The sequence below is a fragment of the Azohydromonas aeria genome, assembly GCF_009760915.1.
Taxonomy (GTDB): domain Bacteria; phylum Pseudomonadota; class Gammaproteobacteria; order Burkholderiales; family Burkholderiaceae_C; genus Azohydromonas; species Azohydromonas aeria.
In genome coordinates, this window is record NZ_VIDQ01000009.1 from 56,197 (window position 1) to 141,320 (window position 85,124).

The 85,124-nt window shown below is 72.4% G+C and carries 83 protein-coding genes and 1 pseudogene; 39 read left to right on the forward strand and 45 right to left on the reverse strand.

Annotated elements, in window-relative coordinates; genetic code table 11:
- Window positions 1–202 precede the first annotated feature (202 nt).
- On the reverse strand, window positions 203–748 hold the full coding sequence (locus tag FJ694_RS07560; protein WP_157265590.1) for a PD-(D/E)XK nuclease family protein: 546 nt from the start codon (window positions 746–748) through the stop codon (window positions 203–205).
- Window positions 745–1,200, reverse strand: a complete 456-nt coding sequence (locus FJ694_RS07565; RefSeq protein ID WP_157265593.1) for a CFI-box extended C-terminal domain-containing protein — start codon at window positions 1,198–1,200, stop codon at window positions 745–747. The genes FJ694_RS07560 and FJ694_RS07565 overlap by 4 nt, the downstream gene beginning before the upstream one ends.
- 239 nt (window positions 1,201–1,439) lie before the next feature.
- Between FJ694_RS07565 and FJ694_RS07570 the strand changes: the two genes are divergently transcribed.
- From FJ694_RS07570 to FJ694_RS07580, 3 genes are all read left to right on the forward strand, one after another.
- Window positions 1,440–1,952 (forward strand): tellurite resistance TerB family protein, encoded by a 513-nt coding sequence (locus FJ694_RS07570; protein WP_157265596.1) that lies wholly within the window; start codon window positions 1,440–1,442, stop codon window positions 1,950–1,952.
- A 90-nt stretch (window positions 1,953–2,042) separates the two neighbouring features.
- Window positions 2,043–2,744, forward strand: coding sequence for a Crp/Fnr family transcriptional regulator (locus FJ694_RS07575; RefSeq protein ID WP_157265598.1), 702 nt, complete (start codon window positions 2,043–2,045; stop codon window positions 2,742–2,744).
- A gap of 110 nt (window positions 2,745–2,854) precedes the next feature.
- The gene (locus FJ694_RS07580; RefSeq protein WP_157265601.1) at window positions 2,855–3,046 is read left to right on the forward strand and encodes a YgaP family membrane protein; all 192 of its coding nucleotides are present in this window, start codon (window positions 2,855–2,857) and stop codon (window positions 3,044–3,046) included.
- A gap of 68 nt (window positions 3,047–3,114) precedes the next feature.
- On the opposite strand, the gene FJ694_RS07585 is transcribed toward FJ694_RS07580, so the two are convergent.
- Window positions 3,115–4,545, reverse strand: coding sequence for a replication initiation protein (locus FJ694_RS07585; RefSeq protein WP_157265604.1), 1,431 nt, complete (start codon window positions 4,543–4,545; stop codon window positions 3,115–3,117).
- A gap of 1,084 nt (window positions 4,546–5,629) precedes the next feature.
- On the opposite strand from FJ694_RS07585, the gene FJ694_RS07590 reads away from it, so the two are divergent.
- Both FJ694_RS07590 and FJ694_RS07595 read left to right on the forward strand, forming a co-directional pair.
- Entirely contained in the window at window positions 5,630–6,802 is a 1,173-nt protein-coding gene (locus FJ694_RS07590) for an AAA family ATPase (protein WP_157265607.1), read from the forward strand.
- Window positions 6,799–7,944, forward strand: a complete 1,146-nt coding sequence (locus FJ694_RS07595; protein WP_157265611.1) for a ParB/RepB/Spo0J family partition protein — start codon at window positions 6,799–6,801, stop codon at window positions 7,942–7,944. The genes FJ694_RS07590 and FJ694_RS07595 overlap by 4 nt, the downstream gene beginning before the upstream one ends.
- A gap of 69 nt (window positions 7,945–8,013) precedes the next feature.
- Here the strand turns inward: FJ694_RS07595 and FJ694_RS07600 are convergent, their stop codons facing one another.
- Window positions 8,014–8,271 (reverse strand): VF530 family protein, encoded by a 258-nt coding sequence (locus tag FJ694_RS07600; RefSeq protein WP_157265822.1) that lies wholly within the window; start codon window positions 8,269–8,271, stop codon window positions 8,014–8,016.
- Between the two features lie 104 nt (window positions 8,272–8,375).
- Between FJ694_RS07600 and FJ694_RS07605 the strand changes: the two genes are divergently transcribed.
- Complete coding sequence (locus FJ694_RS07605) at window positions 8,376–8,981, forward strand: lipocalin family protein (RefSeq protein ID WP_232539946.1); 606 nt, start codon at window positions 8,376–8,378, stop codon at window positions 8,979–8,981.
- A 515-nt stretch (window positions 8,982–9,496) separates the two neighbouring features.
- Here FJ694_RS07605 and FJ694_RS07610 read toward each other — a convergent pair.
- Both FJ694_RS07610 and FJ694_RS07615 read right to left on the reverse strand, forming a co-directional pair.
- Window positions 9,497–10,201, reverse strand: coding sequence for a MarC family protein (locus FJ694_RS07610; protein ID WP_157265614.1), 705 nt, complete (start codon window positions 10,199–10,201; stop codon window positions 9,497–9,499).
- Window positions 10,198–11,742, reverse strand: a complete 1,545-nt coding sequence (locus FJ694_RS07615) for a BCCT family transporter (protein WP_157265616.1) — start codon at window positions 11,740–11,742, stop codon at window positions 10,198–10,200. Before FJ694_RS07615 ends, FJ694_RS07610 begins: the two co-directional genes overlap by 4 nt.
- Window positions 11,743–11,999: 257 nt before the next feature.
- On the opposite strand from FJ694_RS07615, the gene FJ694_RS07620 reads away from it, so the two are divergent.
- A complete protein-coding gene (locus FJ694_RS07620) occupies window positions 12,000–12,416 on the forward strand; it encodes a TerB family tellurite resistance protein (protein WP_157265619.1) in 417 nt (138 codons plus the stop codon).
- 108 nt (window positions 12,417–12,524) lie between these two features.
- On the opposite strand, the gene FJ694_RS07625 is transcribed toward FJ694_RS07620, so the two are convergent.
- The 11 genes from FJ694_RS07625 to FJ694_RS07675 all read right to left on the reverse strand — a co-directional run bounded on the left by FJ694_RS07625 (window position 12,525) and on the right by FJ694_RS07675 (window position 23,356).
- The gene (locus FJ694_RS07625) at window positions 12,525–12,857 is read right to left on the reverse strand and encodes a Na+/H+ antiporter subunit G (RefSeq protein WP_157265622.1); all 333 of its coding nucleotides are present in this window, start codon (window positions 12,855–12,857) and stop codon (window positions 12,525–12,527) included.
- An 11-nt stretch (window positions 12,858–12,868) separates the two neighbouring features.
- On the reverse strand, window positions 12,869–13,141 hold the full coding sequence (locus FJ694_RS07630; protein WP_157265625.1) for a K+/H+ antiporter subunit F: 273 nt from the start codon (window positions 13,139–13,141) through the stop codon (window positions 12,869–12,871).
- Window positions 13,138–13,623, reverse strand: coding sequence for a Na+/H+ antiporter subunit E (locus FJ694_RS07635; protein WP_157265628.1), 486 nt, complete (start codon window positions 13,621–13,623; stop codon window positions 13,138–13,140). Before FJ694_RS07635 ends, FJ694_RS07630 begins: the two co-directional genes overlap by 4 nt.
- Window positions 13,620–15,200, reverse strand: coding sequence for a monovalent cation/H+ antiporter subunit D (locus FJ694_RS07640; protein WP_198320752.1), 1,581 nt, complete (start codon window positions 15,198–15,200; stop codon window positions 13,620–13,622). The genes FJ694_RS07635 and FJ694_RS07640 overlap by 4 nt, the downstream gene beginning before the upstream one ends.
- Window positions 15,197–15,598 (reverse strand): Na+/H+ antiporter subunit C, encoded by a 402-nt coding sequence (locus tag FJ694_RS07645; RefSeq protein WP_198320758.1) that lies wholly within the window; start codon window positions 15,596–15,598, stop codon window positions 15,197–15,199. The genes FJ694_RS07640 and FJ694_RS07645 overlap by 4 nt, the downstream gene beginning before the upstream one ends.
- An 8-nt stretch (window positions 15,599–15,606) precedes the next feature.
- Window positions 15,607–18,417, reverse strand: coding sequence for a monovalent cation/H+ antiporter subunit A (locus tag FJ694_RS07650; RefSeq protein ID WP_157265635.1), 2,811 nt, complete (start codon window positions 18,415–18,417; stop codon window positions 15,607–15,609).
- Window positions 18,418–18,432: 15 nt separating this feature from the next.
- Window positions 18,433–19,521: a calcium/sodium antiporter gene (locus FJ694_RS07655; protein WP_157265638.1), complete on the reverse strand. Its 1,089-nt coding sequence runs from the start codon at window positions 19,519–19,521 to the stop codon at window positions 18,433–18,435.
- A 330-nt stretch (window positions 19,522–19,851) separates the two neighbouring features.
- Window positions 19,852–21,264 carry a GntP family permease gene (locus FJ694_RS07660; protein WP_157265641.1) on the reverse strand — a complete coding sequence of 471 codons (1,413 nt, stop codon included), beginning with the start codon at window positions 21,262–21,264 and terminating at the stop codon, window positions 19,852–19,854.
- 31 nt (window positions 21,265–21,295) lie between these two features.
- Window positions 21,296–22,402 (reverse strand): patatin-like phospholipase family protein, encoded by a 1,107-nt coding sequence (locus tag FJ694_RS07665; protein WP_232539947.1) that lies wholly within the window; start codon window positions 22,400–22,402, stop codon window positions 21,296–21,298.
- A 53-nt stretch (window positions 22,403–22,455) separates the two neighbouring features.
- Window positions 22,456–22,962: a TerB family tellurite resistance protein gene (locus tag FJ694_RS07670; RefSeq protein ID WP_157265644.1), complete on the reverse strand. Its 507-nt coding sequence runs from the start codon at window positions 22,960–22,962 to the stop codon at window positions 22,456–22,458.
- Between the two features lie 25 nt (window positions 22,963–22,987).
- The gene (locus tag FJ694_RS07675; RefSeq protein ID WP_157265647.1) at window positions 22,988–23,356 is read right to left on the reverse strand and encodes an HPF/RaiA family ribosome-associated protein; all 369 of its coding nucleotides are present in this window, start codon (window positions 23,354–23,356) and stop codon (window positions 22,988–22,990) included.
- Window positions 23,357–23,831: 475 nt separating this feature from the next.
- Here FJ694_RS07675 and mbhE point away from each other — a divergent pair, with 475 nt between their 5' ends.
- From mbhE to mnhG, 7 genes are read left to right on the forward strand one after another with little or no spacing between them, the layout of a single operon-like run.
- Window positions 23,832–26,123 (forward strand): hydrogen gas-evolving membrane-bound hydrogenase subunit E, encoded by a 2,292-nt coding sequence (mbhE, locus tag FJ694_RS07680; RefSeq protein ID WP_157265650.1) that lies wholly within the window; start codon window positions 23,832–23,834, stop codon window positions 26,121–26,123.
- The gene (locus tag FJ694_RS07685) at window positions 26,120–26,581 is read left to right on the forward strand and encodes an MnhB domain-containing protein (RefSeq protein WP_157265653.1); all 462 of its coding nucleotides are present in this window, start codon (window positions 26,120–26,122) and stop codon (window positions 26,579–26,581) included. The genes mbhE and FJ694_RS07685 overlap by 4 nt, the downstream gene beginning before the upstream one ends.
- On the forward strand, window positions 26,578–27,051 hold the full coding sequence (locus FJ694_RS07690; protein ID WP_157265656.1) for an NADH-quinone oxidoreductase subunit K: 474 nt from the start codon (window positions 26,578–26,580) through the stop codon (window positions 27,049–27,051). The genes FJ694_RS07685 and FJ694_RS07690 overlap by 4 nt, the downstream gene beginning before the upstream one ends.
- Window positions 27,048–28,508: a complex I subunit 5 family protein gene (locus FJ694_RS07695; RefSeq protein WP_157265659.1), complete on the forward strand. Its 1,461-nt coding sequence runs from the start codon at window positions 27,048–27,050 to the stop codon at window positions 28,506–28,508. The genes FJ694_RS07690 and FJ694_RS07695 overlap by 4 nt, the downstream gene beginning before the upstream one ends.
- Window positions 28,505–28,909: a Na+/H+ antiporter subunit E gene (locus FJ694_RS07700; protein WP_157265662.1), complete on the forward strand. Its 405-nt coding sequence runs from the start codon at window positions 28,505–28,507 to the stop codon at window positions 28,907–28,909. The genes FJ694_RS07695 and FJ694_RS07700 overlap by 4 nt, the downstream gene beginning before the upstream one ends.
- On the forward strand, window positions 28,906–29,217 hold the full coding sequence (locus tag FJ694_RS07705; protein ID WP_157265665.1) for an MrpF/PhaF family protein: 312 nt from the start codon (window positions 28,906–28,908) through the stop codon (window positions 29,215–29,217). Before FJ694_RS07700 ends, FJ694_RS07705 begins: the two co-directional genes overlap by 4 nt.
- Window positions 29,214–29,534, forward strand: coding sequence for a monovalent cation/H(+) antiporter subunit G (gene mnhG / locus FJ694_RS07710; RefSeq protein WP_157265668.1), 321 nt, complete (start codon window positions 29,214–29,216; stop codon window positions 29,532–29,534). The genes FJ694_RS07705 and mnhG overlap by 4 nt, the downstream gene beginning before the upstream one ends.
- A gap of 69 nt (window positions 29,535–29,603) precedes the next feature.
- Here the strand turns inward: mnhG and FJ694_RS07715 are convergent, their stop codons facing one another.
- Window positions 29,604–30,137, reverse strand: coding sequence for a DUF2062 domain-containing protein (locus FJ694_RS07715; RefSeq protein ID WP_157265671.1), 534 nt, complete (start codon window positions 30,135–30,137; stop codon window positions 29,604–29,606).
- Window positions 30,138–30,482: 345 nt separating this feature from the next.
- Between FJ694_RS07715 and FJ694_RS07720 the strand changes: the two genes are divergently transcribed.
- Complete coding sequence (locus FJ694_RS07720) at window positions 30,483–30,902, forward strand: universal stress protein (protein ID WP_157265673.1); 420 nt, start codon at window positions 30,483–30,485, stop codon at window positions 30,900–30,902.
- Window positions 30,903–30,947: 45 nt separating this feature from the next.
- Here the strand turns inward: FJ694_RS07720 and FJ694_RS07725 are convergent, their stop codons facing one another.
- Together FJ694_RS07725 and FJ694_RS07730 are read right to left on the reverse strand one after the other, a co-directional pair.
- Entirely contained in the window at window positions 30,948–31,841 is an 894-nt protein-coding gene (locus FJ694_RS07725; RefSeq protein ID WP_157265676.1) for a universal stress protein, read from the reverse strand.
- Window positions 31,838–33,493, reverse strand: a complete 1,656-nt coding sequence (locus tag FJ694_RS07730) for a cation:proton antiporter (RefSeq protein WP_157265679.1) — start codon at window positions 33,491–33,493, stop codon at window positions 31,838–31,840. Before FJ694_RS07730 ends, FJ694_RS07725 begins: the two co-directional genes overlap by 4 nt.
- Window positions 33,494–33,541: 48 nt before the next feature.
- Here FJ694_RS07730 and FJ694_RS07735 point away from each other — a divergent pair, with 48 nt between their 5' ends.
- Complete coding sequence (locus tag FJ694_RS07735; RefSeq protein WP_157265682.1) at window positions 33,542–35,005, forward strand: potassium/proton antiporter; 1,464 nt, start codon at window positions 33,542–33,544, stop codon at window positions 35,003–35,005.
- A 25-nt stretch (window positions 35,006–35,030) separates the two neighbouring features.
- On the opposite strand, the gene FJ694_RS07740 is transcribed toward FJ694_RS07735, so the two are convergent.
- From FJ694_RS07740 to coxB (FJ694_RS07750), 3 genes are read right to left on the reverse strand one after another with little or no spacing between them, the layout of a single operon-like run.
- Window positions 35,031–35,369 carry a hypothetical protein gene (locus FJ694_RS07740; protein ID WP_157265684.1) on the reverse strand — a complete coding sequence of 113 codons (339 nt, stop codon included), beginning with the start codon at window positions 35,367–35,369 and terminating at the stop codon, window positions 35,031–35,033.
- A complete protein-coding gene (gene ctaD, locus FJ694_RS07745; protein ID WP_157265687.1) occupies window positions 35,366–37,879 on the reverse strand; it encodes a cytochrome c oxidase subunit I in 2,514 nt (837 codons plus the stop codon). Before ctaD (FJ694_RS07745) ends, FJ694_RS07740 begins: the two co-directional genes overlap by 4 nt.
- Window positions 37,876–38,574: a cytochrome c oxidase subunit II gene (coxB, locus tag FJ694_RS07750; protein WP_198320753.1), complete on the reverse strand. Its 699-nt coding sequence runs from the start codon at window positions 38,572–38,574 to the stop codon at window positions 37,876–37,878. The genes ctaD (FJ694_RS07745) and coxB (FJ694_RS07750) overlap by 4 nt, the downstream gene beginning before the upstream one ends.
- A 21-nt stretch (window positions 38,575–38,595) precedes the next feature.
- Between coxB (FJ694_RS07750) and FJ694_RS07755 the strand changes: the two genes are divergently transcribed.
- Window positions 38,596–39,150: a DUF2231 domain-containing protein gene (locus FJ694_RS07755; RefSeq protein ID WP_157265694.1), complete on the forward strand. Its 555-nt coding sequence runs from the start codon at window positions 38,596–38,598 to the stop codon at window positions 39,148–39,150.
- On the opposite strand, the gene FJ694_RS07760 is transcribed toward FJ694_RS07755, so the two are convergent.
- From FJ694_RS07760 to FJ694_RS07785, 6 genes are all read right to left on the reverse strand, one after another.
- Window positions 39,114–39,611 (reverse strand): CopD family protein, encoded by a 498-nt coding sequence (locus FJ694_RS07760; protein WP_157265697.1) that lies wholly within the window; start codon window positions 39,609–39,611, stop codon window positions 39,114–39,116. The genes FJ694_RS07755 and FJ694_RS07760 overlap by 37 nt on opposite strands.
- A 74-nt stretch (window positions 39,612–39,685) precedes the next feature.
- Window positions 39,686–40,228, reverse strand: coding sequence for a DUF2062 domain-containing protein (locus FJ694_RS07765; protein WP_157265700.1), 543 nt, complete (start codon window positions 40,226–40,228; stop codon window positions 39,686–39,688).
- 20 nt (window positions 40,229–40,248) lie between these two features.
- On the reverse strand, window positions 40,249–40,812 hold the full coding sequence (locus FJ694_RS07770; protein WP_157265703.1) for a hypothetical protein: 564 nt from the start codon (window positions 40,810–40,812) through the stop codon (window positions 40,249–40,251).
- A gap of 141 nt (window positions 40,813–40,953) precedes the next feature.
- Window positions 40,954–42,411, reverse strand: a complete 1,458-nt coding sequence (locus tag FJ694_RS07775; protein ID WP_157265705.1) for an efflux transporter outer membrane subunit — start codon at window positions 42,409–42,411, stop codon at window positions 40,954–40,956.
- Window positions 42,412–42,422: 11 nt separating this feature from the next.
- Window positions 42,423–45,554 carry an efflux RND transporter permease subunit gene (locus tag FJ694_RS07780; RefSeq protein ID WP_157265708.1) on the reverse strand — a complete coding sequence of 1,044 codons (3,132 nt, stop codon included), beginning with the start codon at window positions 45,552–45,554 and terminating at the stop codon, window positions 42,423–42,425.
- Window positions 45,551–46,669: an efflux RND transporter periplasmic adaptor subunit gene (locus tag FJ694_RS07785; protein ID WP_157265711.1), complete on the reverse strand. Its 1,119-nt coding sequence runs from the start codon at window positions 46,667–46,669 to the stop codon at window positions 45,551–45,553. Before FJ694_RS07785 ends, FJ694_RS07780 begins: the two co-directional genes overlap by 4 nt.
- 420 nt (window positions 46,670–47,089) lie before the next feature.
- Here FJ694_RS07785 and FJ694_RS07790 point away from each other — a divergent pair, with 420 nt between their 5' ends.
- The 9 genes from FJ694_RS07790 (at window position 47,090) to FJ694_RS07830 (ending at window position 55,675) form a co-directional block, all read left to right on the forward strand.
- Window positions 47,090–48,844, forward strand: a complete 1,755-nt coding sequence (locus tag FJ694_RS07790; protein WP_198320754.1) for a methanol/ethanol family PQQ-dependent dehydrogenase — start codon at window positions 47,090–47,092, stop codon at window positions 48,842–48,844.
- Window positions 48,841–49,437, forward strand: a complete 597-nt coding sequence (locus tag FJ694_RS07795; RefSeq protein WP_232539948.1) for a c-type cytochrome — start codon at window positions 48,841–48,843, stop codon at window positions 49,435–49,437. Before FJ694_RS07790 ends, FJ694_RS07795 begins: the two co-directional genes overlap by 4 nt.
- A complete protein-coding gene (gene coxB, locus FJ694_RS07800; protein WP_157265717.1) occupies window positions 49,434–50,477 on the forward strand; it encodes a cytochrome c oxidase subunit II in 1,044 nt (347 codons plus the stop codon). Before FJ694_RS07795 ends, coxB (FJ694_RS07800) begins: the two co-directional genes overlap by 4 nt.
- A gap of 77 nt (window positions 50,478–50,554) precedes the next feature.
- Window positions 50,555–52,456, forward strand: coding sequence for a cytochrome c oxidase subunit I (gene ctaD, locus FJ694_RS07805; RefSeq protein WP_157265720.1), 1,902 nt, complete (start codon window positions 50,555–50,557; stop codon window positions 52,454–52,456).
- Window positions 52,457–52,498: 42 nt separating this feature from the next.
- A complete protein-coding gene (locus FJ694_RS07810; protein ID WP_157265723.1) occupies window positions 52,499–53,203 on the forward strand; it encodes a cytochrome c oxidase subunit 3 in 705 nt (234 codons plus the stop codon).
- Window positions 53,200–53,574, forward strand: coding sequence for a hypothetical protein (locus FJ694_RS07815; protein WP_157265726.1), 375 nt, complete (start codon window positions 53,200–53,202; stop codon window positions 53,572–53,574). Before FJ694_RS07810 ends, FJ694_RS07815 begins: the two co-directional genes overlap by 4 nt.
- A 123-nt stretch (window positions 53,575–53,697) precedes the next feature.
- Complete coding sequence (locus tag FJ694_RS07820) at window positions 53,698–54,480, forward strand: cytochrome c oxidase assembly protein (RefSeq protein WP_157265729.1); 783 nt, start codon at window positions 53,698–53,700, stop codon at window positions 54,478–54,480.
- Window positions 54,477–54,857 carry a c-type cytochrome gene (locus FJ694_RS07825; protein ID WP_157265731.1) on the forward strand — a complete coding sequence of 127 codons (381 nt, stop codon included), beginning with the start codon at window positions 54,477–54,479 and terminating at the stop codon, window positions 54,855–54,857. The genes FJ694_RS07820 and FJ694_RS07825 overlap by 4 nt, the downstream gene beginning before the upstream one ends.
- 5 nt (window positions 54,858–54,862) lie before the next feature.
- Window positions 54,863–55,675: a quinoprotein dehydrogenase-associated putative ABC transporter substrate-binding protein gene (locus FJ694_RS07830; RefSeq protein WP_157265734.1), complete on the forward strand. Its 813-nt coding sequence runs from the start codon at window positions 54,863–54,865 to the stop codon at window positions 55,673–55,675.
- Window positions 55,676–55,736: 61 nt separating this feature from the next.
- Here FJ694_RS07830 and FJ694_RS07835 read toward each other — a convergent pair whose 3' ends face one another.
- The gene (locus tag FJ694_RS07835; RefSeq protein ID WP_157265737.1) at window positions 55,737–55,907 is read right to left on the reverse strand and encodes a hypothetical protein; all 171 of its coding nucleotides are present in this window, start codon (window positions 55,905–55,907) and stop codon (window positions 55,737–55,739) included.
- 182 nt (window positions 55,908–56,089) lie between these two features.
- On the reverse strand, window positions 56,090–57,424 hold the full coding sequence (locus tag FJ694_RS07840) for a DUF2254 domain-containing protein (RefSeq protein ID WP_157265740.1): 1,335 nt from the start codon (window positions 57,422–57,424) through the stop codon (window positions 56,090–56,092).
- Window positions 57,425–57,564: 140 nt separating this feature from the next.
- Between FJ694_RS07840 and FJ694_RS07845 the strand changes: the two genes are divergently transcribed.
- Window positions 57,565–58,125 (forward strand): DUF421 domain-containing protein, encoded by a 561-nt coding sequence (locus FJ694_RS07845; RefSeq protein ID WP_198320755.1) that lies wholly within the window; start codon window positions 57,565–57,567, stop codon window positions 58,123–58,125.
- 47 nt (window positions 58,126–58,172) lie between these two features.
- On the opposite strand, the gene FJ694_RS07850 is transcribed toward FJ694_RS07845, so the two are convergent.
- The 7 genes from FJ694_RS07850 to FJ694_RS07880 form a co-directional block, all read right to left on the reverse strand.
- The gene (locus FJ694_RS07850) at window positions 58,173–58,751 is read right to left on the reverse strand and encodes a DUF2939 domain-containing protein (protein ID WP_157265743.1); all 579 of its coding nucleotides are present in this window, start codon (window positions 58,749–58,751) and stop codon (window positions 58,173–58,175) included.
- 178 nt (window positions 58,752–58,929) lie between these two features.
- The gene (locus FJ694_RS07855) at window positions 58,930–59,163 is read right to left on the reverse strand and encodes a heavy-metal-associated domain-containing protein (protein WP_157265745.1); all 234 of its coding nucleotides are present in this window, start codon (window positions 59,161–59,163) and stop codon (window positions 58,930–58,932) included.
- 229 nt (window positions 59,164–59,392) lie between these two features.
- Window positions 59,393–61,078 carry an electron transfer flavoprotein-ubiquinone oxidoreductase gene (locus FJ694_RS07860; RefSeq protein ID WP_157265747.1) on the reverse strand — a complete coding sequence of 562 codons (1,686 nt, stop codon included), beginning with the start codon at window positions 61,076–61,078 and terminating at the stop codon, window positions 59,393–59,395.
- 34 nt (window positions 61,079–61,112) lie between these two features.
- Window positions 61,113–61,718, reverse strand: coding sequence for a HutD/Ves family protein (locus FJ694_RS07865; RefSeq protein ID WP_157265750.1), 606 nt, complete (start codon window positions 61,716–61,718; stop codon window positions 61,113–61,115).
- Window positions 61,715–62,674 carry an electron transfer flavoprotein subunit alpha/FixB family protein gene (locus tag FJ694_RS07870; protein WP_157265753.1) on the reverse strand — a complete coding sequence of 320 codons (960 nt, stop codon included), beginning with the start codon at window positions 62,672–62,674 and terminating at the stop codon, window positions 61,715–61,717. The genes FJ694_RS07865 and FJ694_RS07870 overlap by 4 nt, the downstream gene beginning before the upstream one ends.
- Window positions 62,675–62,703: 29 nt before the next feature.
- Window positions 62,704–63,468: an electron transfer flavoprotein subunit beta/FixA family protein gene (locus FJ694_RS07875; protein WP_157265756.1), complete on the reverse strand. Its 765-nt coding sequence runs from the start codon at window positions 63,466–63,468 to the stop codon at window positions 62,704–62,706.
- Between the two features lie 45 nt (window positions 63,469–63,513).
- A complete protein-coding gene (locus FJ694_RS07880; RefSeq protein ID WP_157265758.1) occupies window positions 63,514–64,698 on the reverse strand; it encodes an NAD(P)/FAD-dependent oxidoreductase in 1,185 nt (394 codons plus the stop codon).
- 140 nt (window positions 64,699–64,838) lie between these two features.
- On the opposite strand from FJ694_RS07880, the gene FJ694_RS07885 reads away from it, so the two are divergent.
- Window positions 64,839–65,867 carry a LysR family transcriptional regulator gene (locus FJ694_RS07885; protein WP_157265761.1) on the forward strand — a complete coding sequence of 343 codons (1,029 nt, stop codon included), beginning with the start codon at window positions 64,839–64,841 and terminating at the stop codon, window positions 65,865–65,867.
- Entirely contained in the window at window positions 65,864–66,673 is an 810-nt protein-coding gene (gene hutG / locus FJ694_RS07890) for an N-formylglutamate deformylase (RefSeq protein ID WP_157265764.1), read from the forward strand. Before FJ694_RS07885 ends, hutG begins: the two co-directional genes overlap by 4 nt.
- Before the next feature lie 20 nt (window positions 66,674–66,693).
- Here the strand turns inward: hutG and FJ694_RS07895 are convergent, their stop codons facing one another.
- Both FJ694_RS07895 and FJ694_RS07905 read right to left on the reverse strand, forming a co-directional pair.
- The gene (locus FJ694_RS07895) at window positions 66,694–67,338 is read right to left on the reverse strand and encodes a response regulator (protein WP_157265767.1); all 645 of its coding nucleotides are present in this window, start codon (window positions 67,336–67,338) and stop codon (window positions 66,694–66,696) included.
- 46 nt (window positions 67,339–67,384) lie between these two features.
- Entirely contained in the window at window positions 67,385–68,755 is a 1,371-nt protein-coding gene (locus FJ694_RS07905; protein ID WP_198320756.1) for a histidine kinase, read from the reverse strand.
- On the opposite strand from FJ694_RS07905, the gene FJ694_RS07910 reads away from it, so the two are divergent.
- Window positions 68,754–70,301, forward strand: a complete 1,548-nt coding sequence (locus FJ694_RS07910; RefSeq protein WP_198320757.1) for a PAS domain-containing protein — start codon at window positions 68,754–68,756, stop codon at window positions 70,299–70,301. The two genes, FJ694_RS07905 and FJ694_RS07910, sit on opposite strands and share 2 nt — an antisense overlap.
- Before the next feature lie 22 nt (window positions 70,302–70,323).
- Here FJ694_RS07910 and FJ694_RS07915 read toward each other — a convergent pair whose 3' ends face one another.
- Genes FJ694_RS07915 through FJ694_RS07930 form a run of 4 tightly spaced genes read right to left on the reverse strand, consistent with a single transcriptional unit; the run spans window position 70,324 to window position 74,088 of the window.
- Entirely contained in the window at window positions 70,324–71,400 is a 1,077-nt protein-coding gene (locus tag FJ694_RS07915) for a heme-dependent oxidative N-demethylase family protein (RefSeq protein ID WP_157265773.1), read from the reverse strand.
- A 13-nt stretch (window positions 71,401–71,413) separates the two neighbouring features.
- On the reverse strand, window positions 71,414–72,370 hold the full coding sequence (locus FJ694_RS07920; protein WP_157265776.1) for a PDR/VanB family oxidoreductase: 957 nt from the start codon (window positions 72,368–72,370) through the stop codon (window positions 71,414–71,416).
- Complete coding sequence (locus FJ694_RS07925; RefSeq protein WP_157265779.1) at window positions 72,367–72,951, reverse strand: dimethylamine monooxygenase subunit DmmA family protein; 585 nt, start codon at window positions 72,949–72,951, stop codon at window positions 72,367–72,369. The genes FJ694_RS07920 and FJ694_RS07925 overlap by 4 nt, the downstream gene beginning before the upstream one ends.
- Window positions 72,952–72,969: 18 nt before the next feature.
- Window positions 72,970–74,088 carry an aminomethyl transferase family protein gene (locus FJ694_RS07930; RefSeq protein WP_157265782.1) on the reverse strand — a complete coding sequence of 373 codons (1,119 nt, stop codon included), beginning with the start codon at window positions 74,086–74,088 and terminating at the stop codon, window positions 72,970–72,972.
- A gap of 314 nt (window positions 74,089–74,402) precedes the next feature.
- Between FJ694_RS07930 and FJ694_RS07935 the strand changes: the two genes are divergently transcribed.
- From FJ694_RS07935 to FJ694_RS07960, 6 genes are read left to right on the forward strand one after another with little or no spacing between them, the layout of a single operon-like run.
- The gene (locus FJ694_RS07935) at window positions 74,403–75,776 is read left to right on the forward strand and encodes a trimethylamine monooxygenase (RefSeq protein ID WP_157265785.1); all 1,374 of its coding nucleotides are present in this window, start codon (window positions 74,403–74,405) and stop codon (window positions 75,774–75,776) included.
- The gene (locus FJ694_RS07940; protein ID WP_157265788.1) at window positions 75,769–78,120 is read left to right on the forward strand and encodes a trimethylamine N-oxide demethylase; all 2,352 of its coding nucleotides are present in this window, start codon (window positions 75,769–75,771) and stop codon (window positions 78,118–78,120) included. Before FJ694_RS07935 ends, FJ694_RS07940 begins: the two co-directional genes overlap by 8 nt.
- A 48-nt stretch (window positions 78,121–78,168) precedes the next feature.
- Window positions 78,169–79,029 carry a formyltetrahydrofolate deformylase gene (gene purU / locus FJ694_RS07945; protein ID WP_157265791.1) on the forward strand — a complete coding sequence of 287 codons (861 nt, stop codon included), beginning with the start codon at window positions 78,169–78,171 and terminating at the stop codon, window positions 79,027–79,029.
- A gap of 52 nt (window positions 79,030–79,081) precedes the next feature.
- Window positions 79,082–79,849 (forward strand): TorF family putative porin, encoded by a 768-nt coding sequence (locus FJ694_RS07950; RefSeq protein ID WP_157265794.1) that lies wholly within the window; start codon window positions 79,082–79,084, stop codon window positions 79,847–79,849.
- 38 nt (window positions 79,850–79,887) lie between these two features.
- Entirely contained in the window at window positions 79,888–81,243 is a 1,356-nt protein-coding gene (locus FJ694_RS07955; protein ID WP_157265797.1) for an ammonium transporter, read from the forward strand.
- Window positions 81,244–81,256: 13 nt separating this feature from the next.
- On the forward strand, window positions 81,257–81,592 hold the full coding sequence (locus FJ694_RS07960; protein WP_157265492.1) for a P-II family nitrogen regulator: 336 nt from the start codon (window positions 81,257–81,259) through the stop codon (window positions 81,590–81,592).
- Between the two features lie 71 nt (window positions 81,593–81,663).
- Here FJ694_RS07960 and FJ694_RS07965 read toward each other — a convergent pair whose 3' ends face one another.
- Window positions 81,664–82,260 carry a helix-turn-helix domain-containing protein gene (locus tag FJ694_RS07965; protein WP_157265494.1) on the reverse strand — a complete coding sequence of 199 codons (597 nt, stop codon included), beginning with the start codon at window positions 82,258–82,260 and terminating at the stop codon, window positions 81,664–81,666.
- A 402-nt stretch (window positions 82,261–82,662) separates the two neighbouring features.
- Here FJ694_RS07965 and glnT point away from each other — a divergent pair, with 402 nt between their 5' ends.
- The 3 genes and pseudogenes from glnT to FJ694_RS07980 all read left to right on the forward strand — a co-directional run.
- Window positions 82,663–84,012: a type III glutamate--ammonia ligase gene (gene glnT / locus FJ694_RS07970; RefSeq protein WP_232539949.1), complete on the forward strand. Its 1,350-nt coding sequence runs from the start codon at window positions 82,663–82,665 to the stop codon at window positions 84,010–84,012.
- 12 nt (window positions 84,013–84,024) lie between these two features.
- Window positions 84,025–84,933 (forward strand): class II glutamine amidotransferase domain-containing protein, encoded by a 909-nt coding sequence (locus FJ694_RS07975; protein ID WP_157265498.1) that lies wholly within the window; start codon window positions 84,025–84,027, stop codon window positions 84,931–84,933.
- Window positions 84,921–85,124: pseudogene (locus tag FJ694_RS07980) on the forward strand (protein glxC); the annotation flags it as partial. The gene FJ694_RS07975 and the pseudogene FJ694_RS07980, both read left to right, overlap by 13 nt.

Sequence of the window (85,124 nt, forward strand, 5' to 3'; positions counted from 1 at the left end):
CGGTGGCCGGCGGGAGCTTCCCGGAGTCTGGCAGGCCCGCGCCGCGCCGGCTGTTCGCCGGCTCGCATACGCGCCGCGTGGCCGCGGCCCGGGCCTGGAGTTGTCCACCGTTGCTGTGGACAACACTGTGACTTAGGGGGCCGTGACACCGATAAGTCGTTGATTTGCCGAGCCGGACAACCGATGCTCAAAAATTGGGCAGTTAGCAGCGGTCACGGAAGCGGGCCTGGCAGCGGTCGAGGTGTCCGCAGCTCCGGCAGGCCGATGGATTCACCGGCGGCTCGGCGTCGTGCAGCTGGCCGCCGCGCAATTGGCGGTAGCGCTGCGTCAGCAGGTCCAGGTCGGCGTCGTCCAGCAGCTCGACCTCGTGCGGCGTGCGCCAGCCGCTGTCCACATCCTCGACCAGCACCCAGGCGCGCGGCGCCACCCGCTCGCCAGTGGCGTCCTCGATGGCCGCCCTCTGCACCGACAGCTCGATGATGTCGGCGTCGTAGACCGCGTTGGCACTGCGCGTCTTGAGCTCCAGCAGCACAATCCGGCCGCCGTGGCGGTAGGCACGGTCCACGCGCGCCACCAGGCGGCGGCGCTGGGAGCGGAAGGTCCGTTCGGCCCAGGCCAGCTCCGCGCCCCAGAGCGCGCGCGGCATCCAGGGCGGCGTGCCGGGCGGGCGGCGCGTGGCGCGGTGCCGCCACCACGCCAGCGCCACGGCCGTGGCCAGCAGCGCCGCGATCAACCATTCGATGCTCAAGGCCGCGCCCCCGTGCGGCGGTCCACGGCGCGGCCGGCGGCATATGCCAGCCGGCGCAGCCCCCGTCGCACCAGCGCCAGCAGCCGCGGCTTGTCCGCGAGCCAGCGGCACAGCGCGGGCGAGAGCCGGTAATAGCAGCCGACGAGCCAGCGCCCGGCGGCAGATCGGCGCAGCACCAGGTCGCGGTAGGCGCGCAGTTGCCGGGTTTCAGGGCCCTCGCCCAGCGCCAGCGTGGCGACGAAGCAGCCGCCCTTGCGGGCACTGTTCTCCACGGTGCGGCGGCTTTCCTCGTAGAAATGCGCGTGGCGCTGGCGCCCGCGCTCACGCGCCGCTTCCTGTTCGGCCGTGTCGCACGGCCCATGGCGGGCATCGAAGGCCACCTGGCGCTCGCAGTAGCCGAGCCGGGCCAGTTCACTGGCGCCGATGTAGCGGTCGCCGTCGTCAGGGTGCATCCAGAAACTTCCTGGTCGTTGCGGGCCGGGCGGAAGGCTGGGGCGGGCCGCGAAAGCATTATCGCGGCCCCCCGGTCGGCGACCGCCAACCCTTGTTTTTATCGAATTCAAGATTCGCTTAAATCTGCTTTTTCCTGACGGTTGGCATTGCAACAATCCCTTCGCCCATCCGTGAACGACCACGGCGCCGGCATGAGCCAGGCTCACGTATTGATTGACGACGCAACGAAGGAGAAACCATGGGACTGTTCGACATGTTCAAGAGCGACTCGGGCGAGGCGATGACGCCGCACAAGGCGCTGGCCACGAGCCTGCTCTACATGATGTCCGCCGACGGCGAGATGGATCACGAGGAGATCGGCCACCTCCTGGCCGTGCTTGGCGGCCAGGACAACGGCAACGGCACCGTGGGTGTCGGCGCCCAGAACCAGGCGCTGCTCGACAGCGCGCTGAAGTACCGCCGCACGCACTCGCTGGACGAGTTCCTGCAGGAAGCCACGCCGCTGCTCACCGACGCGCAGCGCATGTGCATCCTCGTGAACCTGCTCGATTCCTCGTTGGCCGACGGCCAGCCCGAGCGCGAGGAGCAGCAGGTGTTCGGCAAGTTCCTGCAGGCTTTCGGCGTGTCGGAGGTGCGCTTCAAGCCCTTCTTCGAAGTGCTGTTGCTCAAGAACGACCGCACCGTCTTCACGCAGCAGGACCATCCGAAGAATGCCGCCGGCTACCAGGTCAAGCTGAGCCTGCCCGGCTGATCCGGGCCGAGCCCGGCGCGGCGCGCAAGCCCGGCGTCGGGACCGCATGACAATGTCCAGGCATTGCTCGATGCCTTGAAGGACGACGCCATGGTCCCTGCCCGCCCGCCGCAACCGGATTCCGTACCCGATGCGCCGCTGCTGCAGCGCATCGCCCGCTGCTACCCCGAGCTTCCGCTGCCGCCCGATGCCGGCCTGCCCGGCGGGCCGCCGGCGGCGGCCGGGCCGATCGACGTGCCCGCCGGCGTGGTGCTGTTCGAGGAGAGCTCGCCGTGCCAGGGCTTCCCGCTGGTGCTGCAGGGCGAGGTGCGGGTGGCGCGGGGCACGCCGGGCGGGCGCAGCATTGAGCTCTACCGCGTCGGCCCGGGCGACTTCTGCGTGCTGTCGGCGGCGGCGCTGTTCGGCCACGCGCCCATGCCCGGCCATGGCGTCACGGCCACGCCCACGCAGCTGGCGCTGCTGAGCCCGGCGCAGTTCGAGGCCTGGACCGACCACCTGCCCTTTCGCCGCCATGTCTTCGGCCTGTTCGCGCAGCGCCTGGCCGACGTGATGGCGCTGACCGAGGCCGTGGCCTTCCAGCGCCTGGACCAGCGCCTGGCCGCGGCGCTGTTGGGCCACGGCAGCATGGTGGCGGCCACGCACCAGGCGCTGGCCGATGAGCTGGGCACGGTGCGCGAGATCGTGTCGCGGCTGCTGCGCCGCTTCGAGCGCGCGGGCTGGATCGCGCTGGCGCGCGAGCGCATCGAGGTGCTGGATGCGGCGGCGCTGCGCCGCGCTGCTGAGGGGCCGTAACGCCGCGGGCGGCGCTGGGTGACCGCGGTCACAGACGGCGCCGGCGCGCGGCGCGACAGTGCAGCCGTCCGGCAACGACTTGCCGGGTGACTCAAGCAAAGGAGCTGCACATGAAAACCAACGAGGGAACCCTGGACCGCGCACTGCGTGCCGTTGCTGGAGTGGGCCTGCTGGGCGCCACTGCCGCCGGGATGATCGGCCCGTGGGGCTGGATCGGCGTGGTGCCGCTGCTCACCGCCGGCATTGGCTGGTGCCCGCTGTACACGGTGCTGGGCATCAACACCTGCGGGCTCAAGCGCTGAGAGCCGGATCGGGCTTGGCTGCCCCTGCCCGGCCGCCCTGCCCCTGATTCATCCGGCGGGGCGATGGCTCAGGCGTCGATGAGTCCCAGTTGCGCGCCGTCGGCATTGCGCGGCCTGGCCGCGGCCTTCTTCTCGGCGGCCAGCACGTGGTTGCCCAGGGCCAGGCGCAGGCGCTCGCTGTCCTGCACTTCGGCATGGCCGAGCGGTCCCTTGGCGCGACTGAGCTGCCCCTGGAGCACGCGGAACACGCGCGTACGCGTGAAGGCGCTGCGCATTTCGTCCTGGCGCGGCGACGGCCACGCCAGGTACAGCGCGAAGCCGCGCTCGCCGTTCCTGCGGTAGTCGAGCTGCAGTGGGTCCGGAGCGGCGTCAACCGGTGTCGCAGGCGCGGCAGCAGTGGGCGCTCCCAGGGCAGCCGCCGGCGCGGGCGGTGCCGACACCGCCGGGTCGCGCTCGGCCTCGGGCACGGTCCAGCCCTCTTCCAGGGCCTTCATGAACAGCCGCCCCGGCAGGTTGACCTTCTTGCCGCCGCGCTTCATGCGGTGGCGCACGAAGTCGATGGCGGCCTGGATGCGCTCCGGCGTGTACTTGTCCGCGTTCACCGTGATGGCCTGCAGGTCCACCGTGCCGATGCCGAACTCGCCGCGCAGCGTCTGGTAGATGGTCTTGCGGGTCTCGGTCTGGCGCAGCGACTGCACCATCGAGCCCTCCTGCTCGCGGAACAGGAAGCGCAGGTGCGACACCTTCTTCGAGCCTGGGGCGTTCCTGGTTTCGATCTCGACGAAGAGGTCGGACAGTTCGTTGATCTGGCCCACCGCCACCAGCAGCGCGCGGCGGCGGAATTCCGGCCAGGCCTCCATGAACTTCGCATCCGCCGCGCCGGTCCACTTGCGCGCTTCCTCCAAGGTCAGCCACTCCGTGGGCGAGCCGCGGAACGCCACCGACTTGAGCTTCTCGTACAGGCTATGCGCGAACACCGAGGTGAAGGCCGAGGTGGTGCGCAGCGACAGGAAGGTGAAGCCGCGCGGGTCCTTGTGCAGCTTGCGGATGGCCGGGTCGAACTTGAAGTACACCTTGCCGCCGGCCACGCCCACGATGCCCACCAGCGGAATGGAGACGAACTCCGGGCTGAGGCTGCCGTCCGCTCGCTCGCGCCGCACCACCACGCTGGTCTTCTGCGCCTCGCGCAGCGCCTCGTTGAGGTGCTTGTGGTTGCGGCTCTGGTAGTTGAGCAGGAACTTGAAAAGGTCCACGTCGCACTCGAACTCGACGACGTCAAGCGGCGCGTCGCAGGCCAGGTAGTTCATGACGTTGAGCCCGCGGCGCGTGAGCACGCCTACGCCGGACACGTCCACGAAAATGTTGTTCTTCGGAAAGGCCAGATCCTGCGCGGCGTCGGCGATGGTGGCCAGCCGGCCCTTGCGGCCGATGGTCTCCTCGAACAGCTGCAGCGCGTACTGCTCGCCGGCCACATCCCTGCTCAACTTGTTGTTGGACATCGAAGACCGGCTCGTGGTTGAGAAAGGCCTGAAGGCTAGTGCCTATCATGACTGTTCGTCAACCACGACAGTCATGTTTTGCGGCTCCAACGGGCTAGGCGTAGTGCCCGCGGCACAGAAATGGTCAGGATGGTGCCGTCATCGCTTGCGCGATCGACTGCCAGTCCTCCCGCACAGAAATGGTCATGATGGCTGTGGAAAAGGACGAAACAGCAAGCCGTGACAACAGCTTGCGGCGCCCCGCACAAGAATGGTCGGTTTGCACAAGAACAGTCAGCTTGCGACACAGAAATGGTCAGGATGTCGCACAAGAACGGTCAGTTTGGACGTCACAAGAATGGTCAGGATCAGCACAGGAATGGTCAGGATGGCACCGTTCCAGCACAAAAACAGTCAGCTTCCTCACCGCAAGTATTTGATTTGACTGACGTTTTTGGACTCTGAATGCTTGCTTGCTTTTTAACTCTATTAAAAGGCTAGCTGGCTGGCACTTCATGTTGCCCTGCGAACTCCCGGCATCCGGCTGGCACCTGGACAGCGGGACGGCGGAACGCTGCGAGCCGGGAGCACGGCATCCTGACCATTTCTGTGCGATAGCCCTGTTTGAACCACTGCGAGGGCGCAGCGCTTCTACCAACTTGCGGCTGGGCCGTGCCGGCGCAGCTCGACCCGCGCTCCGGCAGGCAGCCTGATCCTGACCGTTTTTGGGAAACATCCTGCGCACGTGATCTGTCGGCACGGCATCAGGCGCCCGCCGCGGTGTGCGTCAAGCGCTTCCATGCCTGCCGCATCAGCACAAGGATGGTCAGGATCTGAACGGGCGCACCGGGCAGCAGGCACATCAGCACAGAAATGGTCATGTTGTGTCGCCATGTCTGTCGGCGTCTTGCGGTACCGAGCGGGCGGATGCTCCATGGCGTCAGACCGGCGGACCTGCAGCACAGAAATGGTCAGGATGAGCAAACCCGGTTCAGCTGTCCGGTTCCGAATCGCAGTCCTCACTGTCTGTCGCAAGCAACGTCCCATGTCGTGCGTTGCTGCGACTTGAATACACTGCCGCGTCAACACAAGGAGGGAGGACCTGATGGATGCGGTGCTCGACGACGGCATTCCGCTGGCGGAGGTGCTGACCCAGGCGGGCCGGGTGCAGGCCGTCGTGTCGCAGGTACGCGGCGCGATGCTGGCGCCGGAGAACCGCAAGACGCCGCCGCGCTTCTTCACGGGCGACGTGATGGGCCTGACCGGTCTGGACAAGAACGCCATGGACGTGGCGATCCGCAAGCGCGCCCTGCCCGTCGGCAAGCTCGGGGTCGGCAACCGGCGCGAGTTCACGCTGGAAGAGCTGCAGGCCTGGGTGCGTCACTACCGCGCCGAGGCGCTGCGCCCGACCGGCGCACAGGCCGTGACGATCGCCGTGGCCAACTTCAAGGGCGGCGTGACCAAGACCACCACGGCGCTGACACTGGCGCAAGGTCTGTCGCTGCGCGGGCACCGGGTGCTGGTGATCGACACCGACCCGCAGGGCTCGCTGACCACGCTGTTCGGCATCCTGCCCGACACAGAAGTCCGGCGCGACGACACGATGCTGCCGCTGGTCGAGGGCGCGCAGGACTCGCTGCGCTATGCGGTGCGGCCAACCTACTGGAAGGGCATCGACCTGGTGGCGGCGGCGCCGCTGCTGTTCGGCGCCGAGTTCGAGCTGTCCGGGCGCATGGTGATGGACGCGGGCTTCCAGTACTGGCGTGTGCTGGAACTGGGCCTGCGCGAGCTGCGCCGGGATTACGACGTGATCATCATGGACACGCCGCCGGCGCTGTCGTACATGACGATCAACGTGCTCATGGCGGCCGACGGCATCCTGATGCCGCTGCCGCCCAACGCGCTCGACTTCGCCAGCAGTGCACAGTTCTGGCAACTGTTCGGCGACCTGACGGCCCGCCTGCCGGCGGCGCAGGGCAAGCGCTTCGACTTCATCAGCATCCTGCCGACGCGGGTCGAAACCACGGACGCTGCCGGCAGCACGGTGCGGGAGTGGATGGCTGCGGCCTATGCCGAGAGGCTGCTGCCCGTGGAGATTCCAAAGAGTGCCGCCGCCGGCGCGGCCAGTGCCAACTTCGGCACCGTCTACGACGAGGCGGTGGGCACCAGCCGCACGGTGCGCCGTGCCACCGACGCGGCGGACCGGCTTGCCGACGCCATCGGTGTGCACTGCGTCAAGGCCTGGCGCCGCCAGCTGGCCCGGGGAGTGGCGGCATGAGCGCGGTCAGCAAAGGGAAGGGCATCAAGTTCGACCTGCCGCCTCTGGGGGCTGCGCCGGCCGCGCCGGCCGCGGCGCCGGAGCCCGTCACCGGTGTGATGCGCCATGCGGGCCTGGCGCAGGAGCTGCACTCGCTGCGGGCCCAGGTGCAGCAGCTCGAAGGCGAGCGCGGTGCGCAGCCGCTGGACGCGCGCCTGGTGCGCGCCAGCCGCTGGGCCAACCGGCATGCGAGCTCGTTCGACGGCGAGGACTTCGCCGACCTCAAGGCCGAGATTGCGGGGGCGGGCGGCAATGTCCAGCCGATCAAGGTACGGCCGCTGCGCACGCCGGCCGGCGACGGTGCGTGCTACGAGATCGTGTTCGGACACCGGCGCCACCGGGCCTGTCTGGAACTCGGGCTACCGGTGCTGGCGGTGGTGGCTGAGCTCGACGATCGCGCGCTGTTCGCCGAGATGGACCGGGAAAACCGGTCGCGCAAGAACCTCAGCGCCTACGAGCAGGGCGTGATGTACCGCCGCGCGCTGCAGGAAGGGCTCTTCCCCTCGCAGCGCATGCTGGCCGTGGCCGTGGGGGCCGACTCGGGCAACGTCAGCCGCGCCATCAAGGTGGCGGAGCTGCCCGAGGAGTTGCTGTCGGCCTTCGGCTCGCCGCTGGCAGTGCAATTCGCTTGGGCCAGCGACCTGGCCGAAGCGGTGCAGCGCGACCGCGATGCCACGCTGGCGGCCGCGCGGCTGGCCGCGCAGGCAGGGCTGGCCGCCGCGCAGGTCTTCGCCGCCATCACCGGCAAGGCGGCTCGAAAGGGTGCTGTACCGTACAGCACCCGCGCCACCACGGCGCCGGCCGTGTTAGCGGGCCCGGCTGCGCCGACACCAGCACCAGCACCGGCCGCTGTACCGTACAGCACCCCTGCGCCCCGGCAGATGGTTCCCAGGCCGGCAGCGGCAGCCGAGGCGCTGTGGACACGGCAGGACGTTACCCGGCTGGCGGCGGAAGCCCGGCTCCAGCAGCAGCGTCCCGACGGGGCGGCACTGGCGGAGTTCCTGCACGACCTGGCACAGCGCCTGGCACGCAGCCTGGGCGACGGAGAGTTGGTAGAGGCGCTGCGCCGCGGCGACGTTCCGCCTGGTGGGGCCGGCCGCTGAAACAGCTTCGCCTTCGCTCGCGGCCCGGGAGGCCGGGCAGGGCGGCCTGACCGCTGCACGGCGCGGATCTCAGGGCCGAGCTTCGCGCCGCTGCTCGCGCAGCATGAACAGGTAAAGGCTTTCGACCTTCTCGCGGGCCCAGGGCGTCTTGCGCAAGAACTTCAGGCTGGACGTCACGCTGGGCTGGCTGCTGAAGCATCGCACCGGCACGCGCTCGGCCAATCCGGCCCAGCCGTAGCGTTCGACCAGTGCGGTGACGATCATCTCCAGCGTGACACCATGCAGGGGATTGCGCGGCTGGGCGGGCAAGGGCGTGCTGCTGTTCATCCCGCATTTTCGCTGCCACGCGCCTTCACCGGTTCGAACGGTGACAACGATGCTCAAGACACGGCGAGTGGATCGACAAAGGCGTGGTGCTGTACGGAAAAGCCATGGACACGAGAACGACGAACTCTTTGACAACGATGCTGCAACGCGCAGCCGCCACGGCTCTGCTGCTGGCGGCGGTGGGTGCCGGCGCGCAGGATGGTGCCGGCGAGCCTGCGAAGCCTGCAGGGCACGGGGTGACAACCATCCCGGCCCTGGATGTGCCCCGGTACATGGGCCCCTGGTTCGAGATCGCCAAGTTTCCGAACCGCTTCCAGGCCAAGTGTGTGGCCGACACGAGCGCCCGGTACGCCTTGCGCCCCGATGGTCGCGTCGAGGTGGTCAACCGCTGCCGGCTTGCAGACGGGCAAATCGAGGAAGCGGTGGGCGTGGCGCGGCAGGTCGGCGAAACCTCTTCGCCGAAGCTGCAGGTGCGCTTCGCACCGCGCTGGCTGTCGTGGCTGCCCTTCGTATGGGGCGACTACTGGGTGCTGGACCTAGATGACGCCTACCAACTGGCTGCCGTGGGCGATCCGGCGCGCGAGTACCTGTGGATCCTGTCGCGGACCCCGGCCGTGGATCCCGCCGCCTTCGAGGCCCTGATGCAGCGCCTGCGCCGCCAGGGTTTTGACATGGACCGGCTGGAGCGCACTGTCCAGAACGCTCCGTAGGGATACGGAGTTCTCGAAGAATCGGGGGCAGCCTTGCTGCCTGTCGAAGGCCGAGCCCCCAGCCGCGGCTCACGCACGTTGTGCGATGCATTTGCCGGGGCACCACAGGCCTGTCGAAAGCCGAGCCAGGCCACGCTGCGGATGCCGCGGCTTGTCCTGCAGGAGCCAAGTGATTGACGCGCCAAAACTTTCCCGAAAGCCGAGAGTGGTCCGTCATTGTTCGTTGAAATTATTGGGATGTTGATAATTGGTCTTATCAAGCTTGGTCAGGGTTGCCACCGCCTCAGGATGGTGCTCTTGCCAGCCGTGAGCGGACACTCGGCTCGCCGTGCAGGGTGGGCATCACTGCGTCGCCGGGCTGGGCGTTTGGCGGATCGGAACCGGAATCGCCCGCGTTCAGAAGGCGTTATTGATGAAAGCGGCGGCTTGAGTTGTCAGCGCCACAGACGAAGCGCGGTGCTCACGGCGGAGGGTGGGATGCTCGAAGAATCGGCGGGCATCGGATCTGGCCGCGTTCACCGGTTGACGGTCTGCCCGGCTCGGATCATCACCTCCAGGAGCAGCTCGCTCACCCCGACCCAGACGATCTGCACGCCCAGGCATAACAGGATGAACGCCGACAGCCGCAGGAAGACCACCGTGCCCGCCTCGCCTAACGGCTTCAGAAGGTGCTGCGCGTAGCGAAACGCGAAGTACATCAGCACGCCGACGCAGACCAGTGCGAGTACGCCTCCTGACAGGCTTGCCAGCGACAGCGCCATGCGCGGATTGGGCAGCGTCACGCCGACAGTGATGGCCGCCGCGATGGAACCCGGGCCACAGCTGATGGGAAAGGTCAGCGGGTAGAAGGCCTGGCGGCTTGCCTGCTCAGGGGTGAAGGCCTCGGCGATGCCGCTGCCCTGGTCCAGCGGCTGCTGACTGGGCGACAGCAGCCGCCAGGCCGCCGTGGCCACGATCAGGCCGCCACCCACGCGGACGATGGACAGCGAAATGCCGAAGAAGTCGAGCACGTACGAACCCACCAGCATCGAGCCCATCAGCAGCAGGACCGTGTTGCGCGCGATGCGGCGCGCCAACAGCCGCCGGGTGGAGGCGCTCGCCCCCTCCGTCATGCTCAGGAAGATCGGTGCCGTCGCCGTCGGGTTGAGGATGGGCAGCAGCGCGGCGAGCACGAACAGGTAGCTGCGGCCGAGCGCCCCCAGGAGTTCCCACGCGCTCACGGCTTCTCCGGCGGATTGCCATGCGGTTCGGCCGACAGGTCCTCGAGCCGGCGCCGCAGCACGCGTTCGTGGCGCTCGTGCGCTGCCCAGTCCGCGCGCACGCCGCGCCACAGCGCGACGACCATCAGCAGCATGATGAGGGTGAAGGGCAACGCAAACACGATGGTTGCCGTCTGCACGGCCTGGATGCCACCGGCAAGCAGCAGGCTGATGGCAATGCCCGACACCAGCAGGCCCCAGATGATCTTTACCCGGGCCGGCGGGTTCTGGTTGCCGCCCGTGCTCATCATGCCCAGCACCAGCGTGGCCGAGTCACCCGAGGTGACGAAGAACACCAGCACCAGCAGCGTCGCCACGCCGGACATGAGCGCGCCCAGGGGAAGGGTGTCGAACAAGGTGAACATCGCGGTGGACACGTCGGCGTCCACCGCGGCGCTCAAGGGCACACCGTGCGCAATTTCCAGGTGCAGCGCCGTGCCGCCGAAGACCGAGAACCAGACGAAGGCCGCCAATGCCGGCACCGCCACCGTGCCGAGAATGAACTCGCGAATGGTGCGGCCGCGCGACACGCGCGCGATGAACAGCCCCACGAAGGGCGACCAGGACACCCACCAGGCCCAGTAGAAGAGGGTCCAACTGCCTACCCAGGTGCTGTCGCGGAAGGGCGTCATGCGCAGGCTCATGCGCACCAGCTCGCTGAGGTAGCTGCCCAGCGTGTTGGTGAAGGTGTCGATGATGACGACGGTGGGTCCCAGCATCAGCACGGCCAGCGCCAGCAGGCCGGCCAGCGCGAGGTTGAACGAGGACAGCCACTTGATGCCCCGCGTCACGCCGGTGACCGCCGAGGCCAGGAACAGCACGGTGGTGACGACGATGATGCCCACCTGCCATGCCGGGCCCACGGGCAGGCCGGCGACGGCCGCCAGGCCGCTGTTGATCTGCAGCGCGCCCATGCCGAGGGAGGCCGCGACGCCGAAGGCCGTGGCAATGACGGCCAGCATGTTCGCCACCGGCGCTAGGCGCCGCAGCCCCGCCCAGGGCAGCGTCTTCACGCTGGTGCTCACCAGCGCCGCGCCGCCGTGGCGGAACTGGAAGAACGCGATGGCCAGCGCCACGACGCTGTAGACCGCCCAGGGATGCAGTCCCCAATGGAAGAAGCTGTAGCGCATGGCGGCATTGGCTGCTTCCGGCGTCCGCGCGGCGATTCCTGGCGGCGGCTCGCCGTAGTGGGAAATCGGCTCGGCGACGCCCCAGAACACCAGGCCGATGCCCATGCCAGCGGCGAACAGCATGGCGAACCAAGCGCCCAGGGAGAACTCCGGCTCTTCGTCGTCGCCGCCCAGCCGAAGCTGGCCATGGCGGCCCGTGGCCAGCACGATGGCAGCCATGACGAGGGCCAGCACCACCCACAGGTAAAACCAGCCGAAGTTGCGGGTGAGGAGGCTCAATGCGCTGTCGAAGACCGCGGCCAGGCTCTGGGGTGCCAGCACCCCCCACAGCACGACGGCAATGATCACGCAGGCTGAGACGAACAGTTCCAAGGTGCACTCCGGGCACGGCGAGGCGGGCAGCTCCTCATTGCCGGTGCAACGGCGCGCTGGCAAGGCGGGTGCCTGGAATCATGGGCGCCGTTGACTTGGTAACTCCCATGCGCCGTTGGCCGTGACACCGGCCTGCGCGTGGTGGTCGATCGTGGTGTGGACCGGCTCTGTTGCGGCACCGTGCGGGATCCGGGCCCATCCCGTGCTGGTCAGAGACACGCATTGCACCGCGCGCAATGTCGATGACAGGAGCAGCCATGAAACCCGCAGGCATCAATCCAACGGGAGCAGCGGACGAGCGTGTCCACGCCGCTGCCCGCATCGTGGCCCTGGCGCTGCTGGCCAACGGCGAGATCAACGAACCTGAACTCGATGTGCTGCGCGAACTCCGCGTCCTGGAGCGGTTGGGCCTGACGGCGGCGCAGTGGCAGGATACCGTCGAGCAAACGCGCCAGGCCCTGCAGGCGGCCACGCCTGCCCGGGACGGCGCTGCACTGGATGCCGGCACGCTGGCGCAATGGCTGGAGGCCGTGGACGAGCCCTCGCTACGCCAGCTGGTGCTGGAGCTTTGCGCAGGGTTGGTCGGCGCGGACGGAACCGTGGGGCCGCGCGAGTCGACGGTACTGCACCGCGTGGTGGAGCAGTGGGGCCTGGGGCGCGACGACCAGGGATAGTCGAGCCGCTGCTCGCCTGTCGCCGCGTCGGCAGCGAGCGGCAGTTCAATGCCCGATGTGCCAGGACCCTCGCGCCAGGCAGCAGCGAGTCAGGCGCCGGCTTGTATCTCAGTCGCGCCGCAGGTCGTCGGGCTCCGGGGCCCGCGACGGCACGCGTAGGTGCAGCGCGGCCAGCGCCATCAGGTTGGCCGACACCGGCGCCGTGATGAACAGGAACAGCGTGATCAGCAGCTCGTGCAGCCCGGGCAGGCCCTGGCTCCAGCTGAACACCATGCTCGCCAGCAGCATCCCGCCCACCCCCAGCGTCGTGGCCTTGGTGGGGGCGTGCAGCCGCATGAAGAAGTCCGGAAAGCGCACCAGGCCGATGGCCCCGATCAGCGCGAAGGCGCCGCCCACCACCAGCAGCACGGCCACGATCCATTCAACGATCAAGTCAGGCATCAGCAGCTCCCTCATTCCATGACGTCGCCGCGGCTCACGTAGCGCGCCAGCGCCACGGTCGAGGCGAAGCCCAGCAGCGCGATGATCAGCGCCGCCTCGAACAGCAGCGCGGTGCGCGCCTGCAGCCCGGCCAGCACCGCCAGCGCCGCGGCGTTGATGTAGAGCGTGTCCAGCGCCAGGATGCGGTCGGGCAACGTCGGGCCGCGCAGCAGCCGCCAGCCGCACAGCAGCATCGCCACCGCCACGGCGCCCAGGGCGAAGTTCAGGGCCCAGTCCAGGATCATGGGAATATCTCCATCAGCGGTGACTCGTAGCGCTGGCGGATCTCGGCCACCATGGCCTGCGGGTCGGGACAGTCCAGGGCGTGCACCGCGAGCTCGCCGCGCGCCTCGTCCACCAGGCACGACACCGTGCCCGGCGTCGTGGTGATGATGGTGGCCAGCAGCGTGATGCCGGTCGGATGTTGTATTCGCAACGGTATGCGCAACCAGGCCGGCTGGGGCCGCGCCCCGGGCGACAGCACCAGGCGCGCCACGGCCAGGTTGGCCACGAGGATGTCCCACAGCACCCGCAGTGCCAGCCGCAGCGCCGTGCCCCAGGCGCGCGGGTGCACGGGGTCATCCAGGAAGCCGTGCAGCAGCCGTGGCAACAGCAGCGCCAGCACGGCGGCCGTCAGCAGCTGGGGCAGCGCCAGGCTCTGCTGCAGCAGCAGCCACACGGCCGCCAGCAGCAGCGACAGCACGGGATGGGGCAGCCAGCGCTTCATCGCCGCGTCTCCTCGTCGTTGGATTGGCCGGTGTAGGGGCGGGCCGGCGTGCCCGTGCCGTCGCGCGGCTGCAGCACCGCCCGGGCGTAGCCCTCGACGTCGCCAAGCTGCTGCGCCGCGGCCTGGGTGTAGCGCTGCACCGGGCCGGCGCCCAGGCTCAGCGCCACGCTGGCGGCCAGCAACAGCAGCACGGCGGCCAGGCAGCGCGCCGTCGCCGGCGCGCCGCCGGCACCACCGTCGTCGCCCGCGCGCGCCTGCCAGAACAGCACGCTGCCCGCGCGCGCCAGCGCCAGCAGCGAGCCCAGCCCCATGAGCAGCAGCACCGCCCACACGCCGGCCACCCAGGCGTGGCCGGCGGCGGCCTGCATCAGCATGACCTTGCCGACGAAGCCCGGCAGCGGCGGCAGCCCGGCGATGGCCACGCCCGCCAACAGGAACATCAGGCCCAGCAGCACCGGCTGTGCCACGATGGGGGCAGGCTCCAGCGTGTCGGCCGACGCGCCGCGCTGGCGGCCCAGCAGCTCCGACAGCAGGAACAGCAGCGCCACCACCAGCGTGCTGCCGGGCAGGTAGTACAGCGCCGCGGCCCAGGCGCCGCTGCCGTAGAGCCCCAGCCCGGCCAGGATGGTGCCCACCGAGGCGACGTTGAGCCACGCCACCAGCCGCGCCAGGCTGTGCGCGGCCAGCGCGCCGGCCACGCCCAGCGCACAGGTCAGCAGCGCCAGCGGCAGCAGCAGCGGCTGCGCCAGCAGCGCCGACTCGCCCGCGCTCGCGCCGAAGGCCACGCCGTGCACGCGCCACATCGCGTACACGCCGACCTTGGTCATGAGCGCGAACAGCGCGGCCACCGGCGCGCTGGCCGCCGCATAGGTCGCGGGCAGCCACAGCGACAGCGGCACCAGCGCCGCCTTGAAGCCGAAGACGGCCACGAGGATCAGGGCGCCCGCCTGCAGCAGCGCGGCGTCCGTGCCGGTGGCCTGCGGCACGCGCAGCGCGAGGTCTGCCAGGTTCAGCGTGCCGGTGCCGGCGTAGATCAGCGCCACGCCGATCAGGAACAGCACCGAGGCGGCCAGGTTCAGCGCCACGTAGTGCAGCCCGGCACGCAGCCGCTCGCGGCCCAGGCCGTGCAGCATCAGCACGTAGCTGGCGATCAGCAGCACCTCGAAGAACACGAACAGGTTGAAGAGGTCGCCGGTGACGAAGGCGCCATGCAGCCCCATGAGCTGGAACTGGAACAGCGCGTGGAAGTGGCGCCCGCGCGCGTCCCAGCCCGAGGAGGCATAGAGCAGCACGGGCAGCGCCACCACGGCGGTGAGCAGGCTCATCAGCGCCGAGAGCCGGTCCACCACCAGCGCGATGCCGAAGGGGGCGGGCCAGTCGCCAAGCCGGTAGACCAGCAGCGCCCCGGCGTCGGCCTGGCGCAGCAGCGCCGCCGACAGCAGCAGCGCCAGCGTCGCGGAGACGAGAGCCACGACGCGCGTGGCGCGCAGCCGCGCGTCGCCCAGGGCCAGCAGCAGCATCGCGGTGGCTGCGGGCAGCAGTACCGGCAGGATGGGCAGGTGGTCCATGAGGGTCATGCGGCCTCCTTGCCGGTGGCGCCGGGCGTCCCGGAGGGCCCGGGTGTGCCGTGCGGCTCGACCGTGGCGGGCGCCCCGGGCTCCTTCCCGTCCACGTGGTCGGTGCCGTTGTCGTGGCGGCCGCGCAGCGCCAGCTCGATGACGAAGCCGGTCGTGGCGAAGCCGATGACGATGGCCGTGAGCACCAGTGCCTGCGGCAGCGGGTCGGCGTAGGGGCCGTCGCCAGCCAGGATCGGCGCCGCGTCGCGCCACAGCCGCCCGCTGGCGAAGATGAAGAGGTTCACGGCATAGCCCAGCAGCGTCAGACCGAGCACCGCCGGGAAGCTGCGCCCGCGCAGCAGCAGCCACAGCCCGCAGAAAGTGACCCAGCCAATGCCGCTGGCCAGCAGGAATTCCATCGAGATCGTCATGCGCGGGTCTCCCGGCTGGCCGCGCCCAGCACCGACAGCATCAGCAGCGTCGCGCCCACCACCGTGATGTAGACGCCCAGGTCGAAGAGCGCCGCCGTGGCCAGCGGCAGCTCGCCCAGCAGCGCCACCGTGGGGTGGCCGTGGGCGCTGGTGAGGAAGGGATGGCCCAGGAACAGCGCGCCCAGGCCGGTGAGCCCGGCGATGGCCAGGCCCAGCGCGATCACGCGCACGTAGCGCCCGCCGCCCGCGGCGCCCAGCAGTGCCTCGGCACGGGCCTGCCCTTGCGCCATGTACTGCAGCACCAGTGCCACGGCCGTCACTAGCCCGGCGATGAAGCCGCCGCCGGGCAGGTTGTGGCCGCGCCAGAACAGGTAGACGCTGACCACCAGCGCCAGCGGCAGCACCAGCCGGGCGGCCAGGCGCAGCATCAGCGGCGGCTGCGTGAAGCTCCAGGGCCGCCCCTCGGCGTCCACGGGCGCGCGCTGCAGCGTGAAGTTCTGCAGCAGCGCCAGCACGCCCACGGCGGCGATGGCCAGCACCGTGATCTCGCCGAAGGTGTCGTAGCCGCGGAAGTCCACCAGGATCACGTTGACCACGTTGGTGCCGCCGCCGCCGGGCACTGCCCGGTCCAGGAAGTACCAGGCGATCGAGGCATGGTCGCGGGTGAGCATCAGCCAGGCCAGCGCGCCCACGCCCAGCCCGCCGGCGCCGGCCAGCACCGCGTCGCGCAGCCGGCGCCGCGCGCCGGACTCGCGCGGCGTGCGCTGTGGCAGCAGTGCCAGTCCCATGAGCAGCAGCACGGTGGACACCAGCTCCACCGACAGCTGCGTCAGCGCCAGGTCCGGCGCCGACAGGCCGACGAAGGCCAGTGCCGTGACCAGCCCGACCACGCCGACCAGCACCACCGCCAGCAGCCGGTCGCGGTGGCTGCGCAGCAGCGCCACGCCCGCGGCAATGAGCAGCGCCCACGCCGCCAGCGCGGGCGGCGGCGCGGCCAGCAGCGGGCGATCGCCGCTGTCCAGCACCGCGCCGCCGAGGAAGGGCAGCGCGCCCAGCACGATGGCCGAGCCCATCAGCCAGGCCGCGTAGCGCTGCAGCGAGCCGTTCTCAAGGGTGCCCACCAGGCGCTGCGCGCCCTCGAACAGGCCGTCGATCGCGTGTGTGAAGAACAGCCGCCCGGTCCAGCCGCGCGGGTGGTTCAGGTGCAGGTCGAAGCGGTGCAGCAGGGCGAAGTACATCGCGATGCCGCCCGCCAGCGCCAGCAGGCTCATGAACAGCGGCAGGTTGAAGCCGTGCCACAGCGCCAGGTGGAACGCCGGTGGCGCCTGGCCCAGCACGGCCGCGGCGGCCACGCCGACCAGCGGCGCCATCACGGCCGGCTGCATCCCCACCACCAGGCACACCACCACCAGCAGGATCACGGGCAGCTTCATGAACAGCGGCGGCTCGTGCGGGTGCATGTTGGGCAGGTTCTGCGGCGGGCCGTTGAAGAACACGTCGTGCACGAAGCGCAGCGAGTACGCCACCGAGCAGATGCCGCCGAAGGTGGCCACCACCGGCACCAGCAGGCCCCAGCCCGGGATGGCGGCGAGGTCGGCCGCCTCGGCGAAGAACATTTCCTTGGAGATGAAGCCGTTGGCTAGCGGCACGCCGGCCATGGCCGCGGCGGCCACCATGGCCAGCGTCCCGGTCCAGGGCAGCATGGGCAGCAGCCCGCCGAGGCGGCGCATGTCGCGGCTGCCGGTCTCGTGGTCGATGATCCCGGCAGTCATGAAGAGCGAGGCCTTGAAGGTGGCGTGGTTGAGCACGTGGAACACCGCGGCGGCCGCCGACAGCGGGCTGTTGAGCCCGATGAGGAACATGATCAGGCCCAGGTGGCTGATCGTGGAGTAGGCCAGCAGCCCCTTGAGGTCGTGCTTGAACACGGCCACGTAGGCGGCGAAGGCCATGGTCAGCAGCCCGGTGGCGGCCACCACCGCCTCGAACAGCAGCGTGCCGCCCAGCACCGGGTACAGCCGCATGAGCAGGAAGATGCCGGCCTTGACCATGGTGGCCGAGTGCAGGTAGGCCGACACCGGCGTGGGCGCGGCCATGGCCTCGGGCAGCCAGAAGTGGAAGGGCCACTGCGCGCTCTTGGTGAAGCAGCCCAGCAGGATCAGCAGCAGCGCCACGGGATAGCGCGCGTCGGCCTGGATGCGCTCGCGCTGCGTCAGCAGCTCCGACAGCTCGTAGCTGCCCGCCATCTGCCCCAGCAGCACCACGCCGGCCAGCAGCGCCAGGCCGCCCCCGCCGGTGACGGCCAGCGCCATGCGCGCACCGGCGCGCGCCTCGGCGCGGTGGTTCCAGTAGCCCACCAGCAGGAACGAGGAGATGCTGGTGAGCTCCCAGAACACGACCAGCAGCAGCAGGTTGTCGGACAGCACCACACCCAGCATGGCCGCCATGAACAGCATCAGCAGCGCGTAGAGCTTGCCCGGCGGGTCCTGCGCGCCCAGGTAGTAGGCGGCGTAGAGGATCACGAGCAGCCCGATGGCCGTGATCAGGCAGCCGAACATCAGCGCCAGCCCGTCCAGGCGCAGGCCCAGGTTCAGCCCGACCGCCGGCATCCAGGGCTGCTGCCACAGGAGCGTCTGCCCGTCAAAGACGGCACCGGCCTGGGACAGCAGCAGCGCCAGCGCGGAGCCCGTGATCGCCGCGGCCAGCCAGGCGGCGCGCCGCTTGGCTAAGGGCTCGAAGCCGCGGCCGGCCCAGGCGCACAGCGGCCCCAGCAGCAGCGGCAACAGCACGACAAGAAGCAATGGGTGCATGGGAGAAGTTCCGGGTCAGGGCTGTTGCGTGGTGCGCCTCACCAGCGACACACCCAGCGTCACGATCGTCAGCGGCACCACGAAGCCCAGCATGGCGTCGGCGAAGGCGTCGGCGCCGACGTGGCGCTGCGCGGCCAGGATCAGGTACGCGGTGTAGGCGGCGTAGTAGCCCAGGAACAGCACGCCCTCCCAGCGAGCGATCTCGCGCCCGGTGAGGAACACGGGCAGGCAGGCCACCAGCGCCGCCAGCATCACCCACAGGTCGAAGCGCAGCAGGTCCGTCGGCACCGGCAGCGCGCCCGCGGCACCCAGCGAGGCGGCCAGGCCGGCCAGGCCGACCACGCCGAAGATGTTGAAGACGCAGCTGCCCACCACGTTGCCCACGGCGATGTCGCGCTCGCCCTTGAGGCTGGCCGTGACGGAGGCGGCCACCTCCGGCAGCGAGGTGCCCGCCGCCACGATGGTCAGCCCGATCACGGTGTCGCTCAGGCCCAGCGCGCGGGCGAACACCACGGCGGCGGACACCATCGCGTCCGAGCCCACCACCAGCAGCGCCAGCCCGGCCACGATCAGCGCGATCTGCACCGGCAGCCGCGCGTCCCAGGCGCCGGCAGCGGCCGGCGCCGGCGCATCGCCGCCCGGCGACTCCTGCGCGGCCTCGTGGCGCGATTGCCGCACCAGGAACACCGTGTAGGCCACCAGCAGGCCCAGCAGCAGCGAGCTGTCGAAGAGCGCCACCTCGCCGTCGAGCCCCAGCACCATCAGGAGCACGGCGCCGCCGATCATGATCGGCGCCTCCTGCCGGATCACCTGCCGGTGGACCGCCAGCGGCGTGATCACGGCCGCCAGGCCCAGGATGAACAGCACGTTGAAGATGTTGCTGCCCACCGCGTTGCCCACGGCCAGCGCCGTGCGCCCGGACAGCACCGCCCCGGTGGAAACGGCCATCTCCGGCGCGCTGGTGCCGAAGGCAACCACCGTCAGGCCCACCACCAGCGGCGAGATCCCCAGGCGCAGCGCCAGCAGCGAGGCGCCGCGCACCAGCGCCGTGGCGCCCAGCACCAGCGCGACCAGGCCAGCGGCGAACAGGAGTACGGTGCTCATGCGCCGACGGCAGGCCGGACCTGCATCACGCTGGCGAAGCACCGGCCCGGCGGCTTGCGGGCGCAACGGCCGGCCTCGCGGCACGGCGGCCGCAGCCCGGCTTCATCCGGGAGACTGAAGGCATTCGAGCGGCTGAATGCCTTGGTTGCACAAGTATTCAAGCTGATCCCTTGGTCGAGTTGTTGGCAGGAACGTCATGCCGCTCGTGCATGAGCTTGCGTGAATCCGGACACGACGCTGGCGGTCTCGCGCCGGACATTGTGTCTCCTGACGGCCGCGGCGCCCGCCGAGCCGAAGCCGGCGCGCCGCGAGGCAGGAACACCCGGAACTTCAAAACGATCCGAACAGGCTCCCCAGCACCACGACGACGGCCAGCGCGGCTACCGGGATCACCACGGCGACGACGGCGATGTCGCCGTAGGACTGGCGGTGCGTGAGCTTGCAGATGCCCAGCAACGTGATCACCGCACCATTGTGCGGCAGCGCGTCGAGGCCGCCGGTGGCGATGGCCGTCACGCGGTGCAGCAGATCGGGCCCGATGCCCGCGGCACGCCCCATCTCCAGCCAGGTGTTCCCCAGCGCCTGCAGCGCGATGCTCATGCCGCCTGAAGCCGACCCGGTGATGCCGGCGAGCAGGTTGACGGCCACCGAGATCGACACCAGGGGATTGCCCGGCGCGAGATCCAGCACCGCGTCGCGCACCAGCGCGAAGCCCGCGAGCGAGGCGATCACGGCGCCGTAGCCGACCTGCGACGCCGTGTTGAGCAGCGGCAGCACCGAGGAGGCCGCACCCTCGTCGAGCGTTGCGCGCAGCTGTGGCAGCTCCCGCCGGTGCAGCAGCACCAGCAGGGCGATCGCGCCGGCCAGCGCGCCGATGACGGCCCAGACCCCGCGCAGCGCGGTGATGGTGGTGGCGCCGAAGCGCGGCTCGGCCAGGTACGCCGTGTTCAGCGCCGGCCACAGCCAGCTCGACAGCACGTAGTTGAGGAGGATGACCAGGACGACCGGCGCCAGCGCGCGTGCCAGCGCGGCGTGGCCGGCCGCGGCAGGCCCGTCGGGGGCCGGGTCCGCGCGCGGGGGCTCCTCGTCGGGCCCGTCGCCGCCGTAGCCCTCGCGGGCCGCGCGCGCCGACGCTGCCCTGCGCTGCAGCCACCAGCCGCCCAGCAGCGCCATCACCGTGCCGCCGATCAGACCCAGGCCAGGCGCGGCGAAGGGCGTGGTGCCGAAGTAGGGCATCGGGATCGCGTTCTGGATCGCGGGCGTGCCGGGCAGCGCGGTCATCGTGAAGGTGAAGGCGCCCAGCGCGATCGTGGCCGGTATCAGGCGCTTGGGCACATCGGCCTCGCGGAACAGCGCGGCGGCGATCGGGAACACAGCGAAGGCCACCACGAACAGCGACACGCCGCCGTAGGTGAGCACCGCGCACGCCAGCACGATGGCCGGGATGGCGTGCCGCGTCCCCAGCGCGTGCACGATGGCATGCGCGATCGTGCGCGCCGCGCCGCTGGCCTCCATCAGCTTGCCGAACACCGCACCCAGCAGGAACAGCGGGAAGAAGGCCGCCACGAATCCCGCCAGCGCCTTCATGAAGACTTGCGTGTAGCTGGCCAGCAGCGGCGCGTCCGGGCTGAACAGCGCGGCCAGCAGCGCCATGGCCGGCGCCAGGATCAGCACGCTGACGCCGCGATAGGCCAGCGCCATCAGCAGCACCAGCGACAGCACGATGCCCGCCATGCTGATCATGCGGGCCTCCAGCGCAGGAACGGGGGCGCCGTCATGCATCGAACTCCGTGGCCAGGTCCATGCTCGATCTGCGGCCCAGGTCGTCGCGGTGCTGGCCCAGCCACTGCGACGCGGCGTCGACGCCGATGCCGTGCAGGCGCGACAGGAAGCGCCAGCGCGTGTCGAGCTTGGACGATGCGCCCAGCCGCGGCAGCCGGTCCTGGCTGTCGATGCGGTGCACGCGCAGTGCCTGGATGCGCCGGTACAGCGGTGAGCGCACGCGCCTGGCGCAACGGCCCTCGTCCTCGATGATCTGCTTCATCAGGCCGATGGCGCGAAGCTCCTTGAGCAAGCTGGCATTGAAGGTGATCTCGTTCATGCGATCGACGATGCGGCGCGCCGTGGTCGGCACCGATTCGCACTGCCTGGGATTGAGCTGCACCAGCAGCAGGTCGTCGGCCGGGCTCTCCATGATCAGCGGCAGCAGCGAGGGGTTGCCGGCGAAGCCTCCATCCCAGTAGGCCTGGCCGTCGATCTCGACGGCCTGGAACAGCAGCGGCAGGCAGGCCGAGGCCAGCACCACGTCAACGCTGATCTCGTGCTGCCGGAAGATGCGCAGGTGACCACTGCGCACATGGGTCGTGGCGATGAACAGCCGCGGCCCGCCGCTGCGCCGGACGCAGTCGAAGTCGATGACGCGCTCCAGCAGGTCGCGCAACGGGTTGAGGTTCAGCGGATTGCTCAGGTAGGGCGAAACCGTCTGTCCCAACGCGGGAGCCCACGCGTCGCGCCAGACGTCCTGCCATGCCTCGCACCAGTGCTGCACGGGCGCGATCCAGGGCGCGGTGGCGGCACCGGGCAGCGCCGCGGCGCGGACCCAGCCGTGCCAGCCGCCGATGTCGGCGATGCCGGTCCACAGGCGCCGCAGCGCCGCGCGCGCGCCTTCGCGCCCGTCCTGCGCGAGTCCCGAGGCCAGCGCCACCGCGTTGACCGCGCCAGCGCTGGTGCCGCTGATGCCCGCCAGCTCCAGGCCGGGTTCCTGCAGCAGCCGGTCCAGCACGCCCCAGGTGAAGGCGCCATGCGCACCGCCGCCCTGCAGTGCAAGGTCGATCGGAACACGACGCTCACGCGGAAGCGGCTTGGAACGACTGGGCAACAAGATCAACTTTCAGCGGTTTCGATCCGGCAGTAGCCGGATCGGGGCACCGTCTCCTAGACGTGCGCTCCGTGGGCCGGGCCCGACGCCGCGCAGGACTGCCGCGGCACGACCTGGAAGTCCAGGCCGTAGAGCATGGGCTCCATGCGTGCCTGCTCCTCCACGGGCAACACCCAGCGCTCCAGCGCGCAGCGCAGCACCACCGATTCTCCATGCTCGACGTAGCCGTCCGCGGCGATCACGTCGGCGCACAGGCGGATCACCCGGTGCTGGAGTTCCGGGTCGCTCACCTCGGCCAGCCAGTCGTCGAGCATGTGCTGGTCGATGACGCAACTGCCTCCGGGGATGGCACCGGCCAGCAGGTCCTCGCACAGGCCGTCCACGATGTCGTGCCATTCGCCCTGGCTCAGGCCAAGCTGCTCGCAGGCTTGCAGCCCGTGCAGGACGGCCCACTCGGTCTCCTTGATCTCGCCGTTGGCGATCAGCGCCAGGGCCACGAGGCGGCCGGCGGCGTGCGGGCTGTTGGGCGCATAGGCGCGGGCGGTGAAGTTCAGTACGGACATGGGAGTCTCCTTCCAGGGTGGGGCTTCAGGGCATGGCGAAGGCGGCAGGCCGGTCGGCCGCCCGGGGGAAGCGGTGCGCCGGGCCGCCGGCATCGGCGCTCCGGCGCAACCTCTCGCTTGCCAGCCGGCCTGCGCGGTCGGCGGCGCGATCGATCACGTCGTACAGGTCCTCGCCACCGTCCACGACCGTGAGCGCGGGCGCGTCGGTGAACTGGAGCTGGATCACGCAATAGTGGTCGTGCAGGCCGCGGCGGCTGCGCGTGTCGCCCAGGCGCACCTCGATGCGCCGCACGCGGTGCTGCCGGTGCATCAGCACGTACAACAGGCGCCGGCGGGCATGGTCGGCCAGCGCGTCGCCGGCATGGGCATGTGGAACGTGTACTCGGATTTCCATACTGCTCTCCCGGGTTGCTGCGACAAGACAGCGGTGACGACGGGCCTGACTTTAGGAGTCCGTGGGTAGCGGGTAAATTCGATTCTTGAACTCTAATTGTTCGAAAAAAGCGATGATTTGATCTCCGTGCCTTTCACTGCCGGACGCAGCGATGCGGGCCGAAACGACGGGGTGGGGAAGGTCGGGGCCCGCCGTCGCCTTCGTGCTGCCTTGGTGTTGCCTTCGCAACCACCTAAACCGTGCCGGTGCCGCAAGCGCGCTGGCGGCCCGGCCCGGGCGGTCCGGCCGCGGGGCACGTCGCCGGTGCCGGGCACGGCCGCGGCAGGCCCGGACGAAAAAATCGAAAAATTCGATGAATTTTGGTGCGGCGGCCGGGATTTTTTTGGGACCTGACCGACTCCCAGCACGGTAGGCCGGGCATCCGCCCCGGGCCACGTTCCCGCGCCGTCCATGGCGGCGCGCCCCAGGAGCCGCCATGCACGAGGACGCCGTCGCCGCCCCCGCCAAGGCCCACGCCATGGGCCGGTGGGCGCGCGCGGCCTTCACGCTGCTGCCGCTGACGGCGCTGGTGGTGGTGGCGGCGCTGCTGGCCACGCGGCCGCTGCCGCTGGCCGGCGCGCTGGCGTGGGTGCCGGCGCTGGGCGTGTCCTTCGCCTGGCGCATCGACGGCCTGAGCGCGCTGATGCAGCTGATGGTCACGGGCATCGGCACGGCGGTGTTCGTCTATGCCGGCGGCTACATGGCGGGCCACCCGGCGCAGCGGCGGCTGTACGTGCTGCTGACGCTGTTCATGCTGGCGATGATCGGCTGCGTCAGCGCCGACGACCTGTTCGTGCTGTTCCTGTTCTGGGAGGCCACCAGCGTGCTGTCGTTCATGCTGGTGGGCTTCGAGCATGCGCGCGAGGCCAGCCGCCGCGCCGCGCAGCAGGCGCTCATGGTCACGGGCAGCGGCGGGCTGGCGCTGCTGGCCGGCTTCATCCTGCTGGCGCAGGCGATGGGCACGTCCTCGATCAGCGCCATCGTCGCGCAGCTGCCCGCCGAGCCGGCCACGCCGCAGCTCACGGCGGCGCTGCTGCTGATCCTGGCGGGCGCCTTCACCAAGAGCGCGCAGGTGCCCTTCCACTTCTGGCTGCCCAACGCGATGGCGGCGCCCACGCCGGTGTCGGCCTACCTGCACTCGGCCACCATGGTCAAGCTGGGCGTGTACCTGCTGGCGCGGCTGGACCCGGGCTTCGACCACTGGCCGCTGTGGACGCTGCTGCTGCAGGCCGTGGGCTCGGTGACTGCCGCATGGGGGATGCTGCTGGCGCTGCGCGAGCGTGACCTCAAGCGCATCCTGGCCTGGTCCACGGTGGCCACGCTGGGCACGCTGGTGCTGCTGGTGGGCCTGCGCGGCGAGGGCCCGGCGCTGGCGGTGGGCGCGCTGCTGCTGGCGCATGCGCTGTACAAGGCGCCGCTGTTCTTCGTGGCCGGCAACATCGACCACGGCACCGGCACGCGCGACATCGAGCGCCTGGGCAACCTGCGCCGTGCCATGCCCTGGACGGCGGCCGCGGCGCTGCTGGCGGGCATGTCGATGGCGGGCATGCCACTGTCCTTCGGCTACGTGGCCAAGGACGCGATCGCGCTGGCCAAGAGCAGCGGCGAGGCGCTGGACTTCGCGCGCGCGGCCTACGCGGTGTTCGGCGCCGTGGCGGTCGCGGTGGCCGGCGTGGCGGCGGTGCGGGTGTTCTGGCGCCGCCCCGGCGTGAGCGAGACGCCCGAAGCGCACGAGGGTGGCTGGGCGCTGGTGCTGCCGCCGCTGGTGCTGGCGCTGCTGGGCATCGCACTGGGGCTGTTCCCGCTCTATGCCCAGGCGCTGATGCACGCCGCGGGCGTGGCGATGACGCCGGGCAGCGGCCCGCTGGGCACCGACTTCGCGGAGCTGGTGCGGCCCGAGGCCGCCTCCTTCGCCGTGAGCCTGGCCATCGGGGCGGCGGTGTACCTGCTGTGGGAGCCGCTGCATCGCGTGATGGACACCGTGGGCGCGTGGCTGCAGCGCTGGAGCCCGGCCGCGCATTACGAGCGCTCGCTGGCGGCGATCCCGCGCCTGGCCGCGGCCTGCACGCGCCGGCTGCAGCACGGGCGGCTGCCGGGCTACATGGCGCTGGCCGCGGGCGTGGCCGGCGTGGCCGTGGGCGCGGCGCTGCTGGCCGGCGCGCGCGACCTGCCCTGGCCGGCCTGGGAGGCGCCGCCGCTGCCGGTGCTGGGCGGCAGCCTGGTCGTGGTGGCCGGGGCGCTGGCCACGCTGTTCGTGCGCGACCGCCTGGTGCTGCTGCTGGCCGCGGGGCTGGTGGGCTACGGCAGCGCGGCGCTGTTCCTCTTCGCCGGCGCGCCGGACGTGGCGCTGACGCAGTTCACGGTGGAGACGGTGTTCGTCATCGTCATTGCCGCGGTGCTGGGCGCGCTGGCGCGCGAGGGCCGTGCCCGGGGCGTGTCCGAGCCGCTGCTGCGGCCCGGTGCGCTGGGGCTGGCGCTGGTGCTGGCCACGGCGCTGACCGGGCTGCTGCTGGCCGTGCATGCCGGTGCCTTCGACACGGCGCTGACGCGCTTCTTCGCCGAGGCCAGCGTGTCGCAGGCCCACGGGCGCAACGTCGTCAACGTGGTCCTGGTGGACTTCCGCGCCCTGGACACGCTGGGCGAGATCAGCGTGGTGCTGCTGTCGCTGCTGGCGGCCGTGCCGCTGCTGCAGGCCGCGCGCCGGCGCGCCCGGGAGGCCCGGCCATGAACCGCCGCATCGTGGTGCTCGAAGCCGCGGCCGGCCCGCTGTACGTGCTGATCCTGGCCGTGGCGGTGGCGATGCTGCTGCGCGGCCACAACGAGCCCGGCGGCGGCTTCGTCGGCGGGTTGCTGGCCGTGGTGGCCAGCGTGCTGTGGGCGGTGGCGCACGGCAGCGACGCGGCCGCGCGGCGGCTGCCGCTGCGCTCGCCCGCCAGGCTGGCCGCCGCGGGCGTGCTGCTGGCGCTGTGCGCGGGGCTGCCGGCCTGGGCCGCGGGCCAGGCCTACCTCACGCACTGGTGGGGCACGCTGCCGCTGGGCTTCACGCAGCTCAAGCTCTCCACGGTGCTGCTGTTCGACGTGGGCGTCTTCCTGTGCGTGTGGGGCGCGCTGGGCGGCTACGCGCTGGCGCTGCTCGATGACAACGACGACCCGGACGGCCCGCCCGCCAGGGAGGACGCGCCATGATCTGGGCCTTCGCCGTTGCCGTGTGGGCCGCGCTGGCGGCCGGGGTGTACCTGGCGCTGTCGCGCGACGTGCTGCGCTGCGTGGTGGGGCTGGCGCTCAGCGGCGCTGCCGTCAACCTGCTGTTGCTGGCGGCAGGCCGGCTGGGCCCGGCGCAGCCGGCGCTGGTGCCCTCCGGGGCCACGGTGCTGGACGCGGCGGCGGCCAACCCGCTGCCGCAGGCGCTCGTGCTCACGGCCATCGTGATCGGGCTGGCGCTGCTGTGCTTCGCGCTGGTGCTGGTGCGCTGCCTGGTGCGCGACGCGGGCAGCGACGACGCGCTGGCGTTGCGCCATGCCGAGCCCGTGCCGGACCATCCCGTCAAGCCGCCGCTGGAGGACGGGCGGGTGGGCGTGCCGCCCGTGCGGCCGCTCCCGGACGGTCACGCCGTCTCGCCCAGCACGGCCCCGCGCGACGAAAGGGTGCTCCCATGAGCGCGCTGGCCGCCACGCCGGTGCTGGTGCCGCTGGCCACCGCGGCGCTGGCCGTGCTGTGCGCCGGGCAGGCGCGGCTGCAGCGGGCGCTGAGCTTCGCCGGCGCGCTGCTGCTGCTGGGCTGCGCGCTGGCCCTGGTGGCGCGCGCCGCGGCCGGGCAGCCCGCGGCGGTGGCCTTCGGCGGCTGGGACACGCCCTACGGCATCGGCTTCGCGCTGGACCCGCTGGGCAGCGTGCTGGTGCTGGTGACGGCGCTCATGGGGCTGGCGACGCTGCTGTTCCTGTGCAGCGACGTGGACCCCGGCCCGCGCCACCCGCTGCTGCTGCCGCTGCTGCACGGCACGCTCGCCGGCGTGGGCGGCGCCTTCGCCACCGCCGACCTGTTCAACCTCTACGTCTGGTTCGAGGTGATGCTGGTGTGCGCGCTGGGCCTGTTCGTGCTGGGCCTGCAGCCACGCCAGCTCGACGCCGCCTTCAAGTACCTCGCGCTCAACCTCTTCGGCACGCTGCTGCTGCTGGCGGCGGTGGGGCTGGTCTACGGCGCCACCGGGCATCTCAACTTCGACGCGCTGGCCGCCGCCGCGCCGCAACTGCCCCCGGCGCTGGTGACGGCACTGCTGGCGGTGCTGATGGTGGCGCTGCTGCTGAAGTCGGGCGCCTTCCCGCTCTTCGCCTGGCTGCCCGCGGCGTACCACACGCTGCCCACGCCGGTGCTGGCGCTGGTGGCGGGACTGCTGACCAAGGTGGGCGTGTATGCGCTGCTGCGCACGCTGGGCGACGTGTTCGCGCCGTCGGTGGATGCGCTGCTGCTGCAGGCGCTGGGCTGGGTGGCCGCGGCCACCATGCTCGCCGGCGTGCTGGGGGCGGCCTACCACTGGGACCTGCGCCGCATCCTGGCCTTCCACATCATCAGCCAGATCGGCTACATCCTGCTGGCCGTGGCCCTGGGCGGGCTCGGCGGGCATGCCGCGGCGCTGTTCTACACGGTGCACCACATCGTCGTGAAGGCCAACCTTTTCCTCGTCGCCGGGCTGGTGTGCGTGTACGCGGGCAGCTTTGACCTGCGCCGCGCCGGCGGGCTCTACGCCGCGCGCCCGGCGCTGGCGCTGCTGTTCGCGGTGCCGGCGCTGTCGCTGGTGGGCGTGCCCCCGCTCTCGGGCTTCTGGGCCAAGCTGATGGTGCTGCAGGAGGCGATGGCGCAGCAGCGCGTGGCCTGGGCCGTGCTGGCGCTGCTGGTGAGCGTGCTCACGCTCTACTCGATGATGAAGGTCTGGATGGAGGCCTTCTGGAAGCCGCATCCCGACGTGCCGCCGCCGCGGCAGCGCGACGTGCGGCTGTGGCCGGCCTGGGCCGCCTGCACCGCGCTGGCCGCGGTGACGCTGGCCGTGGGGTTGCAGCCGCAACTGCTGGCGGACTATGCGCAGCATGCCGCGGCGGCGCTGGGGAGCGGGCGATGAGGGCCCCCCGCCCGGCCGCCCCGCAGGGGGCGCCCATGGGCGCCGCGGGCACGCTGCGCAGACTGCGGGCCGCGCTGGCGCTGGCGTTGCACTTCGTGGCCGCGGTGCCGGTGTCGGGCCTGCAGACCGCGGGCGTGATCCTGCGCAGTGCGCTGCGCCGCGGCGCGCCGCCACCCTCGGCACTGGTGCGCATGCGCTTCGCGCCGTTGAGCGCGCGCGGCGCGGCGCTGCTGTCGTGCATGGTCTCGCTCACGCCGGGCACGACCGTGATCGACGTGGACATGGAGCGGCGCGAGCTGCTGCTGCACCTGCTCGACGCCAGCGACGCCCCGGCGCTGGTGGCCGACATCCGCCGCCGCTTCGAGCCGGGGCTGCTCGACCTGTTTGGAGACCGCGCATGAGTCCGTTCCTGCCCCCCCTGGCCCTGATCGCGCTGGTGGCCGCCGCGCTCGTGGCGGTGATGCTGGCCACCGTGTGCCTGCTGCGAGGCCCGCATGCCGCCGACCGCGTCGTGGCGCTGGACATCTTCCTGGCCGGGGCCGTGGCGCTGTGCGTGGCGGCGGCGCTGGAGACCGGCAACACGGCGTTCCTGGACGTCGCGCTGGGCCTGGCGCTGGCGGGCTTCGTCGCCACCATCGGCTGGGCGCGCCTCGTCGAGCGGCGCGCGGCTTCAGAAACGGCGCACGGGCGCCAAGGAGGAATGCGATGAACCTGCTGGGACTGGTGCTGTTGATGGCCGGCGCGCTGCTGCTGGTGCTGGCTGCATGGGGCGTGCTGGTGCTGCCCGACGCGCTGTCGCGCCAGCATGCGGCCACCAAGGCCGGCACGCTGGCGCTGGCGCTGGTGTGCCTGGGCGCCATGGCCGCCGCGGCCGACGCGGCCTGGAGCTGGCGCCTCGGCCTGATCGTGGTCTTCCTGCTCGTCACGCTGCCGGTGGCTTCGCACCTGCTGGCTCGCGCGGCGCTGCGCGAGTCGGCCCAGGACGACCCGCCGCGCGAGGCGCCGCTGGTCGAGCCCCGCGCCTGAGCCCGGGGACCGGCAGGGCCGGGCCCGCACTGAATCCGGTTCCGTCCAGCGCGGCCGGGTACGCCGGGTTCAGGCCCCGAGCGCAGTGTCCTGCGGCCGCTTCGACCGCCACAGCAGCCACACGAGCGCATAGCCCAGCAGCGCGCCGCCCACGGCCAGCACGGCCAGGCCCAGCGCCAGCGGCGCGCCCATGCCCTGCAGCATCTGCAGCGTGGCGCTCAGCAGGCCCTGGGCCGCCAGCGTGGCCTGGGCCTGGTCCCACAGGAGCCCGGCGTCGGGCGCCGCGCCGCCGTTGAAGCGTCCCAGCAGGACGCTGCCGACGTGGTGTGCCAGCCAGTACACCGGCGCGAAGGTGAACGGATTGGTGACCAGCGTGGCGGCGGCGGCCACGCCCACGTGGCAGCGCAGCCACACGGCGCAGGCCACGGCGAGCAGCACCTGCGCCACCGGCAGCAGCAGCCCGAAGAACAGGCCCACGGCCACCGCGCGGGCCACGCTCATGCGCTCCATGTGCCAGAGCCGGTCGTCGCGCAGATGGCGCGCCAGGGGAGCCAGCCAGCGCTGGCACAGGAGTTCGTCACGGCGGTTGAGCCAATGCTTCATGGAAGGGGGTCGGCGGCGGGCCGGCGTCGTTGAACGGAAGGGAATCGCCTACAGACCCCGCCGGGTCTCCGGTGTTCCCCGGCAGGCGCCCGGCCGGCGTGGCGGCCCTCCGGAGCACGTTTCACGGAGTCGCCGCGGGCCGGCCGGAAAGGTGGCACCGCAACCAGTTGCCCCGTCTGCGTTCGCCCCGTGTCCGCGCTGGCCGGCCGCCGTGGCCCGACGGGTCGCCGGCAATGGAACCGCAGACCGTAGGCCTGGTCGAACCAGGGCTGCCTCGCTTCCCTGTGCCGGGGCGCGGCATGCCTGAACCAACCGGGCCGCACGCGGCCAAAACCGAGGTAAACAATGAAGTTCCTGCTGCCTGTCGATGGAAGCGAGTGCACCGCCCGGGTGCTGGACTACATGGCCCAGCACAAGGAGCTGTTCAGCAAGGACCACCAGTACACGCTGCTCCACGTCTGCCCGGCCGTGCCGCCGCAGGTGCGTTCCATGCTTTCCAAGGACGATGTGGACGGCTACTACCAGCAGGAGACGGCCAAGGTCCTGGAGCCGATCCGGGACCGGCTCGCCGGGCTGGGCATCGAGCCGGCCTGCCTGGGCATGGTCGGCCGTGCCGCCGACGTCATCTCGCAGCTGGCGATGGAGGGCTACGACCTGGTGGTCATGGGCTCGCACGGCCACAGCGCGCTGGGCAACCTGGTCATGGGCTCGGTGGTCACCAACGTCCTGGCCCATTCGCGCACGGCGGTGCTCGTGATCCGCTGAGCCCGCGGACGGCGCGCCGTCCGGCCTCGCGGCGCCGCAGCGCGCTCACGGCTGCCGCGCGGTGGACACCAGCAGATCCGTGAGGCCCTCCGACAGCACGTGCCGCGTCACGCTGCCCAGCAGCAGCTCCTCGGCTGCCGACTGGCCGTGCTTGCCCAGCACGACGAGGTCGCAGTCCTGCTCCTGGGCCTGCTCGACGATGCGCAGCGAGGCATCGCCTTCGACGACGCAGGGAGTCCACTGCCCGCGCTTGAGCCCGGCGCCGTGGGCCAGGGCATCCAGGCGCGAGTGCGCACCGAGCCGTGCCTGGGCCCGATAGTGCTCGACGGCGGCCGCATCGACGCCGGCAAAGCGCAGCTTCTCCTCGAACGGCACCTCGAAGGCGGTGCACAGCACCAGGTGCGCGTGCGGCGCCGCGCGGCGGGCCAGGGCCAGCGAGGGCAGGGACCAGGGCGAGAAGTCCAGCGCGACCAGGGCCTGGCGGTAGGGCTCGTGGGGCGGCTGGCGCACCACCAGCACCGGGCGCGTCGTGCGCCGCAGCAGCCGCTCCGACGTCGTGCCGAGCAGGACCCGGCGCAGGTAGCCGGCCCCGCGCGCGCCCAGCACCAGCAGCTGCGCGTCGTGCAGCGCGGCCTGGCGGTCGATCTCCTCGACCACCGTACCCACGCCCTCCACGAGATGCACCGCCACAGGGTGCCGGGCCTGCAGCCGGCCGGCCAGCTCGTGCAGCCGGTGCCCGGCGTCCTGGCGCAGCTGCTCCTCGGCGGCATGGCCCGCGCCCAGCCATTGCCGCAGCTCCTGCAGCGCCCCGCCGGGCAGCACGTGCAGCAGGTGCAGGGCCGCGCCGGTTTCGTGGGCCAGGCGCGCGGCGCGCTCGGCCGCCTGCCGCGAGGGGGCGGACAGGTCGGTGGCAGCCAGGATGGAAGCCAGGGCGGTCATGACGGGTCCTCCAGTGGGCGCAGGGCCCGCACCAGGCCCTGGGCCGCGTGGTCCGCGGCGTCGTCGAAGGGATGGAGGATGCTGTCCACACCCGCGCGGCCGAGCTCGTGGCGATGCCGGTCGTCGCGCGCCGCGGCGGCCACCCGGCCGCCGTAGCCTGCTGAGCGCAGCGCCTGCAGCAGCTGCCGGTTGGCCTCCCACTGCGGCAGCGTCGTGACGAACCAGCGCGCCCGCGCCAGGGGCAGCGTCTGCAGGAACTCCGGGTCCTCCGTGTCGCCGTAGAGCACCGGCAGGCCGCGCTGGCGCAGCCGGCGCACCACCTCGGGGTCGAAGTCCACGCCCACGACCTCGATGCCCGCGGCGCGCAGCTGCAGCAGCAGCCGGCTGCCGTAGCGGCCCAGGCCGCAGACGACGGCCTCCACGGGCCCGTGCGCGGCCGGCTCGCGCTCGGCGGCCATCTCGCGCAGCGGCTGGCGCCGCTCGAAGGCGCCCAGCCAGGGCGCCAGCCGCTCGTACAGCGGCTGCGAGTACAGGATCATGTAGGTGGACAGCGTGATGGTGATGAGCCCCACCAGCGTGGTCAGCCCCAGGGCCGGCAGGCCCACGTGGCCCAGCGTGATGCCCATGGCCACGAACACGATCGAGAACTCGCTGATCTGCGCCACGGTCAGCCCGGCCATGAAGCCGGTGCGCTTGCGGTAGCCCATCCAGCCCATGATGGCCATGACGATCAGCGGATTGCCCACCAGCACGAACACCGACAGCAGCAGCGCCGGCCCAAGCTCCGCGCCCAGCGTCGAGAACTCCAGCTTCGCGCCCAGGTCGATGAAGAAGAACAGCAGCAGGAAGTCGCGCAATCCCGTGAGCCGCGCGTTCATCGCCTCGCGGTAGGGCGTGGAGGCGAGCGAGAAGCCGGCCAGGAAAGCCCCGGCCTCCTTGCTGAAGCCGGCCCATTCCCCCAGCGCCGCCAGCGCCACGCCCCAGGCCACGGCGAACACCAGCAGCAGCTCCTGCGAGCGCGCCATGGTGCCCACCACCGTGGGCAGCACCCAGCGCATCAGCACGTACAGCAGCGCGGCCGCGGCCGCCAGCCGCCCGGCCAGCGACAGCGCCACCGTCCACCACGCCGCGCCGCCCTCGGCGCCGCGCAGCGCGCTCATGGCCATCATCGCGATCACCACGGCCAGGTCCTGCACGATCAGGAAGCCCACGGCGATGCGGCCGTGCAGCGTGTCGAGCTCGCGCTTGTCCGACAGCAGCTTGACGATGATGATCGTGCTGGAGAAGGTCAGCGCCACGGCCACGTACAGCGCCTCCAGCCAGCCCCGGCCCAGCGCCAGCAGCAGCGCGAAGCCGATCGCGATCGTGAAGCCGAGCTGGCCCAGTCCCGTGGCCAGCGCCACCGGCCCGATGTGGCGCACGTGGTGCAGGTCGAGCTTCAGGCCCACGGCGAACAGCAGCACCGCCACGCCGACCTGGGCCAGCAGGTCGACCTGGTCCTGCGCCGACACCAGCCCCAGCAGCGCCGGCCCGACCGCGATGCCCACCACGATGTAGGCAATGAGCACGGGCTGGCGTGCGCGCACGAACAGCGCGCCGGCCAGCGCGCTGACCAGCAGCATCAGGGCCAGTTCGGTGAAGGCGCCATGCATGGGCCGCAGCTTACCCAAGCCGCCGGCTTCGCCCGCGATACTGTGGCCATGGAGTTTGTCTATATCCCGCTGCTGGCCGCGGCGACGCTGGTGTTCGTCAGCGTGCTGGCGGGCCTGTTCTCGGCGCGCATCGGCTTTTCGTTCCTGCTGGTGTTCCTGCTGGCCGGCATCCTGGCCGGCGAGGACGGCATCGTCGGTTACGCCTTCAACGACTTCGTGCTCGGCGCCTGGGTCGGCAACCTGGCCCTGGCCGTGATCCTGCTCGACGGCGGGCTGCGCACGGCCTACTCGACCTTCCGCACCGGGCTGCGCCCGGCGTCCGTGCTGGCCACCGTCGGCGTGGTGCTGAGCACGGGCCTCACGGCGCTGGCTGGCCACTGGCTGCTGGGCCTGGACTGGAAGCTCGCGCTGCTGCTGGGCGCCATCGTCGGCTCCACCGACGCGGCCGCGGTGTTCGCGCTGCTCACGTGCTCGGGCGTCACGCTCAACGAGCGCGTGGCCGCCACGCTGGAGATCGAGTCGGGCGTCAACGACCCGATGGCGGTGTACCTGACGCTGGCCTTCATCGCCCTGGCCAGCCCCGGCGCCGCGGGCGACGCCGGCTGGGGGGAGGCCGTGCTGTCCTTCGTGCGCCAGTTCGGCTGGGGCGCCGTGGTCGGCCTGGGCAGCGGGTTCCTCATGGCCGTGCTGCTGCCGCGCGTGAGCGCCCGCGACGCCGGCGGCGGCGTGATGGCGCTGCTCATCGGCGCGGCGGGGCTGTCGGTGTTCGCCGCCACGGGCCTCATCGGCGGCTCGGGCTTCCTGGCGGTCTACCTGTTCGGCCTGGTCGTCTCCAACCGCGCCGCCGAGGCGGTGGAGCCGACCCTCGCGGCCATGGACGGCTACGCTTGGCTGGCGCAGGCCGGCATGTTCCTGCTGCTGGGCCTGCTGGTGACGCCGTCGTCCATGATGCAGACGCTGGGCCCGGCCATCGGCGTGGCGCTGGCGCTGATCCTCGTGGCCCGCCCGGTGGCCGTCTGGCTGTGCCTGCGGCCATTCCGCTTCTCGCCGCGGGAGACCTGGTTCATCGCCTGGGTCGGCCTGCGCGGCGCGGTGCCGATCGTGCTGGCCCTGTTCCCGTTCCTCTCCGGCATCCCGGAGTCGATGCTGCTGTTCAACGTCGCCTTCGTCGTGGTGCTGGCCTCGCTGCTGATCCAGGGCACGACGATCGGCTGGATGGCGCGCCGGCTGGGCGTGGCGCTGCCCGAGCGCGGCGACGAGCGCGGGTCGCGTGCGCTGTTCCGCGACTTCGCGCTCGATCCGCGCACGCCGGTGGGACTGGTGTGCGAGTTCTACGGCCTGCCGCCGCCGGCCGACGCGGCCGACGAACTGCAGGCCTGGATGGCACGCGAGATCGGGCGCCCGCCGGTGGTGGGCGACAGCGTGCGGCTGGGCGCGGCCACCTTCGTCGTGCGCGCGCTGCAGGACGGCCGCATCAGCGGCGTCGGCCTGGGCCTGGACCAGGCGGCGTGAAGCGTGCGCCGGCTGCGATGCCGGCCTACAGGCACGACGACGCAGTCACCACGCTCACCAGCGAGAACGCGGTGGCCACGAACCCGACCCAGGCCGAGGTGCGCGCCAGCCGGGCCAGCAGGCGCTGCGGCGGCGCGGCGCCGGCCTCGGCCCGGCGCGTGCGCAGCGCCAGCAGGCCCAGCAGCAGCAGGCACGCGAACCAGGTGGCGACCAGCACGGCGCGGTGCCGGTCGGTCGGCCCCAGGGCGACGAGGTGCCAGCCGCGCGCGCAGCCCAGCCCGTGCAGGCCATAGACCAGCGTGAACGACGCGGCCCAGCCGAACAGCCCGGCCAGGGCCCGCAACAGCTCGCCCATCGCCTTCATGGCCCGGCCCCGAGCAGCGCCGGCCCGTGCAGCAGCGCCAGCGACAGCGCGCCCACGCCGCAGCCGTAGCCGATCCACTGCGCGGCCACGCGCAGCTCCAGGCTGCGCGCGGCCGTGAGCCGCCCCGTGGCCAGCCGGGCGGCGGCGTAGGCCAGCATCGCCAGCGCGATCGCCGCATGGACCACCGCGAACCACAGCACCATCGCGCTGACGGCCGCCCAGGCGTGCGTGTCGGGCGGGGGCTGGCGCAGCAGCAGCCCCGCCGCCAGCACCGCGCCGCCCGCGAGCAGCCCGGCGCCCGTGCCCAGCAGCCACCACGCCGCGCGCCGGGCCTCGCCACGGCGGTTGGCCGCGGCGGCGCGTGCGACGGCCAGGGCGGCCACGGCGAAGGACGCCACGCCCGCCACCAGGTCCGCCACCCGCGCGTCGAAGACCTGCGCCGGCGCCGCGCCGGGCGTGACCACGCGCAGGTAGGCCAGCCCGAACAGCAGCGAGCCGAACAGCGCCGCATCGGCCACCAGCGTGAACACGCTGCCCCACCAGCCCGGCGCCTCGGCCGCCTCGCGGTGCGGCGGCACGCACACGCCGCAGCCGATGTCCACGGGGCCGGTGTCGGCGTCGTTGTCCCGGCTCCTGTCCAGGGCCCAGGCCCAGCGCCAGGCCAGCACCACCAGCACGGCCACGCACAGCGGCGCGGCCCAGTACAGCTTGAACAGCAGCGACAGGAAGAACAGCCCCGTCACCGCCGCCGTGACGATGGGCAGCGCCGTGTTGCCTGGCAGCAGCACCAGCTGCTCGACGCGGCCGCTGGCCATCTCCACGCCCAGCGTCTCGCGCAGCCGGCCGCGCGCGCGGCCCAGGAAGCCCTGGCCCTGTGCCAGCGTCAGCGGCAGCGCGCCGTCGTGCGCCAGCGGCTCGCGATGGTTCACCTGCGGCAGGCTGGCGAAGTTGTAGCTGGGCGCCGGCGTGGGCATGGCCCACTCCAGCGTGGTGGCGTCCCACGGATCGCGGCGCGCGCGCCGGCCCAGCGCCAGCGTCAGCACCACGTCGATGGCGAACAGCGCGAAGCCGAAGGCCATCACGAAGCTGCCCACCGAGGACAGCAGGTTCAGCCCCGTCCAGCCCGCGTCCGCCGGATACGTCTCCACCCGGCGCGGCATGCCCAGCAGCCCGGTGAGGTGCATGAGGAAGAAGGTGGCGTTGAAGCCGATGAAGATGAGCCAGAACGCCGCCTTGCCCAGCCCGTAGGCGCTGCGGTTGCCGGTGAAGTGCGGCAGCCAGTAGTAGGCGCCGGCCAGCAGCGGGAACACGAAGCCGCCGACCAGCACGTAGTGCAGGTGCGCGGTGACGAAGTGGCTGTCGTGCGCCTGCCAGTCGAAGGGCACCACCGCCAGCATCACGCCGGTGAGCCCGCCCAGCACGAAGACGACGAAGAAGCCGACCAGGTAGAGCATGGGCAGCTGCATGCGCGGGCAGCCCGCCCACAGCGTGCCCAGCCAGGCGAAGACCTGCACCGCCGTGGGCACGGCCACCAGCAGCGAGGCCGCGGAGAAGAAGCCCAGCGCCATGTGCGGTATGCCGACCGTGAACATGTGGTGCACCCACAGCCCGAAGCTCAGGAAAGCCAGCGTCAGCACCGCGGCCACGACCCAGGCATAGCCCATGAGCGGCACGCGCGCCATGACCGGCAGCACCGTCGAGACGATGCCCGCCGCGGGCAGGAAGATGATGTAGACCTCCGGGTGCCCGAACAGCCAGAACAGGTGCTGCCACAGCAGCGGGTCGCCGCCGCGCAGCGGGTCGAAGAAGGGCCAGCCGAAGGCGCGCTCGACCTCCAGCAGCACCGAGCCCAGGATCAGCGGCGGGAAGCCCACCAGCATCATCAGCGCCGTGGCGAGCAGGTACCACGCCATCACCGGCAGCCGCGCCAGCGACATGCCCGGCGAGCGCACCTTGAGGATCGACACCGCGATCTCCACCGCCGCGCACACCGCCGACACCTCCACGAAGGTCACGCCCAGCAGCCACACGTCGGCATTGATGCCCGGCGCGTAGGTGCGCGAGGACAGCGGCGTGTACATGAACCAGCCGCTGGCCGGCGCCACGCCGGCCAGCAGCGACAGCACCAGCAGCGTGCCGCCGAACAGGTAGCACCACCAGCCGTAGGCCGACAGCCGCGGGAAGGCCATGTCCCGCGCGCCCAGCAGCTTGGGCAGCAGGTACAGCGCGAAGCCCTCGAACATCGGGATCGCGAACAGGAACATCATCAGCGTGCCGTGCATCGTGAACAGTTGCGCATACACCGGTGCCGTCACGAAGGCGCTGCCGGGCGTGGCCAGCTGCGCGCGCATGAGCATCGCCAGCAGCCCGCCGATGGCGAAGAACACGAAGGACGCGACGATGAAGCGGCGCCCGATGTCGGAGTGGTTGACCGACACCAGCCAGCCGCGCCACCCCGGCGGCACGTTCCAGGCCGCGTCGAGCGCGCGGTGCAGCCGCAGCGCCCTCATGGCGTGGCCCCTTGCAGGAACGCGGCCCAGCCCGCCGCGTCGTGCACCACGACGCGCACGCGCATGCGGGCATGGCCGCTGCCGCAGAACTCGGCGCACTGGCCGGGGTAGACGCCGGGCTCGGCGGCCTCGATGCGCAGCGTGTTGACGCGCCCCGGGATGGCGTCGAGCTTGCCCGCCAGCCGCGGCACCCAGAAGCTGTGGATCACGTCGGCGCTGCTCAGGCGCAGGTCCACCGGCCGCCCGGCCGGGATGTCGAGCGTGCCCACGCGCTCGATCGTGCCGCCCGGGCCTTGCTGGCTGAAGGTCCAGGCCCACTGCGCCGCCCGGGCCTGCACCGTCACCACGTCCGCGCCGGGCCGCGGCAGCAGCCGCTCGCCCGTCGCCAGTGCGAAGGCCAGCAGCGCGCTCAGCACCAGCGCCGGCAGCACCAGCCCGCCCCCGACCAGCCAGGGCCCGGGCCGCATGGTTGCGGCCGCGCCGGCGCGCCGGCGCAGGAAGGCCGCGGCCAGCAGCGCCATCGTCAGCGTGAACAGCGCCGCGGCGCCGATGAGCATGGCCCACCACAGCCCGGCAATCGCCTGCGCCGCCGGACCGGCCGGCGCCAGCGCGGATTGCTCGCCGGCGCAGCCGCCGAGCAGCGCGGCCGCGGCGGCCCAGGCCGGGAACGGGCGTTGCCGCCGCGCAGGTTCCACCCCACGCCACGCCGAACCGCCATGCCCGACGCCGACACCCCCGCCCCGACCGACGCCGCGCCCGCGCCCGCGCCCGCGCCCGGCACCCTCGTCGATCCGATCAGCGCCAAGCCGCATTTCCACCGCACCGAGTCGCGCATCGCCATCGCGGGCCACCCGATCCACGCCATGCTGGTGTCGTTCCCGATCGCGATGACGGTGTGCACGCTCGGCGCCGACGTCTTCTACTGGTGGACGGGCGACGCCTTCTGGGCCCGCGCGGCGCTGTGGGGCAGCGGCATGGCCTTCCTGTTCGGCGTGGCCGCGGGGCTGTCGGGCACGGTGGAGTTGCTGTTCGTGCGCGGCATCCGCGTGCGCGCCGAGAGCTGGACCCATTTCGTCATCGCCGTGATGTTGCTGTCGCTGCTGGGCGCCAACTGGGGCTGGCGGCTGCAGGGACCGGTGGAGGCCGTGCTGCCGCACGGGCTGCTGCTGTCGCTGCTGGCGGTGGCCTTCACGGCCTTCACCGGCTGGCATGGGGGCAAGCTGGTGTTCCACTATCAGATCGGGGTTTCGTCCACCGGCAGCGGGCGGTAGCGCGGCGACTGCAGCGCCTCGGGCAGCGCGTCGCCGGGCAGCGCCGGCTTGGCCAGCACCAGCAGCAGCGCCACCGCCATGGCCGGCAGCGCCAGCGCCAGCACCAGCCACGCGGCGGGCGGGGCGTGCTGCCCGGTGGTCTCGCCGATCTTGCTCACCGCCAGCCCCAGCCAGGCGTGCACGCACACCAGCAGCCCCACGGCGGCCAGCTTGAGGAAGAACCAGGGCTCGAACACCCCGCGCGCGAAGGCCAGCCCTGTGCCGGCGGCGATGGCCACCACCGCCGCCGGCGTGGCCAGCCGGGTGTAGCTGTAGTGGGTGAGCCGGCGCAGCCGCCCGTAGTCGAGCTGCGAGTGGCGCGGATGGTGCGCCTGCAGCATCAGCGCCAGCCCCACCAGCCCCGCGCACCACAGGATCAGCGCCGCGATGTGCAGCGTCTTGAGGGCGACGATCAGTCCCACGCGTTTACCTCCCGGGGCGCGCCGACGGGCGCTCCGCGGTGTCCGGTGGCGCGCGGGCCGGATCGCGGCATGCCTCAACGCTCCTGAGGGGCCGAGGTGGCCGAAGCCGCGTGCGGCGGCCGCCACAGCAGCCACACCAGGGCGAAGCCCAGCGCCGCAGCGCACACGGCCATGACGGCCAGGCCCAGCAGCAGCGGCGCGCCCGCGGTCTGGACCGCCTGCCAGGCCGCGGCCAGCATGCCGTCGGCCGCCATGGCCGCCTCGGCCTGGGACTCCAGCAGGTCCGCCTCGGCTTCGGCGCCGCCGTTGGTCCGGCCCAGCAGCGCGCTGCCGATGCGGTGGGCCAGCCAGTACAGCGGCGCGAACGTGAGCGGGTTCGTGATCAGCGTCGCCCCCGCGGCCACCGCCACGTGGCAGCGCAGCCAGGCCGCGCACGCCACCGCGAACACGATCTGGGCCACCGGCACCATCAGCCCGAAGAACAGCCCGACGGCAACGGCACGCGCCACGCTGGCGCGGTCCACGCGCCACAGCCGGTCGTCCTTGAGGTGGTGCGACAGCGGGGCCAGCCAGCGCTGGCGCACGAGCTGCTCGCGGCGCGGCAACCAGCGCTTCATCGCCGTGGCGGGCCCCGGGCTCAGCGCCGGCCGTCCCGGCGCGCCTGGGAGCGCCGGCCCTGCGAGGCCACGTGCGCCTGGATGCGGTCGAGGCCGCCGCTGCGCAGCTTCGTGGCCTGGCGCGCGGCATCGCGGCCACCGTCGCCCTGGGCCTGCTGGCGCCCGCCGCGCGCCTGCCGCGGGGCGGCGGCGCGGGGGGCGTCCGGTTGCGCCGGCGGGCGCTGCTGCGCCACGGCCGCGCGGCGTGCCTCGCGCTCCTGCGCCGCCTCCACGCGCGCGACCCGGTCCTCGAAGCGCTGCAGCGCCTCGGACAGGGCCTGCACCTTGTGCGCCGTGCGCAGGTTGTCCACGCCACGCGCGCCGTCCTTGTGGCCGCTGCGCTGCTGCGAGGCCAGGCGCTGCCTGCGCAGCAGGTCCTGGGACTTGTCGCGCAGCGTGCGGGTGCGCTGCACCGCGCTTCGCAGCTGCCTGGCATCGAGCTGCGGCAGCCGGTCGGACAGGCTGGCCTTGAACAGTTCCATCTCGGCAGCGCTGAGCAGCCTTGCCGCCTGGATGCGGTTGAACGCCATGGCTTTCCCTTTCATGCGTTGGATGCGACCCATACGAGTCCGCCGCGGACACCCAAAGTTCCCGGCTGGCCCCGGCCTTACGTTTGGACAACTCCGGCCGCGAACGCGCCGCGCGGCGCGCGATGCACGGGGGCCCGGCCCGGCTGGCGCGGGCCCTCACGGCGCGGCCTCCGCCGGGACCGTGCCGGTGCCCGCGCCCAGCGCGGCGTGCAGGTCTGCCACGGCACGCGCCGCGTCGGCGCGGGCGCCGGCCAGCGCCTCGCGGTTGGCGATCAGGCTGCGCTGCGCGTCCAGCACGTCCAGCAGCGTGGTGAGCCCTTCGCGGTACAGCACCCGGGCCTGCACGAAGGCCTGCTCACTGGCCTGCACCGCCTGCGCCGAGGCCGCCTCGGCCAGCCGCGCGCCTTCCAGGGCCGCCAGCGCCGTCTCGGCCTCGCCCAGCGCCGCCAGCACCGTCTGCCGGTACGCCAGCAGCGCCTCCTGCGCGCGGGCGCGCGCCGCGTCCACCAGCGCCCGCCGCCCGCCCGCGTCGAACAGCGGCACCCGCAGCGTGACCGACAGCCCGGCCACCACGGCGCGCGCCGCGCCGCTGCCCAGCCCGGCGGCGCTGGCGCTGAGCGTGCCCGGCAGCGACAGCTGGGGCCGCAGCTGCGCCTCGGCCACGCCGATCTCGGCGCTGGCGCGCGCCAGGTTCGCCTCGGCCGCGGCCAGGTCCGGGCGGCAGCGCAGCCGCGCCAGCGGCACGCTGGACTGGGCGTCGCCGTCCCAGCGCGGCACGCCGGCCGCCCCGGCTGCCCCGGCCGGATCGGGCTCCTGCGCCGCCTCGCCGGCCAGAAGCGCCAGCGCCTGGCGGGCGCTTTCCTGCGCCAGCAGCAGCCGTCCCAGCCGCGCGCGCGTGGCCGCCGCCTCGGCCAGGCTGCGGTTGAGGTCCAGCGCCGAGGCCAGCCCCGCCTGCCGGCGCACGCGCACGATCTCCACGGTGCGCTCCTGCGTGCGCAGCGCTTCGTCCAGCAGCGCCTGCTCGGCGCGCGCCAGCCGCAGCGCCAGGTAGGCGCGCACCACCTCGGCCACGACCACGCGCTCCAGGTCGGCGCCCAGTGCCTGCCGGCGCCGCAGCTCGGCCCCCGCGGCCTCCACCTCGCGGGCGCGCCCGCCGAACAGGTCGGGCGACCAGGCCAGGAGCAGCGAGGCCGCGGCGCCGGTGCGCGAGTCGCCGCCGCCGGCTTCGCCGCTCCCGCTGCTCCCGCCGCCGCCGCTCCCGGCCAGCCGCTGCTGCCGGCTCAGGCCCGCCTCGCCCGACACCTCGGGCCGGCGCCCGGCCTCGGCCACGCGCAGCAGCGCCCGGGCCTCGTCGATGCGCGCCGCCGCCGCGCTGATCTCCAGGTTGCGGGCCCGGGCCTGCGCCACCAGCGCATCCAGCGCCGGCTCGCCGAAGCCGCGCCACCACGGCACGGCGGCGGCCGGCGCCGCGCAGTCGGCCGCCGGGCCGTAGCGCGGCGGCAGCTCCGCTTCGGGCGCCCGGTAGTCCGGGCCGGCACGCCAGGCGCAGCCCGTGGCCGCCAGCGCCAGCAGCAGCGCCGGCAGCGCCCGGCCGCAACCGCACCGCGAAGGCACCGGGCCGGGCCTCATCGCGCCTCCCCGGCCGGCGCGTCCGGCCGCTCCGCGGCCTGTTGCAGCTCTTGCTGCAGCCGCTCGCCCTCGTGCGCGCGCGGGCGGCCCAGCCGCGCCAGGCCCAGGTAGAGCAGCGGCGTGAGCAGCAGCGTGAACACCGCGGCCAGCGCCAGGCCGCCGAACACCACCCAGCCGATCGAATTGCGCGCCTCGGCCCCGGCCCCGCTGGCCAGCACCAGCGGCAGCCCGCCCAGCACGGTGGACAGCAGGGTCATCGCGATCGGGCGCAGCCGCACCCGGGCCGCCTCCAGCACCGCGTCGCGCACCGAGGCGCCCTCGTCGCGCAGCTGGTCGGCGAACTCCACCAGCAGGATGCCGTTCTTGGCCATCAGCCCGATCAGCATCACCAGCCCGATCTGCGAGTAGATGTTGAGGCTCACGCCCGACAGCGCCAGCGCGCCGATGCCCGCGGCGATGCCGAAGGGCACCACGCCCATCACCACCAGCGCGCTGGGCACGTTCTCGAACTGCGCCACCAGCACCAGCAGCACCACCACCAGCGCGATCGCCACGGTGACGCCCACGCCGCGCGAGGTCTCCTCCAGCGTGGCCGCGTCGTTGAGCAGGATCAGGTCGGTGCCGGGCGGCAGCACCTGCGCCGCCAGCGCGCGCAGGTCGTCCACCGCCGCCTGCAGCGCGTAGCCGCTGTCCAGGTCGGCCTGCAGCTCGATGGCGCGGCGCTGCGCGTGGCGATCCAGCTCGGCGGCCACGCCTTCCTCGCGCAGCGTGGCCAGGTTGGACAGCGGCACCAGCGCATCGCCGGCGCCGCGCACGCTCAGGTGCTGCAGGTCCGGCGGGCCGCGCACCGCGCCGGGCCGCGCCTCCAGCAGCAGCGGCACCACCTCGTCGTCGATGTTGAGGTCCACCAGCTCCTCGCCGTCCACCATCGCGCGCAGCGTCAGCGCCAGGTCGTCCAGCGACACGCCCAGCTCCGCGGCGCGGCGCCGGTCGATCTGCACCGACAGCTGCGGCTGCGTGGGCTGGTACGAGATCTCGACGTTGGACAGCCCCGGCAGCCCGCTCTCGATGCGCTGGGCGAAGGTCCGCGCCACCTCGTACAGCCGCGCGTAGTCCTCGCCCGTGATCGCCACCGTGATGCCGCCGCGCCCGCTGCCCACGTTCAGGCTGGAGCTGCCGTAGACGCTGACGGTGACGCCGGCGATGCGCGACATCGGTCCGCGCAGCGCGTCGATGATCTCGCCCTGCGAGCGCTCGCGCGCGTCCCAGTCGGCCAGCGGCGCGGAGATCCAGGCGCGGTTCGGGTCCCAGCGGCCGACGATGGTCAGCAGCGACTCGATCTCGCCGCTGTCGCGCAGCGGCTGCAGCACCGCCTCCATGCGGTCCACCTGGCGCTGCACGTAGTCCAGCCCGACGCCATCCGGGCCCGTGGCCGAGATCTGGATCAGCCCCCGGTCCTCCGGCGGCACCAGCTCGCGGTCGAGCGTGGTGAACAGCGCCGCGGCCGCGCCCGCGGCGGCCAGTGCCGCCAGCAGCGTGAGCCAGGGCCGGCGCAGCACCCGCTCCAGCAGCCGCGCGTAGCCGCCTGCCGCCCGGCCGCCCACGCGCGCCAGCCGCGCCTGCAGCCCGCGCGGCTCGGCGACTTCGGGCAGCAGCCGCGAGCCCAGTGCCGGGCCCAGCGACAGCGCCACGAAGGACGACAGCGCCACCGCGATGGCCAGCACGAAGCCGAACTCGCGGAACAGCCGCCCGGCCGTGCCGGGCAGGAAGGCGATGGGCACGAAGACCGCGATCAGCACCGCGGTGGTCGCCAGCACCGCGAAGAACACCTGCCGCGTGCCCAGCACGGCCGCCGCGCGCGGACCCAGCCCCTGCGCGCGGCGGCGCTGGATGTTCTCCAGCACCACGATCGCGTCGTCCACCACCAGCCCGGTGGCCAGCACCAGCGCCAGCAGCGTCACCAGGTTGATGGAGAAGCCCACGGCCCAGATCGCCGCCACGGTGCCCACCAGCGCCACCGGGATGGTCGCGGCGGGCACCAGCGTCGCGCGCCAGGAGCCCAGGAACAGCCGGATCGTGAGCACCACGATCGCCACCGACAGCGCCAGGCTGACGAGCACCTCGCGCACCGAGCTGCGGATGAACACCGCGTCGTCCGAGGTCACCTCCACGCGCAGCTCCGGGAAGCGCTGGTTGACCCGGCGCACCGACTCGTGCACGCCTTCGGAGATGCGGATGGTGTTGGACTGCGCCTGGCGCACGATGCCCAGGCCGGCCACCGGGCGGCCGTCGAGGCGGACGTAGGAGGTGGCGTCCTGCGGGCCGAACACGGCCTGCGCCACGTCGCCCACGCGCACGTCGCCCTGCGGCGTGCTGCGCACCAGCACCTGCTCCACCGCCTCGGGCGAGACCGCGCGCGACTGGGCGCGCACGATCAGCTCCTGGTCGCGCGAGCGCAGGCTGCCGGACGGGGCGTCGAAGGGCGCGTTGCGCAGCGCCTCGGCCACGTCGGCCACCGCCAGGCCGTGGCTGGCCAGCCGCAGCGGGTCGATCATCACGCGCAGCTGGCGCGGCCGCGCGCCGAAGAGCTGCACGTCGGCCACGCCGTCGATGGAGATGAACTCCGGCACCACGTCCTGCTCCAGCCGCCGCGCCAGCGCCTGCTCGTCGAGCTGTTCGCTCCACGCCGCCAGCCGCACCACCGGCGTGGCGTCGTCGTCGGCCTTGACGACCGTGAGCTGCTCGATGCGGTCGGGCAGCTGGCGCTGCACGCGGCTGACGGCCTCGCGCACGTCGGCCGCGGCGGTGTCGAGGTCGGTGCCGGGCGAGAACTCGATGCGCACCCGGCCGGTGTTCTCCTCGCTGCTGGAGGCGATGCGCTGCACGCCCGAGACGCGCGCCACCGCGCCCTCGATGACGCTGGTGACCTCGGCGTCGATGGTCTGCGGCGAGGCGCCCGGGTACTGCGCCGTCACCGACACCACGGGCCGGTCCACGTCGGGCAGCTCGCGCACCTCCACCGCCAGCACCGCGGCCACGCCCATGAGCGCCACCAGCAGGTTCAGCACCAGCGTCAGCAGCGGGCGGCGCACGCCCAGGCCGGGCAGGTCGTTGCGTTCCTCGCTCACCGCGCCGCCCCTGCCTCGGGAGCCCCGGCGGTGGCCGGCTGCGCTTCCTGGGGCACCACCGGCAGCCCTTCGCGCAGCCGCTGCACGCCTTCGACCACGACCCGGTCGCCCTCGGCCAGCGCGGCGTCCACCAGCACCTCGCCCTCGCGCCGCTGCACGATGGTGGCCGGCACCCGCACCGCGCGCCCGTCGCGCACCTGCCACAGCGCCGAGCCGCTGCCGCCCCAGACGATGGCCGCTTCGGGCAGCACCGGCAGTCGGCGGCCCGGCAGTTCCATCGCGACGCGGAAGCTCGATCCCGGCAGCACCTCGGCGCGCGGGTTGGCCACGCGGGCACGCACCGCGACGCTGCGCTGCTGCGCGTCCACCCGCGTGCCCACCGTGTCGATGCGGCCCTGCAGCGCCGGCCCGCCATTCCACGGCGTCGCGCCCAGGCCCTGCCCGGCGCGCAGCGCGCCCAGGTAGGCCTCGGGCACGGTGAAGTCGATGAGCAGCTCGCTGCGGTCGTCGAGCGTCGCCACCAGGGTGTCGAGCTGCACCCGGTCACCCGGGTCGAGGTCGGTGAAGCCGATGTGGCCGCTGAAGGGCGCGCGCAGCGTGCGGTCGGCCAGCGCCACGCGGGCCTGCGCCAGCGCGATGCGCGCGGCTTCCACCGCGGTGCGGCCCTGGTCGATCTGGCTCTCGGACACCGCGCCGACGTCGCCCGTGCGCTCATAGCGCTGCAGCAATTCCTGCGCTTCGCGCAGCCGCACCTGCGCCTGCGCCACCGCCAGCTCCTCGCGCCGTGCGTCCAGCCGCAGCAGCGGGGCGCCGGCGCGCACCTGCTGCCCGGCGCGGAACAGCACCTCGCGCACCTCGCCGGTGGAGGGCGGATACAGCAGCACCGACTGGCGCGCCCGCGCCGTGCCCACGGCCTCGATGCGCGACTGCGCGACCGCGAAGCGCACCGGCTCCACCAGCACCGGCGCGGCGCGGGGCCCGGCCGGCGGGGCGTCCGCCCGGGACGCGGGCCGGGCGGGCTCGCGCTGCCACCACCACAGCGCCAGCGCGAGCAGCGCCAGCAGCAGCAGGACGCCGCCAGCCCGGTACAGGCGCGCCCGCTTCACCGCGGGCATGCCGCGGGGGCGCGCGGCACGGCGCCCGGCACGCGGCGGCCGGGCAGGCGCGGCATGCGGGCGTGGAGGGCAAGGAAATGGGTCATCGGCTGCAGAGGCGGCAGGGTCGGCGCAGGGACGCGCGCGGCCCACAGCAATCCGGGCGCCCGCGCGGCCGGGCCAGGCGCTTGCCCCGGCCGCGGGCCACCGGATGCCCGCCGGATCATGGTTGCCGAGCGCAACCAGATCCGGGAGTTGCCGCAGCTGCAGCATGAAGTTGCTGTTGAAACCAGGGGTACGGTGCCGAACCAAGCATGCCTGCCGGAGTCCATCCGTAGGGCCTGAATCCGCCGGCAGCCCGCCTGTCGACCAACCGGGAGTGGTGATGCCATGACAAGGTACGAAGGCTTGCGGGGCGGGCGACCGTCCCGCCGGATCGGCATGGCATGGATGCTGGCAGGGCTCATGGGCACCGTGGCGGCGCAGGCCCAGCCCGACGCCCCGCCGGCGGACGACGGCCAGTGGACCATGCCCGCGCGCGACCATGCCAACACCCGCTACAGCGGGCTGGACCAGGTCCACACCGGCAACGTGGCGCAGCTGCGCCTGGCCTGGACCTTCTCCACCGGCGTGCTGCGCGGGCACGAGGCGGCGCCGCTGGTGGTGGGCGACACGATGTACGTGGTCACGCCCTATCCGAACATCCTGTACGCGCTGGACCTCACCCGCAGCGGCGCGATGAAGTGGGCCTACAAGCCGCAGCCGCTGTCGGAGTCGCAGGGCGTGGCCTGCTGCGACGTGGTCAACCGCGGCGCCGCCCACGACGGCGGTCGCATCTTCTTCAACACGCTGGACAACCACACGGTGGCGGTGGACGCGCGCAGCGGCAAGGAGCTTTGGAAGACCAGGCTGGGCGACATCGGCCGCGGCGAGACCATGACCATGGCGCCGCTGGTGGTCAAGGGCAAGGTGCTGGTGGGCAACTCCGGCGGCGAGCTGGGCGTGCGCGGCTGGATCACGGCGCTGGACGCGGCCAGCGGCAGGATCGCCTGGCGCGCCTACAGCACCGGGCCCGACAGGGACGTGCTCATCGGCCCCGAGTTCAAGCCCTTCTACCCGCAGGACCGCGGCCCGGACCTGGGCGTGCGCACCTGGCCGCCGGACCTGTGGCGCATCGGCGGCGGCACGGTCTGGGGCTGGATCTCCTACGACCCGCAGCTCGACCTCATCTTCTACGGCACCAGCAACCCCGCGCCCTGGAACGGCGACCAGCGCCCGGGCGACAACAAGTGGACGGCCTCGCTGTTCGCGCGCCGCCCCGACACCGGCGCGGCGGTCTGGGCCTACCAGTGGAACCCGCACGACGCGCACGACTACGACGGCACCAACGAGAACGTCGTGGTCGAGCTGCAGATCAAGGGGCAGAAGCGCAAGGTGCTGCTGCACCCGGAGCGCAACGGCTTCCTGTACGTGCACGACGCCGCCACCGGCGAGGTGCTCTCGGCCGAGCCCTTCGTGTTCACGAACTCGATCCGCCGCGTGGACCTCGAAACCGGCCGGCCGGAGATCGTGGAGGAGAAGAAGCCCAGGCAGGGCCGCACGGTGCGCGACATCTGCCCCTCCGCGCCCGGCGGCAAGGACTGGCAGCCCTCGGCCTTCTCGCCGCGCACGGGCTGGCTCTACATGGCGCACAACAACCTGTGCATGGACTTCGAGGCCACGCGCGCCAACTACGTCGCCGGCACGCCGTTCCTGGGCGCGAAGGTGACGCAGAAGGCCGGCCCCGGCGGCCACCGCGGCGCCTTCACCGCGTGGGACCCGGTGGCCGCCCGGCCGGTGTGGCAGATCAAGGAGAACTTCCCGGCCTGGAGCGGCGTGGTGGCCACCGCCGGCGACGTGGTGTTCTACGGCACGCTGGACCGCTGGTTCCGCGCCGTGCACGCGCGCACCGGCGAGGTGCTGTGGCAGCACCGCGTGGGCTCGGGCATCGTCGGCCAGCCCATCACCTACCGCGGCCCGGACGGCAAGCAGTACGTGGCGGTGCTCGCCGGCGTGGGCGGCTGGGCCGGGGCCATCGTCGCGGGCAACCTCGACGCGCGCGACGGCACCGGGGCGCTGGGCATGGTGGCCGCCACGCGTGACCTGCCCGAGCACACGCCCCAGGGCGGCACGCTCTACGTGTTCGCGCTGCCATGAGCTGCATCCAGCCCGGCGATCCCGCCATGCCGCCCGCCCGGGCGACGGCGCGGCGACCCGGGCCGCGACCCGGGCTGCGGGGTCCGGCGCTGGCGCTGCTGCTGCTCCTGCTGGCGGCCTGTGATCGCGAGCGCAACGACCCTCGCCGCGCGGCGCCGCCGCTGCCCGGCAGCGAGGCGCACGTGCGCACCAGCGAGCTGCTGCCCGGCGGCGCGGCCACGGGGCTGGAGCGGCCCAATCCCTATGCCGGCGATGCGCAGGCCATCCGCGAAGGCGAGCGGCTGTACGGCTGGTTCAACTGCAGCGGCTGCCATGCCGGCGGCGGCGGCGGCATGGGCCCGCCGCTGATGGACCGGCAGTGGATCTACGGCAGCCGCCCCTCCAGCGTCTATGCCTCCATCGTCTCGGGCCGCCCGGGCGGCATGCCGGCCTTCGGCGGGCTGCTCAACGAGCAGCAGGTGTGGCAGCTGGTGGCCTACATCGAGACCATGGGCGGCATGGGCCCGGGGGGCGACGAACGCGGCGGCGAGGGCCGGCACGACCCGCCGCCGCAGCCGCCCGGCGACGCGGCGCCGGACAAGGGGCGCGAATGACGCCGCGGCCGTGCATCTCCCGGCTGTGCCGCCCGTGCCGCCGCGTGGCGGGCCTGGCTGGGCTGGGCCTGGCCGCGCTGCCGGTGCTGGCGCAGTCCTGGGCCCAGTCGGCGCTGGACCCGGCCGGTCCGCAGGCGCGGCAGCTGGCCGTGCTGTCGTGGTGGATGTTCGGCATTGCCGCCGCGGTGCTGGCCGGCGTGACGCTGCTGGTGCTGTGGGCGGTGCTGCGCGGGCGCCGCGGCGCGCAGGATCGGCCGCTGGGCACGCGGCGCGGGCTGTGGGTGGTGGTGGGCGGAGGGGTGCTGCTGCCGCTGGTCAGCGCCATCGCGCTGCTGGGCGCGAGCCTGGCGGTGGGGCGCGAAACCTCGGGGCCGGGGCCCGGGGGCGCGCTCGTGGTCGAGGTCACCGGGCACCGCTGGTGGTGGGAGGCGCACTACCTGGACCCGCAGGGGCTGCGCGTGGCCACCGTCGCCAACGAGCTGCACGTGCCCGTGGGGCGCCCGGTGCGGGTGCTGCTCAAGAGCGAGGACGTGATCCACAGCTTCTGGGCGCCCAACCTGCAGGGCAAGACCGACATGGTGCCCGGGCGCACCAACGTCGCGTGGTTCCAGGCCGAGCGCGAGGGCACCTGGCGCGGGCAGTGCGCCGAGTTCTGCGGGCTGCAGCACGCGATGATGGCCTTCCTGATCGTGGCCGAGCCGCCGGCGCGGTTCGAGGCCTGGCTGCAGCGCCAGGCGCAGCCCGCGGCCGAGCCGGCCGACGCGCTGGCGCGGCAGGGGCGGCAGCTGTTCGAAAGCCGCGCCTGCGTGATGTGCCACGCGGTGCGCGGCACCGTGGCCGCGGGGCAGGTGGCGCCGGACCTCACGCACCTGGCCTCGCGCCGCACGCTGGCCGCGGGGCGGCTGCCCAACAACCGCGGCTCGCTGGCGGCCTGGATCGTCGATCCGCAGCAGGTCAAGCCCGGCACCACCATGCCGCCCACGCGGCTGTCCGGCGACGAGCTGCACGCGCTGCTGCACTACCTGGAGGGCCTGCGCTGATGCCCGCCGACCTCGCGGCCCCGCACCCTCCCGGCCCGCGCCGCGCGGGCGGCCCGGACGGGCCCGCGCCGAGGCCCATGCCGCCCGTGGACGACAGCCCGGCCGAGACGGCGCGGCTGGACCGCACCTGGGCCTCGCCCAGCGGCTTTCCCGGCTGGTTCATGCCGGTGAACCAGCGCGTCATCGGCAAGCGCTTCATCGTCACGGCCTTCGTGTTCTTCGCGCTGGCCGGGGTGCAGGCGCTGCTGATGCGCACGCAACTGGCGCAGGCCGAGAACACGCTGCTCACGCCCGAGCTCTACAACCAGCTCATGACCGTGCACGGCACGGTGATGATGTTCTTCTTCGCCGTGCCGGTGATGGAGGGCTTCGCCATCTACATCGTGCCGCTGATGCTGGGCACGCGCGACATGGCGTTTCCGCGCCTCAATGCCTTCGGCTACTACCTGTACCTGATCGCCGGCATCACGATCTACGTGTTTACGTTCCTGAGCCTGGCGCCCGACACCGGCTGGTTCAGCTACGTGCCGCTGGCCAACAAGGTTTTCTCGCCCTCGATGGGCGTGGACATGTGGGCCACCGTGATCACGTTCTTCGAGATCTCGGCTCTGGTGGCGGCGGTGGAGATGATCGTCACCATCTTCAAGCAGCGCGCGCCGGGCATGAGCCTCAACCGCATGCCGCTGTTCGTGTGGGCGGCGCTGGTGATGTCGTTCATGATCGTGTTCGCCATGCCGCCGGTGATGGTGGCGAGCTTCATGCTGGCGCTGGACCGCATGGCCGGCACCGCGTTCTTCGACCCCGCCGCCGGGGGCGACCCGCTGCTGTGGCAGCACCTGTTCTGGTTCTTCGGCCACCCCGAGGTCTACATCATCTTCGTGCCGGCGCTGGGCATGGTCTCGTCCATCGTCGTGGCGTTCTCGCGCCGCCCGGTGTTCGGCTACACCGCCATGGTCGTGTCGCTGGTGGCCACCGGCATGATCGCCTTCGGGCTGTGGGTGCACCACATGTTCACCGCCGGGCTGCCGCACCTGGGCATGAGCTTCTTCAGCGCCGCGAGCATGCTCATCGCCATACCCAGCGGGGTGCAGATCTTCTGCTGGATCGTCACGCTCTGGGGCGCCCGGGTGCGCCTGGCCACGCCCATGCTGTTCGTGCTGGGCTTCTTCTTCATCTTCGTGCTGGGCGGGCTCACCGGGGTGATGGTGGCCTCGGTGCCCTTCGACACCCAGGTGCACGACAGCTACTTCGTCGTGGCGCACCTGCACTACGTCCTCATCGGCGGAGCGGTGTTCCCGCTGTTCGGCGGGCTGTACTTCTGGTTCCCCAAGCTCACCGGCCGCATGCTGGGCGAGCGGCTTGGGCGCTGGTCGGCGGGGCTGATGTTCGCCGGCTTCAACGCCACCTTCTTCCCCATGCACCAGCTCGGCCTGGAGGGCATGCCGCGGCGCGTCTACACCTACCTGCACGGCTCGGGCTGGGAGCAGCTCAACCTGCTGGCCACGCTGGGCGCCGCGGTGCTGGCCCTGGGCGTGCTGCTGACGCTGGCGAACGTGCTGTGGAGCCTCAGGCGCGGCGAGCGCGCGGGCGACAACCCCTGGGGCGCGGACACGCTGGAATGGGCCACCCGCTCGCCGCCGGCCAACTACAACCACCGGCACCTGCCGGTGGTGACCTCGCGCTGGCCGCTGTGGGAGCGCGAGCCGGGGCGTCGCCCGGTGGTGGTGGGCATCCGCAGCAACTGCCGCGAGGTGCTGCGCACCACCGTCGTGGACGCGCAGCCGCAGGGCACGGTGGTGCTGCCGGCGCCCTCGATCTGGCCCTTCCTGCTGGCGCTGGCGGTGGCCACGGGCTTCATCGGCTTCATGTTCCACCCGGCCTGGCTGGCGGTGGGCTTCATCGCCAGCTTCGCCGCCATCGTCGGCTGGCTGTGGCCCGACCCGGACCACTGGCGCCATGCCCAGGAGCGTGCCGGATGAGCCCGCAACCGCGCCGCCGCCGCCCGGCCGCCGGAGGCCGCCATGGGCACTGACGCCCGCCCGCTGCCGCCGCGGGCGCTGGCCCCGGACCCGGACCGCGGCGCCGGGGACGCCGCGCCGCGCGAGGGCGCGCCGCCGCTGGGGGCGCCCTACGGCGCCGTCGATGCCGGCGTGCTGCCGAGCTACGGCCACCGCGCCGACATGCCGCTGTGGTGGGGCATGGCCGGGCTCATCACCATCGAGTGCGTCGTGTTCAGCACCCTGGTGGCGAGCTACTTCTACCTGGGCCTGCAGCATCCGCAGTGGCCGCTGCCCGGCGTCAAGACGCCCGACGTGACGCTGCCCGCCTTCGGCACGCTGGTGCTGGCGGCCAGCAGCCTGTTCATGCACCTGGCCGACAAGGCGGTGGACCAGGACCGCCGGGGCCGGCTGTTCTGGATGCTGGTGGCCAGCATCGTGCCGGCGCTGCTGTTCCTGGGGCTCAAGACCTGGGAGTACAGCCACAAGGACTTCCGCTGGGACTCGCATGCCTACGGCTCCATCGTCTGGCTGATCGTGGCCTTCCACAGCGCGCACGTGCTGTCGGTGGTGCTCAAGACCATCGTGGTGGCGATCCTGGCGCGGCGCGGCTTCTTCCATTCCAGCAACCGGCTGGCGATCACGGTCAACGGCTTCTACTGGCACTTCGTGGTCATCGTCTGGCTGCCGCTGTTCGCGGTGCTGTACCTGTCGCCGAGGGTGTCATGAGCGCGTCCCCGCAGCGCCCACTCGAAGGTCGCCACCTGCTGCGGCTGTGGCTGGGCCTGCTGCTGCCGGGCGTGGGCTGGGCGCTGCAGCTGGCGGTGAACTACGCCGCCGTGCCGTGGCTGTGCGACGCGGGCCGCAGCCGGCTGTGGCTGCTGGCGCCGACCCTGGGTGCGCTGGTGCTGGCGGCGCTGGGACTGGCCATCGCCTGGCGGCTGTGGCGCGGCAGCGGCGGCGGCTGGGAGGCCGCGGGCGGCGAGCATGCCGACCACACCCGCTTCATGTCGCTGTGCGCGCTGCTATTGGGGGGATTCGTGTCGCTGCTGATCCTGCTGCAGGCGCTGCCCGGCGCCTGGCTGACGCCATGCGATTGAACGCCGCCTCCCGCATCGGCCTGGCGCTGCTGGCCGCGCTGGCGTGCGCGGCCGGACGGGGACACACGGCCGCTGTGGCAGGCCTGGTCCGGGCAGCTCTGGCTGTGGGCGCTGTGGCTGGGCGTGGGCGGCCTGGCCCTGGCCGGCATCGTGCGGCTGTGGCGCGAGGCGGGCGTGGGCGCGGGCGTCAGGCGCTGGCAGGCGGGCAGCTTCCTGCTGGGCTGGCTGGCGACCGGCGTGGCGGTGCTGTCGCCGCTGGATGCCCTGGGCGAGCGCCGCTTCTGGCTGCACATGGTCCAGCACGAGATGATGATGCTGGTGGCGGCCCCGCTGCTGGTGCTGGGCAGTCCGCTGGCGGCGCTGGTGTGGGGCCTGCCCGCGCGCTGGCGCGGCCCGGCCGCGCGCTGGACGCGCCGCCTGGGCCTGCAGGCGGCCACGCGCGTGCTCAGCACCCCGCTGACGGCCTGGTGGGTGCACGCGGTGGTGCTGTGGGCCTGGCATGCGCCGGCGCTGTTCGAGGCCGCGCTGCGCCGCAGCTGGGTGCACGACCTGCAGCACCTGAGCTTCTTCGGCTCCGCGCTGCTGTTCTGGTGGGGGCTGTTCCAGGGCGGGCACGGGCCGGGCCGCGGCCGCCACGGCGCGGCCGTGTTCTACCTGTTCACGACCACGGTGCACACGGCGGTGCTGGGGGCGCTGCTGACGGTGTCGGAGCGCGTCTGGTACCCGGTCTACCTGGAGCGCGCGTCCTGGGGCACCCTCAGCGCGCTGGAGGACCAGCAGCTCGGCGGCCTGATCATGTGGGTGCCCGGCGGCGTGGTGTACATGGTCGCGGCGCTGGTGCTGTTCGCGCGCTGGATGGACGACGGGCCGGAGCGCGCGGCCCCGGCCACGGGAGCAGGGCAGTGAGGCCCCGCGGGCTGCTCCGGCGCGCCTGGTGCGCCGCGATCGTGCTGGCCGGCGCGGGGCCCGTGGCGGCGGCCGGCGAGGCGGCGCGCGTGCAGGCGCTGATGCGCGAGCATGGCTGCGTGCACTGCCACACCATCGACGGCGTGCGCGGCGCGCGCGGGCGCGCAGGACCGCCGTTGACGGACTTCGGCGCGCGGCGCCTGATCGCGGGCCAGCACCCGAACACGCTGGACAACCTCACCCGCTTCCTGCTCGACCCGCGCGCGCTGTCGCCGGGCAGTGCCATGCCGCGCACGGTGCGCGACGAGGCGGACGCGCGCGCCATCGCGGCGTTCCTGCAGGGCCGGCCGCCGCAGGCGCCGGCCGGCCGGGACTGACGGGCATGCGGCACGCGCGGCGCGCGGCGCTGGCGGCGGCCCTGGTGGCCCTGTCGGCCGGACTGGCGGGATGCGCCTCGGCGCCCGGGCCCGGCGGCGTGCAGCAGCGGGTCTTGCGCGTGTGCGCCGATCCCGACAATGCGCCGCTGTCGCACCGCGACGGCAGCGGTTTCGAGAACCGCATCGCCGAGCTGCTGGCCCAGGCGCTGGGAGCGCGGCTGGAGGTGCACTGGCAGCCCATGCAGGGCCGCATCGTCGCCACGACGCTGGGGGCGCGGCGCTGCGACGTGCTGCTGGGCGTGCCGGCGGGCTTTGCGCGCACAGCCACCAGCCGGCCTTACTACCGATCGGGCTTCGTGTGGGTCCAGCGCGGCGACGCGGCGCCGCTGCGCGGCGTGAACGACCCGCGCCTGGCGGGGCGGCGCATCGGCGTGCCCTCGGTGCGGCACGACGTGACGGCCACGCCCCCGGCGCTGCTGCTGCACGAGCGCGGGGCCGGCGCGCAGCTGGTGGGCTACGCGGTGGAGGAGGGGCACGCCGCCGAGCGGCTGGTGCGCGCGGTGGCCGAAGGCCGGCTCGACGCCGCTGCGCTGTGGGGCGCGCAGGCCGGATGGCACGTGCGCAGCCGGCCCGGGCTGCGCATGTCGCCGATCGAGGCGGCAGGCGATTCGGGCCTGCCCATGGAGGTGTCGATGGCGCTGGCCGTGCGGCCCGGGGACCAGGCCTTGCTGGCCGAGCTCGACCAGGCGCTGGCGCGCCACCGGGTGCAGATCGAGGCCATCCTGCGCGGACATGGCGTGCCGCTGGAGGCGCCGTAGCGCGCCGTCCAGGCCGTGGGCCTGCTGCCGCGCCGGCAGGCAGCGGACCGGCCCGCCGGCCCTACAGCCACGCCACGCCGGCCGCGCCCATGCCCGTGATGCCCGCGATGGTGGCCAGCAGCCCCAGCTCCTTGCGGGCCCAGCGCTTGCGCCATCCCTGCACGGCAAGGCCCAGCACCAGCAGGGTCAGCAGGCTCAGGAAGGCGACGGCAAAGATCTCGATGGCATCCATGGTGAAACTCCTTCGGAAACCGCAGCAGCGTGGCCCTGGCCTTGGCGGTCAACCAGCAGCCTGAGGCTCAAGGGGGGATCGAATTCGCCGAAGGTTGTTCACGCCACCTCGGCTTTCCGCAAAGGTGGCGGCGCATGGGTGTGTCAGCGCCCAGGGCCGCCCGACGGGGCATGCCAACAGCGTCAAGGCGTGGCCGACGGCGAGGTGCCGGGCGCGGCCAGCCGCAATGCCAGGAGCCGGCCCTGCTCCAGCAGCTCGTCGCGCCGGGCCGCCGCCGCCACGTTGCGCGAGATCCCGTCCATGACCAGGGCCAGCCGCCGCTGCAGCGCCAGGCGCCGGGCCGGCATGACGGTACAGCCCTCCAGCACCTGCAGCGTACGCAGCAGCCGCGCCAGCACCTGCGTGTCGCCCCGCGCGTGCTCCGTGACCGGGTCCAGCGCGAGCGAGGCCATGGACTCGAAGTCCGGCCCTTTCGCCACCACGCGCAGTCCCTGCTCGTCGCTGCGGTAGGGGGAGGGGACATGGCGCCCCGCCAGGCGCGCCAGCAGCGCGCCCAGGTGGTCGATGCACATCACGGCCGTGGTCGGGTCGTTGATGCCCGGCGACAGCGCCTTCAGCGCCACGTCCACGATCTGCTGCAGGCCGTAGGGGGCGTCCTGGTGCACGGTGCGCTGGCGCTGCAGCGAGAACAGGCGGCACAGCGCCCGCGCATCCGCGTCGTCCAAGCACGAATCGCCCGAGACACGCGCCAGCGGCCGGCCCTCGATCACGAAGTCGCCGACGCAGTGCGCCATCTGCACCACGCGCCGGTGTTGCGCGGCAAAGCGCAGCAGCCCCTCGTCATCGACGCCGACCAGGTAGCCGGTGGCGGGCGCAGCGACGTCGTGCCAGCGCCGCGGCAACTCGTCGGGGCCGTCCTCGTTGGACGAGAGGCCCTTGCCGAGCACCTGCGGGAACAGCCGGTCGATAGCCACGGCGGTGTCCCCGGCAATGCGCTCCAGGATCGAGGACACCTGGATCGACGTGGCCACGTGGTGGATGAAGTAGATCAGCAGCGCCACGCCGAACAGCGCCAGCACCACGCCGCCGATCACGGCCAGCGAGGGCAGGAAGCCCGGGCCGTCGTCGTCCCCGCGCACCGTGCGCAGCACCAGCAGGCAGTAGACGAAGATGCCCACGAACACGCCCAGCACCAGCTGCGTCGGGCGGTCGTTCATGAAGTTGCGCAGCATCCGCGGCGAGTACTGGCTCGATGCCAGCGACAGCGCCACGAGCGTCATCGAGAACACCACGCCCGCCACCGTGATCATCGACGTGGCGATGGCCGAGAGCATGCTGCGCGCGCCGTCCGTGCCCGCGCCGAACAGCCGCGGCCAGCGGCGGGCCAGGTCGAGCTCGACCCAGCCATGGGCCTCGATCAGCAGCACCGCCAGCGCGATGCAGCCGGCCACGACCAGCGTCGGCACGAACCACAGGCTGCCCTGCAGCCGCAACCACATCTCCCGGATCGGACTCATCGCGCCGCACCTGGGCAAGCCCCGGTCCCGCGCGGGATCGGCGGAACGCCCGTTGCTGTCCGGGGCTGCCACCGCAAGCGCAGGTGCAGGCGCAAGCCCTCGCGCCGCGGGCGTGAACCCGGATCAAGGAGCCGCGCGATATGGATTCGATGTTCTTCGACGGCTGGCTGCCGCTGGCGCGCATCCTGGTGCTGGGCACGCTGGCCTACCTCGCCCTGGTGCTGGTGCTGCGCGCCACGGGCAAGCGCACGCTGTCCAAGCTCAATGCCTTCGACCTGATCGTCACGGTGGCGCTGGGCTCGACGCTGGCCACCGTGCTGCTGTCGAAGGACGTGTCGCTGAGCGAGGGCGTCACGGCGCTGGCGCTGCTGGTGGCGCTGCAGTGGGTCATTACCTGGCTGTCGGTGCGCTCGCCGTGGGTGAGCCGGCTGGTCAAGGCCGAGCCGAGCCTGCTGTTCGTGGACGGCCGCTTCCTGCACGGGTCCATGAGGCGCGAGCGCGTCACGGAGGACGAGCTGCGCGCGGCCGTGCGCCAGCAGGGCATCGGCGCCCTGGACGAGGTCGCGGCCGTGGTCCTGGAGACCGACGGCAGCCTCAACGTCATCCGGGCCGCGCAAGGGTCGCGCACGGCGCTGGCCCACGTGCAGGGCAGCCCGGCCGAAGCGCAGCGCCATTCGGTTCCCGGCGCGGACCCGTCCTGACGGCACGCGCCCTTCTCGTTAGGCAACGTGCCGGGCCGGAGAGGATTTCAGCGGCGTGGCCCCTCCGCAGTCCGTTGCTGCGGTGCGGACCCGGCAAACGGCAGCCTCACGGACTGCAACCGCCATGTGAACGGGCCCTCGCGCTGGAACGAGAGCGTGACCGGGTCCCGGGCACCGCCGTGCCGTGGCTCGATGGACACCGAGAACCGGTTCAGGCCCTGGTACGCCATGCGGACCTCGGCATCGGCCAGGGCACCGCCTGCGTCCGGGCTGGCCGCGGGCTCCAGGCCGATGCTCGGCACATGGCCCTGCACCATCAGGGCCAGGTTGCGCGGCGTGACGAAGGCGTCAACGGCCGGCTCGGCCATCGCTGCAGCGAGAGCGGCGCCAAAGGTCCCGAAGGGCAGTCCGGCCGTACTGTCGGCCTGCTGATCGATCAGGGCCAGCAGGTCCGCCTTGAGATGGCGCTTGACGGAGAGCACGTCGATGCGCTCCAGCATCGCGCCCAGGTCTCCCGCCCGAGCCGATTCCCGGAGCGCGTTTGCAGCGATGTAGGGCGTGGCATACAGCCATGCCGCGAGGCCCACGCCGAGCGCGGCGACGGCCGTTGCATGTTTCGCTTTCATCTGCAGCCTTCTTGCCTGCCGCCTTCTGCCTGGAGCAAACGGACCGGATCGGCCACTGGGTCGCCAACATGCATATCGTGCCCTACGGCCCTCTGGTGCGCTGGTTCGCTCCGGATCGACGCGGCGGGCCGCCGTTGGAAACCTTGCAGCGGCTGCAGCCCCGCTGCCGCGTGCGCTTTCAGCGGCAGCCGCAACCGCAGCCGCGGGCCAGCTCCCCGGAAGCGCTGGGCGCGTAGCCGGCATCGGACAGCGCCTGGGCCAGCACTTGACGCTCCCGCGCACTGTGGACCCGGACCTTCTTGTCTGCCAGCGTCACATCGACCTGGGCTGCCGGATCGACGGCCTTGAGCGCCTGGGTGATGGCGCCGACGCAATGGCCGCAGCTCATCTCGGGGACGGTGAATTCGATCATGGTGGCCTTCCTGCCAGGGAGTGACTGAAGGCCCAAGCCTGGGCCTTGCCACGATGGGAAGGTCAAGGCCTTCAGAAGATCAGGAGGCATTCAGCGGCGCACGGACGCAGGAACGGCTCGGTAAGGAGCCGGAAGTTGCCGCCCTGCCGCCCGGCCGGGGCAGCGGACCGCTGCCGTGTGTCGCAACACGCGCGCTTGGGCCGCCGCCGCGGCGGCTTGTTCCCCGCCGCTACATGCAGACGTAATTGGGCCCGCCGCCGCCTTCGGGTGTGACCCAGACGATGTTCTGCGTCGGGTCCTTGATGTCGCAGGTCTTGCAGTGCACGCAGTTCTGCGCGTTGATCTGCAGCCGCTCGCCGCCGCCCTCGGCCGCCACGTACTCGTACACGCCCGCGGGGCAGTAGCGGTTCTCGGGCCCGGCGAAGGTGGGCAGGTTGATGCGCGTCGGCACCGTCGCATCCTTCAGCGTCAGGTGCGCCGGCTGGTTCTCCTCGTGGCTCACGTTGCTGATGAACACCGAGGAAAGGCGATCGAACGTGAGCACGCCGTCGGGCTTGGGGTAGTCGATGCGCGGGAACTCGGCCGCCGGGCGCAGGCTGACGTGGTCGGGCAGCTTGCGCGGCACGGTCCAGGGCGGGTTCTTGACGCCCAGCCGCGGCAGCAGCCACTGCTCGATGCCGGTCATGAGCGTGGCCGTGGAGCGGCCCTTCTTGAACCACTGCTTGAAGTTGCGCGCCTGGTTCAGCTCCTCGAACAGCCAGCTCTTCTCGAAGGCCTGCGGATACGCCGTGAGCTCGTCGCCGCTGCGCCCGGCCTGCAACGCCTCGAAGAGGCCTTCAGCGCACAGCATGCCGCTCTTGATCGCGGCGTGGCTGCCCTTGATGCGGCTGGCATTGAGGTAGCCCGCGTCGCAGCCCACCAGCGCGCCGCCCGGAAACACCGTCCTGGGCAGGCTCAGCAGCCCGCCGGCGGTGATGGCGCGCGCACCATATGAAATGCGCTTGCCGCCCTCCAGGTGCTTGCGGATGGCCGGGTGCGTCTTGAAGCGCTGGAACTCCTCAAACGGGCTCAGCCACGGGTTCTGGTAGTCCAGCCCCACGACGAAGCCCACGCAGACCCTGTTGTCCTCGGCGTGGTAGAGGAACGAGCCGCCATAGGTGTCGCTCCGCAGGGGCCAGCCCGCGGTGTGCAGCGCCAGCCCCGGCTGGTGGCGTGCCGGGTCGATCTCCCATACCTCCTTCATGCCCAGCCCGTAGCTTTGCGGGTCGCAGCCCTCGTCGAGCTTGAAGCGCGCGATGAGCTGCTTGCCCAGGTGCCCGCGCGCGCCCTCGGCAAAGACCGTGTACTTCGCCAGCAGCTCCATGCCGCGCTGGAAATTCGCCGTGGGCTGGCCATCCTTGCCCACGCCCATGTCGCCCGTGGCCACGCCGCGCACCGCGCCGTCCTCGCCGTGGAGCAGCTCCGCGGCCGTGAAGCCGGAGAAGATCTCGACGCCCAGCGCTTCCGCCTGCGTGGCCAGCCAGCGCACGACGTTGCCCAGGCTCACGATGTAGTTGCCGTGGTTCTGGAAGCACTGCGGCAGCAGCCAGCCGGGTGTCGCACGGGCCCCGGTCTCGCTCAGGAACAGGAACTCGTCGCGCGTCACTGCCTGGCTCAGCGGCGCGCCAAGCTCGCGCCAGTCGGGCAGCAGCTCGGTCAGCGCCCGGGGATCCATGATGGCGCCCGAGAGGATGTGCGCGCCGGGCTCGGAGCCCTTTTCGAGCACGCACACGGAGATGTCACGGTCGTGCCCGGCAGCGAGCTGCTTGAGCCGGATGGCGGTAGCCAGCCCCGCGGGGCCGGCGCCGACGATCACGACGTCGTAGTCCATGGACTCGCGCGGGACGCCGCCGCCGTGCTGTTCAAGGGAATTCATGGCTGCTTCCGATGGGCGCCTGTGCCGGAATGGGTCAGGCGTGTGGGGAGCCGATTCGAAATCGGGTGTGGACGAGGCTGCTGGACGGGTAGGCCGGATGCAGCTCCAGGGCCCGGCGCGTGTTCTCCACGTACAGCCCTTCGCCGGCTTCGAGCTGCAGCAGCGCGTCGCCGCCGGCGCACAGCTGGTACTGGCCGTGGAACACGAGCAGCACGCTGGTGTCCCCGGCCGCCAGCACGAGCGTGCCGGCGCGGTGGACCTCGACCCGGGCCTCGGCCTGGCCGCGGCGGGCCATGACGTTCCACAGGCGGGCGGGCTGCTCAGGCGCGACGGCATGGAGCTCCTGCTCGCCGCTGAAGCGCTGCAGGTGTCCCGGCGCCTCGAACACCAGGCGCTGGCCGCTGCCTTCGAGTTGCAGCCGCGGGCCCTGGATCAGCACGGCGGTGCGGTCCATGCCGTCGAAGCGGGAGAACGGGCCGGCATGGGTGATGTCGGCGGCACTGACGCGCCAATCCACGTCCCCGCCGCGCTCATGCACCGCCACCGTGCGGGTCCAGCCGGCGCCGTTGCGCCACGGCTCGGCCGGCAGGCGATCCAGCGCAAAGCGGCGCACGCCGGCGGGCAGGGGCAGCAGGGTCATGATGCGTGTCGCAGTTCAGGCAGGGCACGACGCAGGGCGGGCAGCACCTCGAACAGGTCGCCCACCAGGCCGATGTCCGCCACGGAGAAGATGGGCGCGTCGGCATCCTTGTTCACCGCCACGATGACCCGGGCGTCCTTGATGCCGGCCAGGTGCTGGATGGCACCGGAGATGCCGAAAGCCATGTACACGTCCGGGGCCACGGTCTTGCCGGTCTGGCCGACCTGGATGGCATTGGGCGCGAAGCCGGCGTCCACCGCCGCCCGGGAGGCGCCGACGGCGCCGCCGAGATGGTCGGCCAGGGCTTCCACCAGCTTCATGTGCTCGGCAGCGCCGACGCCGCGGCCGCCCGCCACGACGACGCGGGCCCGTGCCAGGTCCGGGCGGGTGTCGCCGGCTTCGTCGCGCCCGACCAGCCGGATGCGGGTGTCGGGTGCGACCGCGGCCACCGTGCCGACTTCACAGGCCGCCGCGGCCTGGGCGCAGGGCTCGTGGGCGGCCGGGCGCACCGTCATGAACACCTGCGCCGCCTGGGGCCGCACCCTCGCCAGCACGCTGCCGGCGTACATCGGGCGCACCAGCGACTGCGCCGACTCGACGGCCGTCACGTCGGCGAGAAAGGCCGCGTCACGCAGCGCCGCCGCGCGCGGCAGCGCGGCCCGCGCGGCCATGCCGTGGGCGGCGACGACGAAGCGGTAGCCCTCGGCCAGCGCGAGCGCGGCGAGCTGGCGCGCGACGGTTTCGGCGTTCGGCTGGGCCAGGTGCGGCGCGTCCGCGCACAGCACCCGGCTCACGCCGCCCAGCGTGGCGGCCTGGCCGGCCACCGCCGCGCAGCCGCTGCCCATCACGAGCACGTGCACCTCGGCGGGCGAGAGCTTGCCGGCCGCGCCCACGAGGCGCGCGGTGACGGCGTCGAGTTGCCGCGCGTCGTGCGCGGCGATCACGAGAACTTTCATGGCGGGGGCTTCCAGGGGAGTCGGGGCCGTCAGGCGGTGGCTTGCAGCGCGGGCAGGGCGCGCAGCTGCTCGATGAGCGCGTTCACGTCGGCGACCTTCACGCCGGCCTGGCGCGCCGGCGGCTCGCACACGCTGACCACGATGCTGCGCGCGGGGCCGGGCTCGGCCAGGTCGGACAGCGCCAGCGTGGCGATCGGCGCCTTTTTCGCCTTCATCATGTTGGGCAGCGAGATGGTGCGCGGGTCGCACAGGCGCAGGTCCACGCTGAGCACGGCGGGCAGCGGCAGCGCCAGCTGCTCCATGCCGCGGTCGCCGTCGCAGCTGAGCAGCAGCTCGCCGCCCTCGAAACCGAGCCGGTTGACGGAGATGGCCTGCGGCCAGTCCAGCAGCGCCGCGAGCATCGGGCCCGTGGCGCCGAGGTCGTCGTCGATGGCCTGCTTGCCGCACAGCACCAGGGCGACCTGCTCGCGCTCGACCAGCGCCTTGAGAGCCCGCGCCACGTCCAGCGGGTCCAGCGCCGCGGCAGTGCCGCTGTCCACCAGCACTGCGGCATCCGCGCCCATCGCCAGTGCCGTGCGCAGCACGTCCTGCGCGTTGGCGGCGGCGCAGGTCACGGCGGTCACCCGGCTGGCCAGCCCCTTCTCGCGCAGGCGCACGGCCTGCTCCAGGGCGACTTCGTCGAAGGGGTTGATCGACATCTTGACCCCGGCGGTATCGACACCGGAGCCATCGCTTTTGACGCGGACCTTGACGTTGTGGTCAACGACGCGCTTGACGGGAACGAGGATGTGCATGGCGGAACGAGGGGAAAGTCTTGGGGTCGTTGAGGAAGCGACGGCTCAGGACACGGCACCCAGGCCGTACTTGCCGGTGAGCAGGTGGCCGCTGCGGAAGCGCTCCAGCGCGTAGGGCGCCAGCGGCACGTCGGTGCGCAGGCCCAGCGCTTCCTGCGCCAGCACCCGGCCCACGGCCGGCGAGAGCTTGAAGCCGTGGCCCGAGAAGCCGTAGCCCACGACCAGCCCCTGCACCTCGGGCAACCGGCCCAGCACCGGGTTCCAGTCCGGCGTGACGTCGTAGACGCCGGTCCAGGAGGACGCCAGGCCCGCGGTCTCGTAGGACGGGAAGCGCTCGGCCACCTGCGCGCCGACTTCCACGATGTAGTCCAGCGAGATGTCGCCCTGCTCGTTGTCGGGCGCGGGCAGCGTCTCGCCCACGGTGCCCTCGCTCACCAGCATCTGGTTGCCGCCGTAGCTGCGGCAGTACAGCATCCCCGGCGAGCCCAGGTCCTTGAACACCGGCATGCGGTAGCTGTAGGCCTCGGGGCCTTCCAGCGCCAGCACGGCGTGGCGCTCGGCGGCCACGGGCGAAGGGATGCCGGTCCAGCGCTCGATGTCCCGGGCCCAGATGTTCTGGGTGCTGATGACGGTGTCGCTGCGGAAGGTGCCCTGCGAGGTCTCGACGCCGACGACCTTGCCGTTGTCGGTGAGCAGCCGCTCGACGTTGACGCCCTCCATGATCTTCACGCCCATGCGCCGCGCCGAGCGTGCGAAGCTCGTGGCCACGAGGTAGGCGTCGGCAAAGCCGGCCTCCGGCTCGTAGCCGATCAGCGCCGCGTCGTCGAAGTGCGCGATGGGCAGCAGGCTCTTCGCTTCCTCGCGGCCCAGCAGCCGCACTTCCACGCCCTTGTCCCGCTGGCCCGCCAGCGCCGCGCGCAGCGGCTCCAGCTTCGGCCCTTCCGGGGCGCAGATCAGGTAGCCGCACTTGACGAGGCCACACGACGCCTCCTCGTCGCCGAGGTAGTTGGCGAAGTCCGTGAACACCTTCCACGAGGCCTTGGCCATCTCGACGTTCTCGATCACCGAGTAGTGCGTGCGCAGGATGCCGGAGGACTGGGACGTGGTGCCCGCACCGACCTGCGTGCGGTCGAGCACCAGCACCTTGCGCGCACCGAAGTGCGCCAGGTGCCAGGCGACCGAGCTGCCGATCACGCCTGCACCGATGACGATCGCGTCATAGCTGTCCATCGAGGGCCTTTCTGGGAGAAGCGGGTTGCAATGGCGCTCAGCGTAGGAACGGGGCTCGCGGCGCCCGGTAGCTTCAGCGAATCTGATGCAGGACTTAAGCTTTGCTGAAGCTGAATCCTGCAGCCTCGCCTGCCGCCACCATGCCTGCCGTGTCCCATTCCTCTTCAGCCACGCCTGCCCGCCGTGCGCGGTCGCTGCCCGACCTGCGCGCGCTGGAGGCCTTCGTCGCGGTGTGCGACTGCGGCTCTATGGCGCTGGCGGCCCAGCGCCTGGCTGTCAGCCAGAGCGCGGTGAGCCAGCAGGTCAAGGCGCTGGAGGAGGAATACGGGCTGCAGCTGTTCGACCGCGACGTGCGCCCGGCGCGCCCGACCCGCGCCGGGCGGGCGCTGCAGGAGCTGGCCGCCGAGCTGCTGGGCCAGGCCCATGCGCTGGGGGAACGGATGCGGGCCAGCGCGCGCCAGGACTACGCGCAGATCCGGCTCGGCTGCGTCGATTCCTTCGCGGCCACGCTGGGGCCGGCGCTGATCCGGGCGCTGTCGGGCGCGGCGCGGCAGATCCAGCTCTGGTCCGGGCTCACGCCCACGCTCAGCGCCCAGCTGCAGGGCCGCGAGCTGGACCTGGCCATCTGCACGGACAGCCGCATCGACGACAGCCGGGTCAGCCAGCGGCTGCTCTTCTCGGAGTCCTGGGTGGCGGTGTTCCCGCGGCAGCACCCGGTGCGCGCGCTGGCGTCGGTGCGTGAGCTCGCCGAGCTGGTCGGCGAGCTGCCGCTGATCCGCTACAGCCAGCGCTCCGTGATCGGCCAGCAGGTCGAGCGCTGGCTGCGCCACGTCGGCGTGCAGGCCGAGCGCCGCTTCGAATTCGACGCCACCGACCCGCTGCTGAGCCTGGTGTCCGCCGGCCTGGGCTGGGCCGTCAGCACGCCGCTGTGCCTGTGGCAGTCGCGCCAGTACCTCGACAGCGTGACGGTGCTGCCCCTGCCACCGGCGCGCCTGGGCCAGCGCGACTTCTTCCTGCTCGCGCGCGAGGGCGAGACCGGCTCGCTGGACCGGGAGATCGCGCGCGTGACGCGCGACGTGATCCGCCGCGACATCCTCCCGGCCATCCGGCGCGCCATGCCCGCGCTGCCCGCGGACGCCATTTCCTGTCCCGACGAGGAACACCCGTGACCCAAGAACCCCTGTACACGCTGGTACGCGGCACGCGCCCGCTGCTCATCTCGATTCCCCACCTGGGCACGCGGCTGCCCGGCGACATCGCGGCGCGGATGAACGACGTCGCCCCGGTGCTGCGCGACACCGACTGGCACCTGGACCGGCTCTACGGCTTCGCGGCCGGGCTCGGCGCCTCGGTGCTGCAGGCGCGCGTCTCGCGCTACGCCATCGACCTCAACCGGCCGCCCGGCGGCGAGAGCCTCTACCCCGGCCAGGCCACGACCGGCCTGTGCCCGGTGGACACCTTCCGCGGCGAGCCGCTGTACCGGCCCGGGCACGAGCCCGACGCCGCCGAGCAGGCGCGCCGGCTGCAGGCGTACTGGCGCCCGTACCACGACGCGCTGGCCGCCGAAGTGCAGCGGTTGCGCGAGGCCCATGGCGCGGTGCTGCTGTGGGACGCCCACTCGATTGCCAGCCACCTGCCGCGCCTGTTCGAGGGCAAGTTGCCCGACCTGAACTTCGGCACCGACGGCGGCCGCACCTGCGATGCCGAGCTGATGGACTCGGTGCTGGCGGTGGCTCGCGACGCGCCCTTCACGCACGTGGTCAACGGCCGATTCAAGGGCGGCTACATCACCCGCCACTACGGCGCGCCGCGGCAAGGCGTGCACGCCATCCAGCTGGAGATGTGCCAGAGCCTGTACATGCGGGAAGAGCCGCCCTTCGATTACCTGCCCGACACGGCGGCGCGCGTGCAGCCGGTGCTGCAGGCGATGCTGGAAGCCGCGCTCGGATACGTGGAGCGCCGCGCCGGACGCTGACGGCACCGGGCCGCGCGGCCTCAGCCGCCCGGCGCGGCCAGGGTGTCGGGGTGTTGCAGCGCCCACATGGCCGCCTCCAGGCGGCTGCGCAGGTTGAGCTTGCGCAGCAGCTTCTTGATGTGGACCTTGACGGTCTCGTCGGAGATGCCCAGCTCGCGCCCGATCTCCTTGTTGCTCAGCCCCTGGGACAGCAGCCGCAGCGTCTGCGCCTCGCGCAGGGTCAGCTCCGGGCGCTCGGCGGCGGGCGGTGCCGCCAGCGCCTGCAGCAGGGCGGGCGTGTGGCCCTCGATCACCAGCGTGCCCCGGTACGCCTGCTTGATGCGCGGGCACAGGTCCTCGGGCTCCAGCTCCTTGAGCAGGTAACCGTCGGCGCCGCTGCGCATGGCCGCGGCCATGTCCTGCCCGCTGTCCGAGGCCGTGAGCACCACGCAGCGCGCGCGCAGGCCCAGCGCCTTGAGGCGGCGCAGCGTTTCCAGCCCGTCCATGGCCTTCATGTGCAGGTCCACCAGGATGATGTCCGGGTCGGTGCTGCGGGCCAGCTCGATGCCGCTGGCGCCGTCGCCCGCCTCGCCCACGAGCTCCAGCTCGGCGTCCTCCTCGATGAGCCGCGCCACGCCCTTGCGGAACAGCGGGTGGTCGTCGATCACCAGCACGCGCCAGCTCATGGCTGCACCCTCGCGCGCTGGCTTCGGAGCGGCCGTGCGCGCGCGCTCATGGCCGCGCCTCCGCGACGCCGCCCTGCGGCGCGAAGTCCAGTGCCACCACGGTGCCGCGCGGCGTGCCCGCGTGCAGCGCCAGGCGGCCGCCCAGGGCCTGCGCGCGCTGCTGCATCACAGCCAGCCCGTGATGGTCGCGCGGGCCGGGATCGGCCGGCAGTCCGCAGCCGTCGTCCTCGATGCGCACGTGCAGCCGCCCGTCGGTGGCCAGTCGCATGTCCACGCGGGCCCGCGTGGCGCCGGCGTGCTTGACGGTGTTGAACAGGGCCTCGCGCACGATCTGCATGACGTGAAACTCCTCGTTGGGCTCCAGGCGGCAGCCGGCGATGTCGTGCTCGAAGACAGTGTCCAGGCCGCTGCGCTGGCGCAGCTCCTCCACGGCCTCCTGCACCGCGGCGGCCAGGCCGCCGGCATGCAGCTGCGTGCGAAAGGCCGCGATGAGCTCGCGCACCTGCCGGTAGGCGGCCGAGAGCCCGTCGCGCAGCTCGTCGACAGCCTGAGCCAGCGCCGGCTGCTGCGTCTCGCGCCGCGCCGCGCGCTGCAGCTGCGCCACCTGGATCTTCATGAACGCCAGCGACTGCGACAGCGAATCGTGCAGCTCCGCGGCGATGGCGCTGCGCTCCTCCATCAAGGCCATGCGGCGCTCCTCGTGACCGCGGCACACCTCGGCGATGGCCAGGGCGGTCAGCCCCGCGAAGGCCTCGGCCAGGTGCTGCGCGGGCGGCGGCAGCGCCGCGCCGGGACGCTGGATCAGCAGCGTGCCCAGCAGGGTGCCGCTGCGCCGCAGGGGCAGGCGAAGATCGGCCTCGTCCACTGTGCCCGGGCCGCAGCGCTCGCAGTCCGGCGGCGCCAGCGCTTCGAGAATCGGCCCGCAATGCAGCGGCTGGCAGGCCGCGCTTTCGAGCTGCAGGCACACGCGGCTGGCGCACAGGCCCTCGCGCAGCAGGGCCAGGGCCTGCCGCAGCCCGCCGGCGTCGAGCCCGCGCTGGCCGTACAGGGTGGCGGCGCGGGCCAGCACCGACAGCGCCTGGGCGTCACGCCCTGGGCCGTGCGCCGCTGTCGCGTGTTGGTGCGCGTGCACGGCCGTGGGGCGCACGGCCGAGGCGGCCGGCGTGGTGCCGTCGCGGCGCAGCAGCGCCAGGCCCAGCCCCACGAGCAGCAGGCACAGTCCCTGCAGCCCCAGCAGCGCCGGCACCTGCCACGGCAGGCCGGGCGACACGGCAGCGGCCTGCCGGTACAGCGCCAGGCCGGCGCAAAAGGCGATCGAAGCGCACGCACCGACACCGGCCAGCGTCAGGTTCCGGGCATCGGCGCGCCACAGCCGCGGGGCGGCGGTCTGCAAGGGCCAGGGGGAGTCCATGGACATGAGGCAGTTCTATCCGGTGGCCGTGGGCGCGGCCGCCCTCGGGTGGTTGATCGTGGCGGGTCCGGGGCCGGCCGTGGCCGATGCCGGGCTGGCGCTGCTGCTGGCCGCCACACCGGCCCTGGCGTTGACGCTGGCGCGGCGCTCGCGCGGACTGCCCGTGCCGCCACCCCGCGACTCGCAATGTGCGGGCCAGCCCGGGCCGGCCGCCGTGGAGCCCGCCGATACGGCCATGCCGGTTGCGCCCGCACCGGGTGGCGCCGGACTGCTGGAGCACATCGACGTGGCCGTGTTCGCCACCGACCCCTGCGGCCGCCTGGTGCAGGCCAATGCGGCGTGGGCCGCGCTGGCGGGCATGCCGGCCGAGCCGGGCTGCGTGCCGTTGTGGCAGCTGCTGCATCCGGCCGACCGCGCCGAGGCCCAGGCACGGCTGCTGGCGCTGGCCGCGGCGCCGGGCGCCGCGGCCGCGCTGTGGGAGGCGCGGCTGCCGCACGCCGACGCGCAGCCGCGCTGGATCCGGCTGCGCGTGCAGCGCCTGGAAGCGGCGGACGGGTCGGCCACGGGCCTGTGCGGCACGGCGCAGGCGCTGCCGCACAGGCGCAGCCCCGAGGCGCTGCCGCGCTCCTCCGGCAGCGCGCTGAACACGCTGCTGGCCAACGTGCCGGGCATGGCCTACCGCGGTCGCAACGATCCGGACTGGACCATGGACTTCGTCAGCGACGGCTGCCTGGAGCTCACCGGCTACGAGGCGCACGAGCTCGTCGGCAATGCCTGCGCCAGCTTCGGGCAGCTGATCCACCCGGAAGACCGCGAGTTCGTGTGGTCGCAGGTGCAGGCCAGCGTGGCGCAGCGCCGGCCCTACCGCATCTCCTACCGCATCCGCGACGCCGCCGGGCGCCAGCGCTGGGTCTGGGAGCAGGGACGCGGCGTGTTCTCCTCGCTGGGCGAGCTGCTCGCGGTGGAGGGCTTCATCACCGACGTCAGCGAGCGCCGCGGCGCGGAGGAGCGGGCGCGGCGGCGGCTGTGGTTCGAGTCGCGCACCGGGCTGGCCAGCCGTGCGCTGTTCGACGAGGTGCTGGCCTGGACGCTGGAGCACGGGCGGCTGGCCGGCCACCGCTGCGCGCTGCTGTGCGTGGACGCGCATGGCATCCGCGCGCAGGTGCAGCGGCTCGGCCCCGAGGCCGGCGAGGCGATCCTCACCGAGATCGGGCGCCGGGTGCGGCCGGTGCGCGTGCTGGGCGCAGCGACCTATCTGGGCGAGCACCGCTTCGCGGTGCTGGTCACGGACTTCCGCCCGGGCGGCGCGCCACAGGCCGTGCCCAGCCTGCGCGAGGCGCTGCCGGCCATCTCCGCCATCGCCTCGCGCCTGGCGCAGCAGCTGGTGCAGCCGCTGCACGTGGGCTCCCAGCGCTGCACGGTGGAGGTCTCCATCGGCATCGCGCTGAGCCAGTCCCGCTACGCCGGGGCGGAGGCCTTCCTGCGCGCGGCGCAGGCGGCGGCGCAGCAGGCCGCCGAGCTGGGCACCGCCTGCGAGGTGGCGGACACGTAGGGCCAGCGCCCGCGGCGCGGCTTCATTCCGGCGCGGTGCCGGGCCCGGTGACGCGGCCATCGTCCAGGGGCGCCAGCCACTGCACCACCGTGGGCAGGTAGCGGGTCAGGCCCTTGTACTCCTGCAGCGGCGGCGGCAGCGTGCGCAGCACCCGGTGCAGCCGGCAGGCCCAGCGCGGGTAGGTGGCGAGCTCGCCCACGCTGGCGAGGTAGCAGCGGATGCCGAAGAAGATCGCGTTGCTGCGCGGCAGCCGGAACAGCGTCTGCAGCTCCACGCGCAGGTGCACCTTGCGCGCCACGTTCTCCGGCGTCACGCCGGCGCGGTCCGGGCCCCACTCGGGGTAGGTCTCGGGCGCGGTATCGAGCCGCGGGTTGACCGTCATGGTCCAGTTCAGCCGCCGCACCGGGCGGCCCTGCGGCAGCATCAGCAGGTATTTCAGGGCGCGCTCGAACAGGCCCATCTGCGGCGCCAGCGGCACGGGCGCGTGCCACTGCAGGAAGTTCATGCCCACGTCGAAGGCCAGCGACCAGTCCGCCTGCGAGGTCACCATGCCGGCGTCGGCGAAGAGGTTGTCCTCGCGCTGGTCGAGCAGCACCACGTCGCCCTGCAGCTGGCGCGTGACGTACTCCAGCGGCCCGTGCGGCAGCGTCGCGGCCTCGCCGAAGGTGAAGGACTGCTGCAGGCCCAGCGGCCGGTTGGTCCAGTGCCAGCGGCTGCCGTCGCGCTGCAACCCGAAGTGCTGCGGGTAGTCCGCGGCCAGCGAGGTCATGACCAGCTCCAGCGCATCCCACTCCGCGTCGAGCATGTGCGGCAGGCTGGCGAAGCGGCCCGGGTCGCGCTCCAGCGTCAGCGCGCGGTCGCGGCACTCGGCCACGTAGTGCTCGTCCACGTCGAAGGCGTGCTCGACCGCCGAGCCGGCCGGGCCGGGCACGTGCGGCTCGATGTTGACCGAGTACATGTACTCGTCCTGCGGGAACGGGAAGGGGAAGCGGCGGATGGCCGCGGGCGAGTTGCGGAAGCTGTAGTCGCCGCGAAAGCTCTCCTCGCGAAAGGCGGGCGTCGGTGCGGGCGTCAGGGCGGTCGTCGGTGCGGGCGTCATCGGGCGGGTCCTTTCACAGGTCGAGCGTGAGGCAGCGGCCTTCGAAGCGGGAGACGCACGGCAGGATGCTGCGGCCGGCGCGGCGCTCGGCCTCGCCGAGGTAGAGGTCGCGGTGCAGCAGCTCGCCATCGGCCTCCAGCACCGCGGTCTCGCACTGGCCGCAGGCGCCGCCGCGGCACAGCGAGTTCACCGCGGCGCCGTGGCGCTCCAGTGCTTCGAGCAGCGACATCTCGGCCGGCACGGTCAGGCGCAGGCCGCTGCGCGCGAGCCGCACGTCGAAGGGCTGGCCGCCCGCGGGCGCCAGGAAGCGCTCGCTGTGCAGGCTCGTGGCCGGCCAGCCCAGCGCCGCGCCGGCCGCCAGCGCGTCCTCGACCATCGAGGCCGGGCCGCAGACGTAGAGATGCGTGCCCAGCGGCTGCTCGGCCAGCAGGGTGGGAAAGTCCAGGCGCTCGCCGCGGCTGGCATCGAAGTGGCGCACGCGCGCGCCGGCCAGGGCCTCCAGCTCGTCGCGGTACGCGGCATGCGCGGGCGAGCGCCAAGCGTAATGGACCTCGAAGTCCGCGCCCAGCCGCGCCAGCTCGCGCACCTGCGACAGGATCGGCGTGATGCCGATGCCCCCGGCCACGAGCAGGTGGCGCCGCGCCGTGCGCACCAGCGCGAACAGGTTCATCGGCGGCGTCAGCCCCAGGCGCTGCCCGGCGCGGGCGTGGTCGTGCAGCCAGGCCGAGCCGCCGCGGGAGTCGGGCTGGCGGCGCACCGCGATGCGCCAGGCGTCGCGCCGGCCGGGGTCGCCCAGCAGCGAGTAGGCGTTGCGCAGCACGCGCCCGCCCACGGGCAGGGACAGCACCACGTGGCTGCCCGCGGAAAACGGCGGCAGCTCGGTGCCGTCCACCGGCGCCAGCGTGAACTCGCGCATGTCCGGGGCGACGTCGCGCAGCGCCCGGATCTCGACGGCAATCTCGGCGGTCATGGGTAAGCCTGTACGGGTTCGGGGAGAGAGCCGGGCGCCTCGGCGTCGATCTGCACGCCCATGTAGGCCCCCAGCCGGCGCGAGAAGTGGTCGCGCACGAAGAGGTGGCGGCCGCAGCCGGTGCAGGCCACGGGGTTGGTGTGCACGCCGCGCAGCACGTGGCCGCAGTGCACGCAGTACACGGGCCGCGCGGCGGTGAGCACGCAGTGGCGGCGCACCTCCGCGTCGCCCAGGCCGTGGCGCGTGGCGACCTGCCAGGCCTGCCAGATCAGGTCCTCGCTGCCCAGCAGGTACAGCCGCGTGCCCATGCGCGCGCGTGCCAGCTCGGCCTCCAGCGCGGCCAGGGCCGTCGCCAGCGTGCCGGCCGCGGTGTGGCGCGCGCCCGGGGGCAGCAGCGGCCGCCAGCTGCCGGCGCCCTCGCACAGCTCCACGACGGCAAGGGGTCCCGCGGGAGCGGCGGCGCACAGCGCCTGCGCCGCGGCCGCATCGCGCCCGTCGGCCAGCACGACGTGGCAGCGGCCGCTGGCGTCCCATGCGGGCGGGGCGTAGACCGGCTGGCTGGCGATGGAAGGGGTGGACATGCTCGGCCCTTCCGGATCTCAGCGGGTCTTGTCCGGATGCGTGCGCAACCGCATCGGGTCGTAGAAGGGCGTGCGCACCACCATTGCCGCGAAGGTGCCGGCCTGGCTGCGCACCGCCAGCCGCGTGCCCAGGTTGGCGTGCGAGGGCTTGAGGTGCACCATCGCCAGCGACTGCATCAGCAGCCGGCTGTAGCTGGCGCTGGTGACCACGCCGACCTGCCGCTCCCCGTCGAAGATGGGCGCGCCGGCCTCCACCGCGGCGTGGTGCTCCACCAGCATGCCGGCCTGCTTGACGCGCTCGCGCCCGCGCAGCTGCAGCACGGCCTGCTTGCCGACGTAGTCGCCGGGCTTGTCCACGTCCACCGCCCAGTCCATGCCGGCTTCCCACGGCGTGGTGTCCCCTCCGGGCATCTCGAAGGGGAAGAACAGCAGCGCGCCCTCGACGCGCGTGAGCTCCAGCGCGTTCCACGAGGCGGGGATCACGCCGTGGGGCGCGCCGGCCTGCAGGATCGAGTCCCACAGGAACACGGCGTCCTTCGAGTCGCAGTAGACCTCGTAGCCGCGCTCGCCGGAGTAGCCGCCGCGGCCGACGAAGACGGCCTTGCCGAACAGCCGCGTCTCCATGTGGTGGAAGTAGGGCAGCCCGGCGAGGTTGCCGCTGGCGTGCGGCGCCAGCACGTCCAGCGAGCGCGGGCCCTGCAGCGACAGGATGTGCACGTCCAGGTTGGGCTCCACCGTCACCTGGCGCCCCTGCGCCAGGCGCGCCAGCGTCGCCGGCGTGGCGCCGCTGCCGTGGGAGAGGCGGAAACGGTCGGTCGCGTCGCGGATCACCATGATGTCGTCGGCCAGCGCGCCGCGCTCGTCCACTTCCGCGGCCAGCCGGGCGCTGCCGGGCTTGAGCCGGGTGACGTCGATGGCCACGAGCTGGTCGACCACGCGCTCGGCGTCGGGCCCCTGCACGTCGATGATGTTGAGCGCCGACACGTCGTACAGCGCCGCGCGGCTGCGCGTGGCGAGCACCTCCTCGTGCGGATCGCTGGCGTAGCTCCAGGGCAGCCGCATGCCGTTCCAGGTGTCGCCGTCGAGCCTGGAGCCCAGGGCCAGGTGGCGCTCGTTCAGTACGGAGTTCCTCTGCATCGTCGTCCTCGCATCAAAGGGTGCAAGGCGATTCTGGGATGCGGCGGAACACCTGGAAATTGCCGCGCCGGGGTAACCCGACCGGGTTAGGGCAGCGGCCCGGAGGCAGCGTTGCCAGGGCAACGGCCGGCGGCTCGCGGCGACCGCGGCAGGCGCCGTCACCGCGCCGGGTTAACCCGTTGCGGTAATTGTGATCGGCCCGGACCCGGGGCAACACTGATCCCGTTCGCCGTAGCGGAACAAGCTGTTCCGGGCCCCTGCGCGGTGATGACGGCCCGGTCTGAACCTCAACCATTTCCCTGGAGGAACACCGTATGACGAGAGTGGCAGTGATCGGGGCCGGCCCGTCGGGGATGGCGCAGTTGCGCGCCTTCCAGTCCGCGCGCAGCAAGGGCGCCGAGATTCCGGAGATCGTGTGCTTCGAGAAGACCGCCGACTGGGGCGGGCTGTGGAACTACACCTGGCGCACCGGGCTGGACGAGAACGGCGAGCCGGTGCACTGCAGCATGTACCGCTACCTGTGGTCCAACGGCCCGAAGGAATGCCTGGAGTTTGCCGACTACACCTTCGACGAGCACTTCGGCCAGGGCATCGGCTCGTACCCGCCGCGCGCGGTGTTGTGGGACTACATCAAGGGCCGCGTCGAGAAGGCCGACGTGCGCGGCTGGGTGCGCTTCGAGACGCCGGTGCGCATGGTCGGCTTCGACGAGGCCACGAGGCGCTTCACCGTCACCGCGCACGACCTGCGCGCCGACCGCGTGTACTCGGAGGAATTCGACTATGTGGTGGTGGCCAGCGGCCACTTCTCCACGCCGCACGTGCCCTTCTTCCCGGGCCTGGACGGCTTCAACGGCCGGGTGCTGCACGCGCACGACTTCCGCGACGCGCTGGAGTTCAAGGACAAGGACGTGCTGCTCATCGGCCGCAGCTACTCGGCCGAGGACATCGGCTCGCAGTGCTGGAAGTACGGCGCGCGCTCCATCACCACGAGCTACCGCAGCAAGCCCATGGGCTTCAGGTTTCCCGACAACTGGAAGGAAGTGCCGCTGCTGGAGCGCGTGGAGAACCGCACGGCCTACTTCATCGACGGCACCTCGCGCGAGGTGGACGCGATCATCCTGTGCACGGGCTACAAGCACCACCTGCCGTTCCTGCCCGACGAGCTGCGCCTCAAGACCGACAACCGGCTGTGGCCGCTGGGCCTGTACCAGGGCGTGGCCTGGGAGGCCAACCCCAGGCTGTTCTACCTGGGCATGCAGGACCAGTTCTACACCTTCAACATGTTCGACGCGCAGGCCTGGTGGGCGCGCGACGTGATACTGGGGCGCATCGCGCTGCCCTCGGCCGAGGACATGCGGCGCGACAGCCTGGCCTGGCGCGAGCGCGAGGAAAAGCTCGAGACCGCCGAGCAGAGGATCTGGTTCCAGGGCGACTACGTGGCCCGGCTCATCGAGGCCACCGACTACCCGCGCTTCGACATCGAGGGCGTGAACCGCACCTTCATGGAGTGGGAGCACCACAAGATGGCCGACATCATGGGCTTCCGCGACCATGCCTACCGGTCGCTGATGACGGGGAAGATGTCCCCGCTGCACCACACGCCCTGGAAGGACGCGCTCGACGACTCGCTGGCGGCGTACCTGGGGCGGCGCTCCTCGGACGGCGACTCGGGCGCCCGGCATGGCTGAGATCCTGCTGCCGCCGCGCGCCAGCCGCATCCTGCAGCCGGGGCTGCGCGGGCGCGAGCCCGGCGTCGAACACCACCTGGTGCCCGGGCGCGGGACGCTGGTGGTGGCGGTCGAGGCGGGCGACCGCCTGGAGGTCACCGACCTGGAGGGCGGCCAGGCCTGCGAGCTGCTGCTGGCCACGCCCGACGGGCGCTTCGACGCCGGGGCGCTGGGCCCGGGGCGGGCCGTCGAGGCCAGCGGCTTCCTGGCGCTGATGGCCGAGGACGACCCCGGCGCACAGCGCACCCGCGACGCGCTGCGCCGCCGCGGCATCGACCTGGCGCAGGCGCGCGGGCTGCGGCTCTTCGGCGCCGAATCGCCGCCGGGCCGGCAGGCCGGCTTCGTGGCCGGGCGCGACGGGCTCCTCGTCGTGGCCGCGCCGGCGCCGCGCCTCTCCGTCGATGAGAGCGCAACCGCCACGCCGCTGCACCTGTGCATCCGGCGCCAGCGCGTGGCGCCGGGCGGCATGCCGGCGCTGCCGGAGCCGCTGGCCGATCCGCTGCTCGAACACCGCATCACGCCCGGAACCGCCACGGCCTACGTCGTGCGCGCCGGCGAGTTCATCCAGGTGCTCGACGTGGCCGGGCGCCAGTGCTCGGACTTCCAGGCCTTCTCGCTGCGCAAGATCGAGCAGCGGCGCGACGGCGCGCTGGACGCCACCGTCACGCGCACGCTGCTCGGCCGCGCCTACCCGCTGCCGGGACTGCCGTCCAAGGCCTTCGACCGCGACTTCGAGCCGCTGGTGGAAGTGGTGCAGGACACCTGCGGCCGCCACGACGCGTTCGCCACCGCCTGCAGCGCGCGCTACTACGAGGACATGGGCTACCCCGGCCACGCCAACTGCAGCGACAACTTCAACCGCGCGCTGCAGCTCTGGGGCGTGCCGGCGCGCAAGGGCTGGGAGGCGCTCAACCTCTTCTACAACACCGCCCTGGACGCGCAGCACCGGCTGCTGCTCGACGAGCCCTGGTCGCGGCCCGGCGACTACGTGCTGCTGCGCGCGCTCACCGACCTGGTGTGCGTGAGCTCCTCCTGCCCCGACGACATCGACCCGGCCAATGGCTGGAACCCCACGGACATCCACGTCCGCACCTACGCCGCCACGCAGCGCTTCAGCCGCGCCGTGGCCCACCGCATGACGCCCGACGCCGAACCCCGCCTGACCCGTGAGAGCGCGTTCCATGCGCGCACCGCGGCACTGACCCGCGACTTCGCCGACTACCACGGCTTCTGGCTGCCGCAGCAGTACGCCGTCCATGGGCCGATCGCGGAGTACTGGGCCTGCCGCGAAGCCGTGGTGGTGATGGACCTCTCGGCACTGCGCAAGTTCGAGGTCACCGGCCCGGACGCCGAGGCGCTGCTGCAGTGGTGCGTGACGCGCGACGTGCGCAAGCTCGCCGTCGGGCAGGTGGTCTACACCGCCGTGTGCCGCGACAGCGGCGCCATGATCGACGACGGCACGCTCATGCGCCTGGGCGCGCACAACTTCCGCCTCGTCTGCGGCGAGGACTTCACCGGCGATTGGCTGCGCCAGCAGGCGCAGGCCCGCGGCTACCAGGCCTGGGTGCGTTCCTCCACCGACCAGTTGCACAACCTGGCGGTGCAGGGCCCGCGCTCGCGCGAGCTGCTGCAGTCCCTCGTCTGGTGTGCCCCCGACCGGCCGCAGATGGGCGAGCTGGGCTGGTTCCGCTTCACGCCGGCGCGCATCGGCGGGCCGCAGGGGCCGGCCATCGTGCTGTCGCGCACCGGCTATACGGGCGAGCTGGGCTACGAGATCTTCTGCCATCCGCAGGACGCGCTCGCGGTGTTCGACGCCGTCTGGGCCGCCGGGCAGCCGCTGGGCCTGCGCCCCATGGGGCTGGCCGCGCTGGACATGGTGCGCATCGAGGCCGGGCTGGCCTTTGCCGGCCAGGAATTCGACGGCGACACCGACCCCTTCGAGGCGGGCATCGGCTTCACGGTGCCGCTGAAGTCCAAGGACGTGGACTTCGTCGGGCGCGCGGCGCTGCTGGAGCGCCAGGCCCACCCGCGCCGCGTGCTCGTGGGCCTGGAGATCGACGCCTGCGAGGCCGTGGGCCACGGCGACTGCGTGCACCTGGGCCGCGCGCAGGTCGGCGTGGTCACCAGCGCGCTGCGCTCGCCGCTGCTGCAGAAAACCATCGCGCTGGCGCGCCTGGAAGCCGGGCACGCGGCTCCGGGCACCGAGCTGGAGATCGGCAAGCTCGACGGCCACCAGAAGCGCCTGCCGGCCCGCGTGGTGCGCTTCCCGCACTTCGACCCGGACAAGACCCGCGTGCGCGGCTGAGCCGCGCGCGCTGCCGCCGTCACAACCCCCAACCGCACGCCACCCAAAATGTCGAATCCCCGTGTTCTCACATTGACCCTCTCGTGCCCGGACCGGCTGGGCATCGTCGCGGCCGTGAGCCAGTTCATCTGCGCCCAGGGCGGCTGGATCGCCGAGTCGCACAACCATGCGGACCAGGAGGCGCAGGTCTTCTTCATGCGGCTGATGATCCTGGCCGACTCGCTGGGCTGCGACCCGCAGGCCTTCGGCCGCCGCTTCGAGGAGGTGGCGCAGCCGCTGGGCATGACCTGGCGCCTGAGCGACTCCGCCCACAGGAAGCGCGTCGTGCCGCTGGTGTCGAAGCAGGAGCACTGCCTCTACGACCTGCTGGGCCGCTGGCATTCGGGTGAGCTCAACGTCGACATCCCCTGCGTGATCTCCAACCACGAGACCTTCCGCGGGCTCGTCGAGTGGCACGGCATCCCGTTCCACCACGTGCCGGTCACGCCCGAGACCAAGCCGCAGGCCTATGCCGAGGTGGCGCGGCTGTTCGACGAGGCGCAGGGCGACGTGATGGTGCTGGCGCGCTACATGCAGGTGCTCTCGGCCGAGCTGTGCGAGCGCTACGCCGGGCGCATTCTGAACATCCACCACTCGTTCCTGCCCAGCTTCGTCGGGGCGCGGCCCTACCACCAGGCCCATGAGCGCGGCGTCAAGCTCATCGGCGCCACCTGCCACTACGTCACCGCGGAACTGGACCAGGGGCCGATCATCGACCAGGACGTCATCCGCATCGACCACTCCGATGCCATCGACGACCTGGTGCGCTATGGCAAGGACATCGAGAAGACCGTGCTGGCCCGCGGCCTGCGCTACCACCTGGAGGACCGGGTGATCGTGCACGGCCGCAAGACCATCGTGTTTCGCTGATTCCGCTGATTGCGCTGATTTCGCCGATTCCAAACCCCGGGAGCATCAGAAAATGTCGTTGCGTCTTCACCTGTCCGCGGCAGTCGCCGCGGCCGCCATCCTGGCCTGCCCGGCCTTGGCGCAGGCCCAGGCTGCTGCCGAGCCCGTGGCCGAGCACACGCTCACCAGCAACGTCGCGCTGGTATCGCAGTATGTGTTCCGCGGCGTGAGCTACTCGCAGGAGCATCCGGCCATCCAGGGCGGCTTTGACTACGCGCACGCCAGCGGGCTGTATGCCGGCGTCTGGGGCACGAGCCTGAGCAGCAAGGCCATCGCCGATGCCTCCGGCGAGATCGACGTGTACGCCGGCTACGCCGGCAGCGCCGGGGATCTGGCCTACGACCTCGGGCTGCTGCAGTTCATCTTCCCGGGCGGCCGGCTCAACGGCGAGCGCTACAACACGCTGGAGGCCTATGCCGGGGTGACCTGGCAGTGGCTGAACCTGAAGTACTCGCACGCGCTCACCGACTACTTCGCGATGAACGCCGCGTCCATGGGCTTCGGCGACGACTCGAAAGGCTCGCACTACCTGGAAGCCAACGCGAACTTCGAGGTGCAGCCCGGCTGGCTGTTGGGCCTGCACGTCGGGCGCCAGGTGGTGCGCGGCTACGGCAGCTACAGCTTCACCGACTACAAGGCCGGCGTCACGCGCAACCTGCCGCAGGGCTGGCAGCTTGGGCTGGCCTGGGCCGGCACCAATGCCGACCGGGCGCTCTACCGCATCGGATCGGTGGACACGGCCAGCGGCAAGTGGATCGCCTCGATCAAGCGCAGCTTCTGACCATCCGCCGCGGCGGGACAACCCCAAGGAGTGTTTCGATGACGACTCGACTCAAGCGGCCGGGCGCCGCGCTGGCGGCGGCGCTGTGCTGGGCCGGCTGCACGGCGGTGCGGGCGCAGGAGGAGGTGGCGGCTGCGGCGGCCGCCGCCGCGCCCGCCGTGCCCAGGCTCGACACCGGCGACACCGCCTTCGTGGCGCTGTGCAGCCTGGTGGTGCTGCTGATGACGCTGCCGGGCCTGGCACTGTTCTACGGCGGGCTGGCGCGCAGCAAGAACGTGCTGTCGGTGCTGATGCAGGTCTTCAGCGTGGCCTCGCTGGTGTCGCTGCTGTTCGCGCTCTACGGCTACAGCCTCACGTTCGCCGACGGCGGCGCCTGGCAGGCCGTCATCGGCGGCACCGACAAGCTCGGCCTGCGCGGCGTCGGGCAGGACGCGCTGCAGGGCACTATTCCCGAGCTGCTGTACTTCCTGTTCATGCTGATGTTCGCGGCCATCACGCCGGCGATCATCGTCGGCGCCTTCGCCGAGCGCATGCGCTTCTCGGCGGTGATGGTGTTCATGGCGCTGTGGTTCACGCTCAACTACGTGCCCATGGCGCACATGGCCTGGGGCGGCGGCTGGGTGTTCCAGCTCGGCGTGCAGGACTTTGCCGGGGGCAACGTGGTGCACGTCAACGTGGGCATCGCCTCGCTGGTGGCGGCCTGGCTGGTGGGGCGGCGCAAGGGCTTCGGCACCGCGCAGCTCGCGCCGCACAACATGACGATGACGATGACCGGCGGCTCGCTGCTGTGGGTGGGCTGGCTGGGCTTTTGCGGCGGCTGCGTGCTGGCGGCCAACGGCTTCGCGATGCTGGTGATCGTGAACTGCATGCTGGCGAGCTGCGCGGGCGCCATGTCGTGGATGGCGGTCGAGTGGTGGCACCGCGGCAAGCCCAGCATGCTGGGCGTGGTTTCCGGCGCCATCGCCGGGCTGGTGGCCATCACGCCGGCCTGCGGTTTCGTCGGGCCCATGGGCGCAATCCTGCTGGGCCTGCTGGTGTCGCCGGTGTGCGTGTGGGCGGTGGAGCAGCTCAAGCCCGCGCTGGGCCTGGACGACTCCTTCGACGTGTTCGGCGTGCACGGCGTGGGCGGCATCGTGGGCGGGCTGCTGACGCCGGTGTTCGCGCTGCCGGCGCTGGGCGGCCTGGGCTTCGCGGAAGGGCGCAGCATCGGCTCGCAGGCGCTGGTGCAGCTGGGCGTGGTGCTGTTCAGCGTGGCGTACTCGGCGGCCAGCAGCTGGATCGCGCTGAAGCTCACGGCGCGGCTGTGCGGCGGGCTGCGCGTGGACGATGACCAGGAGATCGAAGGCCTGGACCTGTCCTCGCACGGCGAGGTCGGCTACCGCTACACCAACTGAGGAGCCGGCCATCATGAAGCTCATCCGTGCCACGCTGGCGCCCCACCAGCTCGACGCCGCGCACCGGGCGCTGCATGCCCTGGGCGTGCAGGGCATGACCGTGACCGAGGTGCGGCACTTCGGCCACCATGCCGGCCACACCGAGTTCTACCGCGGCACCGAGCTGCGGGTCGATTTCGAGCCGCAGGTGCAGCTGGAAGTGGCCGTGCACGACCCGCTGCGCGAGCAGGTGCTGGAAGCGCTGGAGGCCTTGCAGGCCGCCGTGCCTGCCCAGCTGGCGCTGCTGGTGCTGCCCGTGGAAGAGGCGGTGCGCGTGCGCACCGGCGAGCGGGGCGCGGACGCGCTGTAGCGCGCCGCGGCTGCCTTCAAGTACGTCGTCCTGCGCGGGAGCCCGGCCCATGGCCGGGCTCCCTTGGCGCTTCACTCGGCCGTGCGCGGGTAGACGATGACGGAGAGGAACTTGATCGGGCAGCGCGCCAGCCGCTCCGGCCCGTGCGGCACGTCGCCCTGGAAGCTCAGCGAGTCGCCCGGCTCCAGCAGGTAGGTCTCGTTGCCGCAGCGGTACTCCAGCTCGCCTTCGAGCATGTAGAGGAACTCCGTGCCCGGGTGCTGGAAGGTGGGGTAGCGCTGGGAGTCGTCGTCCATCGTGATGAGGAAGGGCTCGAACAGCTTGGTCGGGCCCTGGTCGTACGCCAGCAGGTGGTAGGTGTGGCCGCTGCGCGTGCCGCGGCGCACCACCTCCATGCCCATGCCGCGCTTGATGTGCTGGGCCGTGCTGGCCGACGCGTCGTACTTGCTGAACAGCATCGACATCGACACCCCGAGAGCGCGCGCGATGCGCGCCAGCGTTTCCACGCCGGCGCTGGTGTGGCCGGTCTCGATCTTGGAGAGCATGCCGCGGCTGATGCCGGCCTGCTCCGACACCTGCGCGATGGTCAGCCCATGGCGCTGGCGCAGCTCGCGGATGGCCGCGCCCACCGATTCCTCCAGCGAAGGCAGGCCGTCCTGCTTGTCCATTCCTCGATCTCCGTCAGGCCCCACAGGGCGCCAGTGTAGAGGGCGGCCCGAGCCACGGGCCGGGCTGGAACGGCCCCGGCCGTTGCGCACGCAATCAGGGCGGGGCGCACCGGCCGCGTGCGCCGCATGCCGCCTTCCGGGGCATGCGCGGCGTCCGCGAAGGGCAGTCGCGGCCCGGTTCGAGGCGCCGCTCCCGGGGCTGCGGCCTCATCGCCAGCGGCCGGCCCGTGTTTCGCTGTAGGCATAAACGTTGCATTGGAAGAAACACGGAGCCGCTGGCGCTGCCTTGTTCGATCCCGCGTGGCGCGGGACCGCAGCGCCCGGATGCCGCCCCTTCACAGGACACAGGAGCCCCCAGTGAACAAAGGATCGCCCCAGAAGGAGGAAGCCGCGCCCGACGCCCTGGTCGAGCCGCCGCGCTTCGACAGCGTCGAGGAGGCGCAGAAGTACCTGCGCTCCCAGGGCGTGGGTTACGTGCTGGCCCAGTTCGTCGACATCCACGGCGTGGCCAAGGCCAAGTCGGTGCCGGTGGCGCACCTGGGCACGGTGCTCAGGGAAGGGGCGGGCTTCGCGGGCTTCGCCATCTGCGGCGTGGGCATCGAGCCGCACGGGCCGGACTTCATGGCCGTGGGCGACCTTTCCACCGTGTCGCTGGTGCCGTGGCAGCCGGGGCTGGCGCGCATCGTGTGCGAGGGCCACGTCGAGGGCCAGCCCTGGCCCTTCGACAGCCGCGTGCTGCTCAAGCGCCAGGTGGCGCGCCTGGCGCAGCGCGGGCTGACGATGTTCACCGGGCTGGAGCCGGAGTTCTCGCTGCTGCGCCGCAACGACGACGGCAGCATCGGGCCGTGCGACCCCAGCGACACGCTGGCCAAGCCCTGCTACGACTACAAGGGCCTGTCGCGCACGCGCGCATTCCTGGAGCGGCTGTCGGGCGCGCTGCGCGCCTCGGGCATCGACGTCTACCAGATCGACCACGAGGACGCCAACGGCCAGTTCGAGCTCAACTACACCTACACCGACTGCCTGACCTCCTGCGACCACTTCATCTTCTTCAAGATGGCGGCGTCGGAAATCGCCAACGAGCTGGGGCTGGTGTGCTCCTTCATGCCCAAGCCGTTCTCCAACCGGCCCGGCAACGGCATGCACATGCACCTGTCGCTGGGCGACGGCAAGCGCAACCTGTTTGCCGACAAGAACGACCCGCAGGGCCTGGAGCTCTCGCCCATGGCCTACCACTTCCTGGGCGGGCTGCTGGCGCACGCGCCGGCGCTGACCGCGCTGTGCGCACCGACCGTCAACTCCTACAAGCGCCTGGTGGTCGGGCGCTCGCTCACCGGCGCGACCTGGGCGCCGGCGTACATCAGCTACGGCGACAACAACCGCTCGACCATGGTGCGCGTGCCCAGGGGCCGGCTGGAGCTGCGGCTGCCCGACGGCGCCTGCAACCCCTACCTGGCCACGGCCGCGGTGATCGCCGCGGGCCTGGACGGCATCGAGCGCGAACTCGACCCCGGCGCGCCGCAGAACGTCAACCTCTACGAGTGGAGCGAGGCGCAGCTCAAGGAGGCCGGCATCGGGCTGCTGCCGCAGAACCTGGGCGCGGCGCTGGACGCGCTGGAGCGCGACGAGGTGGTGTGCACGGCGCTGGGGCCGCTGGCCGGCGAGTTCCTCAAGCTCAAGCGCATGGAATGGCTGGAGTACATGCGCCACGTCTCCGACTGGGAGATCAAGACCTATCTCGAATTCTTCTGAAGGACGCGAACCATGTGCGGAATCGTAGGACTGCTGTTGAAGACGCCCGCGTTGCGCGGGCAACTGGGCGAGCTGATGGTGCCCATGCTCATCGGCATGACGGAGCGCGGCCCGGACTCGGCCGGGCTGGCCGTGTTCACGCCCCCGCTGGCCGAGGGCCGGCGCAAGATCAGCGTGTACTCGGGCCTGACCGAGCAGGGCGCCGGCTATGACTGGCAGGCACTCGTGGGCGCGCTCAACGAGGCGCTGGGCGTGCAGGCCAGCGCCGCGGTCAAGGGCAACCACGCCGTCATCACCTTCGACGGCGCGGCCGACCCCGTGAAGGCCTGGATCAAGGCCCACGGCCCGAAGCTGCACCTGCTCTCGGCCGGGCGCAGCATCGAGCTGTACAAGGACATCGGCACGCCCGCGCAGGTGGCCGAGCGCTACCGCTTCGGCCAGCTCACGGGCAGCCACCTGGTGGGCCACACCCGCATGGCCACCGAGTCGGCCGTGACGCCCGACCGGGCCCACCCCTTCACCGCGGGCGAGGACTTCTGCCTGGTGCACAACGGCTCGCTGTCCAACCCCAACGGCGTGCGCCGCATGCTCGAGCCGCGCGGCATCAAGTTCGAGACCGACAACGACACCGAGGCCGCGTGCCGCTTCCTGGAGTGGCGGCTGCGCGAGGGCGACGACTTGGAGGTGGCGCTGCAAAAGGGCTTCGAGGCGCTCGACGGCTTCTACACCTTCCTGATGGGCACGCCCACGGAGCTCGCGCTGATCCGCGACCCCTTCGCCTGCAAGCCCGCGGTGGTGGCCGAGACCGACGCCTACGTGGCCATCGCCTCCGAGTTCCGCTCGCTGGCGCACCTGCCCGACGTGAAGCACGCCACCGTGTTCGAACCCGCTCCCGAGGAAATGTACGTATGGAAAGTCTGAGCTTCGACCTGGGCCGCACCTCGGTGCGCGAGGTCAACCAGTTCCTGCACGCGCCGGCCGACAAGCTCGCCGGGCGCCAGGTCGAGATCCTCAACCCCGACGGCGCGCACAACCTGGCCGTGGGCCTGAACGCGCCGGTGCAGGTGACGGTGCACGGCCATGCCGGCTACTACGCCGCGGGCATGAACCAG

What these genes read in the sequence shown, in the direction of transcription:
- FJ694_RS07955 (WP_157265797.1), top strand. Translation starts at nt 79,888, where the DNA reads ATGACGACTCGACTCAAGCGGCCGGGCGCCGCGCTGGCGGCGGCGCTG.
- mnhG (WP_157265668.1), top strand. Translation starts at nt 29,214, where the DNA reads ATGAACCTGCTGGGACTGGTGCTGTTGATGGCCGGCGCGCTGCTGCTG.
- FJ694_RS07640 (WP_198320752.1), bottom strand. Translation starts at nt 15,200, where the DNA reads ATGACCCTCATGGACCACCTGCCCATCCTGCCGGTACTGCTGCCCGCA.
- FJ694_RS07770 (WP_157265703.1), bottom strand. Translation starts at nt 40,812, where the DNA reads ATGAAAGGGAAAGCCATGGCGTTCAACCGCATCCAGGCGGCAAGGCTG.
- FJ694_RS07965 (WP_157265494.1), bottom strand. Translation starts at nt 82,260, where the DNA reads ATGGACAAGCAGGACGGCCTGCCTTCGCTGGAGGAATCGGTGGGCGCG.
- FJ694_RS07925 (WP_157265779.1), bottom strand. Translation starts at nt 72,951, where the DNA reads ATGTCCACCCCTTCCATCGCCAGCCAGCCGGTCTACGCCCCGCCCGCA.
- FJ694_RS07810 (WP_157265723.1), top strand. Translation starts at nt 52,499, where the DNA reads ATGGGCACTGACGCCCGCCCGCTGCCGCCGCGGGCGCTGGCCCCGGAC.
- FJ694_RS07960 (WP_157265492.1), top strand. Translation starts at nt 81,257, where the DNA reads ATGAAGCTCATCCGTGCCACGCTGGCGCCCCACCAGCTCGACGCCGCG.
- FJ694_RS07795 (WP_232539948.1), top strand. Translation starts at nt 48,841, where the DNA reads ATGAGCTGCATCCAGCCCGGCGATCCCGCCATGCCGCCCGCCCGGGCG.
- FJ694_RS07880 (WP_157265758.1), bottom strand. Translation starts at nt 64,698, where the DNA reads ATGGACAGCTATGACGCGATCGTCATCGGTGCAGGCGTGATCGGCAGC.
- FJ694_RS07700 (WP_157265662.1), top strand. Translation starts at nt 28,505, where the DNA reads ATGAGGGCCCCCCGCCCGGCCGCCCCGCAGGGGGCGCCCATGGGCGCC.
- purU (WP_157265791.1), top strand. Translation starts at nt 78,169, where the DNA reads ATGTCGAATCCCCGTGTTCTCACATTGACCCTCTCGTGCCCGGACCGG.
- FJ694_RS07950 (WP_157265794.1), top strand. Translation starts at nt 79,082, where the DNA reads ATGTCGTTGCGTCTTCACCTGTCCGCGGCAGTCGCCGCGGCCGCCATC.
- FJ694_RS07635 (WP_157265628.1), bottom strand. Translation starts at nt 13,623, where the DNA reads ATGAAGCGCTGGCTGCCCCATCCCGTGCTGTCGCTGCTGCTGGCGGCC.
- FJ694_RS07585 (WP_157265604.1), bottom strand. Translation starts at nt 4,545, where the DNA reads ATGTCCAACAACAAGTTGAGCAGGGATGTGGCCGGCGAGCAGTACGCG.
- ctaD (WP_157265687.1), bottom strand. Translation starts at nt 37,879, where the DNA reads ATGAGGGCGCTGCGGCTGCACCGCGCGCTCGACGCGGCCTGGAACGTG.
- FJ694_RS07695 (WP_157265659.1), top strand. Translation starts at nt 27,048, where the DNA reads ATGAGCGCGCTGGCCGCCACGCCGGTGCTGGTGCCGCTGGCCACCGCG.
- FJ694_RS07685 (WP_157265653.1), top strand. Translation starts at nt 26,120, where the DNA reads ATGAACCGCCGCATCGTGGTGCTCGAAGCCGCGGCCGGCCCGCTGTAC.
- mbhE (WP_157265650.1), top strand. Translation starts at nt 23,832, where the DNA reads ATGCACGAGGACGCCGTCGCCGCCCCCGCCAAGGCCCACGCCATGGGC.
- FJ694_RS07600 (WP_157265822.1), bottom strand. Translation starts at nt 8,271, where the DNA reads ATGAACAGCAGCACGCCCTTGCCCGCCCAGCCGCGCAATCCCCTGCAT.
- FJ694_RS07630 (WP_157265625.1), bottom strand. Translation starts at nt 13,141, where the DNA reads ATGATCCTGGACTGGGCCCTGAACTTCGCCCTGGGCGCCGTGGCGGTG.
- FJ694_RS07605 (WP_232539946.1), top strand. Translation starts at nt 8,376, where the DNA reads ATGGACACGAGAACGACGAACTCTTTGACAACGATGCTGCAACGCGCA.
- FJ694_RS07690 (WP_157265656.1), top strand. Translation starts at nt 26,578, where the DNA reads ATGATCTGGGCCTTCGCCGTTGCCGTGTGGGCCGCGCTGGCGGCCGGG.
- FJ694_RS07675 (WP_157265647.1), bottom strand. Translation starts at nt 23,356, where the DNA reads ATGGAAATCCGAGTACACGTTCCACATGCCCATGCCGGCGACGCGCTG.
- FJ694_RS07565 (WP_157265593.1), bottom strand. Translation starts at nt 1,200, where the DNA reads ATGCACCCTGACGACGGCGACCGCTACATCGGCGCCAGTGAACTGGCC.
- FJ694_RS07720 (WP_157265673.1), top strand. Translation starts at nt 30,483, where the DNA reads ATGAAGTTCCTGCTGCCTGTCGATGGAAGCGAGTGCACCGCCCGGGTG.
- FJ694_RS07885 (WP_157265761.1), top strand. Translation starts at nt 64,839, where the DNA reads ATGCCTGCCGTGTCCCATTCCTCTTCAGCCACGCCTGCCCGCCGTGCG.
- FJ694_RS07735 (WP_157265682.1), top strand. Translation starts at nt 33,542, where the DNA reads ATGGAGTTTGTCTATATCCCGCTGCTGGCCGCGGCGACGCTGGTGTTC.
- FJ694_RS07730 (WP_157265679.1), bottom strand. Translation starts at nt 33,493, where the DNA reads ATGCATGGCGCCTTCACCGAACTGGCCCTGATGCTGCTGGTCAGCGCG.
- FJ694_RS07755 (WP_157265694.1), top strand. Translation starts at nt 38,596, where the DNA reads ATGCCCGACGCCGACACCCCCGCCCCGACCGACGCCGCGCCCGCGCCC.
- FJ694_RS07940 (WP_157265788.1), top strand. Translation starts at nt 75,769, where the DNA reads ATGGCTGAGATCCTGCTGCCGCCGCGCGCCAGCCGCATCCTGCAGCCG.
- FJ694_RS07765 (WP_157265700.1), bottom strand. Translation starts at nt 40,228, where the DNA reads ATGAAGCGCTGGTTGCCGCGCCGCGAGCAGCTCGTGCGCCAGCGCTGG.
- FJ694_RS07670 (WP_157265644.1), bottom strand. Translation starts at nt 22,962, where the DNA reads ATGTCCGTACTGAACTTCACCGCCCGCGCCTATGCGCCCAACAGCCCG.
- FJ694_RS07655 (WP_157265638.1), bottom strand. Translation starts at nt 19,521, where the DNA reads ATGAGCACCGTACTCCTGTTCGCCGCTGGCCTGGTCGCGCTGGTGCTG.
- FJ694_RS07740 (WP_157265684.1), bottom strand. Translation starts at nt 35,369, where the DNA reads ATGAAGGCGATGGGCGAGCTGTTGCGGGCCCTGGCCGGGCTGTTCGGC.
- FJ694_RS07850 (WP_157265743.1), bottom strand. Translation starts at nt 58,751, where the DNA reads ATGAAAGCGAAACATGCAACGGCCGTCGCCGCGCTCGGCGTGGGCCTC.
- FJ694_RS07575 (WP_157265598.1), top strand. Translation starts at nt 2,043, where the DNA reads ATGGTCCCTGCCCGCCCGCCGCAACCGGATTCCGTACCCGATGCGCCG.
- FJ694_RS07620 (WP_157265619.1), top strand. Translation starts at nt 12,000, where the DNA reads ATGAAACCCGCAGGCATCAATCCAACGGGAGCAGCGGACGAGCGTGTC.
- FJ694_RS07910 (WP_198320757.1), top strand. Translation starts at nt 68,754, where the DNA reads ATGAGGCAGTTCTATCCGGTGGCCGTGGGCGCGGCCGCCCTCGGGTGG.
- FJ694_RS07915 (WP_157265773.1), bottom strand. Translation starts at nt 71,400, where the DNA reads ATGACGCCCGCACCGACGACCGCCCTGACGCCCGCACCGACGCCCGCC.
- FJ694_RS07715 (WP_157265671.1), bottom strand. Translation starts at nt 30,137, where the DNA reads ATGAAGCATTGGCTCAACCGCCGTGACGAACTCCTGTGCCAGCGCTGG.
- FJ694_RS07930 (WP_157265782.1), bottom strand. Translation starts at nt 74,088, where the DNA reads ATGCAGAGGAACTCCGTACTGAACGAGCGCCACCTGGCCCTGGGCTCC.
- FJ694_RS07705 (WP_157265665.1), top strand. Translation starts at nt 28,906, where the DNA reads ATGAGTCCGTTCCTGCCCCCCCTGGCCCTGATCGCGCTGGTGGCCGCC.
- FJ694_RS07570 (WP_157265596.1), top strand. Translation starts at nt 1,440, where the DNA reads ATGGGACTGTTCGACATGTTCAAGAGCGACTCGGGCGAGGCGATGACG.
- FJ694_RS07580 (WP_157265601.1), top strand. Translation starts at nt 2,855, where the DNA reads ATGAAAACCAACGAGGGAACCCTGGACCGCGCACTGCGTGCCGTTGCT.
- FJ694_RS07875 (WP_157265756.1), bottom strand. Translation starts at nt 63,468, where the DNA reads ATGCACATCCTCGTTCCCGTCAAGCGCGTCGTTGACCACAACGTCAAG.
- FJ694_RS07625 (WP_157265622.1), bottom strand. Translation starts at nt 12,857, where the DNA reads ATGCCTGACTTGATCGTTGAATGGATCGTGGCCGTGCTGCTGGTGGTG.
- FJ694_RS07865 (WP_157265750.1), bottom strand. Translation starts at nt 61,718, where the DNA reads ATGACCCTGCTGCCCCTGCCCGCCGGCGTGCGCCGCTTTGCGCTGGAT.
- FJ694_RS07860 (WP_157265747.1), bottom strand. Translation starts at nt 61,078, where the DNA reads ATGAATTCCCTTGAACAGCACGGCGGCGGCGTCCCGCGCGAGTCCATG.
- FJ694_RS07790 (WP_198320754.1), top strand. Translation starts at nt 47,090, where the DNA reads ATGGCATGGATGCTGGCAGGGCTCATGGGCACCGTGGCGGCGCAGGCC.
- FJ694_RS07725 (WP_157265676.1), bottom strand. Translation starts at nt 31,841, where the DNA reads ATGACCGCCCTGGCTTCCATCCTGGCTGCCACCGACCTGTCCGCCCCC.
- FJ694_RS07840 (WP_157265740.1), bottom strand. Translation starts at nt 57,424, where the DNA reads ATGAGTCCGATCCGGGAGATGTGGTTGCGGCTGCAGGGCAGCCTGTGG.
- ctaD (WP_157265720.1), top strand. Translation starts at nt 50,555, where the DNA reads ATGCCGCCCGTGGACGACAGCCCGGCCGAGACGGCGCGGCTGGACCGC.
- FJ694_RS07835 (WP_157265737.1), bottom strand. Translation starts at nt 55,907, where the DNA reads ATGGATGCCATCGAGATCTTTGCCGTCGCCTTCCTGAGCCTGCTGACC.
- FJ694_RS07815 (WP_157265726.1), top strand. Translation starts at nt 53,200, where the DNA reads ATGAGCGCGTCCCCGCAGCGCCCACTCGAAGGTCGCCACCTGCTGCGG.
- FJ694_RS07870 (WP_157265753.1), bottom strand. Translation starts at nt 62,674, where the DNA reads ATGAAAGTTCTCGTGATCGCCGCGCACGACGCGCGGCAACTCGACGCC.
- FJ694_RS07845 (WP_198320755.1), top strand. Translation starts at nt 57,565, where the DNA reads ATGGATTCGATGTTCTTCGACGGCTGGCTGCCGCTGGCGCGCATCCTG.
- FJ694_RS07785 (WP_157265711.1), bottom strand. Translation starts at nt 46,669, where the DNA reads ATGCCCGCGGTGAAGCGGGCGCGCCTGTACCGGGCTGGCGGCGTCCTG.
- FJ694_RS07920 (WP_157265776.1), bottom strand. Translation starts at nt 72,370, where the DNA reads ATGACCGCCGAGATTGCCGTCGAGATCCGGGCGCTGCGCGACGTCGCC.
- coxB (WP_157265717.1), top strand. Translation starts at nt 49,434, where the DNA reads ATGACGCCGCGGCCGTGCATCTCCCGGCTGTGCCGCCCGTGCCGCCGC.
- FJ694_RS07975 (WP_157265498.1), top strand. Translation starts at nt 84,025, where the DNA reads ATGTGCGGAATCGTAGGACTGCTGTTGAAGACGCCCGCGTTGCGCGGG.
- FJ694_RS07905 (WP_198320756.1), bottom strand. Translation starts at nt 68,755, where the DNA reads ATGTCCATGGACTCCCCCTGGCCCTTGCAGACCGCCGCCCCGCGGCTG.
- FJ694_RS07895 (WP_157265767.1), bottom strand. Translation starts at nt 67,338, where the DNA reads ATGAGCTGGCGCGTGCTGGTGATCGACGACCACCCGCTGTTCCGCAAG.
- FJ694_RS07855 (WP_157265745.1), bottom strand. Translation starts at nt 59,163, where the DNA reads ATGATCGAATTCACCGTCCCCGAGATGAGCTGCGGCCATTGCGTCGGC.
- FJ694_RS07590 (WP_157265607.1), top strand. Translation starts at nt 5,630, where the DNA reads ATGGATGCGGTGCTCGACGACGGCATTCCGCTGGCGGAGGTGCTGACC.
- FJ694_RS07660 (WP_157265641.1), bottom strand. Translation starts at nt 21,264, where the DNA reads ATGATCAGCATGGCGGGCATCGTGCTGTCGCTGGTGCTGCTGATGGCG.
- FJ694_RS07650 (WP_157265635.1), bottom strand. Translation starts at nt 18,417, where the DNA reads ATGCACCCATTGCTTCTTGTCGTGCTGTTGCCGCTGCTGCTGGGGCCG.
- FJ694_RS07935 (WP_157265785.1), top strand. Translation starts at nt 74,403, where the DNA reads ATGACGAGAGTGGCAGTGATCGGGGCCGGCCCGTCGGGGATGGCGCAG.
- FJ694_RS07645 (WP_198320758.1), bottom strand. Translation starts at nt 15,598, where the DNA reads ATGGAATTCCTGCTGGCCAGCGGCATTGGCTGGGTCACTTTCTGCGGG.
- FJ694_RS07830 (WP_157265734.1), top strand. Translation starts at nt 54,863, where the DNA reads ATGCGGCACGCGCGGCGCGCGGCGCTGGCGGCGGCCCTGGTGGCCCTG.
- FJ694_RS07595 (WP_157265611.1), top strand. Translation starts at nt 6,799, where the DNA reads ATGAGCGCGGTCAGCAAAGGGAAGGGCATCAAGTTCGACCTGCCGCCT.